A 115,343-nucleotide genomic window follows, 5' to 3' on the forward strand; every position below is an offset into this window, starting at 1 on the left:
CTCGCTCGCCCGGCGAGACGCTGTCACCGCGTCCGCCGCCCCGGCCGAACGGCAGCCGGTCGCGGGTCCGTACCGTTCCCGAGAACATCCGGACGTACGCGATCTTCTCGCCGCTCGAACCGCGCTCGACCTTGAACACGGTGCCCGAGACCGGCCCGTCGACGTCGCCCTCGGCCGCGGGCAGCAGCTCCCTGATCCCGCCGATCAGCGCGTCCACACCCGCCCCGGTGATGGCCGAGCCGAAGTAGACCGGATGGACGAGCGCCTGCCCGGTCTGCTCGACCAGCGCACTGCGGAGCGTGCTGTACGGGAGCGGCGCGCCGCCGTCGACGTACGCGGCGAGGAGAGCGTCGTCACGGTCGGCGAGCAGCTCGGTCAGCCGGGAGGTGAAGCCGGGGGCGGAGTCCGTGTACGGCGTGCAGCGGGCGCTCCGCGTCCCCTGCCTGTCGACCGACCCCATCGCGACCACGTCCCGGGTCAGCTTCTCGGAGACGGTCCGCAGGACGGACGCGTACTGCGCACCGCCGCGGTCGATCTTGTTCACGAAGATGAGCGTGGGAATGCGCAGCCGTTGCAGGGTCCGCATCAGCACGCGGGTCTGCGCCTGCACACCCTCCACGGCGGACACGACCAGCACCGCGCCGTCGAGCACGCTCAATACCCGCTCCACCTCGGCAATGAAGTCCGGGTGACCGGGTGTGTCGATCAGATTGACCGTGATGTCGTCGATGGGAAACGAGACGACGGCCGACTTGATCGTAATGCCGCGCTGTCGTTCGAGCGCGAGAGAATCGGTCTGGGTGTTCCCGTCGTCGACGCTGCCGATCTCGTCGATGACCCCGGCGGCGTGGAGCAGCCGCTCGGTCAGGCTTGTCTTACCGGCGTCGACATGCGCCAGAATTCCCAGGTTCAGCATGTGCACGGAGCTTCATGTCCTCAAGATCGGTGGCAATTTCCGTCTGAATGAACACGAGAGTTCCGCGCATGATCGTCTCCTGGGTCTCGATTTACTGATGGCCGGCCGGCCGATGCCGGGAGTACAGCAGGAAGCCACCCCGGCGGACAACTCATTTATGCCCGGATTACCAGCCGGAACCACCGGATGCCCCGATCTTCTGCGCGGATCGTGAGGCCGGAGACCGGGGCAACGGTCCGGCCACGGGCGGAGTCGGGGGCCACGCAACCTCCAACTCACCTCCGATTCAGGCCAGTTCAAGTGTTGCGCGCGAGCCCCGCCGGCTCCACCGGACGCCCCGTCACCATGAGGCACAGTCAGCAAACGAGTGGGTCGGCGAACCCCAAACCTCGGTGCGGCGTTGCATACAGTCCAACGGGTGATTATTAGCTTTTCGCCACCCGAAGAGACCACGCATTGGCTCCGACGCGGAGCTGCCTAATGGCGCGGAGTCGCTTTTCGATTGACGGTGGAACACGTCGCTACTGCGTCACACCGAGTCGACAGCCAGTCACTCCCGCAGTTGCGCCGAAAGGAACGTGTTCAGATGCGCTCTGCCCGCACCTTGTTCGCTTCGGCCGCCATCAGTGCGGTCCTGGCGATCACGACACCAGCTGCCTTCGCGATGACCGTGGCCGACCGGGACGGCGGCGGCTCCTCCCACAGCAGCCACGAGCACGGCGGCCGCGGCGGCGACGAAGGCGGCCGTGGCAGCGACGAAGGCAACCGCGGCGACGAAGGCGGTCGCCAGGACGGAGACAGGCCCAGTGGCGGCGTCCGCACCGGTGGTGGCGCCCTGGCCATGAAGGCGGACGGCGACGAAGGCCACGGCAACAAGTCCGACCACGGCGGGAAGTCCCACCGCGGCGAGGGCGAGGAGGACGCAGGCACCGGCTTCGCCGACGAGGACGAAAGTGGCTACCTCAACAAGCACGGCGACGAGGCCGGCGACGAGGACGGCAGCGAGGACGGCAGCGACTACGGCAGCGAGGAGGGCAGCGAGGAAGGCAGCGGCTACCTCGAGAAGCACGGCGGTGACAAGAAGGGCAGCGGCTACCTCGAGAAGCACGGCGACAACGGCAGCCGCGGCAACGGCAGCAAGCCCAGCGGTGGCGTCCGCACCGGTGGTGGCGCCATGGCCATGGTCGTGTCCGACGACGGCCACGGCGACAAGGGCGGCCGTGGGGAAGAAGGCGGCCACGGCGACAAGGGCGGCCGTGGGGAAGAAGGCGGCCACGGCGACAAGGGCGGCCGTGGGGAAGAAGGCGGCCACGGCGACAAGGGCGGCCGTGGGGAAGAGGGCGGCTACGGCGACGACAGTGGCGACGAGGGCAGCAGGGGCGACAACGGCGACAGGCCGCGCGGCGGCGTCCGCACCGGTGGTGGCGGAACGGCCACGACCGCCGGCAGCGGTCTCGCCGCCGGTTCGGCACTGCTGATCGGTGGGCTCGGCGTCGGTGCGTACAAGATGCGCCGCCGTCAGGCCACGGGCGGTGCGGTGGCCTGAACGAACTGAACGGCCAGCGGGTTGCCGCATCTGTCGCGGTCGCCGTCCCTCGGGGCGGCGGCCGCGGCGGCTGCGTTTCCCGCCCCACCGGCCGGCCGACCCACCGCCCGACCGACTGATGACGCACGGAAGAAAGGCACGCTCCGATGGCCGCCCCGCAGTCGTCCGATTCGAACCCCTCCGCATCCGGCACCGGCTCTTTCACCTTCGGCCGCACCCTGCTCTGGCCCGCAGCAGCAGCCGGACTGGGCCTGCTCATGATCTTCAACTCGTTCGGCACTGCGGAGGACAACAAGCCGCTGACCGCCCCGTCGGTGGCAGCTCCCGCCCCCGCCGCCGCTCCCGCCGCCCCCGCCGCCCCTGCCGCTCCGTCGGCCGCCGCCTCCCCCAGCCCGACGGGGCTGTTCATGCCGCGTTCCAACCCGACGAAGCTTCAGATCCCGTCGATCGCGGTCAGCGCACCCTTCACACCGCTGACCATCGGCGCGAACGGGCAGCTCAACGCCCCGCCGCCGAACGACACCAATCTGGTCGGCTGGTACAAGGGCGGAGTGACGCCGGGTGAGCGCGGCTCGGCGATCGTCGCCGGCCACGTCGACACGACGACCGGACCGGCGGTGTTCCTTCAGCTCCAGTTCGTGAAGCAAGGAGCCACGGTCGACATCACCAGGGCGGACGGCAGCGTCGCCACGTTCAAGGTCGACTCCGTCGAGAAGTTCAGCAAGGCGAACTTCCCCAACGACCTGGTGTACGCCGACACCCCGGACGCGCAGCTGCGACTGATCACGTGCGGCGGCACCTACGACAGGAAGGCCAAGGACTACAAGGACAACGTGGTGGTGTTCGCCCATCTCGACTCGACGAAGCGCCCCTGATCTAGCGGACTGTCTCCGTCCGCCCCAACTCCTTGAAGAAGTGATGCCGGGTGTGGCCGCCCGGAATCCCTCCACCGCTGCCGGTCTCCAGATAGCCCTGCCGACGGTAGAAGCCGGGCGCCTGGAAGGACATCGACGAGACGATCATCGATGTGCAGCCGCGCGCCACAGCCTCGTCCTCGGCGGCGCGCACCAGGCGGGTCCCCCAGCCTTCGTGACGCCGGTCGGCCCGCACCCACACTTCCGATATCCCGGCACAACCGCCCCAGCTCCAGCCGACCAGCCCGGCCACCAGTTCGCCCGCCTCATCGGTGACCCGAACGGAGAGGCCGCGGTCGTCGTGGGCGCCGGTCGCATCGTTGTTGAACGCGGTCAGCTCTTCACTCAGCCGGGTGGAGAGCACCGGGTCCTCCGCACCCACGCGCAGGGTCGCGTCCACGCTGTGTCCAGTCGTCATGACGCATGAGTGTGCCAGCATCACGGATCACGCGAAACCGAAGTCTGCCCTGGTCGGGCCGGTGCCAGAGCCCGCCTCCCCCGGTGCAGCCGTCGGCGGTCAGCTCAGGGCCGCAGCCAGAACGCCGGCCGTCCTGGCGACCAGGGGGTTGTCGGCGGGGGCGTCCCGATCGGGTTTGGTGGTCATCACGGCCAGGACGACCGGCGGGCGGCCGGGCGGCCATGCGATGCCGGCGTTGTTGTTGCCCCCATAGCTGCCGCCGGCGGTCTTGTCGGCGACGGTCCAGTCGGTGGGAAGCCCGGCGCGGAAGCGTTCTCCGCTGGTGGTGTTGGCAAGCAGCCAGCCGGTGAGCAGCCGGCGGTCGCAGGGAACGAGCGTGTCTCCCAGGACGAGGCGCGCGTAGGTGCGTCCGACGGCACGAGGCGTGGTGGTGTCCGTCTCACGCCATGGCTCCGCCGAGTTCAGCTCGGGCTCCCAGCGGTCGAGGCGGGTGACCTGGTCGCCGATGGAGCGGCAGAAGCGGGTGACCGCGCCGGGGCCGCCCAGTTCTCGGAGGAGCAGGTTGGCCGCGGTGTTGTCGCTGTGCGTGATGGAGTACGCGCACAGGTCGGCGACCGTCATCCCGCGGGAGAGGTTCTCGGAACTGCCGGTGATCGGCGAGTTGCCCGAGGCCTCGACGTACTGCGCGGTGTAGCGGATGCGGCGGGCCAGGAACTCGCCGTTGCGGTCCAGATCACGAAGGACCGCCGCCGCGCCGATGGTCTTGAACAGGGAGCACATCGGGAAGCGCTCGTCCGGTCGATACACCACCGTGCGGCCCGTGGCGGTGTCATGGGCATAAGCGCCGAGCCGGGCGGAGTGCTCCCGCTCAAGGTCGCGCAGCTCCCGGGCGGCCCGGGCCGCCCGCGCCGCCGCGCCGGACGCTGTAGAGGAAGTGTGCACGGTTGAGGCGGGGTGAGCGGGAGACGGCAGGGGCACAGCGGCCAGGGCCGCCCCGGCCGCTGTGGCCAGGATCGTCCGGCGGGTCGCGCGGGCTCCGATGGATCGCACAGTCGTGTGCCTTTCCTTCGTACGGCAGGACGTCTGCCAGGACATCACCTCACACCCCCACTGAGTGCGATGACCGCATCGTCCGCAACTCGACACCCGTGGCCGTCAACCGTTTGAAGCAGTGCCGCTCCATCGCCACCCGCTGCGACCGGACCGCCGAGTCCGGCAAGGCGACCGTCCCCCTCTCGTATCACCACTCGATTCCGAGGGTGGCGGACAAATGTGTCGCCCCGGCCTGCCGGGGACCGTAGCCTCGCCCGCATGAAGCTGCTCTCCGTCAATGTCGGCAGGCCCCGGCCCAACCCGTGGAAGGGCCTCAGCGCGACAGGGATCGACAAGCGGCCGGTTGATGGTCCCGTCTCCGTCATCGCCCCCGGCCCGAAGGGCACCGGCACGGTCGGTCTCGTGGGCGACCGCGTGTATGACGTGAAGCACCACGGTGGTTCGGACCAGGCCGTCTACGCCTATGCCCGCGAGGACCTCGACGGGTGGCAGGCCGAGCTGGGCAGGCCGATTGCCGGCGGCGCCTTCGGCGAGAACCTCACGACACTTGGCCTCGACGTCAACGACGCCCTGATCGGTGAGCGCTGGCGCATCGGGCCGCACGTGGTCCTGGAGGTGTCGTGCGCACGGATCCCGTGCGCCACGTTCCAAGGCTGGCTGGAGCGCGAGGGCTGGATCGGACGGTTCACGCAGGCCGCACTGCCGGGCGCGTATCTGCGCGTGATCGAGCCGGGGGAAATCCGTGCCGGCGACCCCGTCGAGATCGTGCACCGGCCCGACCACGATGTGAGCGTGGCGCTGTCCTTCCGCGCGATGACGCTCGAACCGGAACTGTTGCCGCGGTTGCTGGTCGCCGACGCGTTGCCCGAGGAGAGCAGAGAACTGGCCCGCAGGCGCACGACCACGTAGACGTCCGACATCACTGCACCGAGTCGGAGTTGCGCTCCTTCGCGGCTCCACACCACGTCACAGTGGAAGATCCGCTGTCCGTTTCGCGCAGCTCACTTCCCGGCGGCCGGCCGCCGGGATCACGTCGCGACGGCCGGACCGATCAGGGCGCCGGTTCCTCCGGCAGGGCCGCGTACAGGTCGCGGAACGCCGCGGTCAGGCTCGCGATCATCCGCCAGTACGTAAAGGCAACGGCGTCGGACGTGGCGCCGTCCGGCCGTACGGCCAGATCGAGGTTCCGGTACGCGACACGGAACAGCGCCCGGACGCCGCCACGGCCTTCCTGGTCGTAGCCGTAGTCCTCGACGGCCATCAAGGTCCGCAGATGTCCGATCAGTTCACTGGTCCCCGTGTCGATGACGTCACGTCGGGGACGTGTCGGGCGTTTCGCCAGCGCGTGGTCGACGGCCCGGGCGATCGCATCGAGATCGACGCCGGTGCCGGCGAGCGCGTGCTGAGGAGCGGCGTGAGGTTCGGTCCCGGTCACGGGTCCTCCTACCGGCGGCCGGGAGCACACCCGATTGCCTACAGATCTCCGAGGAATGGTGTTCCAAGGAGATCCCCATATGAACCTCCGCAGAAGGCAATTCGAGGTGCGGCCCGCTTGCGGACGACCGGAAATTTCTGGCGCCCGATCGCCCCACTGCCGGTGCCGGTTGTCGCTAACGTGAGTTCATGACGGGAAAGACCGGCAACGCCGTACTGGCCGATCGTATGAATGCTGCGGGTCTGATGCAGCACGAACTCGCAGCCCGGCTCAATGAGCACATCGAGCGGCTGACCGGCCGGCCCGGAACCCTTCAGGACCGGCATATCCGGAACTACCTGACCGGAAGAACCCGTTGGCCGCACAGCCGTCAACGGCAGGCTCTGGAGGCAGAATTCGGCTGCACGGCCGAAGAGCTCGGCTTCGTCCCCCGGCAGGGCTCCTCCTCGGCTGCCGTCCGAGCGACACCGGAGGATTCCGTGGAGCGACGAGCCTTCACCACCAGGGCTGCGGTGGCAGCCGCAGGCGTTGTCCTGCCCGCAGCGCGGAACAGCATCGGCTTCAGCGACGTCCGACGCATCGACCAAGCCCTGGACGCTCTGTACCAGGAAGAGAACAAGCTCGGCGGCACCAGTCGTATCGAAGCCCAGTTCCTGGGCTGGATGAACCATTCCCTGTCCCTGCTCAACAGTGGCCTCGCCTCGGCCCGCGTACGTTCCCTGCTCTATGCCACGGCCGCGAACGCGGCGAGCACCGCAGCCTGGGCCGCTCTCGACTCGCACCACCAGCAGCGGGCCGCGCAGCATCTCGAGCGTGCTGTCACTCTGGCCGGCCTGTCCGGAGATCCCGAAGCCGTTCACCGGGCGTGGAACAACGTCGCCATGCTTGCGGGGCAACGCGGACGCCCCATCGAGGCCTTGCATGCCGCGCAGGCAGCGCGGGACTCGGGCATGGCGCGGCGCGATCCTCTGTACGCGTCCCACGCCCACGTCCGGATCGCCCTCTCCCATGCGCGCATCCGCGACAAACAGCCCGCGCTACGCGCCCTGGGCCACGCGGAGGACGCGCTCGCCCGCACCGATCCGGCCCACCGCCCCACCTGGCTCGCCTACTACGACGGGGCGGAACTGCACGGCCTGGCCGGGATCGTTCACCAGCGGCTCGGCCGGCCCGAGCAGGCCGAAGCCCGCACCCATCAGGCACTTGCGCGGCTCAGCCCCGAACTCACCCGTAACCGGGTGTACTACACCGCCCAACTCGCTCTCGCCCAGCTCGATCAGGACGACATCGAGGCGGCGTGCGCGACGGCCGACCGCGCGCTCACCACAGCCGGAACCGCGCCCGGAAGCCACCGCATCAGCAGTCTCCTCGACGACTTCCGCCGTCGGCTGACCACGCATCCCTCCTCCCTCGCAAGCGAATGGCTGCGGCACACGACCGTGAAGGAGACCGCCGAATGACCCTCGATCTGCGGCACTGCGCGGACAGCGAACTGCCGGGCATCCGCCACGTCCTCCTGGACGTGTACGCGGAGGTGTACGCCGGTCAACTGGACGTGCCGTTCACCAGCCTTGAGCGTTTCGATCAACGACTGACGAATCACGCCAGAGGCACCGGCTGGGAAGCGGTGATCGGCTATGCCGGAACCGAACCCGTCGGCTACGCCTACGCCGCGCCCTTGCCCGACGACGCCCGCTGGTGGACACACATGACCACCCCCCTGCCCGAAGGTTTCACCAAAGAGACCGGGGCCCGCACGCTCGCCCTGTTCGAGTTGATGGTGCGCAAGCCGTGGCGGGACACGGGCACCGCGCACGCCATTCATGAGGAACTGCTCAGTCGCCGCACGGAGCAACGGGTCACGCTGCTGTGCGAGCGGGAACACCTCGGGGTCAAGGCGCTCTATGAGACGTGGGGATACGCCCACATAGGCGACCAGCGGCCCTTTCCCGACAGCCCACTGTTCGCCGTCATGGTGCGCGCCCTCCGCTGAGAGCGGGAGCGGTCGGTCGACGCGGCAGGACGCCCTAGGGTCTTTCGTTCGGATCAGGCCGGATCAGGGAGCGGGCCGCCGCGGAGCGGCTGATGTCACCGTGGCGCGTGCAGCTCCAAGACGGAGGAAGGAGCCCACGCGGAGCGAATGAGGTCTCCCCTGCTCGAGCGAAGCCGAGAGCTCCGGGAAGACCGACGACAACGCCGCAGATGTGCGTGCCGGACCCCGCGAGCCCAGCATGATCCGAACGAGAGGCCCTGAGGGCTGTCCCGTAATCCCTGGTGGATCAGCTCGCGGCGTCGGATGCGGTGCATCGCAAGGCGGAGGAGCGTCATCGTACCGGGCGTATTCGGGCGTTCCGACAACGCAGCGAGGTGCCGTAGCTGTCGTCGTGCGCCCGCCAGGGATTACGGGACAGCCGTTAGGTCAGGACCATCCAGCGTCGGCCGTCGATGAGTTCTCGTGCCGCGTCGAGGTGGCCGGCGTGGCACGCGGTTTCGGTGATGACGTGCAGCAGAACGTCCCGCAGGTTGTGCAGGTGCGGCTCGCCGAAGAGGTGGTGCGGCCACCAGGCCAGGCCGGTGTCCGCGGCTGTGGCGGCGATGACGGCATCTGCGAGGTCCGTCTCGTGGCGGTACCTTCCGAGGACGTCGGCGGCCGTCAGGTCGGGGCCTACCTGCCAGGCGTCGTCGCTGTCGTCCAGGGCTCGGACGACGTCCTTCTCACCGGCGACGACGGCGCGGAACCAGAACCGTTCGACGTCCAGCGAAAGGTGCTGCACGAGTCCCAGGCAGTTCCATCCGGACGGCAGCACGGCCTGCCGCAGCACATCCGCGTCCAGCCCGTCGAGGATTCCCACGATGTGGCGCCGCTGCCCTTCCAAGGCCCTGAGGAGCGCCCTGATCTCGCCGTTCGGTGGCGCTTCCCCGGTCACTTCGCGATCTCCCAGATGTGGCCACCAGGGTCGCGGAAGCTGGCGGTCCGGATTCCCCAGGGGCGGTCCATCGGCCCGTTCAGCAGCGTCACGCCTCGTGCGGTCAGCTCCTCGCACATCGCGTCCACGTCGTCCACGGCAAGCGTGAGCTGGAAACGGGATCCGGCGTCGGGCGACGCGACGCGCGCGGGCTCGATCAGCTCGTGCGCCTCGGTGGTCCTCAGCAGGTTGATGAGGGTGTCCCCGAAGCCGAATACGGCCGAGTTGTCGTCCTCGAAGATCACCGGCAGCCCGAAGGCCTCCCGGTAGAAACGTTTTGTGGTGTCCAGGTCCTCGACGAACAGGGTGAGGGCGCCGATGCCCCTGGGCCACGCAGGATTGCTTGTCTTGTCGGTCACGGTTACCGAGGATCTCCGAATCGGCGGTGCCGTGTACAGGGGGCGGTCGGCCCGGGCCGCCCCGCCCCCACCCGCGAGGCCTGATTGCGGGACGCTACAGCCAGCCCTTCTCACTCGCGATCCGCACCGCCTCCGCCCTGTTCCGCGCCGCCATCTTCTGGATCGCCGTGGACAGGTAGTTGCGGACCGTGCCCTGCGAGAGATGGAGCGCGGTGGCGATCTCCGCGTTGGTGGAGCCGTCGGCCGCCGTGCGCAGGACATCGCGTTCGCGTTCGGTCAGTGGGCTGGCCCCGTCGGCGAGCGCGGCCGCCGCCAGCGTCGGGTCGATGACGCGTTCCCCGGCGAGCACCTTGCGTACCGCTTCGGCGAGTTGGGCGGCGGGGGCGTCCTTCACCAGGAAGGCGTGCGCGCCCGACTCCATCGCGCGGCGCAGATAGCCGGGGCGGCCGAACGTCGTGACGACGACGACCTTCACGGCCGGGAGTTCGCTCCGCAGCAGTCCTGCCGCTTCGATTCCGGTCATGCCCGGCATCTCGATGTCGAGGAGCGCGACATCGACGGCGTGCTCGCGGGCCGCGGCGAGCACCTCGTCACCGCGGGCGACCTGGGCCACCACCTCGATGTCGGGTTCCAGACCGAGCAGCGCCGCGAGGGCCTCGCGCACCATGGACTGGTCCTCGGCGAGGAGGAGTCTGATCATGCTCATTCCCCGGATCCTAGGCCGGATCCGAGCGGAACACTGAGGGTGAGGGTAAAGCCTTTACCGGAAGCGGAGTTGGTGGGCCGGGTGGTCATCGTGCCGTCGACCGTGGCGAGCCGTTCGGTGATACCGGTGAGGCCGTTGCCCGGCTTCGTACCGGAGCCGCCCCGGCCGTCGTCAGCCACCGTGAGTTCCAGGATCCGGCCGCCGAGGGTCTGGCGTGGGGCGAGGGTGACCGTGCAGCGGCGGGCGCCGCTGTGGCGTACGACATTGGTGACGGCTTCCCGCAGCGCCCAGGCGAGGACTTCCTCCGGCTTCTCCGGAAGGTCGTCGGGGGGATCGGTCGGGACGTCGGCGGTGATGCCGGCGGCGGCGAGTGCGGTACGGGCTCCGGCCAGTTCGCCGGGGAGCGTCGGCCGCCGGTAGCCGGTGACAGCGCTGCGTACGTCCACCAGGGCCTGGCGGCTGACCTGTTCGATGTCGGCGACCTGGAGCGCCGCCTGGTCGGGGTGGTCGGGGAGCATCCGTCCGGCCAGCTCGCTCTTGAGCGTGATCAGGGAGAGCGAGTGGCCGAGCAGGTCGTGCAGATCGCGGGCGAGCCGCAGCCGCTCCTCGTTGGCGGCGAGCTGGGCGACGGTGGCGCGGGCCTCGCGCAGCTCGATCGTCGTACGGATCATCTGCCGTACGCCGGTCATCGCGAACCCGCCGAGGAGTGCGGGGACGACCAGAGCGGTGATGATCTCGCGCGGGTGGTCGCCGGTCAGGCCGATGCCGACGAGTAGGGCGGTGACGGCGGGGATCAGCCACCCGGCGGTCCGCAGGGGCAGGGTGGCTCCGACGGTGACGGAGACGTACACGAAGAGGACCAGCCACGGGGTGCCCAGCGTGAGGGAGAGGGCGACGGCCAGGGCGCCGAGGAAGACGATCGTCGTCCCGACCCGGCGACGGTCCAGCGCCTTCGACGTGTGGCGGAAGACGAGGACCAGGTACGTCCCGACGAAGACCACCAGGCCGAGGGCGCCCAGCGCGGTGGCCCACGGCGTGTGGTTGCCGTCGATGAGGTCCTTGACCGGGGCGCTCATGAACGCGAGCCAGATGCCGATCCAGAGCAGCTTGATGCCCACCTGGCGGCGGTTGGTCGGCGGGCGCCCGATCCCTACGAACGTCGCGTCGTCGTTCACGCCTTGAGGGTGTCCTTCCGGTAGAGCCAGGCCGCGCCACCCGCGAAGAGCAGGAAGTAGACGCAGAGGATGCCGACGTCCTTGGCGTGCGGCGAGCCGCCCATCTCGACGGCCTGGCCGAGTGAAGCGTACGCGTGGGTGGGCAGCCACTCGGAGATGTTCTGGAGCCACTGCGGGAAGGTCGCGCTGGGCATCCACAGGCCGCCGAGGATCGACAGCGCAAAGTAGATGATCATGGTGATCGGGCGGACCGCGTCGCCGCTGGCGATGTAGCCGATGGCGACCCCGAGCGCGGCGAAGACCAGCGAACCGGCCCAGATGACCCCGACCAGCGCGAACCACTGCCAGGCGTCCATCCGCACGTGCTTGACGGCAGCGGCGACCAGGAAGACGACCACGATGCACGGCAGGGTGACCACCGCGGCGCTGGCGATCTTCGCAATGACGTAGCCGCGGCTGGGCAGCGCGGTCAGGCGCAGCTGGCGGACCCAGCCCTTCTCACGCTCCTTGGCGATGCGCTCGCTGTTGCCCATCAGTACGGCGGTCAGCGCCCCGAACGAGGCCATCGAGACCATGAAGAAGGCCTGCAGCGTCAGGTCGGTGTGCGGGACCTTGTCGGTGGTGTTCTGCGTGCCGGAGATCAGCAGGTAGATCACCGACGGGTAGATGATCGAGAAGAACATGAACTTCTTGTTCCGCAGGGTGCGGGTCACTTCGAGCCTGATGAGTGTCCACGAGAAGAAATTCATCATGCGGTCCTGGCCTCCTCGGCCTCGGTGATGGCGACGAAGGCCTGCTCCAGGCCGAGTCCTGCGACTTCGAGTTCGCGCGGGTAGAGGCCGAGCGCGTAGACCGCGTGGACGGTCGCGTCGGCGTTGTGCGACTGGATACGGACCCTGTTGCCGCTGATGTCGAGCGTGGACAGGAACGGCAGGTCGCGCAGGGCCGTTTCGTCGATCGGGCCCTCCAGCTCGAAGGAGATCCGGCGGGCCCCGGCCTTCGCCTTGATCTCGGCCGCGGTGCCGTCGGCGAGGAGCCGGCCCTTGTGGAGGACGAGGACGCGGTCCGCGATCGCATCGGCCTCTTCGAGGTAGTGCGTGGCGAACAGGACGGTACGGCCCTGCTCGGCCTGCTCGCGCATGGTGGCCCAGAAGGCCTGGCGGGCGGTGACATCCATGCCGGTGGTCGGCTCGTCGAGGACGATCAGGTCGTTGGCCCCGGCGGTGGCGAGCGCGAACCGTACGCGCTGCTCCTGGCCGCCGGAGAGCTTGTTGACCATCCGGTCGGCGATCGACGCGATGCCCGCGCGTGCCAGGACGTCGGAGACCGGGTACGGGCGGGGGTGCAGCCGGCAGACGAGCCGGACGAGCTCCTCGACCGTGACGTCCTCCATCAGGCCGCCGCTCTGCAGCATCGCGCCGACCCGGCCCCGGGCGATCGCCTCCTGCGGGGACGTACCGAAGAGCCGGACGGTGCCGGAGTCCGCGGTGCGCAGGCCGAGGAGCAGATCGAGGGTGGAGGACTTGCCGGCGCCGTTGGGGCCGAGGAGCGCCACGGTCTCGCCGGGGTGCAGGTCGAGGGAGAGCCCGTCGACGGCGCGCACGTCCCCGTATGCCTTGCTGACCTGGTCGAAGCTGACCACGGCCGCTTGCGCGGTGGTGGCTTCGGTGACTGTCGTTGTCATGCGCCCAGCCTGGCGGAGCGGGGTGTCCGCCCGGCAGGGTCACGGGTCGTGAATCGAGGATGACAGATGTCATGCCGGACGCGTGACACCGCCCGTGTGCCGCCGCCGTGGCGTACGCATGGCACCGCCCCCGGCCGGAGGTCCGGGCGGGGGCGGGCGCCGTGCTGCGGCGGTACGGGTGGTGCTATCCGTTGCCGTCGAGGGCGATCGTGGCGGTGCGCTCGGCGGGGGTCTTGCCGAGCAGCGCGCTCTGCATGGCATGCGCCACGTCGTCCGCACTGAGCTGGTGCTTCTTGCCGTCACCCTTGGTGATCATGATGCCGTCGAAGACACCGTCGCAGAGGGTGTCGATTGCGGTCTTGTTGTAGACCTCGACCAGCCGGCCGTTGATCGCCTTCATGGACAGGATCTGCGGCAGCGACTTGGCGGGACCGAACTGGATCTCCTTGGGCCCGGCCTTGATGGTGATCAGGCCGGACATCGCGGGCTTCGCGAAGTCGTTCATGGCCCGGTCCAGTTCGGCCTGGTCGATGGTGGGCTCGCGGGTGGCGACGGGCAGTTCGACCGTGGCCGGCTTGCCCGTCTGCACCTGGGCGCGGTACGCGTCCCGGACCGAGATCATCGACCGGTTGACGTCCAGCGCCTTGCCCACCTTGCCGGGGACCTGGACGGCCTTGCCCGGCTCGAACTTGATCGTGCCGTCGTTGGCGGAGCCGGAGGCGCCCGCCAGATCGGTCAGCGCGACGCCGAGCTTCTCCTCGTCGACCGGGATCACCGGGTCGGCCACGCGTTCGCCGCCGAAGAGGGAGCCGATCACCGACACCGGGTTGTAGTCGCTGCCCGCGGCACCGCGCACGGTCTCCTGGCTGTCCAGCGAGAGACCTGCCTTCTCCGGCGCGAGCTGTGTGTTCTTGCCGTCCACGGACAGCTGGAGGGGCGTCTTGGCGCGCGTGCCGAGCGCCGCGTCCAGCTTGGCGACGGCCGCCTCCTTCGTGCCGCCGCCGATGTCGACGCCGAGAACGGTGGTGCCCTTGGGAACCTCGGAGTGGTTCATCAGCAGGCCCGCGCCGTACGCGACTCCGGCCAGACCGACGACTCCCGCGCAGAGCAGGACCAGCTTGGAGCGGCCCTTCTTCACGGGGGCCGGGGCAGGGCGGGCGGCGGCGGTGGGTGCCGAGGCGACGGGGCGAACCGGTCCACCCGGTCCGGTACCAGTCGGGCTGTCCGGGAGACCGGGCGTCGGGCCGGGACCCGGCACACCGGGACCCCCCGGACCGCCGGGACCACCGGGAGCGCCCGGCCGTGCGAACGGCGACGGGGCGGACGGCGAACGGTGCTCGGGCGGGACGACCGGGATGCCACTGGTGAGCGTGTCCCCGGAGACATTGGCACCGGAGCCCGGCGCCGCGAACTGCGGCGTCAGGACGGCCGTGTCGTCGGACATCCGCGGGGGTACACCACCGGGAGCACCGGGACCGGACACGCCGGACGGGCCACCGGGGCGTCCGGCGAATCCGTCCGCCCCACCGAGGTTCGGGGTGAGCGGCGAGGTGCCGCTGACCGGACCGGTGGTGGCACCGGACGGGCCCGGCGTACGCACACCGAGGTTCGGCGTGGCGCGCGGCCCGGGAATCTCGTCCCCACCGAACTCGTCACGGGCACCGGGGCGGGGCGCCCCCTGGTCGCCCGCGCGCTGCGGACCCTCCGAGAAGTACGGAAGGTCGGCGCGCGGCGGGGGCGGTCCGGCGGGCCCGGCAGATCTGCCGGCGTCCACGTCCGTACCGGCACCCGTGCCCACGCCCGGGCCACCGCCGGCCGGTGCGCCCGCGCCGCCGACCACCGACGTGTTCGTCGGAGCCTTGCGCGGGGCGAACCAGTCGCTGCCGCTCTTCTCTCTGGAGGGCTTGTCGGCGGCCGGTTCCGCGGCCGCCGCTCCGTCCCACGCCTCGTCGGCCGGTTCACCCTGTGCACCCGGTGCGCCGCTGGATGCGGGCCCGCCCGGACGCGGCGTGCTGCCTGTGCGCTCACGCGAGGCGTCCGCCTCGGCGTCGCTCATCGGCGTACGCATGACGACCGGCGGGATGGGGCGCGAGCCGGGGATGTTGATCCGGATACGCGTCGTCAGTGTCGTCTCGGTCCTCGGCTCTTCGGGCTGAGGCGCATCCGCAGACTCCGGGGACTCCTCAGGGGCGTCCTGCGAAGGGTGCAGCGACGGATACTGGCGTGATCCGTACGGCGGCGTACCCGACGGGTACGCGGCTCCCCCGCGCCCCTGGGGCCCGGAGGACGAACTGTCAGTTTCACGACTCAAAGCAGGTTCTCCCGATTGGCTCCGCCGCCCGTACTTCCCCCATGCCGCAGGCCAGGGGACGGCTCGGCGCGCGAACCACCATACTGGCCGCCGCCGCCGGGCACCCCGCGACCGGGGGAGACGGCGGCGCACCCCCCGGACGAACAGGGGGCATTACGGGATCGGACGTGGCACATTACTTGCCAGGTCGACCGCTGTCGGCACCTTGTCGAGGCGACCGCGACATGGTGGCACACATCACAGCGATCGCCATCCCGCCCAGCATGAAGAGGGTGAGCCCCAGTTCGTCGCCGAAGAGGTAGTCGCCCTCCGGCCGTCCGCCGAGCAGAACGACGACCGAAACCAGCCAGCCCGCGGCGGGCGCCAGGGCGCCGATCTGCGTGCCGGTGAGCAGCCGGCCGCCGTGGAACAGTCCGGCGGCGGCCACCAGGGCGAGCAGCAAACCGCCGGGGAACCAGGCGGCTTGGACGAACGCTCCGGCGATCCCGACGAGCACGCCGAGGACCGCGAGGCCCAGGTAGGCGCCGATGCGGCCGGGGTTCAGGGGCGCGGCGAGGCCGGTGGGCACGGGCTCTCCGGGCGGGATATCGGTTCGGGGCGGGCGCTGCTTGCCGTTGCTCATGGACGTGCTCCCGACTGTGCTTCCGGTGCGCCCGGTACGCCCGCGAAGAGATCGTGTTCCCGTACGCCCTCGGGCGCTCCGGAGGCTCCGCGCACCAACTCGTAGTACTCGATGGTGAAGACGGGCTGTCCCAGATCGTTCGAAAGGGCGAAGAACGGGCCGTCCACGGCGATCTGGGTGCTATGTGCCCGCATCGCCGCCGTCTTGGCAGCCGCGTGGGCCGCGCCGTCGATCTCCGTGGTGATCTGCGTGTCGTTCACCACACCCGGCAGGTCGTCGATCGCGGCGATTCCCGGGAAGGAGTCGGGGGCCGTGGCACGCAGTCGCGCGAAGGCCTGCTCGGCGACGGAGCGCGGCACCCGGTTCCAGTAGATCTTGTCGATGGTGTGCGGCGAGGTGTCCGGGGATGCCTGCGGGGCGTCGGGCCCGGTGCGGTAGGCGGGATCGGCCGCGAGATCCGCGGCGCGCATCGCGACGCGGTGCGCCTGGATGTGGTCCGGGTGCCCGTAGCCGCCGTCGGGGTCGTACGTGACGAGGACCTGCGGGCGTACCGAGCGGATCACCTCCACGAGGTACGCGGCGGCGTCGTCGACGTCCGTGTTCCAGAAGGCGCCGGGCCGGTGGTTCTGCTCGGCACCCATCATTCCGGAGTCGCGGAACCGGCCGGGTCCGCCGAGGAACCGGTGGTCGGCGACCCCGAGCTCCTTCATCGCGGCGGCGAGTTCACCGATGCGATGGGTGCCCAGGGTGTCGTCCCGGTCGGCCACGAGGTGCGCGAGCTCGGGCGGGATGACCTCGCCCTCCTCGCCGAGCGTGCAGGTCACCAGGGTGACCTGGGCGCCCTGGGCCGCGTACAGGGCCATGGTGGCGCCGTTGTTGATCGACTCGTCGTCGGGGTGCGCGTGCACCAGGAGCAGACGACGGGCGGGAAGGTCCGTCATGGGACCCACCCTACGAGCCGACCGGCCCACGGTCCGACCGTGGCGGGCGGCCCGGGCCCCGGGTCAGAACTTGATGCCCCCGATCATGCCGGCCACATTCGTGGTCAGTTCCGAGATGGTGGGCGCAATGGACGAACTGGCGAGATAGAAACCGAGCAGCATGCAGACCACCGCATGTCCGCCCTTCAGTCCGGATTTCCGGATCAGCAGGAAGACGACGATCGCCAGCAGCACCACCGCCGAAATCGAGAGTGCCACGGCGGTTCACCTCCATCAGTACGGTCGGGGACAGGCAGCACGCATGGAGCCAGCAGGTTCTTACCCACCGAGCGCTACGGATCATAACTATCCGTGCCACCGCATTGATCGGGGCACAGCAGCACGAGGGGCGCACGACCGGGTGGTCGGGTGCTCTGTCGGGTCCGGGGACCGACGCCCCATCAGGCCCTAGGGTTCGGGGTTATGACCTTGCAGAAGCTTTCGTTTCCCCGACAGCACGCCAGGACTCAGCGGTTCACCCTCGGCGCTCCCCGTGCGTTCACCGTCTCGCCGGACGGGCAGCGGGTGATCTTCCTGCGGTCGGCCTCCGGCACGGACCGGTCCAACAAGCTCTGGATGCTGGACCTGGCGGCCGACGGCACGCCGAAGGAGCGGGTCGTCGCCGACCCCGGGACGCTGCTGGGCGGTTCGGCGGAGAAGCTGTCGGCGCAGGAGCGGGCGCGGCGCGAGCGGAGCCGTGAGGGGTCCTCGGGGATCGTCGGCTACGCGGTGGACTCGGCGGCCGAGTTGGCGGCGTTCGCGCTCTCCGGGAAGGTCTACGTCGCCGAGTTGCGGGCCGGTTCGACGCGCGCACTGCCGGTTCCCGGTCCGGTGCTCGACCCCCGGCCGTCGCCCGACGGGCGCCACGTCGCGTACGTGTCGAAAGGCGCACTGCGGGTCGTGGGGGCGGAGGGTGACGGGGACCGGGCGCTCGCGGAGCCGGAGGACGCGCACATCTCGTACGGTCTCGCGGAGTTCATCGCGGCCGAGGAGATGCAGCGCTCGCGCGGGTTCTGGTGGTCTCCGGAGTCGGACCGGCTGCTGGTCGCCCGGGTCGACGACAGCGCGGTGAAGCGGTGGTGGATCGCCGACCCGGCGCACCCGGACCGCAAGCCCGCCGAGGTGGCGTACCCGGCGGCGGGGACGCCCAACGCCGACGTGCGGCTCCTGGTGCTGGGGCTGGACGGCACCCGCACCGAAGTGGTGTGGGACCGGGCACGCCATCCGTATCTGGCACAGGTGCACTGGTCGTCCCAGGGCGCCCCGCTGATCCTTGTCCAGGCCCGTGACCAGCGCAGTCAGCTCTTCCTCGCGGTGGACCCGGAGAGCGGTACGACGCGGACGGTCCATGTCGACGAGGACCCGGTGTGGCTGGACCTCTTCGCCGGGGTGCCCGCGTGGGCGCCGGACGGGCGGCTGGTGCGGATCGTGGACGAGGGCGGGGCGCGGGTGCTCTCGGTCGGAGACCGGCCGCTGACCGGGGCGCAGTTGCAGATCCTGGCGGTCCTGGACATCGGTGAATCGGATGTCCTGGTGACGGCGTCGGCGGGCGAGGAGGCCGCGGAGCCGGAGATCGGCGAGAGCCATGTGTACCGGGTCAACGAGCTGGGCGTGGAGCGGGTCTCCGAGGGGGCGGGAGTGCACTCGGCGGTCCGGGCGGGCGGGGTGACCGTGCTGGTCTCCACCTCGCTGGAGCGGCCCGGCGCCGCGGTGCGGGTACTGCGGGACGGCAAGCAGATCGCCACGGTCGCGACATATGCGGAGGAGCCGGTTCTGTCGCCGCGGGTGCAGCTCACCGAGGGGGGCGCACACCGGATTCCGTGCGCCGTGCTGCTCCCCACCGACTATCAGGAGTCGGACGGTCCGCTTCCCGTCCTGATGGATCCGTACGGTGGGCCGCACGGCCGGCGGGTCGTCGCCGCGCACAATCCGCACCTCACCTCGCAGTGGTTCGCCGACCAGGGCTTCGCGGTGGTCGTCGCGGACGGCCGCGGGTCTCCGGGGCGCTCCCCCGCCTGGGAGAAGGCGATCCGGGACAACCTGGTCCTCACCCTGGACGACCAGGTGGAGGCCGTGCACGCACTCGCCGAAAGGTTCCCGCTGGATCTCTCCAAGGTGGCGATCCGCGGCTGGTCGTACGGCGGATATCTCGCTGGCATGGCCGTACTGCGACGGCCCGACGTCTTCCACGCGGCGGTCGTGGGTGCTCCGGTGACCGATCAGCGGCTGTACGACACCCATTACACCGAGCGCTATCTCGGTGACCCGACGACACAGCCCGAGGTGTACGCGTACAACTCGCTGCTCACCGACGAGGGGTTGTCCGAGGCCGCGGACCAGGTCCGGCCGATGATGATCATCCACGGTCTGGCGGACGACAACGTGGTGGTCGCCCACTCACTGCGGCTGTCGTCGGCGCTGCTCTCGGCCGGGCGGCCGCATGAGGTGCTGCCGCTCAGCGGGGTGACACACATGACTCCGCAGGAGCAGGTTGCGGAGAATCTGCTTCTGCTGCAGGTGGACTTCCTGAAGCGGTCGCTGGGGCTGAGCGAGTAGTTGCGGCCGCTCGGTCCGACACTGCAGGGCCGTGGTCGACGGGCAACCGGCCGGGGGACTCGAAAGCCCTCCCGGCCGGTTCACGGCACCCGCACGGCCGTACACCGTTCATGCTGGCGCGTTCGTATATCGGACGTGCGACAGCCGAGTTGCCCATGCGTTAACGAATGCGGGGGCCGGCGCCCGGCTCCCCCGGCTCTTCGAGCCCCTCCCTCGGTCCTTCCGGCTGCTCGGCGGGCTCCTGGGCGGGCTCCTCGCCGGGCGGCACCACCTGCTTCTCCTCCGCGAAGTGGCACGCCGAGTCGTGATGGGCCGGGGTGTCCGTCAGCCGGAAGACCGCGGGGACCGCGAGCAGCGGCACCTCCAGTGCGCACCGCTCCTGGGCCTTCCAGCAGCGAGTGCGGAAGCGGCAGCCGGACGGCGGGTTGGCCGGGGACGGCACGTCGCCGTGCAGGACGATCCGCTCCCGGTGCTCGCGCGCCATCGGGTCGGGCACCGGGACCGCCGACAGCAGCGCCTGGGTGTACGGGTGCGTGGGGTGGTCGTAGATCTGTTCGTCCGTACCGATCTCGGCGAATCGGCCCAGATACATGACGCCGACCCGGTCGGAGATGTGCCGGACGATGGACAGGTCGTGCGCGATGAAGACGTAACTCAGATTGAACTCCGCCTGCAGCCGGTCGAGCAGGTTGATCACCTGGGCCTGCACGGAGACGTCGAGCGCGGAGACCGGTTCGTCGGCGACGATGATCTCCGGGTTGAGCGCGAGGCCGCGGGCGATGCCGATGCGCTGGCGCTGACCGCCGGAGAACTGGTGCGGATAACGGTTGATGTACTCCGGGTTGAGACCGACGACATCCAGGAGGTCCTGCACCTTGCGGCGCCGGTCGCCCTTGGGTGCCACCTCGGGGTGGATCTCGTAGGGCTCCCCGATGATGTCGCCGACCGTCATCCGCGGGTTGAGCGAGGTGTACGGGTCCTGGAACACCATCTGGATGTTCCGGCGTACGGCCTTCAGCGCGCGGCCGGACAGCTTGGTGATCTCCTCGCCCTTGTACTTGATCGAGCCGGCCGTCGGCTGTTCCAGATGGACGAGCATCCTGGCGACGGTCGACTTGCCGCAGCCGGACTCCCCCACGATGCCGAGGGTCTCGCCCGCGGCCAGTTGGAAGGAGACGCCATCGACCGCCTTGACCGCACCGACCTGCTTCTTGAACAGGATGCCCTGGGTCAGCGGATAGTGCTTGACGAGGTCGCGGACCTCCAGAATGGGTTCGCCGCCCGCGCGGATGCTCCCCTGCTCAGCGTGCATCGAGCGTCTCCTTCCAGAAGTAGCAGGCGCTCTCGCGGTGCTGGGCCACCTCGAACAGCGGCGGTACCTCGCCGCGGCAGATGTCCTGGGCCAGCGGGCAGCGGGGGTTGAAGGCGCAGCCGGGCGGGATGTGCAGCAGGTTGGGCGGCAGCCCCTTGATCGCGTACAGCTCCTGGCCCTTCTGGTCCAGCCGTGGGATCGACTGGAGGAGGCCCTTGGTGTACGGGTGGGCGGGGGCCTTGTAGATCTCGTGGACGGGGGCCGACTCCACGATCCGGCCCGCGTACATCACGGCGATGTAGTCGGCGACGTCCGCGACCACGCCCAGGTCGTGGGTGATCAGGATGAGTCCCATGTTGAGCTCGCGCTGGAGCTCGGCGAGCAGGTCCATCACCTGGGCCTGGACGGTCACATCGAGGGCGGTGGTGGGTTCGTCCGCGATGATCAGCGAGGGTTCCAGCGCCATCGCCATGGCGATCATGATGCGTTGGCGCATGCCACCGGAGAACTGGTGCGGGTAGTTCCCGACGCGTTCCTTGGCGGCCGGGATGCGGACCCGGTCCATCAGCTCGATGGCTTTCGACCGGGCATCCTTGCGGGACATCCCGCGGTGCACGACGAACATCTCGCCGAGCTGGTCCCCCACGCTGAGCACGGGGTTGAGGGACGACAGCGCGTCCTGGAAGATCATGGCCATCTCCTGGCCGCGGATCTTCCGGCGCTCGTCGGCCTTGAGCTTCAGCAGATCGCGGCCCTTGAAGATGATCTCGCCGCTGCTGATCTTCCCCGGTGGCATGTCGAGAATGCCCATGATCGCCTGTGCCGTGACCGACTTGCCGGAGCCGGACTCGCCGAGGACGGCGAGCGTCTCACCCTCGGCCACCGAGTAGTTGACCCCGTTGACGGCTTTGGCCACTCCGTCCCGGGTGTGGAACTCCACGTGCAGATCGCGCACTTCGAGCAACATGGCAACGGGCTCCTCAGCGCAGCTTGGGGTCGAGGGCGTCGCGCACCGCGTCGCCGAGCATGATGAACGCGAGCACGGTGATCGCCAGCGCTCCGGCGGGCCAGAGCAGCATGTGCGGGGCGTTGCGGATGTACTGGGAGGCTGCCGAGATGTCGATGCCCCAGGAGACTGCCGGCGGTTTCAGACCGACGCCGAGGAACGAGAGCGTCGCCTCCAGAGAGATGTACGTGCCCAGGGCGATGGTCGCGACGACGATCACGGGGGCGACCGCGTTGGGGGCGATGTGGCGAAGCATCATCCGGGAGTTGGAGGCGCCGAGCGCGCGGGCCGCCTGGACGTAGTCGTTCTGCTTGGCGGTGATGACCGAGCCACGGGCGATACGGGCGATCTGCGGCCAGCCCAGCAGCACGATGAATCCGATCACCGGCCAGACGGTCGAGCTGGTCACCACGGAGAGGAAGACCAGGCCGCCGAGGACGACCGGGATGCCGAAGAAGATGTCGGTGATACGGGACAGGAACGAGTCCCACCAGCCGCCGAAGAAGCCGGCCAGCCCGCCCAGGATGCCGCCGAGGATCGAGACTCCCACGGTGGCGCAGACGCCCACGGTGACCGATGTCCTGGCCCCGTAGACGGTACGGGTGTAGACGTCGCAGCCCTGGCCGTCGAAGCCGAACGGGTGGCCGGGCTGGGAGCCCTCCTGCGCCTTGCCCAGGTCGCAGTTGAGAGGGTCCTGGTCCGCGATCAGCGACGGCCAGATCGAGATGATCACCAGGAAGAGGATGATCAGGGAAGAGATGATGAAGACCGGGTTGCGGCGCAGGTCGCGCCAGGCGTCGGACCAGAGACTGCGGGGCTTCTCGGCCGGTCCGGTGCCCTCGGGGCCGCCCGGTGTCTTCTCCAGCGTCTCCCCCTGCGCCATGGCGAGATCCATGGCCGCTCCTGCCCCGCCCGGGGAGATCGCTTCGTCCGGCGTCTGCTCAGGCATAGCGGATCCTCGGGTCGAGTACGGCGTACAAGAGGTCGACGATCAGGTTGGCCGCCAGGAAGACGAGGACCAGGACGGTGACGAACCCGACGACGGTCTGGGAGTTCTGGCGCAGGATGCCCTGGTAGAGCTGGTAGCCGACGCCGTGGATGTTGAAGATGCGCTCCGTGACGATCGCCCCGCCCATCAGGGCGCCCACGTCCGTACCGATGAAGGTGACGACGGGGATCAGCGAGTTGCGCAGCAGGTGCCGGAGGACGACCCGGCGCCTGGGGAGGCCCTTGGCGGTGGCGGTACGGACGTAGTCGGCGCGGGCGTTCTCGGCGATCGAGGTCCGGGTGAGCCGGGTGACGTACGCCAGGGAGACCGAGGCGAGGACGAGTCCGGGGACGAGGAGTTCGTTGAACGGCGCCTCGGGGGAGACGGACGGTTTGATGACGCCCCACTCCACGCCGAGGAGGAGCTGGAGCAGCAGACCGGTGACGAAGGTCGGGATGGAGATGACGACCAGGGTCAGGATCAGCACCGTGGTGTCGACGGGCCGGCCGCGGCGCAGGCCGGTGATGACGCCGAGGGTGATGCCGATGACGACCTCGAAGACGATCGCGACGATGGTGAGCCGGATGGTGATGGGGAAGGCGGTGCCCATCAGCTCGGTGACCTTCTGGCCGTTGAACGCGGTGCCGAAGTCGCCGGTGAAGACATTGCCCATGTAGGTGGCGTACTGCTGCCAGACCGGCTTATCGAGGCCGAATTCCGAGCGGAGCTGGGCGGCGGTCGCCGGATCGCACTGGCGATCGCCGCAGAGACCCGCGATGGGGTCGCCCATCACGTTCACCATGAGGAAGATCAGCAGCGTGGTGCCGAAGAAGACCGGAATCATCTGCAGCAGCCGCCGGATCACATAACGTCCCATGAAGACTCCGGAGGTCGCGGGGGTCGGTGGCGCGGGGATGGGGAAGCCGGATGGCCGGTGCGGCACAGCGCACCGGCCATCCGGCCCTGCGGGGTTACTTGACCTTGATCTGCTCGTACACCGGGACGCTGAACTGGTTCAGCGCGACGTTGGTGATCTGCTCCGAGTAGCCGGCGCTGCCGTTCTGGTACCAGAGCGGGATGACGGGCATCTGCTCGGCAAGGACCTTCTCCGCGTCCTGGAAGGTGGAGACGGCCTTGGCCTTGTCGGACTCGGCGTTGGCCTTGTCGACCAGGGAATCGAACTTCTTGTTGCTCCACTTGCCGTCGTTGGACGAGGCGTTGGTGTAGTAGAGGGGCTGCAGGAAGTTCTGGATCAGCGGGTAGTCCATCTGCCAGCCCGCGCGCCAGGCGCCGGTGAGCTTCTGCTGGGAGACCTGACTGCGGAAGTCGGCGAAGGTGCCGACCGGGGAGCCGACGCAGGCCTTGTTGTTCCCCATCGCCTTGTTGATGCTGTTGCAGACGGCATCGACCCATTCCTTGTGCGAGCCGGTGTCCGCGTTGTAAGAGATCTTCAGCTGGCCGCCGGGGATGCCGCCGCCCTCCTGGATCAGCTTCTTGGCGTTCGCCGCGTTGTATTCGCACGGGGCCCCGCACAGCCCTTCCTTGAAGCCGCCGTCCGCGCCGAGGACCGGGGACGTCCAGTCGGAGGCGGGGGTGCGGGTCTTCTGGAAGATCTGGTCGGTGATCTGGTCGCGGTTGATCGCCATCGACAGGCCCTGGCGGACCTTGATGCCGCCGGGGGTGTCCCACTTCTTGTCGTAGAAGGGGAAGGCGAGGGTCTGGATGATGCCGGCCGGGGTGTTGATGTACCGGTCGCCGAGGTCCGCCTTGACGTTCTTCAGCTGAGAGGCCGGTACGTCGTCGACGAGGTCGAGGTTGCCCGCGATCAGATCGGTGTAGGCGGTGTTGTTGTCGGTGTAGACCTTGAGGTCGATGCCGCCGTTCTGCGCCTTGTCGTCACCGGGGTACTTGTCCCACTTGCGCAGGCTCATCGAGGAGCCCTTGGTGTACTTGTCGATGGTGTACGGACCGTTGCCGACGGGTTTGGCGAGCCAGCCGGCGTGGTCGGTGAAGAAGGCCTGCGGCAGCGGGGCGAAGGCCGGGTAGCCGAGGGTGTCCGGCCAGAGCGAGAACTTCTGCGTCAGCTTCACCGTGAAGGTCATCGGGTCGACGACCTTGAGGCCGGAGAGCTTCCCGGCGCTGGCACTGCCGGTGTCGGGGTGGACCTTGTCGTAACCGTCGATGTATCCGAAGAAGTAGGCGTTCTTCTGATTGTTCTTCAGCAGGGCGCCGTAGTTCCAGGCGTCCACGAAGGACTTCGCGGTGATCTTCTCGCCGTTGCTGAAGGTCCAGCCGTCCTTCACCGTGATCGTGAAGTTCTGCGAGTCGGTGGTCTCGATCTTCTGGGCGAGCATGTTCGTCGCCGCACCGGTCTTCGGGTCGTACACCTTCAGCCCCCGGAAGATCATGTCGAGGACCTTGCCGCCCTGCACCTCATTGGTGTTGGCGGGCTCCAGCGGGTTCTGCGGGTCACCCCAGGAGGAGCTGACGATCCCATTGGCGCCGCCACCACCGCCACCGCCGCCCCCGCCGCCGCCACCGCAGGCCGTCGCCACCAGGGCGACGGTCACGGCACCTGCGGCCCACTTGGCCTGTGTGGCTCCGCGCATGGAAATGCCTCCTCGTCGAGCTCCGTCTCACGTGGAGTCAAATATCACCTCATCACTTACCTTCTGCACATTTACACCACCCATCCGAGCGCCGCGGTACCCCCACGGGCGCAATCCGGTGAGCAGCGGGTTGATAACGGCCGCGCATCGAACGCGCATCACCCACGCATCCAATTGGGTGGATGTACGAATTCCGAGACAGTGCCGCCCGCATATCGGACTCATTGCCGGGTTCCTCCTCGCATGCGACGAACATCCTTTCGATTGAGTCATGAGGCGGCAAAGCGGAGGGCAACCATTGGTCATGTATCCGTCAAGGTCCCAAAGAGCACCTCAAGTCAACCGGACATTCATTGACCCTCCGTGAATTGCGTTGAAAAAGTCCGAGTAGCCCGTAGGTGTTGCCCTGCGGAGTCCTTCGACCCTCGGGCCAGGAGCACCATGACGATTCCAATCCCGCACACAACCGCTCCTCTTGAGGTAGTGGATGCGAAGGCGCCGCCGGCGCCGGATCCTTCGGCTCCCAAGGGCGGCGAGGGCCGTTCGCCGGGGAAGTTGGCCTGGCGGCGCTTCAAGCGCGACCGCACCGGCATGTTTTCTGCCTACGTGGTCATCGCCTTCTTCGTGGTGGCCCTCTGCGCCCCACTGATCGCCAAGCTGTACGGCAAGGATCCGTACACGACCTACGGCCAGAACGACACGAGCCTGCTCGACGACTTCGGCTCCCCGGTCCTGCCCAACGGCGGTATCAGCAGCGACTTCTGGTTCGGCATCGAGCCCGGACTCGGCCGGGACGTCTTCACGTTCCTGCTCTACGCCATACGTAACTCGCTGCTCATCGCGGCGGCCACGACCCTGCTGGTGACGGCGATCGGAATCGCCGTCGGCATCACGGCGGGCTATCTCGGCGGGAAGACCGATTACCTCGTCGGCCGGGTCATCGACATCCTGCTGGCTTTCCCCTCCACGCTCTTCTTCATCGCCTTCTGGCCGGTGATGATCTCGATCCTGGTCTCGCCGGAGGAGAACACCCCGGTCTGGCTGACCGTCGTCAGTCTCATCTCGGTGATGACCGCCTTCGGCTGGGCGTCCATCGCGCGTCTGCTGCGCGGCGAGGTACTCGCCCTGCGCGAGCGCGAGTTCATCGAGGCGGCCAAGGTCACCGGCGCATCGCCGACGCGGATCATCTTCAAGGAACTGCTTCCCAACCTCTGGACGCCGATCCTCATCCAGGCGACCCTCGCGCTGCCCGCATACGTCACGGCCGAGGCGGGCCTCGCCTTCCTCGGTGTCGGGCTCACCTCCCCGACACCCGACTGGGGCGTGATGATCCAGCGCGGATCGGACGTCTACCAGAGCGACATCACGTTCATGCTCTTCCCCGGCGTCACGATGGTGATCTTCGTGATCGCCTTCAACCTCCTGGGCGACTCGGTGCGTGACGCACTGGACCCGAAGACCAAGCGCTGAACCGTACTTCCTCCGACCGGGCGACGGGGCCCGCCGGATCCATCGTTTCTCTCCCTCGACCAGAGCAGGAAGCCATGTCCCTTTCCCGCAGAAACTTCGTCATCGCCACGTCGGTCGCGGCCGGTGGCTCGATGGTCCTCTCCGCCTGCAGCAGCGGCAGCACGGCCGGCAAGGGCAACAAGGGTGGCGGGCACGGCGGTGCCGACAAGTACACCGGCGCCGTCGTCGTCGGCACCAAGGAGGACTCCACCGGTCCCGCACCCGAGGTCGAGGGGGCGAAGAAGGGTGGCACGATCCGCGGCATAGCCCCGGACGACTTCTCCCACCTCGACCCGCAGCGCATCTACTTCTCGTGGAACTCCGCGGTCGGTGACCTCTTCATCCGCTGCCTGACCGGCTACAAGATCGCGGCGGACGGCTCGATGAAGCTCGTCGGTGACCTCGCCACCGACGCCGGCACCATCGGCGACGGCGGAAAGTCCTGGACCTTCACGCTGAAGGACGGTCTGAAGTGGGAGGACGGCAAGGAGCTCACCGTCGAGGACGTGCGCCACGGCATCGAGCGCGGCTTCGCCAGCTTCACCACCGAGGGCGCCACCTACGCCCAGACCGCACTGACCGGCAGCACCGACTTCCGGTCGAAGTACAAGGGCCCGTTCAGCGGCAAGCACCTCGACTCGGTCGTCACCGACGCCGCGGCGAAGACCATCACCTTCAAGCTCGCCGAGGCCCGTCCGGACTTCAACTTCACCCTCGCGATGAGCTCCTACGGTGCCGTCCCGGTCAAGGGCGACAGCAAGGAGAAGTACGACAAGGACCCGGTCTCGTGCGGTCCGTACCGCATCAAGAGCCACGCCGTCGACAAGTCGATGACGCTGGTGCGCAACCCGCAATGGGACCCGAACACGGACTCGATCCGTAACGCCTACCCGGACAGCTTCGTGTACGAGTTCGGTCCGGAATCGCTCCCGGCGACGGACCGCATGATCGCCGACGACGGCGACGACCAGTACGCGGTCATGGCGTACAGCGGTGTCCCGGCCGAGCGCATCCAGAAGGTCCTCACCGACCCCGAGCTGAAGAAGCGCACCTTCAACGGTCTGCTGACCGGCATCTACTACTACGCCATCAACACCAAGCGGATCACTGACCTGAAGGTGCGTCAGGCACTCATCCACGCCTGGCCGCTGGAGCAGATCCGCAAGATCTACGGTGGCCCGTCGGCCGGTGACTACGCGACGTCCATCCTCAGCCCGGACATCCTCGGCTACGCCCATGACGACGTCTACGGCAAGCTGAAGAAGCCGCAGGGCGACCCCGAGGCGGCCAAGAAGCTGCTGAAGGAGGCGGGCAAGGAGGGCCAGAAGGTCGTCTACGCCTTCCCGCAGAGCAACACCTACGACAAGACCAAGGTCGTCATCGAGAACGCACTCAAGGCGGCGGGCTTCGACCCGGTCATCAAGCCGCTGGACTCGACCAGCTACTACGACCAGGTCCAGCAGATCGACAACAAGTTCGACGTGATGTGGTTCGGCTGGTCCCCGGACTGGCCGACCGGCTACACCCTGGTGCAGCCGCTGTTCGACGGCGGCACCATCGCCAACGGCTCCAACAACATCTCGCAGCTGAAGGTCGACTGGGTCGACGCGGCGATCAAGAAGAACGTCACCATCGCCGACCCGGCAGCGGCCGGCAAGGCCTGGGCCGCGCTGGACAAGCGGATCATGACGGAGGAGGCGCCGATCATCCCCGAGACGTTCCAGCGCCGCTTCTACCTGTACGGCTCGAAGGTCGGCGGCGCCATGTTCCACCCGCTGTGGTCCTCGGCCGTCTTCTACAAGCTGTTCGTGAAGGCCTGACGCCCACACTCCCGAGGCGGGGCGCCCCTGCGGCGCCCCGCCCGCTCCCCTCCCCCTCGTCGGCGTCTGCCAGGGAAATCCATCGCCATGTTCCGCTTCCTCATCCGCCGGGCAATCGGCGCACTGGTCATCCTGCTGATCATCAGTGCCATCACTTTCGTCCTCTTCTACGTCGCACCACGCGACCCGGCCCGCGTTGCCTGCGGCAAGGTGTGCACGCCCGAGACGCTGGCACTGGTAAAGCGCAACCTCGGCATCTCCGACCCGCTGCCCGTGCAGTACTGGCACTGGCTGCGTGCCGTCTTCGTCGGCCGGGACTACACCTCCTTCGGGCACTGCCCCGCGCCGTGCCTCGGGTACTCCTTCCACAACCGTGAGCCGGTCCTGGGCACGATCATCGACCGCTTCCCGACGACCCTCTCCCTCTCGGTGGGCAGCGCCGTCATCTTCGTGATCTTCGGTGTGGGCACCGGCATGCTGGCCGCGGTCCGGCAGGGCAAAGCGGTCGACAAGGTTGCCTCCTCGGCCTCCCTCATCTTCTCCTCGATGCAGATCTACATCGTCGGTGTCGTCGCCATGTACTACCTGGCGGACCAGTGGCACATCCTCAGCCGTCCCAAGGACGTCCCGTTCACCGAGGACCCGGCCGGCTGGTTCCAGGGACTGCTGCTGCCGTGGTTCGTGCTGGCGCTCATCTTCACCGCCAACTACACACGCATGGCCCGCTCCCAGCTCGTCGAGACGCTGAGCGAGGACTACGTGCGCACGGCACGCGCCAAGGGCCTGTCCCGGCGTACCGTCTTCTTCCGGTTCGCCTGGCGGGGCGCCATGGGGCCGATCGTCACCATCTTCGGACTGGACCTCGGCCTGCTCCTCGGCGGCGCGATCATCACCGAGAAGACCTTCGGACTGCACGGTATCGGCGCACTCTCCATCAAGGCCGTCCTCGACAACGACCTGCCGCTGCTGCTCGGCGTCGTCCTGGTCGCGGCAGCAGCGATCGTCGTCTTCAACATCATCGTCGACGCCGTCTACGCCCTCATCGATCCACGCGTCCGCCTCGCCTAGGGAGAGATCCAGTGAGCACCCCCTTCCTCTCCGTACGCGATCTGCGCGTGCACTTCTCCACCGAAGACGGCATGGTCAAGGCCGTCGACGGGCTGTCGTTCGACGTCGAACGGGGCCGCACGCTCGGTATCGTCGGCGAGTCCGGTTCCGGCAAGTCCGTCACCAACCTGACGATCCTCGGTCTGCACCACCCCGAGCACACCGAGATCGAGGGGGAGATCCTGCTCGACGGGCAGGACCTGCTCACCGCCTCGGAGCGGGAGCTGGAGCGGCTGCGCGGCAACAAGATGGCCATGATCTTCCAGGACGCACTGGCCTCCCTCTCGCCGTACCACACCATCGGGAAGCAGATCTCCGAGACGTACCGCAAGCACACCGGCGCCTCCAAGCGGGAGAGCCGGGCCCGGGCGATCGAGATGCTCACCAAGGTGGGCATCCCGCAGCCCGATCTGCGGGTCGACGACTATCCGCACCAGTTCTCCGGCGGTATGCGCCAGCGCGCGATGATCGCCATGGCGCTGGTCTGCAACCCGGAGCTGCTGATCGCCGACGAGCCGACCACCGCGCTGGACGTCACCGTGCAGGCCCAGATCATCGATCTGCTCAAGGACCTCCAGCAGGAGACCGGCACCTCGATCATCTTCATCACCCACGACCTCGGTGTCATCGCCGACATCGCGGACGACGTGCTGGTGATGTACGGCGGGCGGTGTGTGGAGCGCGGCACCAAGAAGGAGGTGCTGCGGGCGCCCCAGCACCCGTACACCTGGGGCCTGCTGGGGTCGATGCCAACCCTCGAGGGACCGGTCGACGTGCCGCTGTCGCCGATCCCCGGCACCCCTCCGAGCCTCCTCAACCCGCCGACCGGCTGCCGGTTCCACCCGCGGTGCTCGTTCACCGAGCAGGTCGGCGGCGCGCGCTGCGCGACCGACCAGCCACCGCTGGAGCTGGTGGCCGGACGCGGGGCCGCCTGCCACCTCACCGCGGAGCAGCGCACCCAGTTCTTCGCCGACTTCGCCGGCACCCGGCCCAACTGACGTACAAGAGACGGGACATCCCCACTATGAGCAGCACCGATCCCCTCCTGGACGTCGCCGGACTCACCAAGCACTTCCCGATCAGGGGCGGCTTCCCGATCCGCCGGACGGTCGGCGCGGTGCAGGCCGTGGACGGACTGGACTTCACGGTCTCCGAGGGCGAGAGCCTGGGCCTGGTAGGCGAGTCCGGCTGCGGCAAGTCGACCACGGGCCGACTGGTCACCCGGCTGCTGGAGCCGACCGGCGGCAAGATCTCGTACCGCGGGCAGGACATCACCCACGCCTCGCGGCGCGAGTTGGCGCCGGTCCGCTCCGAGATCCAGATGATCTTCCAGGACCCGTACGCCTCGCTGAACCCGCGGCAGACCGTCGGCAAGATCGTCGCCGGACCGATGGAGATCAACGACATCGACCCGCCGGGCGGCCGCGAGGCGCGCGTACGCGAACTGCTGGAGACGGTGGGGCTCAACCCGGAGCACTACAACCGCTTCCCGCACGAGTTCTCCGGCGGTCAGCGCCAGCGCATCGGGGTGGCCCGGGCGCTCGCCCTGGAGCCGAAGCTGATCGTCGCCGACGAGCCGGTCTCGGCGCTGGACGTGTCGATCCAGGCGCAGGTGGTGAACCTGCTGCAGAAGCTGCAGAAGGAACTGGGCATCGCGTTCCTGTTCATCGCGCACGACCTCGCCGTCGTACGTCACTTCTCGCAGCGCGTCGCGGTGATGTATCTCGGCCGGATCGTGGAGATCGCCGACCGGGACGATCTGTACGGCAACCCGCGCCACCCGTACACGAAGGCGCTGCTCTCCGCCGTGCCCGAGGCGACTGCCGACGACGTACCGGCCCGTGAGCGGATCCGGCTGGCCGGCGATGTGCCGTCTCCGGTCAACCCGCCGTCGGGCTGCCGGTTCCGCACCCGCTGCTGGAAGGCGACGGAGAAGTGCGCGAGCGAGACGCCGCCGCTGGTACGCATCGAGGGCAGCCGGGACGGCCATCTGACGGCCTGCCACCACCCGGAGGGCCCCGGCACCGTCTCGTCCGTCCCGCGGGCGCGTACGGCCCAGGGCGCGGCGAGCCCGGCCGGGAAGAACACCGAGGACCCCAAGGCCGGGGGCTGACACCCCTGCCCTCGCCCCGGAGGGGCCGGGCGGAGACGGATCCGATCGGTCCTCCATCCGCCCGGCCCCTCCGGCCCGAGAAACCGAGCACGTCGGCCCATTGACCCGAGCCACCTGCGAGCCCGGTTCCCGGGACATGGGAAAGGCGCCCGGAACCGATCGGTTCCGGGCGCCTTCGTGTCTGCGCCTTCGAGCAGAACTACGCCGCGTGCACGACGTCCTTCTCCTCGGCGAAGTGGCACGCCGACTCGTGCGCGGCCGGGGTGTCCGAGGACTTGAAGCGCTCGGGAATCGCCAGCAGCGGCACCTCCGTCGCGCACTGGTCCTGGGCCTTCCAGCAGCGGGTGCGGAAGCGGCAGCCCGACGGCGGGTTCGCCGGCGACGGGACGTCACCGGTGAGGATGATCCGCTCGCGGCCCTCACGGGCCTCCGGGTCCGGAACCGGGACCGCCGACAGCAGCGCCTGGGTGTACGGGTGCGTCGGGTGGTCGTAGATCTGCGTGTCCGTACCGATCTCGGCCATCTTGCCGAGGTACATGACGCCGACCCGGTCCGAGATGTGCCGGACGATCGACAGGTCGTGCGCGATGAAGAGGTAGGAGAGGTTGAACTCGTCCTGCAGCTTCTCCATCAGGTTGATGACCTGCGCCTGCACCGACACGTCGAGCGCGGAGACCGGCTCGTCGCAGATGATGATCTCCGGGTTGAGCGCGAGGCCGCGGGCGATGCCGATGCGCTGGCGCTGACCGCCGGAGAACTGGTGCGGATAACGGTTGATGTACTCCGGGTTGAGACCCACGACATCCAGGAGGTCCTGCACCTTGCGGCGCCGGTCGCCCTTGGGTGCCACCTCGGGGTGGATCTCGAAGGTCTCCCCGATGATGTCGCCGACCGTCATCCGCGGGTTGAGCGAGGTGTACGGGTCCTGGAACACCATCTGGATGTTCCGGCGTACAGCCTTCAGCGCGCGGCCGGACAGCTTGGTGATGTCCTGGCCCTTGTAGAAGACCTCACCGGCGGTGGCCCGCTCCAGCGTCATCAAGAGCTTGGCGACCGTGGACTTGCCACAGCCGGACTCGCCCACGATGCCGAGCGTCTCGCCCTGGTACAGGTCGAACGAGATACCGTCCACGGCCTTGACGGCACCGACCTGCTTCTTGAACAGGATGCCCTGGGTCAGCGGGAAGTGCTTGACCAGGTTGCGGACCTGGAGGATCGGCTCGCCCTGCGACACCGGTGCCTCGATGGCGGCAACGGCCTCCGCCTCGGTGGCCGCGTCGACCGTCTCCACTTCGGTGACGTTCGGGGTGGCGTCCACGGGCTCCTTGTCGATGTCAGCCATGGATCGTCTCCTTCCAGAAGTGGCAGGCGCTGCCGCGGCCGGCCAGCTCGGTGCCGTCCTGCTCGGTCACCGGGCGCAGGGCCGGGATGTCCGTACGGCAGATGTCCTGTGCCATCGTGCAGCGCGGGTTGAAGGCACAACCCGTGGGCACGTGGAGCAGGTTGGGCGGCAGGCCCTTGATCGCGAAGAGCTCCTGGCCCTTCTGGTCCAGCCGCGGGATCGACTCCAGCAGACCCTTGGTGTACGGGTGTGCCGGGCGCTTGTAGATCTCGTGGACCGGGGAGGTCTCGACGATCCGGCCCGCGTACATCACGGCGATCTTGTCCGCGACGTCGGCGACGACACCGAGGTCGTGCGTGATCAGGATGAGACCCATGTTGTACTCGCGCTGGAGCTCCGCGAGGAGGTCCATCACCTGGGCCTGCACGGTCACGTCGAGCGCGGTGGTCGGCTCGTCCGCGATGATCAGGTCCGGCTCCAGGGCAAGCGCCATGGCGATCATGATGCGCTGACGCATACCGCCGGAGAACTGGTGCGGGTAGTCCGAGACCCGGGCCCTGGCGGCCGGGATCTTGACCTGGTCCATCAGGTCGATGGCCTTGGCCTGCGCGTCCTTCTTGGACATGCCCTGGTGGACCCGGAACATCTCGCCGAGCTGGTAGCCGACGGTGAGGACCGGGTTCAGCGAGGAGAGCGCGTCCTGGAAGATCATCGCGATCTTCTGGCCACGGATCTGCCGACGCTCCTCGTAGGACATCTTCAGCATGTCCTGGCCGCGGAAGAGGATCTCCCCCTGAGGGATCTTGCCCGGCGGCATGTCGAGGATGCCCATGATGGCCTGCGCCGTCACGGACTTGCCGGAGCCGGACTCACCGAGAACGGCGAGCGTCTCCCCTGCGTCCACGCTGTAGTTCACACCGTTGACGGCCTTGACCACGCCGTCACGGGTGTGGAACTCCACGTGCAGGTCACGGACTTCGAGCAGCGGGCCGACGTGGTCGTCACCCGAGCGCGGGGACGGGACTTCGGCGGTCTTGTCGATGGTAGTCACGTACGCCCTCCTTATCGCGACTTCGGATCGAGGGCGTTGCGGACGGCTTCGCCGAGCATGATGAACGCCAGAACGGTGATGCTGAGCATGATCGACGGGTACAGCAGGATGTGCGGGGCCACGCGGATCTGGCTGGAGCCGGCGGCGATGTCGCTGCCCCACGAGATCGCCGGATCGGCGAGTCCCAGACCCAGGTAGGACAGGGTCGCCTCGGCCGAGATGTACACACCGAGCGAGATGGTCGCGACGACGATCACCGGGGCCATGGCGTTCGGCAGGATGTGCTTGAACAGGATCCGGGACGTGCCCGCACCCAGAGCCCTGGCCGCCTGGACGTAGTCCGCCTGCTTGATGGTGATCACGGCACCGCGCATGACACGCGCGATCTGCGTCCAGCCGAGGAACGCGAGGGCGAGGGTCACGCTCCAGACGGTGCGGTCGGTGAACGCCTGCAGGACCACCATGGCGCCGAGCAGGAAGGGCAGGCCGAGGAAGACGTTGGTGAACCCGGACAGCAGCGCGTCGATCCAGCCGCCGAAGTAGCCGCCCAGCATGCCGATCAGGCCACCGAACACGGTCACCAGCGCGGTGACGGCGATTCCGACGGTCACCGAGGCCCGGGCGCCGTAGATGACACGCGCGTAGACACTGCGGCCCTGACCGTCGTAACCCAGCCACTCGGTCGAACCGACCTTGCCGAGCTCGGGCTTGCCGAGGAAGTGGTGCGCCAGGTCGCTGAAGGTGGGCGAGGCGCCGGTGAACAGCCCGGGGAACACCGTCATCACGAGGAGGATCAGGATGAGGACGGACGAGATGACGAAGTACCAGTTGGTGCGGAGGTCGACCCACGCGTCGCCCCAGAGGCTGCGGGCCTTCTCGGCCTTCACGGCCACCGGCTCCGCCGCTGCGGTCTTCGGGTCCTCGGTCGCGGGTGCGGTCTTGATCACGTCAGGCATAACGGATCCTCGGGTCCAGGACCGCGTACAGCAGGTCGACGAGCAGGCTCATGAAGAGGTAGACGATCACCAGTACGGTGACCAGGCCCACCAGGGTGGTGCCCTCGCGCCGGACGATCGACTCGTAGATGGTGCCGCCGATGCCCTTCACGTTGAACAGGCCTTCGGTCACGACCGCGCCGCCCATCAGGGCACCGAGGTCGGTACCGAGGAAGGTGATGACGGGGATCAGCGAGTTGCGCATCAGGTGCACACCGATGATGCGGCGCTTGGGAAGTCCCTTGGCCACGGCGGTACGCATGTAGTCCGAGCGCAGGTTCTCGGCCATCGTCGTACGCGTCAGTCGCGCCACGTACGCGAGGGAGAGCGATCCCAGCACGATGGCCGGGGCGAGCAACTCGTCCCACTTGGCATCGCCCGACACGTTCGGTTCGATCCAGCCGAGCTGGAAGGCGAACACCGTCTTGATGATGAAGCCGAGGACGAAGACCGGCATCGAGATGATCAGCAGGGTGAAGACCAGGATCGCGTTGTCCGAGAGACGGCCGGCGCGCAGCCCGGCGATCATGCCGAGGCCGATGCCGAGAACGATCTCGAAGAGGAACGCCATGCTGGCCAGTCGCAGGGTGACCGGGAACGCCTCACCGAGTACGTCCGTGACCGGACGACCGCTGGCTATCTGATTACCGAAATCAAAATGCAGGACGATACCTGTCATGTAATTCCAGTACTGCTGCAGGATCGGCTGATCCAGCCCCAGTTGGTGCCGCATCGCGGCCAGGGTGGCAGGGTCAGCACCCTTGTCTCCGAAGAGTCCCCGCACGGGGTCGCCGGGCAGTGTGTAGACCATCAGGAAGATGAGCAGGGTTGTCCCGATGAAGACCGGGATCATCTGGAGCAGTCGTCGTGCGACATAGCGCCCCATGGTGCCTCCATGTAAGTGGCAAGCGGCAGCCGACGGGCCCTCCCCCGTCACCGACCCCCTGTGGGGTCGTCGGTGACGGGAAAGGGCCCCCCGGCCACGGCGTGCAGGCTGGTCCGGAACCGATGTCAGTGTCGGTCCCGCACCGGCCCGCGGACTACGTCGGTGGTTACTTCTTGACCTGAACCTGAGTCAGGATCGGGTCGCCGTCCTGCGCGTACTGGACGTTCTGGACCTTCTCCGAGTAACCGGCGTTGACCTTGTAGTACCAGAGCGGGATGGTCGGCATGAAGTTGACCAGCTCCTTCTCGATCTCCTGGTACCCCTTGACCGACTCGTCGAGCGTGGCGGCGGAGTCCGCGGCCGCGATCTTCTTGTCGAGGTCCTTGTTGGAGAAGAAGCCGTTGTTGCCGGCCGCACCCGTACGGAACAGGTCACTGATGAAGTTCGCGTTCACCGGGTAGTCGAGCACCCAGCCGCCGCGGTAGAACGACTTGACCTGCTTGGCGTCACGGGCGTTCAGGTCGGCCTGGAAGTCGGCCTTCGAGTCACCGGCGCACGCGACGCCGGTCGCCTGGGTGATGCTGTTGCAGACAGCCTCGACCCATTCCTTGTGACCACCGTCGGCGTTGAACTGGATGTAGATCTTGTTACCCGGAACACCGCCGCCCTCCTTGATGAGAGCCTTGGCCTTCGTCGGGTTGTACGTGGTGACGTCACCCGCGACGTTCGGCTGGTAGCCGAGAACACCCTTGGCGACCCAGCCCGTGGCCGGCTCGCGGGTGCCCTGGAGCACCGTCTTGGTGATGGTGTCGCGGTCGATCGCCATCGACAGGCCCTGCAGGACCTTCGGGTCGGTGTTCTTCCACTGCTTGGTGTACATGGCGACACCGAGCGTCTGGATCGCGGAGTACGGCTTGTCCACCGCGCGGTCACCGAGGTCGGACCGGTAGACCGGGAGGTCCTTCGGCGCGATCTGGCGCAGCACGTCGACGTTGCCGGACTTCAGGTCCTCGTAGGCGGTCTCGAGGGTGGTGTAGTTCTTGAAGATCACACCACCGTTCTTCGCCTTGTCGGGACCCTTGTAGTCGTCGTAGCGGACGACCTTGATCTGCTTCTTGTGGTCCCAGCTGACGAACTTGTACGCGCCGTTGCCGACCGGCTTCTCACCGGCGGCCTTCGGGTCCGCGTAGAAGGACTCGGGCAGCGGCGAGAAGACCGTGTAGCCGAGCTTGTACGAGAAGTACGGCAGCGGGTTGTTGAGCTCGATGGTGAAGGTGTAGTCGTCGACGACCTTCAGACCCGACATGGCGTCGGCCTTCGGCTTGGCCTTCTCGTCCTCGGGGTGGACGTCGGCGAAGCCCTTGATGTCGGCGAACCAGGACGCGTTGGTCTGGGCGTTCTTGATGTTCGCGGCCCAGTTCCACGCCTTGACGTAGGACTCGGCGGTGACCGGCGTTCCGTCGTGGAACTTCCAGTCCTTCTTGAGCTTGACGGTCCAGAGCTTGCTGTCCTTGGTGTCGACAGACTCTGCGTTGACCATCACGAGCTTGCCGGCCGGGTCGTAGTCGACCAGCTGCGAGAAGATCGCGTCGGTGACGATGCTGCCGTTCGACTCCATCGTGTTCGCCGGCTGCAGCGGGTTCTGCGGCTCGCCGACCTCGACGGAGAAGATGCCGTTGGCGTTGACAGCACCCTTGCCGCTGTCGTCGTTGCCCTTGCCGCTGTCGCTACCGCCACCACAGGCGGTCGCAGCCAGGGCGATGAGTGCCGCTCCCGCGACCCACTTGGCGCTCTTGGCACCACGCATGGGTTTCCTCCTCATGAGTCCACTTTTGACTACAAGAAAGGCACTGGCGTGATACACCGACACCCCTGACGGTGATCGTTTCAGTGCCTCGAGTGTGCTCGTGAGTCGGCACTCCCCACAGTGCGTGACCCATTGACCCGAGCTCAATGGAGCCAACTATTAAGTACGCCCGGGCTGTAAACCACACTTAAAGGGTCTCGGTTTGACAACATCGACCGGGCATGGTTGACCGAAATCCGGACAAAGCGATCCCAGACAGACACCCGCGAAACGGACCGTTAACACATGTTCCGGAGAGCGACGCCCGATATCCGGACACCCCGGACAGGAAATCGAGTTGACGAAAAGCCCGGGCCCCCACAGTGTCTGCGGGGGCCCGGGCCTGGTGTCAATGGGGCGTACGAGATCAGCGCTTGGCGCGCGACGCGGAGCGGCCGCGCTCCTTCTGGTCCAGGACGACCTTGCGGATACGGACCGTCTCCGGGGTCACCTCGATGCACTCGTCGTCGCGGCAGAACTCCAGCGACTGCTCGAGCGACAGCTTGCGGGCGGGCACCACGTTCTCCGTGGTGTCCGCGGAAGCCGCACGCATGTTGGTGAGCTTCTTCTCCTTGGTGATGTTCACGTCCATGTCGTCGGCGCGCGAGTTCTCGCCGATGATCATGCCCTCGTAGACCTCGGTGGTGGCCTCCGTGAAGATGACACCGCGCTCCTGGAGGTTGACCATGGCGAACGGCGTCACGACGCCCGCACGGTCCGCCACCAGCGAGCCGTTGTGACGCGTGCGCAGCTCGCCGAACCACGGCTCGTGGCCCTCGAAGAGGGAGTGCGCGATGCCCGTGCCGCGGGTCTGGGTCAGGAACTCCGTACGGAAGCCGATCAGGCCGCGGGACGGGACGATCCACTCCATGCGGACCCAGCCCGAACCGTGGTTCGTCATCGTCTCCATGCGGCCCTTGCGGGTCGCCATCAGCTGCGTGATCGCACCGAGGTGCTCCTCGGGGGAGTCGATCGTCATGCGCTCGATCGGCTCGTGCGTCTTGCCGTCGACCTGCTTGGTGACCACCTGCGGCTTGCCGACGGTGAGCTCGAAGCCCTCGCGGCGCATGGTCTCGATGAGAATGGCCAGGGCGAGCTCACCACGGCCCTGGACCTCCCAGGCGTCGGGGCGCTCGGTCTCCAGGACACGGAGCGAGACGTTACCGACCAGCTCCCGGTCCAGACGGTCCTTGATCTGCCGGGCAGTGACCTTGTGGCCCTTGCCGCCCTTGCCGACCAGCGGCGAGGTGTTCGCACCGATGGTCATCGAGATGGCCGGCTCGTCGACCGTGATCAGCGGCAGCGCGATCGGGTTCTCCGGGTCGGCCAGCGTCTCGCCGATCATGATGTCCGGGATACCGGCGATCGCGCAGATGTCGCCCGGACCGGCCTTCTCGGCGGGCTTACGGGTGAGCGCCTCGGTCATCAGGAGCTCTGTAATGCGGACATTGGACATCGAGCCGTCGCGCTTGATCCACGCGACGGTCTGGCCCTTGCGCAGCTCGCCCTGCTCGACACGGCACAGCGCGATACGGCCGAGGAAGTTGTCGGCGTCCAGGTTGGTGACGTGGGCCTGGAGGGGCGCGTCGTCGTCGTACTCCGGGGCCGGGACCGCGGAGAGGATCGTGCTGAAGAACGGCTCCAGGCTGTCGCTGTCCGGAGGGACGGTACCGTCCTCCGGCTTGGTCAGCGAGGCGACGCCGTCACGTGCACAGGCGTAGACGATCGGGAACTCGATCTGGTCCTCGTCGGCGTCCAGGTCCAGGAAGAGGTCGTACGTCTCGTCGATGACCTCGGCGATCCGGGAGTCCGGACGGTCCGTCTTGTTGATGCAGAGGATGACCGGCAGCTTAGCCGTCAGCGCCTTGCGGAGCACGAAGCGGGTCTGCGGGAGCGGGCCCTCCGACGCGTCGACCAGCAGGACGACCGCGTCCACCATCGACAGGCCGCGCTCGACCTCGCCACCGAAGTCGGCGTGGCCGGGGGTGTCGATGATGTTGATGGTGATGACGTCGCCGCCATCCTTCGGGTGGTACTTCACCGCCGTGTTCTTGGCGAGGATCGTGATGCCCTTCTCACGCTCCAGGTCGTTCGAGTCCATCATGCGGTCGTCGAGGTGCTCGGCGGCGTGCGCCGCGAAGGCGCCGGCCTGCTTGAGCATGGCATCGACCAGCGTGGTCTTGCCGTGGTCGACGTGGGCGACGATGGCTACGTTACGGATGTCGTGGCGCGTGGGCATGGGTGGCTTGCGCTTCTCTCGGATCGTGGGATCAGGCGTCTTAGTCGGTCTCAAGTCCTGGTACGCCCGCCGGGCGGACGCGCCACGGCTACCCCCCATGGTACGGGGCTGGCGCCGTAGCGGCTTCCCGGGCAGGTGTTACCAGTGACATGAGAGGCGCACCGCTTCACGGGCCGCTGCCGATGCGTGCTTGGTCAGCGGCGTTTCACACCTGATGTCTCCGCCCCCCGCAGCGGTCCAGCTCACCACGTGCCCGACGGTCTGTTCCGGCTGCTTGCCATGACGGCAGGAGTGGCGGAAATCGGTCTCGATCAGCTGTACCGAGCTGAACTCCACAAAGTGACCGACAACGCCACTGATTCTTCCACCGCTGGCGTTCTCGACAGGGGCATACTCCCCTGGTTCGCCCAGCGACGACGTGTCGTCCCCCTTCTCCGCCAGACCGACGTGAACGCCGAGCGCGAGCAGCACAGCGTCGTTGTCCTGCGAGGTCCCGCCGGTCCCTTCGGTCCGTACGGATGCCATGTCCGTACGCAGGCGGCGCATCGGCTCGGTGAACTTGGCTCCCTCGGAGCCGGTGACATGCTGGGGCTCGGTGACCCCGTTGAGCACCCACCGACGCTGGGTGTTAAACCAGGTGTACGTGCCACCTTTGCAGGGCCGGGGCCGTGATTCCGTGACGGGAAGGTTGCCCTTGCCGGTCCTGGCGGCCGTCGGCGAACCCTCCGGCCGCGGCTTCTCGCGGGTGGATCCGTCACTCGACGTACAGGCGCTCATGCCCGTCGCCATGACGGCAGCGGCAGCTACGGCTGCCAGTGTCCTCTTCATGTTTTCGCCCCCGTGGTCATGTCTTCCGGTGAATTTCACCGGTGGTCATGGCCATGGTCCCCGGGGCGGGGCGGACGGACTCGGGACTTGAGCAGCTTCAGAGGTGGGGCTCCGAAGCTGCGGGGCTCTGAGGTGCGGGCTAGGAGTTGGGGCTCCGGGGTGGGGGGCTCTCAGAGGTGGGGGGATGGAGCGGCTACCCGGGTCAACAGGTGCTCATGACCTTGCCCGCCGGGACCGCGGCGGGCAAGAGACTTGAGCCAGTTCTGAGCTTCAGTTGAGGTTCTGACCTGCTACTTCTTACGATTCGCGGGGGAACCGGCCGCTTGCGGCTTCTTGAAACCGATGTCCTGGTAGTGGGGCACTCCGAAGCCGAAGGCACCGACGTTCACGAGCTTCCTGCCGGTGGCCACCAGCTGCGGACGCTGATAGAGCGGAATCGATCCTGCGGCGGCCCAGATGCGAGCGTCGGCCTGCTTCATCAGATCCTGGGCGGCGCCTTCGTCGAGCTCGGAGAGCGCCTCGTCGAAGAGCTGGTCGATGTGGTCCGTACCGACGCGGGTGTAGTTCTGCTCGACGAGCAGCGAGCCGTCGGTGGCGGGCACCGGCTTGGCGAAGATGGGCCGGTCGTCGGTGGCCGGGTAGGCGGTGGCGGGCCAGGAGTACAGCGCCAGGTCGTAGGCGCCCGAGGCGACATGGTCCTTGAAGTAGCCGGCGTCCGCCACCTTGATGATCTCCGTGCGGATGCCGATCGAATCGAGCATGGTCGAGATTTTCTCCCCGACGGCCCGCAGGGACTCCGAGCCGGGACCGGACGGCAGGACGAAACGCAAGGTCAGCGGCTTGCCGTTCTTGCCCAGCGTGTCACGGACGGAGTCGGCGGCCTTGGCCGGAGCCTGGGGGGCCGCAGTGCCCATGGGGGCATAGGCGCCGGCAGCGCCGCCCGGCCCGCGCTTCTGTCCGGTGACCTTGCCGCGGGCGCTCTCGGCGGTGCTGGTGTCGGCGACGGCGCGGGCGGTCGTGAAGGCGTCGGCCTGGCGCAGCAGGGCGGCGCTCTGGACGGCGGCGGCCGGAGCGGGGGCGAGGACGTGGCCGGGGCTGGTGTCCTCGTCCTCGCGCGGCTTGTTGTCGTCGCCGGGCTTGTTGTCGTCGGCCTTGTCGGCCTTCGCGGCCTTGTCGGCCGTTTCCGCCTTGCCGTGCTCGCCTCCCTTCACCTTCTCGCCCTTGCTGCCCGCCTTCGTACCGTCGGACTTCTTCATCGCGCCGCCCCGCGTCCAGCCGGCGTCGGCCAGCAGCGCCTGCGCCTTCTTGGTGTCCTGCTCACCGAGTGCGCCGCTGTTGTCCTCGTATCCGGGCTGTCCGGCCAGCGCGAGGTGGCTGCCGAGCGGTGCGGCGGGCAGGCCGAGCGGCCCAAGTACGGTGTCGACGAGCTCCTGACGATTGAGGGCGCGGGCCACGGCGCGGCGCACCCGTTCGTCGGCGAGCGGCCCGGACTCACCGTTCAGCGCGAGCTGCGTGTAGGCGGGCTCCAGCGACTTGCGCACGGCATAGTCGCGCAGTCCGTCCTGCTCGGTGGCGTACACCTCCGCGGCTTTCCGGGTCTTCTCCCGGCTCGCCCGGGCGGCCGCCGCGGCCTTCTCGTCGGAGCCGTGCGCCAGGGCCCAGGAGCGCAGTGCGGCGGCGGGGCCGATCGCGGAGCCCGGGCCGTGGGTGAGCGGCTGGCCGTTCCCTCCCTTGTCGCGCGCCGCGGCCACGATCCGGTGCGCCGCCGCGGCGTCGATGTCGGCGATGTCGACCTTGCCGCCGACCAGTGCCTGGACCCGGTCCTGCGGCTTGACCGCCCGGAAGACCAGCGAGTCGAGCTTGGCCGGGCTGCCCCACCAGTGCGGGTTGCGGGTCAGGGTGACGGTGCCCGCGCCCTTGTTCACGCTGCGCAGCCGGAACGGTCCTGAAGTGGCCGCGAGGGTGGTGCGCGCCCGGTCGTTGAAGGCGGCCGGGGAACTGGTGACCTGCTTCGGGTACAGCGGGGAGAAGAGGGAGCGCCAGTCCCCGTACGGCTTGGCAAAGGTGACCCGGACCTCCAGGTCGGTCTTGCCGCGCTCGATCCGCTCGATCCGGTCGTAGCCGGCGTTGCGGGCGGTCCAGAACGCCGAGTCCTTGCCGCTCAGCGCGCGCCACTGGGCGACGAAGTCGGGGGCGCCGATCTCCCGTCCGTCGCTCCAGACGGCCTGCTGGTCGAGCCGGTAGAGCACGACCTGCTTGGGCTCGCGCTCGATGACCTTCGCCGATTCCAGGTAGTCGGGGTTCATGTGGGGGGTGCCCTTGGTGTCCAGCGGGAAGAGCGTCGGCAGCAGGGCCCCGGTGATGCGCGTGGTCGCGGCGTCGGCGTCCGCCTGGAAGGCGTTGAGGGTGGTGGGCATCGCGTCGATCGCCCAGTTGACCGTGCCTCCGTCGGCGACCAGATCCCGGCCGGCCGCGGCGACATCCTGTGGCACCACGATGGCGACGGTGGTCACCCTGTCCGAACTGGTGCACCCGGCCACCGCGGGGATCGTGAGCACACCCGTCGCGAGGAGCGCGAGCGAGCGGCGCTTTCGGACTGTCCCGCGCGGGACGCCGACGTGGGACATGGCTGATACCTCCGGGGCCGGCCCGGTCCACCCGCGCACGGATGGGCCGGATTGTGCTTTTTAGTGGCATTTGCAGTTGATCACACTGGTTCCGCTCATCCACTGAAGGTGCCCACGCGCGAGAGTCGGCACCGACACGGCGCACCGGGCCCGAACCTCACCCGGGCGGCGGAGCGTCCGATCAAGACGGAACGGCCCGCTCTCTTCCCAAAGGAGATGTGACGCGCGACACTCGCATGCGCATGAGCATTGCCACCCGCGACCGCGGAAGTGAGAGCAAGTCATGTCACTGCACGACGAGTTGACAGCTGTTCGGCACTGTCTCGACGACCTGGCCCGCACCGTCGCACGGCTGGAGCGGAGCCTCGCGCAGCTGCGCACGGCCGAAGCCGGTCCGCAGCCGCCCGGCGCCGCCGGTGGCACCGACCCCGCCGACGGCGCCGTCACGGTCACCGGCGTCATCACGATCACCGAGGCGCCGTACGACGCCACCCTGTGGACGGACTCGGACGACGAGGGTCTGGGCGTCCGCGGCAGGCACGCCCCCTAGGAGAGTTCCTTGGCCACCGGAACGGAACCAGGTACGGAACCACCACAACTTAAGGGGCCGGCCCGGCGCGGCTCACGCGCCCGGCCGTCCGGGGTGCACGGCGCCTCGCGGGCCGCCATCGCCGCCCGCCATCTGCGGACCGACCGCTGGTGGCTGGCGCCCGCGGTGACCGCGGGCGGGCTCCTCGCCTTCATCGTCTACTCGACGTGGCGGGCCTTCTCGAACGCGGACTACTACGCCGCCCCCTATGTGTCGCCGTTCTACTCGCCCTGCCTGGCGGAGAACTGCGCCCCCATGCGGCACGGCCCGAACTGGGAGATCTTCGGCAGCTGGTGGGGCCTCTCCCCCGCCCTGCTGATCCTGATCTTCCCGCTCGGCTTCCGGCTGACCTGCTACTACTACCGCAAGGCCTACTACCGGGGCTTCTGGGCCTCGCCCCCGGCCTGTGCGGTGGCCGAGCCGCACACGACGTACTCCGGCGAGACCCGCTTCCCGCTGATCATGCAGAACATCCACCGGTACTTCTTCTACGCCGCGCTGCCGGTCGCCGGGATCCTCACGTACGACACCGTGCTCTCCTTCCGTGACGAGCACTACGCCTGGGGTCACATGGGCCTCGGCTCCCTGATCTTCCTGGTCAACATCGTGCTGATCTGGGCGTACACCCTTTCCTGCCACTCCTGCCGGCACATCATCGGCGGTCGGCTGCGGCACTTCTCCAAGCACCCCGTGCGCTACCGGCTGTGGGGCTGGGTGGGCAAGCTCAACGCCCGCCACATGCTGCTGGCCTGGTCCTCCCTGATCAGCGTGGCGCTCGCCGACTTCTACGTGTATCTCGTCGCCTCCGGCGCCTTCGACGATCCGAGGTTTTTCTGAATGACAGAGCTCGAACGGCAGCAGTGGGACGTCGTCGTGGTCGGTGCCGGAGGCGCCGGGCTGCGCGCCGCCATCGAGGCACGGGAGCGCGGCGCCCGTACTGCGGTGATCTGCAAATCGCTCTTCGGCAAGGCACACACCGTCATGGCGGAGGGCGGAATCGCCGCCTCCATGGGCAACGTGAACTCCGGGGACAACTGGCAGGTGCACTTCCGCGACACCATGCGCGGCGGGAAGTTCCTCAACCAGTGGCGGATGGCGGAGCTGCACGCCAAGGAGGCACCGGACCGGGTCTGGGAGCTGGAGACCTGGGGTGCGCTCTTCGACCGTACGCCGGACGGAAAGATCTCCCAGCGCAACTTCGGTGGCCACGAGTACCCGCGGCTCGCACACGTCGGGGACCGTACCGGCCTCGAACTGATCCGCACCCTCCAGCAGAAGATCGTCTCGCTGCAGCAGGAGGACTACCGCGAACACGGTGACTACGAAGCCCGGCTGAAGGTCTTCCAGGAGTGCACCGTCACCCGCGTGCTGAAGGACGGCGAGAGGGTCAGCGGGGCCTTCTGCTACCAGCGGGAGTCCGGTCGCTTCTTCGTCCTCGAAGCCCCCGCGGTCGTCCTCGCCACCGGTGGCATCGGCAAGTCCTTCAAGGTGACGTCGAACTCCTGGGAGTACACCGGCGACGGCCACGCCCTCGCGCTGCTGGCGGGCGCACCCCTGCTGAACATGGAGTTCGTGCAGTTCCACCCGACCGGCATGGTCTGGCCCCCGTCGGTGAAGGGCATCCTCGTCACCGAGTCGGTGCGCGGCGACGGCGGCGTACTGCGCAACTCCGAGGGCAAGCGGTTCATGTTCGACTACGTCCCCGATGTGTTCAAGGAGAAGTACGCGCAGTCGGAGGAGGAGGGCGACCGCTGGTACGAGGACCCGGACCACAACCGCCGCCCGCCCGAGCTGCTGCCGCGCGACGAGGTCGCCCGCGCCATCAACTCAGAGGTGAAGGCGGGCCGCGGCTCACCGCACGGCGGAGTGTTCCTGGATGTGTCGACCCGGATGCCCGCAGAGACGATCCGGCGACGGCTGCCCTCGATGTACCACCAGTTCAAGGAGCTGGCGGATGTCGACATCACTGCGGAGGCGATGGAGGTCGGCCCGACCTGCCACTACGTGATGGGCGGGATCGCCGTCGACTCGGACACCGCGGCGGCCGTCGCCGTGCCCGGTCTGTTCGCCGCGGGCGAGGTCGCGGGCGGCATGCACGGCTCCAACCGGCTCGGCGGGAACTCCCTCTCCGACCTGCTGGTCTTCGGCCGTCGGGCCGGACTGCACGCCGCCGAGTACGCGGCCGGACCGTCCGCCGCCCCCGAGGTGGATGACGAGCAGATCGACGATGCAGCGGCGGAGGCACTGCGTCCGTTCAGCGCGGAGGGCCTGGAGGACGGGGCGACGGCAGAGAATCCGTACACCCTCCACCAGGAACTCCAGCAGACGATGAACGACCTGGTCGGCATCATCCGGCGGGCACCCGAGATGGAACAGGCCCTGGAGAAGCTGGCCGCCCTGCGGGTACGGGCGCACCGCGCCGGCGTCGAGGGCCACCGGCAGTTCAACCCCGGCTGGCACCTCTCGCTGGACCTGCGGAACATGCTGCTGGTCAGCGAGTGCATCGCCCGGGCGGCCCTGGAGCGCACGGAGAGCCGCGGTGGTCACACCCGCGAGGACTGTCCGACGATGGAGCGCTCCTGGCGGCCGGCCAATCTGCTGTGCCGGCTGGCCGACGACACCGCCGTGAAACCGGGCGGCCAGATCGAACTCGTACGGAAGACGACCGAACCCATCCGCCCGGATCTGCTCTCCCTCTTCGAGAAGGAGGAGCTGGTCAAGTACCTCGCCGAAGAGGAGCTGTACGAGTGAGCAGCTACGACGCACGGTTCAGGGTGTGGCGCGGGGACCCCGACGGCGGCGGCCTGGAGGACTTCACGGTCGAGGTGAACGACGGGGAGGTCGTCCTCGACATCATCCATCGGATCCAGGCCACCCAGGCGGGCGATCTGGCGGTGCGCTGGAACTGCAAGGCGGGCAAGTGCGGTTCGTGCAGCGCGGAGATCAACGGACGGCCGCGGCTGATGTGCATGACCCGCATGTCGGTGTTCAGCCGGGAGGAGACGATCACCGTCACTCCGCTGCGGGCGTTCCCGGTGGTCCGCGATCTGGTGACGGACGTGACGTTCAACTACACCAAGGCGCGGGAAGTGCCCGCCTTCGTACCGCCGGAAGGGGTGAAGGCGGGCGACTACCGGATGCAGCAGGTCGATGTGGATCGCTCGCAGGAGTTCCGCAAGTGCATCGAGTGCTTCCTGTGCCAGGACACCTGCCATGTGGTCCGCGACCACGAGGAGAACAAGACGGCGTTCGCCGGACCGCGCTTCCTGATGCGGGTCGCCGAGCTGGACATGCACCCCCTGGACGCCGCTGCCGAGTCGGGACTCGACCGGAGGGCGACGGCGCAGGAGGAGCACGGGCTGGGCTACTGCAACATCACCAAGTGTTGTACGGAGGTGTGTCCCGAGCACATCAAGATCACGGACAATGCGCTGATCCCGCTGAAGGAGCGGGCGGTGGACCGCAAGTACGACCCACTGGTGTGGCTGGGGAACAAGATCAGCCGACGCCGGGACGCTCCGTGACCGGGCTCGCGCCGAGCCCGGCCGGCTCGACGGGGCTCAGCCGAGCAGCTTGACGATCGCCTCGGTGGTGTCCGTCTCGCCGAGCCGCGGGAAGATCTTCTCGATGCTGTTGTCGTGGGCGCCGCCGTCCATGTCGGTGACCGCGTCCGTGACGACGGTGACGTTGTAGCCGTGCTCGTTCGCAGCCCGCGCGGTGGACTCCACGCCGATGCTGGTGGCGATGCCCGTCACCACTACCTGCGTGACACCGCGGCGGCGCAGCTGAAGGTCGAGGTCGGTGCCGTAGAAGGCGCCCCACTGCTGCTTGGTGACCACGATGTCGCCGTCGCGCGGGCCGACCTCGGGGAGGATGTCGGCCCAATCGGCAGCCGGCTGCCCGGACGGCCGGGCGCCCTCGGTGCGGCCGGGGGCGCCGCCGGTGACGCGGACCAGAACGACCGGGAGGCCCTTGGCGCGGAACGCGTCGGCGAGGGTCGCGGAGTTCGCGATGACGTCGGCGGCGGGGTGGGCGGTGGGGAGGGCGACGATGCCCTTCTGAAGATCGACGACGACCAGGGCGGTCTTCGGGTCCAGGGTGGTGGCGGTCATGATGGCGCTCCTCTGAGGGGGATGGGTGGTGCCTGTGGTGGTCAGGTGCGGGTGCGCAGGGCGCGGTCGGTGACGGTCAGGACGATCAGCAGCAGGCCGAGTACGACGGAGACCGCTGCCATGAGATGGAGCCCGCTGTCGCTCGCCGACCGGCCGTAGGCGAGGGCGATCAGGCTGGACGCGGTGATGGCCCCGATGTACTGGGCGGTGCGCTGGAGTCCGGCGGCGGACCCGATGCTCTCGGGCGGCGCGTACGCCTGGACGGCGGCCTGGTTGCTCGTACCGATCAGCCCCTGCGGGATGCCGAAGCAGGCTCCGGCGAGCAGCAGTACGGCGAGCGGCGTGGAACCGGAGAGGAACACCAGCACCCCGGACCCGACGGTGAGCAGCACGCAGGCCAGCGCGAGAGGGCCGCGGATGCCCTTCGTCCGGGCTCCGAGCAGTGAACAGACCAGTGCGGCGAGTGACATCGGCAGCATCAGCAGTCCGGTGTGGCCGGAGGAATAGCCACGCACCGCTTCCAACCACTGCGTGTATCCGTACATCACGCAGTAGATCAACAGATAACTCAGTCCGTGCCGCAGATAGGTACGGGCGAGCGCTGCGTTGCTCGCGAGCATCCGCAGGTCGATGAAAGGCCGCGGGCGGCGCAGCTGCCACCACACCAGCACACCGGTCAGCGCGGCGAAGGGCGCGAGCAGCCACCACATCGGGTGGGCGAGATCGAGCAGGAAGAAGACCAGCACGGTCAGGGCGGTGGAGAAGAGGCCGATGCCGAGCGGATCCAGGTCGGCCCGGGGCGCACGGCCGTCGGCTCCACGCGTGCGCGGCGGATCCGCCGGGATCCAGAGCAGCGCGGAGCCCAACGCGATGAGGGCGACGGGCACATTGACGGCGAAGATGCCTCGCCAGCCGACGACCATGACGAGCAGCCCGCCGAGCGTGGGCCCGATGGCGGCGCTGCCGAGCGCGGCGAAGGAGAGGCGGGCCAGGACAGGACGTGGGGTGGCGCGGCCGATCCGCCGGGACTCGTCGCGCAGCACCGCCATGGCGGCCGGGTAGGCGGCCGACGTACCGATGCCGAGCAGCAGCCGGGATGCGATCAGCCAGCCGAAACTCGGCGCGAACGTCCCGACGAGACCGGAGGCGATCACGACGACCAGACCGGCGAGGAAGACGCGGCGGGGGCCGAGGGCGTCGGCGAGCTTGCCGAGAACGGGCTGGGCAACGGCGCTGGCGAGGTAAAGGACCGAGATGAGCCAGGCGGTGTCGGCGGCACCGATGCCGAAGGTGTGGGCGATCGCCACCAGGGCGGTGGAGATCATGGTGGTGTTGAGCGGGTTGAGCAGGGAGCCGAGGAGCAGCGGTGCGGTGAGGCGCGCACTGAAACCGGGGCCGGTGGCCGCGGGGCGGCCGGAGGAAGTGGCCGGGAGACGGCCGACGGCAGAGGTGGCGGCCGCAGTCGCTTCCGGGACCGGCCGGTCGCTCGTCACTCGTACTTTCACTTTCACCGCGTCCGCGTCCGCGTCCGCCCCCGGTGTCGGCTCCGGGGCGGTCACCGCTCGACCAGGCGGTCCAGCAGGGCCGTGGCCTCGGCGACGGTACGGCGCTCGGCCCCGTCGAGTTCGGCAGCGATCGCTTCGGCGAGCCAGTTGTGCTTGGCGGCCCGGACCGCGCCGAGCGTGGTCCGGCCGACGTCCGTGATGGACATGACCGACTTCCGGCCGTCGCCAGGATCCGGCTCCCGCTCGACGAGCCCCTGGCTCTCCAGCGCCCCGAGGGTCAGCCGCATGGACTGGGGCCGTACGTACTCGGCGCGGGCCAGCGCGGCCGTGGTGGCCGGGCCCTCCTGGTCGAGACGGGAGAGCACCGAGCGCTGGGTCGGGGTGAGCAGGCTGTCCGACGATGTGGTGCGCAGCCGGCGCAGCAGCCGGCTGACGACGGACGCCAGCTGCGTCGCGACCTGCTCCGCGCTGGGCTCGCCGCCCGGCTCGGCGGCGGTGGTTTCGGACGATGGCTCCCGCATGAATCCAGCGTAAAAGATACACAGGCCATCTTGCAAGGTTGCCTGTCTATTTCCCCCCGGCCTTGCTCGTGGCGCGGCGCGCGATCTAGGGTGAATGCGCTTTCAAAGTGTGCAGGTACGGAAGAAGAAGCGGACGGGTCGGTTCGGGTGAGTGCCCCAACGGTGTACGACGTCGCAGAGCGGTCGGGCGTCTCGATTGCGACGGTCTCGCGGGTCTACCGCAACCCCGACTCCGTGCGTGCCCAGACCCGTGAACGGGTCCTCGATGCGGCCCGCGAACTCGGGTACGTACCCAGCGGGAACGCGCGGGGCCTGGCCAGCCGCACCACCGGGGTGCTCGGGCTCTGCTTCCCCGACTACGCCGACCCGGACGCCGAGGCCGACGCGGAGGCCGACAGCGACGCCGACGACGCGGTGATGCTGTACTCCGACCAGATCATCCGCGGCATGGAACGCGCGGCACGGCGACACGGGTACGCGCTGCTGATCGCCGCGTCGCTGGAGGGCGGCCCCGAGAGCCTTGTCGCGAAGGTGGCCGGCCGGGTCGACGGCTTCGCGGTGCTGGCGCAGACCGTGCCGACCGAGGACCTCGAAGTGATCTCGCGCCGGCTGCCGGTGGTGATGCTCGCCGGGCCGCGCGAGATCGACCACCTCGACCACATCGTCGTGGCCAACGCCGACGGCGAACGCGAACTGGCCCGCCATCTGATCGAGGACCACGGGCTGCGCAGACTCGCCTTCATCGGGGGCGAGGTGGCGTCACCGGACGCCGAGGCGCGGTTCCGCGGCTTCCAGGAGGCCTGCCGCGAGGCCGGACTCCCGGTGCCGGACGCACCGGACATGCGGGCCGAGATGATGACTCAGGCCGAAGGCGCCCGGACGGCGGAAGCCATGCTCGACCGGTACGCGGACCTGAGTGACACCGAACGCCCGCAGGCCATGCTGTTCGCCAACGACCAGATGGCGGTGGGCGCACTGCGCGCGCTGGAACGGCGCGGGGTGCGGGTGCCCGAGGACCTCGCCGTGACCGGGTTCGACGGGATCCCGCTGAGCCGGATCGTACGGCCGCCGCTGACGACCGTACGGCAGCCGATCCGGCAGCTGGGCGAGCAGGCGGTGGAACTGCTCGTGCAGCGCCTGGGCGACCGGGAACGCGAGCCGGTATCCCTGACGCTCCCGGTGTCCCTGGCCCGCCGGGCGAGCTGCGGCTGCGGCTGAACCCGCCGGACGGGCTGCGGCTGCTCCACCCTCCTCGGACGAGCCGCGAAGCCCGGCCCGTCCGGCGCGTGGAACCGAGCCGACCCGGCAGTTGCGGATACCTGGACGCACGAGCCCGGCCCGACCGGCCCGACGCCCCCTCCCGACGCCCTCTAGCCCAGATGCGCCCGGAAGAACCGCTCCCGGTTCCCCCGCAGCCGCGCCACCTCCCGGGCAAGCCCCTCATGCTCGAAATGCCCCGCGCTCAGCACCTGCAGTTCACGCGGTCCGGCGAGCGCGTTGTGTACGGCGAACTGGCCGGGTGGCGGCACCGAGGGATCGAACAGCGCTGCCGCCACCAGTGTCGGCAGCTCCAGCTGCGCGGCAGCCGTCGCAGCGTCGAAGTAACGCAGCACTTCGACGACTTCGGGATGCTCCCGGTGATACGCGCGCAACGACTCACCGCTGCCGACGCACCGCAGCGTGAGCCGCAACGGGTGGTTGCCGAACGTGGGCACCGTCAGCTGCGCGGCGCCGAACCGGTCGTCCCACGGCAGGGCCAGCGCACCGAGCCCGCCGCCGAAGCTCTCCCCGAGATAGCCGAGCCGGGGAGCCCCCGGACCGTCCCCGGGGGCCAGCTCCGGAACGAGTTCGTGCAGCGCCGACGCGGCGCACCACAGGTCCGCCACGCAGTCGCCGATGACGTACGTGTCACGTGACTCGACGCCGTGACGGACGTGCGCGTCGGCCACATCGGGGATGCCCGGCCACAGCCCGCGGCTACCCATGCCGCGCACGCAGGGCAGGATCGCGGCGGACCGGGGCAGGGGGAGCGGCAGATCGGGCCCCGGCTCCTGCCGGCCCCCGTACCCGTGGCCGATGACGAATCCGTGCTCCGCGGCGCCCTCGGCGGGCAGAGCGAGCCAGCCGCCGAGCCGGACCCCGCCCACGGAGGTGAACCTCACTTTGTGGATCCGCAGTCTGTCCCGCTCGTCCTCCAGCGGACCGATCTCCGGCTCCGTGGCAACCGTGCGGGCCTCGTCGTGGCGGGCTCGCCAGAAGGCAGCGAAATCGTCCGGCGCGACGGGCGCGGGGACGCTCAGGAACTCGTCCCGCGTGTACCCGTAGGACGGATCGAACGGGAAATCATGCGCAAACGAGGACATGATCACGACAATATCGCCCCACCTTCGGCGGCGCAGCCCCGTACGAAATAGGTCACATCCTCTTCGTATTCGCAAATACACCGCTTACCGTTCCAAAGTTGAACAATCAGATGACGAGCACGTTGCACGAGTGTGACCTAGCACCCCCTTGCGCATCTCCGAAGCCGTGTCGCAGAGTGATGTATGCGCTTACAGGCAGCGCATACATCCGGATTGCTCGAGGAGGAGCCCTCCATGTCCCGCACCGCCAGAACCGCCTCGGTCGGTATCGCAGTCGCCCTCGCATTCGGTGTCACCGCATGCGGCAGTTCCGGTGCCGACGTCGCCGCGGACAAGAAGCAGACGCTCACCGTCTGGGCCATGGGGGCCGAGGGCGAGAAGCTCGCGGATGTGGCAAAGGTCTACGAGAAGTCGCACCCGAACATCACAGTCAAGGTGACTCCGGTCGGCTGGGACGTCGCCCACCAGAAGCTCGTCTCCGCGGCCGCCGCCGGCACCATGCCGGACGTGGCGCAGATGGGCGGCAGCTACATGGGCGAGTTCTCCGAGCTCGGTGTCCTGGAACCGGTGGACACCAAGACCTTCGACAAGAAGGACTTCTTCCCGTCCGGCTGGAACCAGGGCGAGGTGGACGGCACCGCGTACGGCGTGCCGTGGTACGTCGACACCCGCGTCCTCTACTACCGCACCGACCTGGCCGAGAAGGCCGGCGTCGACAAGGCTCCGACCAACTGGAAGGAGTTGCAGGACCTCGCCACCGCGTACCAGAAGAAGGCCGGTACCAAGTGGGGCCTGTCCATCCAGCCCAGCGGCCTGGACACGGTGCAGAACTTCTACTCCTTCCTGTACTCGGCCGGCGGTGAGATCGTCAACGACAAGGGCGAAGCCGTCATCGACAGCCCCGAGGCCGTCAAGGCACTCAAGGAGTACGGCACGTACTTCGACAAGGGCCTCTCCAACAAGTCCGTGGCGCCCGGCTACGACGTGGTGAAGGACTTCGGCAACGGCCGCGTCCCGATGTTCTTCGGTGGCCCCTGGCACGTCACCCTGCTGAACGAGGGCCAGCCGCAGATCAAGGGCAAGTGGGCGGTGGCCGACGTCCCCGCCGACAAGTCCTCCGTCTCCATGGCGGGCGGCTCCTCCCTGGTGGTTTCCAAGGACAGTGAGCACAAGGCCGCTGCCACGGAGTTCATCAAGTACCTGACCGACGCCAAGGGCCAGGCCGACTGGTACAAGCGCACCAAGGACCTGCCCGCCAACACCGCGGCCTGGACCTCCGGAGCCCTCGCCGACGACGCCGACCTCCAGGTCTTCAAGAAGCAGATGGACACCGCCAAGGCCGCTCCCTCGCTCGCCAAGTGGACCGAGATCACCGACAAGGTCGACCAGGCCATCGCGCAGGTCACCCAGGGCAAGGCTTCCGCCGAGGACGCGCTGAAGACGGCGCAGTCCCAGATCGAAGGCCTCGTGAAGTAGGAGCCATGAGCACCACGACCGGAAAGGCCGCACAGCCGGCCAAGCTGCAGGCCGGGCCGGGGACCTCCCAGTCCCCGGCCGCCCGGGCCCAGGAGCGCCGGGGTGGCAAGAGGCCGTCGATGGGTGTGCAGAACGCGGCCGGCTGGCTGTTCTCCACCCCCTTCCTCGTCCTCTTCACCGTCTTCATGGCGTTCCCGATCCTCGCCACCCTGCTGATGAGCTTCACCGACTTCGGGCTGCGCAATGTCACGCACCCGCTGGACGTGAATTTCATCGGCTTCGAGAACTACGTCAATCTGTTCGGCGACGAGAAGTTCCTCAAGTCGCTCTTCAACACGGCGTACTTCGTGGTCATCGGCGTCCCCCTGACGATCTTCCTCGGACTGGTCGTCGCGGTGCTGCTGAACAACGGCATCGATCGGGCCCGGACCTTCTTCCGGGTCGGCTTCTACGCCCCGGTGGTCACCACCATCGTCGCCGTCGCCGTGGTCTGGCGGTTTGTCCTGGACCCGAGCGACGGGCTGATCGCGGGCCTCTTCAACGAAGTGGGTCTCACCCCTCCGGACTTCCTCGGTTCCGAGACGCTGGCGATGCCGTCGATGATCGCCATGGCGGTATGGCGCAACCTCGGCACGGTCATGGTGCTTTTCATCGCCGGACTGCAGGCCATTCCCACCGAGGTACGGGAAGCCGCGAAGCTCGACGGGGCCGGTGTCTGGCACGAGTTCCGCAGGATCACCGTGCCCCTGCTGCGGCCGACGCTGCTCTACGCCACCGTCATCACGACCATCGGCTACCTCAACGTCTTCGAGGAACCGTTCGTGATGACGCAGGGCGGACCCTCGGACTCCACCCTCACCGTCTCGCTGAACATGTACCGCGAGGGCTTCAACTTCTTCCACATGGGCTACGCGAGCGCCATGGCGTATGTCCTCTTCGTAGTGATCATGGGCATCACTGTGCTCCAGCTCCGACTGCTGAAGGACAACACGAAATGAGCGCCACCCGTGCACCCGGCGCCGTCCCGACGGCGCCGTCGAAGGAGCCGATCAGGCCCCGGGGAGTGAAGAAGACCCGGAACCCGAAGCCACTGCTGATCTACGTCCTGCTCGCGGTCGGCCTGTTGATCATGTCCGCCCCCTTCCTCTGGATGGCGCTCTCGGCCTTCAAGACGTCGAGCGAACTGTCGGCCGGCCCGCCCGTTTGGATACCCACCGAGTGGACCCTGGACAACTTCCGGGACCTGCTCGACAAGCTCGATCTGCCGCTGTACTTCATGAACTCCGTCATCGTGGCGGTGCTGGTCACCGTCTCGAACCTGGTGTTCTGCTCGATGCTCGGCTACGCCCTGGCCAAGCTGAATTTCGTCGGGCGCAACAAGATCTTCGGGCTGGTCCTGGGCGCCCTGATGGTGCCCGGCAACCTGATGCTGCTGCCGCTCTTCGTGCTGATGAGCAAGCTCCAACTGATCGACAGCTACGCAGGACTTGTGCTGCCCTTCGCCGCGGGAGCCTTCGGTGTCTTCCTGATGCGGCAGTTCATGCAGTCGATCCCGGACGAGCTGCTGGAAGCGGCCCGGATGGACGGCGCCGGCGAGTGGTACATCTTCTGGCGGATCGTGATGCCGCTGGTGAAGCCCGCCCTCGCAACGCTCTCGATCTTCGCCTTCCTCGGTTCCTGGAACAACTTCGTCTGGCCGCTGATCGCGACCAACGACCCGGACAAATACACCCTTCCGGTCGCGCTCGCGACGTTCGCCACGGACCCCAACAAGGCCGGTGGCTCCAACGGCATGCTGATGGCCGGAGCGTTCCTGGTCGTGCTGCCGGTGCTGATCCTGTTCATCGCACTGCAGCGGCACTTCACCCAGGGCATCGCCACGGCGGGCATGAAGTAGCCCGCCCCACCGACTCGTACCGGGCCGCACCCCACACCCTCGCCGGCCGCTCCCCTTCACGCACCAGAAAGACACTTCGCGATGACTCACACCCAGATCCCGTTCCCCGAAGGCTTCCTGTGGGGTGCGTCCACGGCCGCCCACCAGATCGAGGGCAACAACACCAACAGCGACTGGTGGGTGAAGGAACACGCCGCGGGCACCCACATCCAGGAGCCCAGCCTGGACGCCTGCGACAGCTACCACCGCTGGCACGAGGACATGGACGTGCTCGCCGGACTGGGCTTCACCGACTACCGGTTCTCCATCGAGTGGGCGCGCATCGAGCCGGCCGAGGGCCGGTTCTCCCGGGCCGAGCTCGCCCACTACCGCCGCATGGTCGAAGGCGCCGTTTCGCGCGGCCTGCGTCCGATGATCACGCTGCACCACTTCACCGTGCCGCAGTGGTTCGAGGCGCGCGGCGGCTGGACCGCCGAGGGTGCCACCGAGCTCTTCGCCCGCTACGTCGCCGCCTGCGCACCGGTGATCGGCCAGGACGTCAGCCACGTCTGCACCATCAACGAGCCCAACATGATCGCCGTGATGGCCGGCCAGGCCAAGCGTGGCGACAACAGCTTCCCGCCGGCGGGGCTGCCGACTCCGGACGACGAGACCACCCAGGCCGTCATCGCCGCCCACCACGCGGCCGTCAAGGAGGTCAAGGCGATCAACGCCGACATCCAGGTCGGCTGGACCATCGCCAACCAGGTCTACCAGGCCCTGCCCGGCGCCGAGGACGTCACCGCCGCGTACCGCCACCCGCGCGAGGACATCTTCATCGAGGCCGCCCGCGGCGACGACTGGATCGGCGTCCAGTCCTACACCCGTACCAAGATCGGCGCCGACGGTCCGATCCCGACGGCCGACGGCGTCGAGCGCACCCTTACGCAGTGGGAGTACTACCCGTCCGCGGTGGGCTACGCGCTGCGCCACACCGCCGAGGTCGTCGGCGGCGACGTACCGCTGATCGTGACCGAGAACGGCATCGCGACCGATGACGACAGCCGTCGCGTCGACTACTACACCGGGGCGCTGAACGAGGTCGCCGCCGCGCTGCAGGACGGCCTCAACATCCAGGGCTACCTGGCGTGGAGCGCACTCGACAACTACGAGTGGGGCTCCTACAAGCCCACGTTCGGCCTGATCGGCTGGGACCCGGAGACCTTCGAGCGGCTGCCGAAGCCGTCCGCCGTCTGGCTGGGCGAGATGGGCCGCACCCGCACGCTGCCGCGCATCGCCGACTGACGGCAACCCACAGACCGGGAGCCACCTGACGGCCCCGTTCAGTACGGGAGCCGACGGAACCTGACGGTCGCCGGTCCCCGTGCTGCTCCGTTCAGCGCGGCCGAAGCCCCACGGCCTCGGCCGCGCCGACGGCCCCACCCGAAAACGGCGCCACCGCCGCAGCCACACCCGCGGCAGTCTCTCCACTGCCGCGTCGAGCACGCCACGAAATTCCCCCTTCCCCCTTCTGTCACCGGGAGCTGGATCTTCATGGACCGTCGCACATTCATCACCGCCGCCGGGACCGGGGCTGCCGCCCTGTCCCTGGGGGCCGGATCCGCGTCCTCCGCGAGCGCCGCGCAGTCTGCGCCATCCCTGGCCGCCGCGCCGGCCGCTCGTTCCGTTCGATCCGCGCATGCCGCGCAACCTGTTCATGCTCTTGATACACCGCTGCTGCTCCGCTGGTTCCGCGATACGTATCACTCGATCGAGGCCATGACGACCGACCTCGGTCTGGCCACGGACAAGATCGACGTCAGCGGCTCCGGCGACCCCGTCCAGTCCCGCCAGACGTCGCCCACCAATATCGGCTGCGGCCTCTGGTCGACCGTCGCCGCCGCCGGTCTCGGCGTGATCAGCGAAGCCACGATGCACCGCAGGCTGGAGCGCACCGTCCGGACCGTGGAGAAGCTGGAGCGCCACCACGGCTTCTGGCTCAACTGGTACGACGCGCACGACGGTTCGGTGCTGACCGAGTGGCCCGGCACCGGGGACCCGGTCCGTCCGTTCCTCTCCTCCGTCGACAACGCCTGGCTGATCACCGGCCTGCGCATCGCCGCCGACGCCTCACCCGCGCTGCGCCCCCGCGTCGCCCGGGTCCTGGCGACCGCCGCCTGGTCGTACTACTACACGCCGTACGACGCTGCCGACCCGGTCGCCGGCCCCGGGCAGCTGCGCGGCGGCTTCTGGCCCGACACCGAGGAGCCCACCGGGCATCACTACGGCGCGCTCAACACCGAGCCCCGCATGGCCAGTTATCTGGGCATCGCGGACGGCTCGCTGCCCGCCGAGCACTACTGGCACCTGCTGCGCACGATGCTTCCCGAGAACGAGCAGGAACAGCATCCGCAGGGTTTGTACGTCGCCATGGACGGCATCCGGGTGTGGCAGGGCCACTACACGCACCGCGGACGGAAGATCGTGCCCAGCTGGGGCGGTTCGATGTTCGAGGCGCTGATGGTGCCGCTGTTCGTGCCGGAGGCGGAGTGGTCGCCGCAGTCCTGGGGTCTCACCCACCAGCGTTACGTCCGGAGCCAGATCGAACACGGTATGGAGGAAGCGGAGTACGGGTACTGGGGCTTCTCCCCCGCCAACGTTCCCGAGGGCGGGTACCAGGAGTACGGTGTCGACGCCATCGGCATGCAGGTCGACGGCTATGCCTCCAACACCGATCGCACGTACACCAGGGACGGCGCTCCGCTGCCGCCCGCGTCGGCCTTCACCAACGGTGTGGTCACCCCGCACGCCTCGTTCCTCGCCCTGCCGTACGCACCGGGCGAGGCGGTCGCCAACCTGCGGGCGCTCGACCGCGACTTCGGGGCCTACCACGAGGGCCTCGGCTTCCGGGACTCCGTCAATGTCCGCACCGGACGGGTCAGTGACTACATGCTCGCCCTCGACCAGGGCATGATCGCCGCGGCGCTGGCCCAGGCGATCCGCCCCGGGCTGCTGCAACGGCCTTTCCGGACGGGCGGGTTCCGGTCGAAGGTACGTCCGCTGCTCGTCAAGGAGCAGTTCTCCATCTGACCCGCGGCAGCGTGAAGCAAGGGCCGTTTCGGGGTCAGTTCCATCCCTCCCGGTACGCCGCCCAGTCACCGTCCCGCGCCGCGAAGTCGACATAGAGCGCGACTCCGAACCGTTCCCGGCCGCGGTCCGTACGCGCCAGACCCAGTCTGGCGCCGCGGACCGCGGCCGGGACCGTCTCCGCCGCCTCATGGTGTCCGAGGTCGTCCTCGTGGAAGAAAGGCAGTCCCATCAGAAGATCGGTTCCCGGGGGCGTCACCTCCAGGGCGAGCGCGGTCTGCTCGGCGACGTAACCGCCGTACATACCCTCCAGCGGCATCCAGGTGTCGTACGACATGACGGCGACCTGGTCGACGCGCCGCGCCACCTGCCCGAAGAACTTCTGCGACCACCACTTGGGACTGCCGCTGAGCGTGCCCACGACACTGTGCGCGGCGGGCAGCGGGTCGATCTGGTGAGCGGCGACGGAGAGCGGGGCACCGCGGGCCTTCGTGAGGGCGTGCAGGTCGTCGAGGAGCGCGAGGTAGTGCCGGTCGCCGGAGTGCAGAGGTTCGAGGTCGAAGTGGGCACCGTCGAAACCGGCATCGAGGATCTGCCGCGCGGAGTCGACCACTGCGGTGCGGGACGCGCCCCGTTCCAGGCGCAGACCGGCGGGTCCCTCCGTGGCGAGTACGTCCCCGAGCCAGGCCTGCACCCGGATGCCTGGCAGGGTGCGATGCACGGCATCGAGCAGCCACCGCGCCTTCGGGTAGCCGGTCGCGGGCAGTGTGCCGTTGTGCTTCAGAGGTCCCGCATGGACGTAAAGGTCCTTGATACCCGTCCCGCGGATCCGCTCGGCGAACGCGGCCAGGTCCTTGTCGTTCTTGCGCCCGTCGACCCAGGCGTGCCCGAGCCAGATGGCATCACGGCCGCGGGTACGGGTGTCGGCGCCCGGGTCGCCGGAGTAGTTGAGCCGCAGGGCGACACCCGCGGTGAGCAGCGGAACCACGATCACCAGGACGAGTCCCAGGGCGATCCGCCGCGGCCAGGTCCGCCACAACTGACTCCAGCGGAACCGGGCCGCCCAGTTCCGCACAACGCCGGCCGTGCCCTTCATATGCGAACGCACTCCGCTTACCCCCTGATTGTCGGTGTGCCGTGGCAGTATGACCGGCATGATGTCCCACCGCCGAAAGGCCGATGCCGCGTAAGCGGCCCGGCGCGTTGCGCGCCGCCGAGCAGAGGACGCCCGGATGGCTGTCCGAGCCGGGCAGAATCCATCGGCTCTCCCTCGCCACCAGCGTCGCGATCCGTCGCGTGGAGCGGGAGAGCGAGCTGTACGAGATCTTCCCGGGGGTCACAGCAGCGGCCCTGGGGCGCTGCTGCTCCTTCTTCCGCCTCCCCGGCCGCACGCTGTATCCCGGCCTCGCCGACTGCCCCTGCCGTGGCTGCTCGCTGGACGACGTGACCCATGCCCGGGACGTGCTCGGCGACATCCTGGCCGCGCTTGCACCACGGCCGCAGGCCGAGCTGGGGCGCCGCATCGCCCGGATCGACGCGCAGCTGCTGCGCCGGACCCTGCCCGATCCGCGCGCACCCGGTCATCCGTGGCGGCGCGAGGCGTGGTGGCGGATGCGTCTGTACGACGGGGTCGTCGATCCCCCACGGTGTCTGGGGTAGGACCGGCGGCGGAGTCGGCCCCGTCACGGTGCCCCGGGGATCGCCGGGTCGCGGGTGACTGAGGGTGGACATAGCCTCACACATGTGATGCAGCTCGTGAGCCGTACCCGGATTCTCATACCGGGCCGGGCCCTCGCCGCCGTGCTGGTGGCGGTGTGCTGGCTGGCCCTCGCCGCTGCGCCGGCCACTCGCGCCGACGATCCCGTCACGTTGTCCCGGAACGGGCAGATCACCGACAGGGTGGGTGCGCTCGGCGACCGCCGGGGCCAGGTGGTCGCCGCACTCGACCGTCTCTACGCAGACCGGCGAATCCAGCTCTTCGTCGTGTATGTGCGGGACTTCTCCGGCCGTTCTGCGCAGAACTGGGCCGATGAGACGGCCGACAAGAACGGTCTCGGTCTCGACGACGTGCTGCTCGCCGTCGCCACGCACGACCGGCAGTACGCGTACACCGTGGACCCGGGCTCGCGCCTCACCGACGCCCAGCTGCGGGACGTGGCGAGCACGGCCATCGAGCCGGCCCTCAAGCAGAACGACTGGGCGGGCGCCGCGATCGGGGCGGCGAACGGCTACGCCGCCGTGGTGACCGGGAAGCCTGTGCCCACCCCTGCCGTCACACCCGGTATCGACGATCCCGGAACAGGCAGTTCCGGCGGGACGAGCACCGGGGACCTGGTCCTTCCCGTGGTCCTGGTAGGCGGGGCGGGAGCGGTCGCCGCGTATGCGTACACCCGCCGGAAACGACGCACCACGACCCGCACCACGCCCGGGGCGACCGGCTGGGGACAGGGCGCCGCACCGTCGGGCGCGCCGCCCCGGCCGCCGACTCCGCTACCGGACCTCGATGCCCATGCCAAACAGGCGCTGGTGGAGACGGATGACGCGGTCCGCACCAGCGAGGAGGAACTGGGTTTTGCCACCGCGCAGTTCGGGGAAGAGGCCGCCGCCCCGTTCACCGAGGCCGTCACGTTCGCGAAAGGCGAGCTGACGACCGCGTTCCGGTTACGTCAGCAGCTGGACGATGCGTTCCCGGAGGACGATGCGACGCGTCGCCGGATGCTGGACGAGATCATCAACCGCTGTACGGGGGCCAATGCCCGTCTCGATGCCGTCTCCGAGGACTTCGACCGGCTGCGCGCGCTGGAACGCAACGCTCCACAGGCGCTTGCGACAGCCGAGACCGCGTTCCGTGCGCTCGCGGGCCGGGTTTCGGCGGCCGAGACCGCCCTCACCTCGATGCGCGCCCGGTACGCGGATTCGGCTTCCTCCTCCGTCGCGGGCGACATCGAGCAGGCGAAGAACCGCCTCGTCTTCACCACCTCCAGCCTCAACCAGGCGAGGCAGGCGGTGGACGGGGGAAACAACGCGGCGGCGGCAGTGTACGTACGGGCGGCCGAGGGCGCGGTCGATCAGGCGGCCACGCTCGTCGACGCCGTGGACCGGCGCGCCCGGGAACTCGCGGAGGCGGCGGCCGCACTGCCGGCCGCACTCACCGAGACGGAGACCGATCTGGCCGATGCGGGCGGGCTGCTGGAAGGCACCTCGGAGGAGGTGTCGACCGCGGACCTGCGGGGCCGGATCGCCCGCGCACAGTCGGTACTGGGCGATGTGAACAGGGAGTTGCAGGCCGGCCGCTACGACCCGATCGATGCGCTGCGCAGGGTGGAGGAGGCCGATGCCGCGCTGGACGAGGCGCTGGCCGGGGCCCGCGAACGGGAGCAGGGTGACCGTCGGGCCCGGGCCCTGTTCGACCAGGCGATGCTCACCTCGCGCTCGGCGATCGCCGCCGCTGCGGACTACATCGCGACGAATCGGGGGGCCGTCGGCAGCCAGGCCCGGACCCGGCTCGCGGAGGCCCAGCGACGGCTGGAGCGGGCCCGGGAGCTGGCCGGCACGGATGATCCACAAGGTGCGCTGGCCGAGGCTCGTCAGGCCGACTCGCTGGCCGGACAGGCGCGGAGCCTGGCTGAAGAGGATGTGCTGGCGTACGGGAACCGGAACGGTCCGGGCGGTGTACAGGGAGGGGGCGGCGGGGTTGGCGGCGCGGTCCTCGGCGGGATCATCCTCGGCGGACTCCTGGGCGGCGGCGGGGGCGGCAGGGGTTACGGAGGGGGGTTCGGCGGCGGATTCGGCGGCGGTGGATTCGGCGGAGGCGGCGGCCCCGGCAGCTTCGGCGGCGGGGGCACTCGCGGCCGACGGGGCGGCGGCGGCCGCTTCTGAACCATCGGCAGAGCATGCACGGGGAGGGTACCCACGGTCCGTACCGCGTTCGTAGTGTCCATACAAAGGAGAGGTGTCATGACCAAGCAGACCATCCTCGGCCGCGTCACCCAGCTGGCGAAAGCCAATATCAACGCTCTGCTGGATCAGGCGGAGGATCCGCAGAAGATGCTGGACCAGCTGATCCGCGACTACACGGCGAACATCTCGGAGGCCGAGCAGGCGGTGGCGGCGACCATCGGGAATCTGCGGCTGATGGAACAGGACCACCGCGAGGATGTCGACGCGGCCAAGGAGTGGGGCGACAAGGCCCTCGCGGCCAGTCGCAAGGCGGACGAGCTGCGGGCCGCCGGATCGGTGGCGGAGGCCGACAAGTTCGACAACCTGGCCAAGGTCGCCCTCGGCCGGCAGCTCCAGTCGGAGAAGGAGGCGAAGACCGCGGAGCCGACAATCGCGTCACAGACGGTGGTGGTGGACAAGCTCAAGTCCGGCCTGGACCAGATGAAGTCGAAGCTGACGGAGCTGAAGTCCAAGCGGGACGAGCTGGTCGCGCGTGCCAAGTCGGCCCAGGCGCAGAATCAGATGATGGACTCCGTCAAGAACATCAATGTTCTCGACCCGACCAGTGAGCTCAGCCGATTCGAGGACAAGGTGCGGCGGGAGGAGGCGAAGGCAACGGGCAAGCAGGAGCTCGCCGCATCCTCCTTGGACGCCCAGTTCGAGCAGCTGGACGGCCTGGGCGACAGCGCGGAGGTCGAGGCCAGGCTCGCCGCCCTGAAAACGGCCTCATGACCACCGCACCCGGAGCGCTCACCGCACTCGCACCACGTCCGGGTGTCAGAACATGCTCAGCAGCTGCTCGACCGTGCGCTCGGCGGCCGGCTGCCCGTCGGGCAGCGGCAGTTCGAACCAGACGGTCTTGCCGCGCGGCGTCCGCCTCGAACCCCAGGCCGCGCTCAACAGCCCCACCAGCTGCAACCCTCGCCCGCCCTCGTCCGTGTCGCGCGCCCGGCGTCGCCGTGGCTGGACGAGACCCGCATCCCATACCTCGCATACGAGCGTGCGGTCACGCAGCAGCCTGAGCCGGATCTCGCCCTCGCCGTACCGTAGGGCGTTGGTCACCAGCTCGCTGACGAGGAGTTCGGTGGTGTCCACCAGGTCGTCGAGATCCCAGGCGATCAGTTGACTGCGGGCCAGTTCGCGGGCGCGACCGACGGAGCGGGGTTCGCGCGGCAGCCGCCAGTCGCCTACCGCATCGGCCGGCAGGCCCTGGATGCGGGCCATCAGCAGGGCGATGTCGTCCTCGCCGTGCCGGGTGTCGAGGGTGCTCAGGACGTGGTCACAGACGTCCTCCAGGGGGAGTGCAGGTTCGACGAGGGCGTTGCGCAGAGCCTGCAGTCCTTCGTCGAGCGGGTGGTCGCGGGATTCGACGAGTCCATCGGTGTAGAGGGCGAGGAGGGCGCCCTCCTTGAGTTCGACCTCGACTTCCTCGAAGGGTTCACCGCCGACGCCGAGGGGCATCCCGGGCGGGACGTCGAGCAGCAGGGCCGGTTCGCCCGGCTCGACCACAACAGGGGGGAGGTGACCGGCGTTGGCGAAGGTGCATCGCCGGGTGACCGAGTCGTAGACGGCGTAGACACACGTCGCCAGGTAGACCTCGGACAGGTCGGCGTCGCGGGACTTGTGGGAGGCCCTCGAGGGCCACTGGGCGCCGCCTCCGACGCCGTCGGAGGCGGTGCTGCCACCGGGGGTGCCGAGGCCGCGGGCAACCTCGTCGAGCGCGGAGAGCACTTCGGCGGGTTCCAGGTCGAGGAGGGCCAGAGTCCTTACGGCGGTGCGCAGTTCACCCATGGCGACGGCGGCCCGCAGCCCGCGGCCCATGACATCGCCGACGACCAGGGCGGTGCGATGTCCGGGGAGTTCGATCACGTCGAACCAGTCGCCACCCACCTCGGTCGCCGCGTTGCCGGGCAGATAGCGGCAGGCGATGTCGAGGCCCGCGGCCTCCGGGTCGCCGGGCGGCAGCAGGCTGCGCTGGAGGATGAGGGCGCGTTCGTGCTCGCGCCGGTAGAGGCGGGCGTTGTCGATACAGACGGCGGCGCGGGCGGCCAGTTCGGTGGCGAGGGCACGGTCGCGCTCGCCGAAGGGTTCGCTGCCCTTCGTACGGGAGAACTGGACGAGGCCGACGACGGTGTCATGGGCGACCATCGGCACGGCGAGGGTGGACTGGACGAGGCCGCGGTCGTCTCCGGGGATGTTCTTCACCCGGCCGGTACGCAGCGCCTTGGCGCAGGGGGAGTTGAAGGGGTAGCGGTGGACGGCGCCCAGTGCCGGCGGGTCGGTGTCCCCGTCGGTCGCGGTGCTGTCCGGAACGGCGTCCGACACGGCGCTGGCGAAACCGACGCGGCGCAGTTCGGCGGAGCCACCGACGGGCTCCTGGCGGAGCGAGCCCCACCTGCCGGGCGGTGCCTCTTCGCCGGTGAGCAGCCCCTGGTAGAGGTCGACGGAGGCGAGATCGCAGAAGCCGGGTACGGCCACGTCGAGGAGTTCGCGGGCGGTGGTCTCCAGGTCGAGAGAGTTGCCGATTCGGGCGCTGGCCTCGTTGAGGAGGGCGAGGTTACGGCGGGCGCTGGCGGCCTCGCGGGCAGCGATATGGCGGCGGGTGACATCGGTGGCCAGACCGGCGACGCCGACGGGCCGGCCTGCTCCGCTGTGCACGCGGTAGAGGTTCATCGACCAGTGGCGGCTCTCCTCGTCACCGGGTGCGGTGCCGACGAGCTGGAGATCGGTGACGGAGTCTCCGGTCTCCAGGACCCGCTTGAGGGTGGCAGTGAGCCGCTCGGCCTCGGGGCGGGCGAGATAGTCGTCGACCGTGCGGCCGCGGTGGTCGTCGGCCTGGCCGCCGAAGACGGTGGCGAAGCGCTGGTTGGCTCGTACGACCGTGAAGTCCGTGCCGAACAACACGAAACCGAAGGGAGATTGGCCGAAAATGGCCTGCGAAGCCGCCAGGTCTGTCTCGATACGACGCAGGGCGCGGACATCCACGACGATGCAGAGCGCGGCCCGCTCCCCGCTCCCCGTCTCACTGGGCATCACATAGAGTTCGGCGAGCCCGTGAACGGCGTTGTCGCCCGGCATGCGGAAGGGGACGAGGCCCGTCCACTCCTTGCCGTCGAGTATCTCGCCGACCCGGCGATGGCCGTCGGTGCGCAGCTCGGAGGGCATGAAGGCCTCAACCGGATCCCTGCCCACCGCTTCGTCTGCGGCAATGCCGAAGAGACCGGCGGCCCGGCGGCTCCACTGCTCGATCAGCCCGTCGGGGCCGATCGAGAAGGAGGCGACCCTGATGTAGTCATAGATCGAGCCAGGCGGGCTGCTCTGCCACACGACGTTGCCCGCTGTCCCAGGTATTTCGCTCACGCGACCGTCCCCTCCAGCTCACACACCGGACCGGTCCTGCCCGCAGTATTCAGCACTACGGCGCTTACCGACACGGCGTTCACGATCACAGCACGGTCTCAGTCCCTTTCAGCCAGGTACCGGCAGGTACTTCCCGAGCTTTGTGATCGCTGTGCGTCCCACCCCACTCCTAACCAGGGAGGGCCAGCTCGAACCACACCGTCTTGCCGCTCTTTCCGTGCCGCGTCCCCCAGCGGCGAGCAGAACGGGCCACGAGCTGCAACCCTCGGCCCCCTTCGTCATCGGGTCCGGCAGCACGTTCGGTGGGCGGATCCGGAAGCGGATCGGAGACTTCCACAAGCAGTCCGGGGCGGGCGTCCGGAGCTTCGCCGTCGGGTTGGGGACGCACGAGTCGCACGCCGATGGGGCCTGAGGTGTAGCGCATGGAATTGGTCACCAGCTCACTGACCAGCAGAACGGTCACATCGCCGACCGTCGCGTCGAGCCCCCAGCCGCGCAGTGCCTCGTGGACCGCATGCCGAGCGGTGCGCACAGCCCCCGGTACGGCCGGGAAGGTCCACTCGGCGCAGTCGCCTTCGGTATCGATCACGCCGATCACTTCCCAAGACCAGCAAACAGGGAACGTTCTGCTTAAGGGGACTAATCAGCCCATACCCGATATTTGGGGTGGCCTATCGCTGGAATCGACATGTGGGGCGTACGGGTGTAGGGCGGCGTGCGCGCACAGATAGGGGGCGCGCGGTCAGTTGCGCGCGCCGTGCGACAGGGACCCGGTCGGGGCGCCTCCGTCAGGGGTGACTCCGGTCGAGTCGGTTCCGGTCGAGTCGGTTCCGGTCGGCAGGCGGCGCATGGCCTCGGCTACGGCGGGCCGGTCCTGGTCCAGCCAGTCGACCGCGCCACTCTCACCCGGTCCGATCCATCTCAGTTCGTCATGGTCCTGGAGCGGGGCCGGCACACCGGACACCAGCCGCGCCGTCCATACCCGGAGCACGTATCCGGGCGCCAGCGGCCACTCACCGGGGATGCGCTCCAGCGGCTCCGTCTCGACACCGAGTTCCTCGCGGAGTTCACGCACGAGCGCCCCCTCGCCGGTCTCCCCCGGCTCCAGCTTCCCGCCGGGCAGCTCCCAGCGGCCCGCCAGCTCAGGCGGGGCGCTGCGGCGCGCGGCCAGCATGCGCCCCTGGTCGTAGACGGCTCCGGCCACCACCACGCGATCGTCCATACGCCGGAGCGTAACCCCCGGCCGCGATGCTCCGGCCCGCCCCGCCTCGCGCGCCGCCGGCCGGCCCACTCCCCGAGGCGGCGGTCAGGGAAGGCAGTCGGAGAAGGCGGTCAGGGACGGGCGCTCTGCCCCAGGCGCTCGACCCAATAGAGCTGCTTGTGGCCACGGCTGTCGAGTTTGTCGGCGATCTTCTGCGCCTCGGCCTGCGTGGCATATCTGCCGACGCGGTACCTGTTGCCGTTGTCGTCCTGCCTTATCACCAGCCAAGGGAGCACGGCCCCGCTGTCGCTCATCGTGTCCCTCCCGAGCATTGCGCCCCTCCCCTGAACGGCGTGCACGTCTCTAAGGATCCCCAGGAAACCGCAGTACGCATATGCCCGAGCGTACGCCTGACCTTCACGCAACGGATACGTAATTACACAAAGAGGCACCGATCCGGCCATCACAAAGGGGCGCAGTCATCCCGATGCGCCCCCCTGTGCCACATGGATCACTTGCGTCGCTTACGCCTCCGACTCCGCCGACGCCGGTGCCATCACCGTTGCCGTTGCCGCCCGGATCGTCGGCATCGGCATGAGGACCGGACCGGCCGCCGGTTCCTTGCGGCAGATGTCCCCGCATTCCGCGTCCAGCGAGCAGCACAGCGAGCAGATGGGCCCCGACCGGACCGGACAGTCGGCGATGTCCGGGAGTTCGTAGGCGGTGTCGCAGACCGAGCAGGTGTGGGTGGCCGTGATGTCCTCGATCTCGACGTCCGGGCCGTTTACCGGGTTGGGGCGGGCCAGGTAGTACTTCCCCTTCGTCGCCCAGGCGATCAACGGGCAGAGAGTCAGCGAGAGTCCTGCTGCGATGAAGGTCGAGAAGGCCTCCGCGTAGGCACCGAACAGCCCGAAGAAAGCGAGGATCGAGACGGTTGAGGCGATCACCATCGCGCCGAATCCTGCCGGGTTCACCGCGTACAGATAAGCGCGTTTGAACTCGATGTACCGCGGGCTGAGTCCGATCCTCTTGTTGATGACCAGGTCGGCGGCGACGGCCGCGATCCAGGCGATGCCCACGTTCGAGTAGAAGCCCAGCAGTTTGTTGAGGGCGGCGAACATGTTCATCTCCATCAGCGTCAGCGCGATGGCGAGGTTGAGGAAGATGTACCAGACCCGGCCCGGGTGTTTGTGGGTGATCCGCGAGAAGAAGTTCGACCAGGACAGCGAGCCGCTGTAGGCGTTGGTCACATTGATCTTGATCTGCGAGACGATCACGAACAGAGCGGCAGCCGGGAGGGCGAACGAGCCGAGCCACGGCCTCAGCGCCTCGATCTGTGGTGCGATCGGCTCCAGCGCGTGCGTCTTGCCGACCGCCTCCAGGGCCACGAACGCCAGCAGCGCGCCGCCGAGCTGCTTCGCCGCCCCGATGATCACCCAGCCGGGCCCGGCGGCGAGCACCGCGAGATTCCAGCGCCGCTTGTTGGCTTCGGTCTTCGCTGGCATGAAGCGCAGATAGTCGGCCTGTTCGCCGATCTGGGCGATGAGCGAGAGTGCGACGCCCGTACCGAGTCCGAAACCGATCCAGGAGAAGCCGGATCCCGCACCCTCCGTGCCGCCGAAGGAGCCGAACGCGCCCCAGGCGTCGGGTGCTTCGAAGGCGAGCACGACGAACGGCAGGACCATGCCGACGATCCAGACCGGCTGGGTCCACGCCTGCACCTTGGCGAGCGCCCCCATGCCACGGAAGACGATGGGGATGACGATCAACGTGGTCAGCAGATAGCCGACCTCGACCGGCAGCCCGACGGCCTGATGCATGGCCTGCGCCATGATCGAGCCTTCGAGGGCGAAGAAGATGAAGGTGAAGGACGCATAGATCAGCGAGGTCAGCGTCGAGCCGAAATAGCCGAACCCGGCACCGCGGGTGACCAGGTCCATGTCCAGGCCGTACTTCGCGCAGGCCCGGGCGATCGGTATGCCGGTGAGGAAGATGATCGTCGCGGCGGTCAGGATCGAGGCGAAACCGCTGGTGAAGCCGTAGGTGAAGACGATCGAGGCGCCGATAGCGAAGTCGGCGAGATAGGCGATGCCACCGAGTGCGGTGCCCGCGACCATCGAGGGCGACCAGCGCCGGAAGGAGTGCGGTGCGTAGCGAAGTGAGTAGTCCTCGCGGCTTTCGTCGGCGGCGAGCTTTGCGTAACTGCGCCTGGGGGGAGGCGGCTTGGCGGTCCCGGTCTCCGTTGCTCCCGGAACCCCGATGGGCTTCGCCTCCGGGGCCTCGGTCGTCGTCGTGGGGCCGGCAGTGTCCGTCATCGGTGACTTCCCGTTCGTCTGTCCGGTGTGCGGGTACGAACGGAAGGTAGGAGCAGGACATGACAAGCCGTTACAGTCAGTGATTGCCCATCGGTTACGAGAACTGGGTGGGCGTTAACTCGTCATCACGGGCGCCGGACAGGCCGTCCGAGTATCGGTCACCCGACAGGAACTCGGCACACCGGCCGCCCGGCAGGGGCTCGACGCACCGGTCACCTGACGGGGAGGTGGTAGGAGATCCGGTAGCGGTCGGCGGGCACCACCACGTCAGCCGTCTCGACCGGCCGCCCCGATGCGTAGTACGTACGCCCGATCACCATCACCACATGGCCCGGCACACCACCGAGCGCCAGGAGCTCCTCCGCCAGCCCCGGGCGCGCGCCGACCTGCTCCACCACGTTGTCCACGACGACATCGATCGCGGCCATCCGCTCGACCACCCCACAACCGCCCAGCGGGCCTTCCTCCGGCAGCATCACCGGTGTGCGTCCCGTGACCGCGAGGGGTTCCCAGGAGGTGGAGAGCATCATCGGCTCCCCCGCTTCCCGGAAGATGTATCTCGTACGCATCACCCGGTCCCCCGGCTCGATACCGAGGCGGTCGGCGATCTCCGGGCTCGCCTCCTCCTGTTCGCTGCGGGACTCCCAGGTCCCTCGCACCCCTTCCGCCGTCTGCTCCTGGCGGAACGGGCTGGCTCCCGCGTCCGGCCGGTAGCCGGAGCGGGCGATGCGACGCGGGACCGGGCGTGCACGCACGTACGTACCGGAGCCGGAGCGTCCCTCCACCAGCCCTTCCGCCATCAGCACCTTGCGTGCCTCCAGCGCGACGGTGTCCGAGACGCCGTACTCCTCGCGGATACGGGCCTGCGACGGCAGGCGCGTGTGCGGCGGCAGCGAACCGTTGACGATCTTCTCTCGCAGATCGCTCGCAACGCGCAGATAGGCGGGCTGCTCACCGAATGTCACAGGCCACTCCCAACAGGTTGACAGTCTGCAACAGACTGGCAACCGTCGGTTGTGAACCGCAAGCACAGGCCAAAGTTTCACCCGAAGTGATGATTTGGTGCTGCCCTGCACATATCGAGGCCCCGGCCACCGCAGGAGTCCTGGTCACGCACGGCCCGGCACGGCGCCATGAACCCTCTCGATCACACCCGATCACCGCCAACCCCTTGACCCGTTTTGGTCCAGACCAATAGTTTCCTCACCACACAGCACGGCTCTCGCACCTCTCAGCGCACCCACAGGAACGGGCCCCATGCGTCGAAGAACCCTGTCCAGACTGGCCATTGCCGCCTGCGCCCTCTCGCTGGTGGCCGGGATCGCACCCGCCGCCTCCGCCTCCGGAGGCTCCGCCTCCCCCGCCCACACCTCCGGTTCCGCCGCCTACAAGCGCGTCGGCTACTTCACCCAATGGGGCATCTACGGGCGCGACTTCCAGGTCAAGGACCTGGACACGAGCGGCGCCGCGGCCAAGCTCACCCACATCAACTACGCCTTCGGCAACGTCAGCGCCGACGGCAAGTGTTTCACCGGCAATGTGCCGGGAGAGGCCGACGCCTGGGCGGACTACGTCCGTCCGCTGGACGCCGCAGGGTCGGTGGACGGCGTCGCGGACACCGACACGCAGCCCCTCGCGGGCAACTTCAATCAGCTGCGCGAGCTGAAGGCCAAGCACCCCGGCCTCAAGGTGATGATCTCCCTGGGTGGCTGGAGCTGGTCCACCCACTTCTCGGACGCGGCCCGCACCGCCGCCTCCCGCAAGGCGTTCGTGTCCTCCTGCATCGACCTGTACTTCAAGGGCAATCTGCCGGTGGACGGGGCGCGCGGCGGCGAGGGCGCGGCGGCCGGTCTCTTCGACGGCGTGGACATCGACTGGGAGTGGCCCGGCTCCGCCGGCGACACGGACACGGTCTACCGCCCCGAGGACAAGCGGAACTTCACCGCGCTGGTGCACGAGTTCCGCACCCAGCTCGACGCGTACGCGAAGAGCACCGCCAAGGAGGGCAAGGGGCGCGGGCACAGCAGTCGGCCCGAGCACTACGAGCTGTCGGCGTTCGTCCCCACCGCTCCTGCCAAGATCGACGCAGGCTTCGACGTCCGCCGCATCATGCGGGACTTCGACTTCGTGAACCTGCAGGGTTATGACTTCCATGTGTCCGGCGAGGCGACGACGGCGCAGCAGTCCGCGCTGTACGCGAAGGATGACTTCAGCGTCGACCAGACCGTGCGCGAGTGGATCAAGCGCGGCGCCCCCGCCCGCAAGCTGGTCATGGGCATGCCGTTCTACGGTCAGGGCTGGACCGGCGTGACAGGTGGCGGCGACGGTCTCGGACAGCCCGCCGCAGCCCCCGCACCCGCCACCTGGGCAGCGGGCTACGAGGACTACAAGGCCCTCAAGAAGCTGGCCGAATCCGGTACGTACAAGATCCACCGGGATGTCAGGAACGGCCACGCGTGGCTGTTCGACGGCACGACCCTGTGGACGTACGACGACCCGCAGGTGCTGCGCACCAAGACGTCGTACATCCGTCAGCACGGTCTGGGCGGCGCGATGTTCTGGTCGCTGGACGGGGACACGGACGACGGCGAGCTGATGACCGCCGTCGACCAGGGCCTCGGCCGGCGCTAGGGGGCAGCCCCCGCAGAAGCCTCCAGGTCAGCAGGGGTGTGGGGGTGGCCGCCGGTGCGGTCGCCCCCACGCGTTCAGCAATTCACGAATGCCCTACGGACCCGGCATCAGAACTGCAGCGCCCAGGAGTACGACGATGGCAATCCATGGCCGTTCGCCCGCCACACGCCTGACATGCTGGCGGTCATGGCCACCTATCTCTGCCCGCAGGACGGCACCCGTGCCGAGATCACCAGCCTGACCTGGTGCTGCCCGGTCTGTCGCGGCCCCTGGGACCTCGACTTCGAAGCTACCGGTCACGTCTCACTCAACTCGCTGGCCGGACGTGTCAATTCACTGTGGCGCTATGAGGAGGCACTGCCCCTCTCCGCGCCCGCCACCAGCCTCGGGGAGGGCCGCACGCCGCTCGTACCGGTCACCGGCACGGTCTCCGCCAAGCTCGACTTCCTGATGCCGACGCTTTCCTTCAAGGACCGCGGCGCCGTGATGCTCGCCGAACTGGCTCGCCGCCTCTCCCCCGAACGCGTCGTCGCGGACAGCAGCGGCAACGCGGGAACAGCCGTCGCCGCCTACTGCGCGCGGGCCGGGCTGCCCTGCACGGTGTACGTTCCCGAGGGCACCTCCCCGAAGAAGACCGAACAGATCCGGGCCCACGGCGCCCGCCTGGAGATCGTCCCCGGTGACCGCGAGGCCACCGCACACGCCGCCCGGGCCGCCGCCGACTCCCCCGGCACCTTCTACGCCTCGCACGTCTTCAACCCGTACTTCCTCCACGGCACGAAGACATACGTCTACGAGATGTGGGAAGACCTCGGCGGCCGGCTCCCCGACGCCATCGCCGTGCCGGTCGGCAACGGCACGCTGCTCCTCGGCGCGGCCCTGGCCACCGCGGAACTCCACGCCCATGGCCTGATCGACGAGCGGCCGGCGCTGATCGCCGTACAGGCCGAGGCCGTCTCACCGCTGGCCGCCGCCTTCCACGCGGGCACGGACGGCCTGCTCGACGATCCCGGCCGCGCGGCCGCCCCCACACTCGCCGAAGGCATCGCCATCCCTCGCCCGCCCCGCGCACGCCAGATCCTGGCGGCGGTGAGGGAGTCCGGCGGCACATTCGTCACGGTGACGGAGGATCAGATCCGCAAGGCGCAGCTGGATCTGGCTGCCCGCGGTTTCTACGTCGAGACGACCGGCGTCGCCTGCTGGGCGGCGGTCGGCGACTGGACGGACCGCAGTGTCGTCGTACCGCTGTGCGGCGCGGGACTCAAGACGGGCCTGGCGCCCTGACCCCGCATGCGGTCACCTGCACGCCATGACCGGCATGCAGGTGACCCGCCACGCCGATCAGTCCGTCCAGTACGTGTCGTGCTTGATGAAGAACTCGGTCCGCTCCTCCTGTGACCACTCAGCGGCCTGAGCGACCTTCTCGAAGTACTCCTCGCGCGGCGCACCCGGCGTGAACAGCAACAGCATCGACGCCGGCGCGTCGGAGTCGTTCCGAAATGCGTGCAGCCCACCCTGCGGTACGTACACGAAGTCGCCCTGCTCGGTGTCGGTCCACCGCTCACCGTTGTAGATCCGCACCGTCCCGTCGAGGATGAAGAACGATTCCGAGATCGACCGGTGGAAGTGCGTGGCCGGGCCGCCCGCTCGGGGCGCCATGTCCATCCGGTACAGCCCGAACTCGCCGTGCGTGGTGTGCGTGGTCGCCAGATAGTGGGTGGCGCTGCCGGTGCGGGACTGCAGGTTCGGCACCGTGTCCGCCGGCCGGTACGTGGCGCTGATCTCTCCCTTGCTGTCCCCGTAGATGGGCTCCGGATACGACATGCCGTTCTCCTCTCGATGTTGCCGGTGCTCAGTGCGGCAGGTGCGGGTGACGGTCGAGGCCGATGATGCGTCGAAGCCTGGAGGTGACCCCTGCCCTCTCGTCGGATCCGCGACTCAACTCTGTGGCTGGCAGTAGCGAACGCCCTTCTCGATGAGGTGCCCGGCACAGGCACGCCCGATGGCCGGCTTCCCCCGGTACATCGTGATTGTCCACGGGCCGGCCACCGTCCGGAAGCCGACAGGAGAGCCCCGAGGAGTCGTGCCACTCGGGCCCGCCTCGCGCATCACGCTCGATCAGCCGCCCGAGCCGGCTCTGTGGGCCGTCGGTGGCAAAGCAGCGCATGTCCTCGTGCGCCTGCCGTCGGGTTCCCACGCCGCACTGAACAATCGCCCTGGTCAAGACGTAGAACGTGGCTCAGCGGACTGAGGGGAACGACCGATGGACAGTACGGGACATCCGGATCGCAGAGCTCTGCTCGCCGGCGGACTTGCGGTCGCCACGGTTGCGCTTGCGGGATGCTCATCGACGAGCGCCGCCCCGTCGGCGAGCGGCCCTTCGCCGACGAGCAGCGCTTCGCCGGAGGCACGGCCGGCCACGCCCGCCGCAGCATTCGCGAGACTGATGGACGGCAACAAGCGCTGGGTGAGCGGAGATCTGCACCATCCCGACCGGGATCCGGACCGGCGCCAGCTCGTGTCCCAGACGCAGGAGCCGTTCGGGTCGATCCTCGCGTGCATCGACTCCCGGGTGCCGCCCGAGCTCCTCTTCGATACCGGGCTGGGTGACCTGTACGTGATGCGCACCGGCGGGGAGGCGGTCGGCCCGGTGGTCACGGGTTCCGTGGAGTACGGACCCATGACGAGTGGCACTCCGCTCATCGTGGTCCTTGGGCATCAGCGCTGCGGCGCCATCGAGGCGGCGTACAAGTCCATCCGCGCCGGCAAGCCGCTGCCGGGAAACCTGGAGGCGATCGCCGAGGCTCTGCGGCCGGCGTACGAGCAGGCGGTCCGGGAAGGCGGTACCGATCCGGTCGAGACCATGGCCCGCGCCCAGGTCACGCTGACCGCGGCCGACCTGCGCTCCAACCAGGACCTGGCCCCACTCGTGGGGAGGGGCGCCCTTGCCGTGGTCGGCGCCTACTACTCGCTCGACACCGGCAAGGTGGAAGTCCTGGCCGGCGCGCCCTCCTGACCGGCCGGCCGGGCCCGATGGGCCGGTGAGGACGGACGGGACGGCTCCGCCGAGGCACCCGAAGCAGGTCCGTACGCCGCCGCCTCACGTCGCGTTCAGAGCCACCGTCGGGTGGAGACGGGAGGCGCGGATCGCCGGATAGCGACCCGCCACCACGCCGATCAGGAGGGTGGAGGCCAGGCCGCCCGCCAGGGACCAGGGCGGGACCACCGCGGTCCAGTACTTCGCATCCGACAGCGGGCTGCGCGGGGTGCCCCTGCTCGACAGGGAGGTCAAGGACCTCAACGCGGTCGTGAAGCTGCTCGCTGGGGGGCCGCCGCCCGCCGAGCAGCGCGACGGGCTCACCTCTCTCGTCCAGCTCGGCGGCTACTCGGTGACCGGAACGGGCACCCGCGTCACGGTCCGTCTCGACGGCCCCTATGCGGTGACGGGACGCGACCAGGGAACGGGGCAGGTGGTGTGCACGCTGGCGCGCGCCCAGTCCGTACTCGACCCGAAGGTCAGGGCCGACGAGGTCGAGGTGACCCTGCGGCCGTCCGACGGCACCTCGCTGGGCCCCTACCGGTGTGCGGAGTTCCTCAACGGGTGAGGCGGGCGCGTGGGTTCGCGGCGGCGTCCCGGGTGAGCAACCGTGCCGCCGTCCACAGTTGCCGGATGCGGCAACCAGTTCCAGGAGGCACTCGCGAGGTGAGAGACCTCGGGCTCCACGGCTATCGGGACTGCCACGCCCGTACGAGGTCCTCCGGTCCCCAGTGCGCGGTCAGCGGCAGATCATCGGCCACACCGCAGCGGGAGACCGCGACGAGCGGAGTGTCCGGCGCGGTACCGGGGACGGCGAGCGTGTCCCGTACCAAGGCGTCGTACTCATGACGGCCGAAAGGCTGGGTCTCCAGCCACTTGATCGACCCGACGAAGTGCACCTGCCGGGCCACCGGCTCACGGTCTGCACCGATGAGGTCGATCTCGGGGTTGTTCTGGCGGTTCCACCAACCGCCGATGGCCTCGGTCCCGGGCCACTCGTCATCGGGCATCAGACGCAGCAAGGACTCGCGGATCAGTGGCTCGACCGCTCTCCCGCGCCAAGTGGCCCATGACCGCTCGATGCGTTCCAATGCCAAGTCACCGCGGCCGCGCTCGACGAGTGGGATCGCGCGCGCCAGGAAGGCCAGCCAGAACCGCAGATACGGGTCGGCGATCCGATAGCGCTTGTTCTTGCTGTCCGGCTTGACGGACAGGGGGAGATCAGCGGCCAGGACTCGCTTTGCCTGCAGCATGGCCAGCAACGGGGAGAGCGTGCCGGACGGCAGCGCGCCGGCGCCGCCTGCCCGGGCTGCGATCGCGCTGAACGTGCGTTCACCGCTGCCGACCGCTTCCAGTACGGCCCGTGAGTGCGAAGCCTCGGGGAATTCGCCCAGCAGGGACAGCTCGCCTGCCACCAGCAGGGGCGAGAGAGGATTGGCGACCGAAGCCTGCAAGAAGGCCGTACGCCCCATTCCCGGCCGCCACGACTGCACGATCTCGGGGAAGCCGCCAGTGATCAACTGGGCGTCGACAGCTTCGGCGGCGTCGAGCTCGGTCATGGCTTGCACGTCGGCCAGGTTCAGGGGGTGAACGGTCATTTTCGCTGCCCGACCGAAGAACGGGCGCCCGTACGACTGCAGTGCCTCCATCACCGATGTATCGCTGCCGACCAGCAGCAGAAGCACGGGCTTGGAAGACAGGTGACGGTCCCAGACAGTTTGGAGTGCACCCTCGAATTCCTGATCCTGCTCGACCAGCCAGGGCACCTCGTCGATCACCGCGATGCTGGGTGAGTCATCGGGTACCGCGAGCGCCAGCGAGCGCAGGGCCTGGTTCCAGTCCTGCGCCTGGAGGCCGGCGACCAGCTCCGCCCCCGGCAGCAGTGACTGCGCGAGGGTCGCGACAAAGTCGGCGCGCTCCGTCACAGGGTTGCGCCCCCGGGTGGCCTGGAACACCACGTACGGCGCTCCCGAGCGGTCGCAGAACTCCTGGACCAGTCGCGACTTCCCCACTCGGCGCCGGCCCGTCATGATCACGGCCCGCCCCCGGGTGGCTCCAGCACCCTCTGCCACTGTCCGGTACTGCTCGGCCAACAGCTCAAGATCTCCGGCCCGACCTTGGAACTCCACGAGGCATCCCTGAGGTAATCAACGTAGATAGATTCTTACGTAGATTGAATCTTACTTCACATCCGTGACCTACTGGAGCGCGCAGCGGCGGACACGGCAGCCGCCTGTGGAGCTGTGACCGCTCAGCGCACAAGCCCGACCGAAACCCAGCACGGTAGAGGTGAGCAGCGGTGATGACGGGTGACGAGGGATCAGGTTTCCCGCACCATCCCAGCACGGGAAAAGACCAGGGTCCGACTCCGAGGAGTCGGACCCTTCGCGATGACGGCGTTCCAGCGCCGCACGGTACGCCTGGTCTTCCGCCACACGAGGTTTCAGCGTTGCCACCAGCGCATGGCGCCTGGGATGGCCGAGTCGGTCGGCTTCCGCAACCATGCCGCCTTTCCTTCACCACGCCCCAAAGGGCGTTGTCCACGGCGATGTTGGTGGCCGAGACCAGCAGGACCCGCTTACCTCGGGCGACCAGATCGCTGATGGCGCGCTTCAGGACCGTTGTCTTGCCAGTGCCTGGTGGTCCCCATACCAGCCACAAACCCTCGCCCGTGCATGCGCGATAGGCGCAATCTTGGGCTGGCAGAAGCGTGCCGGGCGGTAGTCCGACAGGAGCGAGCCGGCCCGCGCCCGCGTCGCCCCGGGCCATGAGGTGGGCCAGCGGAGCATCGGTGAGCGAAGCCAGGCCGTCCCGTAGCACCTGGACGAGAAATCCGGTGGGCTGCGGCTTCATCCACAGATAGGTATCTACTGGGTCTGCGAATTCCGGAACACGCACCCGAAGGGCGGTGCCGTCCCTGTACACGTCGAGCACGGAGTGGCCCGCGTCGATACTGCTCTCATCGGGCCCGGCCAGCCGCAGACTGTCCCCCTGGAGCTGGTCCGTCCCGATTTCGGACCCGCGCACATCGACTACGCACTCTCCCGGCTTCCGCCCTCGCACCGCTCGCCCCAGGGGGCGCCACCGTGGCTCCCGCGCAGGTACCCCCTCGTGCGTCACCCAGACGTCCAGCACCGAGACGACTTCTTCCTGCCAGCCCACGTTCCCCCACTACGACCGTGCTGCCCGGACCTTGATCAGTGGTACCAGGCCGGCCTCGCGTTGACCACTGGCAATCCCGCCAAGAGGGGCTCCCGGGCGGACTCCTGCGGGGTCTCGGCCAAGAAGGCAGCACCGTAGTCCGAGGCGATCAAATCCCCACTAGCCGAACGTGATCGCCGCAGAGTTTGGCCATGTCGTCGATATCGGAGGTCAGCATGACTACTGGGCGGTGTTGTCGCAGCGCGGCCTCGGCGACCGCCGCATCGATCGCGTACTTATGTCCGTGCAAGCCGGCATTCATCAGCAGCTTCGAGGCCGCCCTCGCCTCCTCGTCGCCCACCGGAACTACGCGCAGTCCGGAGAGCACCCAGTTCAGGCGGGACGTGTTCGTACGGGCGTGGACGGCCTCGATGATGGTGAGCGCACTGATCACGACCTCCATGCCACGCGAGCGCGCCTCGGCGATCAGAGCCACCACCTGCTCGTCGTCGGCGAGCAGCTTCGACAGTCCCTCGCTGTCGAGGACCAGCGTCCCCTCGTGACTCAGCCTGCGGCGGGCCATTCACCCTCCTCAACGAACACCTCGTCGAAGACCTGCCGCGCCCGCTGCCGGGCCTTCTCGGACACCGGCCCCTTACGGCTCTCGTAGTCCGCCAAGTACTCGTCAAGGACCTGCCCACGCAACTCACGCTCGACCGCCTCGGCAATGAACGCGGAGAACTCCCGCTTGCCCACCCGCGCCCGGATCGCCTCCGCGGTCCCCTCCGGCAGCGACAGACTCACCCGCGTCGCCGGACCTTCCCCGATGCTGTACGTCGTCTCACCCATACCCCCAGTGTGTCAAACGAGTAGGAAAAGTGCCACGGGCCCGCGTTCCCGCCTTCCGAGCTGGAGCCACCACGCGGCGCACGTCCGAAACCCGGCACGGTCGCCCTCATCCCATCCCAGCACAATCCCAGCACGGGAAAACGTAAAGGGCCCGACCCTGAAAAGTCGGACCCTCCCTGACCTGCACGTTTGCCAGATCAGCGACGTGATGATAAGTCAGCGGCTACACATTGAAGCGGAACTCCACCACGTCGCCGTCCTGCATCAGGTACTCCTTGCCCTCCATGCGGGCCTTGCCCTTCGCGCGGGCCTCGGCGACCGAGCCCATCGTCACCAGGTCGTCGAAGGAGACGATCTCCGCCTTGATGAAGCCCTTCTGGAAGTCGGTGTGGATGACACCGGCCGCCTCGGGGGCCGTGGCGCCCTTCTTGATCGTCCAGGCGCGGGCTTCCTTCGGGCCTGCCGTGAGGTAGGTCTGCAGGCCCAGCGTGTCGAAGCCGACGCGGCCGAGGGTGGCCAGGCCGGGTTCTTCCTGGCCCATGGACTGGAGGAGTTCGAGGGCCTCGTCGTCGTCGAGTTCGATCAGCTCGGACTCGATCTTGGCGTTGAGGAAGATCGCTTCGGCGGGGGCGACCAGGGCACGCTGTTCGTTCTTGAAGTCCTCGTCGACCAGCTCGTCCTCGTCGACGTTGAAGACGTAGAGGAAGGGCTTGACGGTGAGGAGGTGCAGCTCGTGGAGGAGCTTGCCCTTCTCCGTGGCTGCGGTGATGCCCGCGGCGAAGAGCGTCTCGCCGGACTCCAGGATCTGCTGGGCCTCCCCGACCGCGGCGAGGACCGCGACCTTCTCCTTCTGGAGGCGGGACTCCTTCGTGAGGCGCGGGACGGCCTTCTCGATCGACTGGAGGTCGGCGAGGATCAGCTCGGTGTTGATCGTCTCGATGTCGTCCTTGGGCGAGACCTTGCCGTCGACGTGGACGACGTTCTCGTCCTTGAAGGCCCGGATGACCTGGCAGATCGCGTCCGACTCGCGAATGTTCGCGAGGAACTTGTTGCCCAGGCCCTCGCCCTCGCTCGCGCCGCGGACGATGCCCGCGATGTCGACGAAGTCGACGGTGGCCGGGAGCAGGCGCTGCGAGCCGAAGATCTCGGCCAGCTTGTTCAGACGGGCGTCCGGGACCCCGACGACGCCGACGTTCGGCTCGATCGTGGCGAACGGGTAGTTGGCCGCCAGCACGTCGTTCTTGGTCAGGGCGTTGAACAGGGTCGACTTGCCGACATTCGGCAGACCGACGATTCCGATCGTGAGCGACACGTTGGCGACTTCCTGGAGTAAGGACGGGTGGGCCGATTCTCCAGTTTACGGGCGGGGGCGAGCGGGCATTCACGCGTCCGGTCGGGGGCCGATGCGGTTCCCGTTCGACCATGTGGCATCGAACTCACCGCGAAGGTCACCCAAAGGGCGTGTCCAACGCCTCCTCCCTCCCACCTCGCGACCTACGTTGTCCCGGTGGAGCAGCCCAGAACACGTCCCCCTCAGCGCCGGCAGTCGTCGCAGCAGGCCCCACCGTCCCCGCAGAGCACCATCGACGAAACCACCACCGTCTACCGCGTGGTGGTCACGCCCGACGGGCGGGCACGACGGGTGCCGCCCGCCCTGCTCGCGCTGCGCAGGCTGCCCAATCCGCGACTGACCGGCATCGGTGCGGGGCTGTTCGCCGCCGCCGTCATGTTCGCGCTGGCCTGCCTCGACTGGCTGCTGTTCGATGGTTCGTCGATCCTGTACGGGGTGCTGTTCCTGCCGGTCAGCGCGCTGACCGCGCTCTGGGTGCGGCCCGCGGACCTGGTGACCGCACCGATCAGTGTGCCGATCGCGTTCGCCGTCGGTGTGATTCCGATCGCCGGCGGCACGGGCGGCTTCGGCGGGCAGACCATGGCGGTGGTCACGGCGCTCGCCGTCCATGCAGGCTGGCTGTACGGCGGCACGCTCATCGCCGGGCTCATCGCCACCGTACGCAAGGTCCGACTGATGCGGCAGCGCCGGCGGCGGATGCGGGCGGCCACGAAGGCGGCTCGGCCCGCCCGGCGTCCAAAGCCCTGACACCGGCAGGCGCAGGGGCTGGACAGGGGCGCAAAACGGCTATTTGCCTGCCGCCGCCATCGCCGCGCCCACGATGCCCGCGTTGTTCTGCAGCTCGGCCGGCACCATCTCGGCCCGCACATGCTCGATCAGCGGCAGGAATTTGTCGGCCTTTCGGCTGACTCCGCCGCCGATGATGAAGAGCTCGGGCGTGAACAGCATCTCCAGATGGGCCAGGTACTTCTGCACCCGGTGCGCCCAGTGGTGCCAGCTCAGCTCCTCGTCCTCCTTGGCCTTCGTGGAAGCGTGCTTCTCCGCTTCGTGGCCGCCCAGCTCCAGATGGCCGAGCTCGGTGTTGGGTACGAGCTGCCCGTCGGTGAAGACCGCGCTGCCGATCCCCGTACCGAGCGTCAGCATGATCACGGTCCCCTTGCGGTCGCGCCCCGCGCCGAAGGTCATTTCGGCGATTCCCGCCGCGTCGGCATCGTTGAGGACGGTCACCGGAAGGCCCAGCTTCTCGCCGAGCAGCGTCCGGGCGTCATGGTCGATCCAGCCCTTGTCGACGTTGGCCGCGGTGCGGGTGACACCGCCCGTGACGACGCCCGGGAAGGTGATGCCGACCGGGCCCGACCAGTCGAAGTGGCCGACCACCTCGGCCACGCAGTCGGCCACGTCCTTGGGCGTGGCCGGATGCGGTGTCAGTACTTTGTGGCGCTCCTGCACCAGTTCTCCGCGGTCCAGGTCCACGGGAGCACCCTTGATCCCGGATCCGCCGATGTCCACGCCGAAGATCTGCATGCGATCCACCGTACGGGCTGGCGCGGCACCCCGCTCACCTTCCCGGAGCACGGGCCACTCTCCCGGGGGGAGAACGGAAGGAGTCACTCGGCGGTGAGCGCCGCCGCCTCTGCGCGCAGGTCCCGGCGGAGCTCCTTGGGCAGCGAGAAGGTGATCGACTCGTCGGCCGTCTTCACCGTCTCCACGTCGCCGTAGCCGCGCTCGGCCAGCCACTCCAGTACGCCGTCCACCAGCACGTCGGGAACCGAGGCACCGGAGGTGAGGCCGACCGTGGTGACACCTTCCAGCCAGGCCTCGTCGATCTCGCTCGCGAAGTCCACCAGGTGCGCCGCGGGGGCGCCTGCGTCGAGGGCGACCTCGACCATGCGGATCGAGTTCGAGGAGTTCTTGGAGCCGACGACGATGACCAGCTCGGCGTCCTCGGCGAGCTTCTTCACCGCGATCTGACGGTTCTGCGTGGCGTAGCAGATGTCGTCGCTGGGCGGCGAGACCAGCTGCGGGAACTTCTCCTTCAGCGCGTCCACCGTCTCCATCGTCTCGTCGACCGAGAGCGTGGTCTGGGAGAGCCAGACGACCTTCGACTCGTCGCGCACGGAGACACGGGCGACGTCCTCGGGGCCGTCGACAAGTGTGATGTGGTCGGGCGCCTCACCGCTCGTGCCGATGACTTCCTCGTGGCCCTCGTGGCCGATCAGGAGGATGTCGTAGTCCTCGTTGGCGAACCGGACGGCTTCCTTGTGGACCTTGGTCACCAGCGGGCACGTCGCGTCGATCGTGGCGAGCCTGCGCTCGGCGGCCTCGGCGTGCACGGTCGGCGCGACGCCGTGCGCGGAGAACATCACGATGGAGCCCTCGGGCACCTCCGCCGTGACGTCGACGAAGATCGCGCCCTTCTTCTCCAGGGTCTGCACGACGTACTTGTTGTGCACGATCTCGTGGCGGACATAGATCGGGGCCCCGTACTGCTCCAGGGCCTTCTCGACGGCGATCACGGCACGGTCCACGCCCGCGCAGTAGCCACGGGGCGCGGCGAGCAGGACACGGCGGGCGTCACTGCGGCGCGTGGTGCCCGCACTCGGGGCGGCGGCGCGTGACGGGCTGGGCGTAGCAGTCATGCGTCCCATCGTAAGGCCGTACCGAACAGGCGAGGGTTCGGCCTGGTCGGGAGACTGAGCCGTACGCGACGTTCACCACGTGTACGCCCGGCTATGCCACGTATGCCACGGCCGCGACCGTGTCCGTGCGACCGACGGAGGGTTCATGGCGGGCAGCAGTACGGCGGACCGGGCGACCCTGCGGCGGACGCTCGGGTTCCGGGATCTGGTCGTCTACGGGCTGCTGTTCATCGCCCCCATGGCGCCCGTCGGCGTCTTCGGCACGCTCGACGCGAGATCGGACGGCGCGGTCGCGCTCGTGTACGTCGCGGCGACCGTCGTCATGGGCTTCACCGCTTTCAGTTACGCGCAGATGGTGCGGGTGGCCCCACTGGCGGGTTCGGTCTTCACGTATGCGCGCAAGGGGCTCGGGGAAGGGCCCGGGTTCATCGCCGGGTGGATGGCGATGCTCGACTATCTCCTGATTCCGGCGGTCGCCTATCTGTTCTCCGGGATCGCGATGAACTCGCTGGTCCCGGAGGTGTCGCGGTGGGTGTGGACGGCGCTCGCGGTGGTCATCACCACGCTGCTCAACCTCTGGGGTGTACGGGCCGCGGCACGGGTCGGCTTCGCGGTGCTCGCGATGGAGATCGTGGTGCTGCTGGTCTTCCTGGTGTCGGCGGTGGTGGTTCTCGTCCGGGACGGGGCGCAGCGCGGCTGGTGGACGCCGTTCACCGGCGACTCCGGCTTCTCCCTGCAGGCGGTACTGGGTGCGGTGTCGGTGGCCGTGCTCTCGTATCTGGGCTTCGACGCCATCGCCTCGTTCGCGGAGGAGGTCACCGGCGGCTCGGAGAAAGTGGCGCGGGCGCTGCTGTTCTGTCTGGTCCTCGCGGGGGTGCTGTTCGTGGCTCAGGGTTATCTGGCGGCGCTGCTGGAGCCGATGACGTCGGCGGATCTGGCCGCCGAACCGGCCAGGCAGGGGTCGGCGTTCTACGACACGGTCGACTTCGCGGTGGGCTCGTGGCTGCACGACCTGGTGGCGATCAGCAAGGCGATCGGGGCGGCGTTCGCGGCGCTGGCCGGGCAGGCGGCGGCAGGGCGGCTGCTGTTCGCCATGTCCAGGGAGCAGCGGCTGCCCTCTCTGCTGGCCCGGATCGACCCGCGGTCCGGAGTGCCGCGCCCCGCGATCCTGATCGCCGCGGCCGTGACGCTGGTGGCGGCGGTCTGGGCGGCCCGCCGCGACGACGGCCTCGACCATCTGGTGTCGGTGGTCGACATCGGTGCGCTGACGGCGTTCGTGCTGCTGCACGCGTCGGTGGTCGGCTGGTTCGCCGTACGAAGGATGGACGGGCCGCCGAGCTGGTGGCGGCATGTGCTGGTGCCCGTGGTGGGTGCGGGGGTGCTGATCGCGGTGATCCTCAACGCGACGACGAGCGCACAGGTGGTGGGGGTCTGCTGGCTGGGGGTGGGGCTGGTGGTGCTGGCGATGCAGTGGGGGCGGGGCCCGGCTGTGTAGGGCTGCCTCGTTGTCCGTGGTGGCGGATACGCTCGCTCGCATGGCTCTCAATACCTCCGCGGAAGCCCCGCTGCCCGTCGGCGAGGTGTCACGGCTCATCGGCGGATGGATCGACCGGCTCGGGGCCGTCTGGGTCGAGGGGCAGATCACCCAGCTGTCGCGGCGGCCGGGCGCCGGGGTGGTGTTCCTGACCCTGCGCGACCCGTCGCACGACATCTCGGTGAGCGTGACCTGCTTCCGGCAGGTCTTCGACCGGATCGCGGACGTGGTGACGGAGGGCGCCCGCGTCGTCGTCCTCGCCAAGCCCGAGTGGTACGCGCCCCGCGGCCAGCTGTCCCTCCGGGCCACGGAGATACGGCCGGTCGGCATCGGTGAGCTGCTGGTCCGGCTGGAGCTGCTGAAGAAGTCCCTGGCCGCCGAGGGGCTCTTCGCCCTGGACCGGAAGAAGCCGCTGCCGTTCCTGCCGCAGCTGATCGGCCTGGTCTGCGGGCGGGCGTCGGCGGCCGAGCGCGACGTGCTGGAGAACGCGCGGCGTCGCTGGCCCGCGGTGCGCTTCGAGGTGCGCAATACGGCGGTGCAGGGTGTGCATGCGGTGAACCAGGTGGTCCAGGCGGTGAAGGAGCTGGACGACCTGCCGGATGTCGACGTGATCATCGTGGCGCGCGGCGGCGGCAGCGTGGAGGACCTGCTGCCGTTCTCGGACGAGCAGCTGATCCGTACGGTCGCCGAGTGCCGTACGCCGGTGGTGTCCGCGATCGGGCACGAGCCGGACTCCCCGCTGCTCGATCTGGTCGCCGATCTGCGGGCGTCCACGCCCACGGACGCGGCGAAGAAGGTCGTGCCGGACGTGGGTGAGGAGCTGGACCGGGTGCAGCAGCTGCGGAACCGGGCGCTGCGGACCGTACGGGGGCTGCTCGACCGGGAGGAGCGGGGGCTGGCGCACGCGCTGGGCCGACCCTCCATGCAGCAGCCGCTGCGGATGGTGGACGAGCGCGCGGCGGAGGTCGACGCGCTGATCGGGCGCAGCCGCCGGGTGCTGGGGCATCTGCTGGACCGGGCGGACTCGGAGCTCGCCCACACCCGGGCGCGGGTCGTCGCGCTGTCGCCCGCGGCGACGCTGGAGCGCGGGTACGCGGTGCTGCAGCGGCCGGACGGTCATGTGGTCCGCTCCCCCGCGGACGCCGGGGCGCCGGGCGACGAGCTGCGGGCGCGGGTGTCGGAGGGCGAGTTCACCGTGCGGGTGGCCGAGTGAGCCGGTGGGGCAGCCCCTTTTTTTCTTCGCCGGACCCGGCTTTTCCCCGTCGCCCGGACCCGGCGCAGCCGCGGACGCGGTTCGGACCTGGCTGTCGTAGCTCACACATAGGGTGGATCACATGACCGACGACGCGACAACGGCAGCTGCCGCCACGGACACGCTCGGCTACGAGCAGGCGCGCGACGAGCTGATCGAGGTTGTACGGCGCCTGGAGGCGGGCGGCACGACGCTGGAGGAGTCCCTCGCGCTGTGGGAGCGGGGCGAGGAGCTGGCCAAGGTCTGCCGGCGCTGGCTGGAAGGAGCCCGGGCCCGCCTGGACGAGGCCCTTGCCCAGCCCGGGACGGACCAGCAGGACGACGCCGGGTGACTCCCGAGCCGTAGGGATCCGGGGCGGGCCGGTCCGCCCCGGCCCGGAATGGATCCGAGCGCGCGGCGGTTGTGCGACTCGCCGGAAATCGCGGCGGGCCCGGCACGTCATCCACGCACACGATTGTGGAGTGGATCACTCAGGCCAGGTTTTAGTTGAAAGTTAACCTATCCCTCGGTTACCGTCGCCGTACCGCTTGATCCTCATTTCGCCCGGAAGGTAATGCAAGATGTCCCTCGCTCTTGACCCCGCCGCCCAGGACCTCCTCTTCCGTGAGGCCCGCACCGCCAACACCTTCACCGACGAGCCGGTCTCCGAGGAGCAGGTCCAGGCGATATACGACCTGGTCAAGTACGGCCCCACCGCCTTCAACCAGTCGCCGCTGCGCGTCGTCCTGGTCCGCTCCGACGACGCCCGCGCGCGCCTCGTGAGCCACATGGCGGAGGGCAACCAGCCGAAGACCTCCACCGCCCCGCTGGTCGCGATCCTGGCCGCCGACAACGAGTTCCACGAGGAGCTCCCGGCCCTGTTCCCGCACTTCCCGCAGGCCAAGGACGCGTTCTTCTCCGAGCGCCCGGTCCGCGAGTCGGCCGCCTCGCTGAACGCCGCCCTGCAGGCCGCGTACTTCATCATCGGCGTCCGCGCCGCCGGTCTGGCCGCCGGCCCGATGACCGGCTTCGACGCCGCGGGCATCGAGAAGGAGTTCCTCGACGCCGACCACAGCCTGCTGATGGTCGTCAACATCGGCAAGCCGGGCGAGGACGCCTGGTTCCCGCGTTCGCCGCGTCTCGCCTACGACGAGGTCGTCAAGACCGTCTGATCCACCCGTTCATACGGAGAAGGCCCCGGAGCACCGCGTGCTCCGGGGCCTTCTCCGTATGCCTGGCTCAGGACGTCTTGAGGGCGGCGGCCATCTCCGCCAGCCGCTGCGTCGAGGCCGAGCCCGTGACGACCGTGGTCGCGCCGTCGTCGTGGCGCACCAGGGCGTCGTACTTCGGGCCCTTCCAGTGCTGCCACGTCTCGCCCGCGACCCGCTGCGTGCGCCCGGTGTTCTTCGCGTCCTGGCTGACGTCGGACACGTACTTCTTCGCCGGGGACGTGGACTGCTCCACCGCGACGTACTTGCCGTCCGGGTCGAGGAAGCCCAGGTGCCAGCCGTTGCCCGACTCACGCTCGTAGCTGACCGAGGTGGGCTTCCAGTCCTTGGACAGACCAGCGGGCGCGGCCACCGGATACGGCGCCGCACGCCGCGCCGTCAGAAGCTCCACCCGGTAGTCGACCGCCTTGACCGGGTTGGCCTTGTCGTCGTGCGGTACGAAAATGTAGACACCCCCGGCGACGGCCGAGATCACCGCCATCGACAGGAACATGTCCCGCACTGTCTGCTTGCCTCGCTTGCTTGCCACGGGTCCATGTTCGCATTACGCCCGACGGGCACGACCGAGGGGCGGCCACCATGGCAACCGGCCGGCGAGGCCGCTCATACGTGACCCGGTCTGCTCATTTTGTCGACCTGACGATAGAGTCACAGCACCCTCTTCCGGTCGTCGCCGTACAGAAAGGTGCGTTCCGATGTCCGAGCATCACCTGCCGTCACAACTAGAGGTCTCCCCGGAGGCCCCCGACCGCAACCTGGCGCTGGAGCTGGTCCGGGTCACCGAGGCCGCCGCCATGGCTGCCGGGCGCTGGGTCGGCCGCGGTGACAAGATCGGTGCCGACGGCGCCGCCGTGAAGGCCATGCGGACCCTCGTCTCCACCGTCTCGATGAACGGCGTCGTCGTCATCGGCGAGGGCGAGAAGGACGAAGCGCCCATGCTCTTCAACGGCGAGCGGGTCGGTGACGGGACCGGCGCCGAGGTCGACATCGCCGTGGACCCGATCGACGGCACGACCCTGAACGCCAAGGGCATGCCGAACGCGATCGCCGTGCTGGCCGCCGCCGACCGCGGCACCATGTTCGACCCGTCCGCGGTCTTCTACATGGACAAGCTGGTGACAGGCCCCGAGGCCGCCGACTTCGTGGACATCAACGCCCCGGTCTCGGTGAACATCCGCCGGGTCGCCAAGGCGAAGAACTCCGCCCCCGAGGACGTCACCGTCGTCATCCTGGACCGCCCGCGCCACGAGGGCATCGTCAAGGAGATCCGCGAGACCGGCGCCCGGATCAAGTTCATCACCGACGGCGACGTCGCCGGTTCGATCATGGCCGCCCGTGAGGGCACCGGCGTCGACCTGCTGATGGGCATCGGCGGCACCCCCGAGGGCATCATCTCGGCCTGCGCCATAAAGTGCCTCGGCGGTGTCATCCAGGGCAAGCTCTGGCCGAAGGACGAGGCGGAGCGGCAGCGCGCGCTGGACGCCGGGCACGACCTCGACCGGGTGCTGTCCACCGACGACCTGGTCAGTGGCGACAACGTGTTCTTCGTCGCGACCGGCATCACGGACGGTGAGCTGATGCGCGGCGTGCGGTACCGCAGCGAGACGGCGACCACCGAGTCGATCGTGATGCGGTCCAAGTCCGGCACGATCCGCAAGATCGACTCGACCCACCGGCTGTCGAAGCTGCGCGCCTACAGCGCGATCGACTTCGACCGCGCGAAGTAGTCCGCGCGAGGCAGGAGCCGCGCCGGACAGGAGCCGCGCCGGACAGGAGCCGCGCAGCGGCGACACACGGCAGCCCGTGCGGAGCCGTCGGAACGCGAAGAGGCGCCCCCCATGTGCGGTGGGGGCGCCTCTCCGCGTCGGTGCGAGGCGTCGGCGCAGGGCGGTCGGGCCGGGCGTCGGTCCGGGGCCGTCGGTGCAGAAGTGCCGTACGGGCCGGTCAGCCGGCTGCGGCGATGTGGTCGGCCGAGGCAGCCGCCTTGAGCTCCACCTCGCGCCGCCTGCGGCGGGCGAGCACCACACGGCGCTCGGCAGCCGTGAGGCCGCCCCACACCCCGTACGGTTCGGGCTGCACCAAGGCGTGTTCCCGGCATTCGACCATCACCGGACAGCGCGCGCAGACCCGCTTCGCGGACTCCTCGCGGGACAGTCGGGCAGCAGTCGGCTCCTTCGACGGGGCGAAGAACAGCCCGGCTTCGTCCCGGCGGCACACCGCCTCCGAGTGCCAGGGGCCGGCCTGGTCCTCCCGAGCAGGAGTGCCCTGGGTGGGAACGGCGGCGACCTGCAGGGGCTGATGCGGCAGTTGCAGCACGGTCTACTCCTGACGACGGCTTCGCGAGCGAGAGACGATGCAGCACTCCCTACCCGCTGTGCGTGCGCCTAAGCACTGAGTGGCACTGACTTCCGGGTGACGGAATTGCGGTCGCCCGAAAATTTGGCCGGATCCAGGGCGGTGCGGACCGCCGCCAACTCATGCGGGTTCAGTGGCCGAGGTGTTTGCGCAGCCGGTCGTGGAGATCCGTAATGAGTTTCCCGCGCTTCGGCTTTGCCTCGACGGTCCCGAAGACGGAATAGCCGTTGACGACGATCACCGGGGCTTCCGGGTCTGCGGATTCCAGTGTGACGACTTCGAAATTACCGAAGACGCCCGTGCCGCTACCGCGCAGCGAGATGTTCTCCGGGACCCTGATCTCGACACTGCCGAAGATGGAGGTCGCGTTGATGACGGTGAGCCTCTGGCTGAAAAGTGCCTCGGTCAGATCGATCTCCACGCTGCCGAAGAGCGCGAAGGCGTTCGTACGGCCACCGACCCGCCAGCGGCCCTTGCGGGTGGAGCTGCTGAAGATCGCCACCAGATTGTCGGCCGGGCCCGCGGGGGCCTCGGGGCCGTACGCGTACGGCGTGGCGGACGACGGCCGGGTGGCGCCGCCCGGGGTCGGCAGGTCCCGTACCAGCGGCTCGAGTTCGCCGACGGTCTTGGCGCGGTAGACGGCGTCGACCCGCTCGGCGTGCTCCTCGGCGGTCAGCCGGCCCTCGGCCATGGCCTCCCGCAGGATGTCCGCGATCCGGTCGCGGTCTGCGTCGGAGGCGCGGATGCCGGCGGGCGCGGGCGGCGCCGGGGCGGCGGGCTGCTGAGGGTGCTTTTCGAGGTCCACCGGCCCAGCGTACCCAAACGCGATAGATCGCGACTAGGGCCTGTCCGGTGGATCAGGGCCGGACAGGGCCCGGGGCGCACTCCGAGCCGATCGTGCGGGACGGTGAGCGCATGCACTGTTCGAACTGAGCCTTACCTCACAGGTTCGGCCCGCTTGCGGCGTTCTACCCTGGTGGGTGCGCTGCCCAAGGGTGGTCAGCCGCTGTCGCCGAGTGAGGAATGGCCGTAATGCCAGAGTTTGCGTACTCCGATCTGCTCCCGCTGGGAGAGGACACCACGCCGTACCGGCTGGTGACCGCCGAGGGCGTCTCGACCTTCGAGGCCGACGGCCGTACGTTCCTCAAGGTCGACCCGGAGGCGCTGCGCACCCTGGCCGCCGAGGCGATGCACGACATCTCGCACTATCTGCGCCCCGCACACCTGGCGCAGCTGCGGCGGATCGTCGACGACCCCGAGGCGTCGTCCAACGACAAGTTCGTTGCGCTCGACCTGCTGAAGAACGCGAACATCGCCGCCGCGGGTGTCCTCCCCATGTGCCAGGACACCGGCACCGCGATCGTCATGGGCAAGCGCGGGCAGAACGTGCTGACCGAGGGCGGCGACGAGGAGGCCCTGTCGCACGGCATCTTCGACGCGTACACCAAGCTCAACCTGCGCTACTCGCAGATGGCCCCGCTCAACATGTGGGACGAGAAGAACACCGGCTCGAACCTGCCGGCCCAGATCGAGCTCTACGCCACCGACGGCGGCGCGTACAAGTTCCTCTTCATGGCGAAGGGCGGCGGCTCGGCCAACAAGTCGTTCCTCTTCCAGGAGACGAAGGCCGTCCTGAACGAGGCCTCCATGATGAAGTTCCTGGAGGAGAAGATCCGTTCGCTGGGGACCGCGGCCTGCCCGCCGTACCACCTGGCGATCGTCGTCGGCGGTACGTCGGCCGAGTTCGCACTGAAGACCGCGAAGTACGCCTCCGCGCACTACCTGGACGAGCTGCCCGCCGAGGGTTCCCCGACCGGTCACGGCTTCCGGGACAAGGAGCTGGAGGAGAAGGTCTTCGAGCTGACGCAGAAGATCGGGATCGGTGCGCAGTTCGGCGGCAAGTACTTCTGTCACGACGTGCGCGTGGTGCGCCTGCCTCGGCATGGCGCCTCGCTGCCCGTCGCGATCGCCGTGTCCTGCTCGGCGGACCGTCAGGCCACCGCGAAGATCACCGCGGAGGGTGTCTTCCTGGAGCAGCTGGAGAAGGACCCGGCGCGCTTCCTGCCGGACACCACGGACGAGCACCTCGACGAGGCGGGTGACGTCGTCGAGATCGACCTGAACCGGCCGATGGACGACATCCTCGCCGAGCTGACCAAGTACCCGGTCAAGACCCGGCTCTCGCTGACCGGTCCGCTGGTCGTGGCGCGCGACATCGCGCACGCCAAGATCAAGGAGCGGCTGGACGCGGGCGAGGAGATGCCGCAGTACCTCAAGGACCACCCGGTCTACTACGCGGGCCCGGCGAAGACGCCCGAGGGATACGCCTCCGGTTCCTTCGGCCCGACGACGGCCGGCCGCATGGACAGCTACGTCGCACAGTTCCAGGCGGCGGGCGGCTCCAAGGTGATGCTCGCCAAGGGCAACCGGTCCAAGCAGGTCACCGACGCGTGCGACGCGCACGGCGGCTTCTACCTCGGCTCGATCGGCGGCCCGGCGGCACGCCTCGCCCAGGACTGCATCAAGAAGGTCGAGGTCGTCGAGTACGAGGAGCTCGGCATGGAGGCGGTCTGGAGGATCGAGGTCGAGGACTTCCCGGCGTTCGTCGTCGTCGATGACAAGGGCAACGACTTCTTCACCGAGCCCGCCCCGGCGCCGACGTTCACCAGCATTCCGGTGCGGGGTCCCGGCCTCGCCTGATCATTTCGCCCGTACCTGCCTGCGGGGGCGTTCCGGTTTCGGCCGGGACGCCCCCGCGGCGCGTCCGTACCGCTTCACTCAGGGCTCCAGCAGCCCCGACGTCGCGAGCAGATAGCCGAGTTGGGCGCGGCTGCTGCTGCCCAGTTGTTCCGAGACCTTCCGCATGTGTTCGGCCACGCTGCGACGGCTCATGCCGAGCCGGCGGGCGATCGACGCGTCCGTCTCACCGCCCACGACCGCCAGCAGAATGGTGCGCTGGAGGTCGGACATGATGACGGAGGAGCGCAGCGGCGCGCCGTCGGGACGGAGCGGGACGGAGCGGGACCAGGCGTTGTCGAATTGCCGGACCACCATGCTGACCAGGGCCGGGTGCTGGACCCGCAGCGCCGTGTGCGGCTCGTCGGGGACGGGTACGAACGCGGTTCCCCGGTCGCAGACGATGACCCGGTCGACGACTTCGGCGACCGTCCGTACCTCGGCTCCGGCCGACGTCACCTGCTCGATGTAGGAGAGCGTCGCCCGGTGCGAGCGGACGGTGTGCTGGTAGATCGTCCGCTGCCGCACTCCGCGCCGCAGCATCCGCAGATCGCGGGGCAGTGCCTCGCCGAGGACGTGCGAGGGGCGGCCTCCGCCGGGCTGTGCGGTGAGCAGCTCCTCCTGGCAACTGCCCACGGCCGCGTCAAGTGCCTTGCTGATGACGGCTCTTCCGACCAGCCGGGTGAGGACGGGCTGTTCGAGACGGTGCACTTCCGCGTACAGCCCCTCGAACGCGGCGAGACTGGCGCGGACCGCGCGCAGGTTGCGGCGCTGCTGGACGATCGCCTCCTCGATGGGGCCGAGTGCGGCGAACGATGCCGTCTCCGGCGGCACGGGGATCAGCGAACCCGGTGCGTCCCGGTCGGTCACCACCAGCTGCAGGGCCCGTAGACAGGCGGGTGCCCCGTCCTGCGGAAGGCTTCCCTGCATGAGCGCGCGCCGGTACGCCGCCAGGGCCGTCTCGCAGGGACGGTCGGGCGACGATTCGCGGCAATCACATGCCCGTGGGCCGGATTGATCGTCCTTCACAAGTATGCAGATTACATTTGTGCAAACGGCTCACCATCGGGGGTCGTGGTTGCTCGACGAGTATGTCCGGGTGAAGCTCGGTATCGACCAGACCAACAGCCATTCCGACGACGGACCGGACAGCACGGCGCACGGCGAACGGCGTTATCGATTCCTTGTCGCCGGATACGCCATCTCTTCGTACGGCACCTTCCTGAATATGGTGGCGCTCAATCTGTTCGTCTATGAGACGACGGGCCGGGCGATCGCCATGGGGCTGTTCATGGCGGTGCGGCTGGGGTCCGGCTTTGTCGCCGGTCTGACGGCCGGCACGCTGCTCGCGCGCTTCACCGCCAAGACCGTGATGGTCTGGACGAATGTGGCACAGGCGGCGGTGATGCTGCTGCTGGTCCTTGCGCCGGACGGGCTGCGCACGGGCGCGCTGGTGGCCGTCTCGGTGGTGGTCGGGTCCTGCGGAACGCTCTTCATGGTGTCGCTGCGCAGTTCCATTCCCGAGATGGTGGGCGCCGACCGGCGCGGCTGGGCGAACTCCCTTTCCATCACCGGGCGTTCGCTGGCGATGGTGGCCGGCTTCGCATCGGCCGGTGTGGTCGTGTCGCTGGTCGGTTACACCGCCGCGTTCCTGGTGGACATGGCCACCTTTGTGATCTGTGCCGTGACGGTGGCGCTGCTGCCGATCGCGGGCGGAGGCAGAGGGAAGAGCGCTCGGCCGGATTCGGAGGGGGATTCCGGCGGGCGCGCCGAACGGGGTGCGGCGGCCGCGGAGAAGGCAGGGCGGCGGCGGATGCCCGTCGCGTTCGTCGCGCTGGCCGCCGCGCCCGGTCTCGGCCTGATGGTGGCGCTGCGCGGGGTGGACGCGTTCGGTTCGTCGTCCCACAACGCGGCGCTGCCGATCTACTCCACCGAGCTGGACGCCTCGCGCCCGGCCGTGTTCGTCAGCGCCTTCTGGTGCCTGTGGGCGCTGGGGAACGTCGTCGCACAACAGGTGATCCAGCGGTACGCGAAGCGCACCGGCCGATCGGTGGGTGCGCTGGGCTTCGGTTACGGCACGATCGTGATGTCCGGGGCGTTCATCCTGGCGTTCGCGGGGTTCCCGTTGGTGGCGACAGCGGTGATCGCACTGGTCGCGGGAGCCGCCGACGGGCTCACGGAGGTCTCGTACACCTCGCATCTGCAGACGCTCTCCACCGACCTGCGCGGGCATGCGTTCGGGCTCTCCGCGACGTTCGAGAATCTTGGCTTCGGCGTCGGAATGATCCTTGTCGCAGCGGCACTTGACCGCTACAGCCCGCTGACGGTCGTCGGATGGTCCCATGGCGTTGCGATGGTGGTCGCGGTGGCGTTCCTGCTCCGGGTGGCGGGGCTGCGGAGGGGAGAGAAGCGCGGTGGTGGAGACGGCGGGAGAGCCGGAACAGGAGCGGGGGAACGAGAACCGCATCGCGGTGATCGGGATGGCGTTGAGGTTCCCGGGGGCTGACACCCCCGAGCAGTACTGGCGCGACATCCGGGCGGGTGTCTCGCATGTACGCCGGTTCACCGCAGCCGAGTTCGCCGCCGCAGGGATACCGGAGGCGGAGTACGGGGCGGAGGGGTTCGTCGGGGCGGCGGCGCTGCTGGACGGCGACGCGCACGGTGGCATCGACGGGTTCGACGCCGGGTTCTTCGGGATGAGCGGGCGCGAGGCGGCCCTCACCGATCCGCAGCAGCGGCTCTTCCTGGAGTGCTGCTTCCACGCCCTGGAGGACGGCGGCTACGCCGGTCACGACGAGTCGTTACGGACAGGGGTGTACGGGAGCGCCGGTTACCGCCTCTACTCCCTGCACAGCTATCTCGCCGAGAACCTGGCCACGGAGGCACGGTCCGGCGACTGGATGACCGTCAAACAGGTCCAGGTCGGCAACTACCCGGATTTCACTGCCAATCGGGCCGCGTTCCGGCTCGGTCTGACCGGTCCCGCGGTCAATGTGGCGACGGCGTGCTCCAGTTCGCTGGTCTCCGTGCATCTGGCCTGTCAGGCGCTGCGCGCCGGTGACGCCGATCTGATGCTGGCCGGCTCGGCGGCGCTGCATCTGCCGCAGGTGACGGGGCACCGCCATGTGAAGGGTTCCACGCTCTCCCGGACCGGTGCCGTGCGGGCCTTCGACGCGGGTGCGGACGGCACGGTCGGCGGCAACGGTGTCGCTGCCGTCCTGCTGAAGCCGCTGGACCGGGCGCTCGCCGACGGAGACACCGTGCACGCCGTGATCCTGGGCTCGTCGGTCACCAACGACGGCGCGGCGAAGACCGGTTTTGCCGCACCGGGCGTCGCCGGGCAGCGAGATGCCGTGCTCGGCGCGCTGCGGTCCGCCGGGGTCCCGGCGGAATCGGTGGGTTACGTGGAGGCGCACGGCACCGGCACGTTCAAGGGCGACCCGATCGAGTTCGCCGCCCTCACGGAGGCGTTCCGCCGGCACACCGACCGGACCGGGTTCTGCGCGCTGGGCTCCACCAAACCCGCCATCGGACACCTCGACAGTGCGGCAGGGCTGGCCGGTCTGATCAAGGCGGTCCTGGTGCTGCGGCACGGGATCGTCCCGCCGCTGGTGAACTTCCGGGCGCCGAATCCGGCGCTCGCCGTCGAGTCGAGCCCGTTCGTCCTACCGGGGCGGGAGACGGCGTGGCCGGTGCCTGGGGAGGTACGGCGAGCCGGGGTGCACTCGATCGGGATGGGCGGTACCAATGCGCACGTGATTCTCGAGCAGGCGCCCGTGGCGCGGGAGACGCGGCGGGCACGGACTCCGGGGCGGGAGCGGAACGTTTCCTCGGAGACGTTGCCCCTGCTGCCGTTGTCCGGCGCGAGCCGCGAAGCGCTGGTGGCGTACGCCGGAGCGTTCCGCGAGCGGCTGGTGCGCGGGCCCGAGGCGGCGCCCGCCGATCTGCTGGTCACGGCCGCACTGGGGCGACGCCATTTGCGCCACCGGCTGGTCGTGACGTCCGAGGATCCGGTGGCGGGGCTGGACGCTTTCCTGGCGGGGGCGGCCCCGGGCGGTGCGTACGACACAGGGGTCGTCGAGCAGGAGCCGGAGCGGCCCGTCTTCCTCTTCAGCGGGCAGGGCGGCGGACATCCGGGCATGGGCTCGGAGCCTGCCGCCCGCTTCCCCGTCGTGGCCGAGGTGCTCGCCTCCTGCGCCCGCGTCTACGAGGAGGAGACGGGGAACGGCGATTTCCTCGACCGGGTCGTGCACGGCCACGGCCCGGCCGCCTGGACCACCGACTTCGCGCAGCCCGCCCTCTTCGCCCTCCAGATCGCCCAGGCCCGCCTCTGGCAGCAGCTCGGCGTCACGCCCTCGCTGGTCGCCGGGCACAGCGTCGGCGAGTACGCGGCGCTCTGCGTGGCCGGGGCGCTGAGCATGGAGGACGGGATGCGGCTGCTGTGCCGGCGCGGTCGGCTGATGCAGGAGCGGTCGGCGGCCGGTGCGATGCTCGCGGCGTTCGTACCGGAGGCGCGGGTACGGGAGTTGCAGGCCGCCGTCGAGGGGCTGGAGCTCGCCGTGGCCAACGGGCCGGCCCACCATGTCGTCGCCGGGCCCCCGGAGGCGGTCGAGGCCGCGCGCGCCCTGCTGGCGGCGGGCGGAGAGGCGTACGAGCCACTGGCCGTGGACCGGGCCTTTCACACCGCCCTGCTCGATCCGGTCCTCGACGAGTTGCGGACCGCCGTGGAGAAGACCGGGCTGCTCCCGCTCCGTACGCCGTTCGTCAGCGGGCTCGACGGGGCGGTGCGGCACCCGGGGTGGCGCCCCGACGCCGACTATCTGGTCCGGCAGGCACGCCGGACCGCCGACTTCCACGCGGTGCTGCGGGCCATCGGGTCCACGGGAGCCGCTCGACCCACCGGACCCTCCGGCGCGGTCCTCCTCGAACTCGGCCCCTCCGCCGCGCTGACCGGGATGGCGCGCCGGGTGCTGCCGGGTGCGGCCCCCGTACCGACATCGGCGTTCCGGCACGCGGTGGCCCGGCTGCACTGCGCGGGGGTGGCCGTCGACTGGGCGGCGTTGCTCGCGGGGTGCGGCGGCCGGCGGGTGCCGCTGCCGACGTATCCGTTCCAGCACCAGTCCCACTGGGTCGGTCCGCCGCCGATCCCGACCACTTCGTACGTACCCGAGCGCACAACGGAGGATGGCATGACCGAACAGGCCGTACTGGACCGGGTTTTGGCGCTTACCGCCGGCCATCTCGGCTATCGGCCGTCGGAGGTCGGTGCGGACAGGACGTACGTCGGCCTGGGCGCCGACTCACTCCAACTCATCGGCATGGTACGGCAGTTGGAGGCAGAGTTCGGTACGGAGATCGCGATACGGGAGATACTGGAGGAGGCGGGCACCCCCCGGCTCACGGCTCGCCTGATATCGACGCGCACGGCTCCGAAACCGCAGGTGGAGGACGAACCGGAACCGGTCTACGCGACGCGCGCCGAGGTCGAGGAACTGACCCGTCAGGTGACCCAGCTGGCCCGCAACCAGGCCGCGATGCTCACCCAGCTCTCGGATGCCGTGGCCTTGCTTACCGGCATCTCCGCCGCCGCCCCCGAGGGTGACCGCCGATGAACCACACGGACGGTGCCGCCGTCGAGGTGGCCCGCGCGGCGGAGCTCTCGCGTCGCCTGACCGAACAGCTCGCAGCCGCTGCTGCCCCCACCCCGCACCGCTCCCCCTCCACCGCTGCCGCACAGCACGGCCCCCGCCTCGTCGTGGATCCCGCGGCCGGCATGGCCGGGGCGGGCGCCGACGCCGCCCAGCGCGCGCACACCGCGTCCCTCGTCCGGCGGTTCACCGAGCACACCCGCACCTCGAAGGAGCTGGCGCAACAGCATCGGCCGGTGCTCGCCGACAGCCGGGCCGTCGTCGGGTTCCGCCAGGCCACCAAGGAGATGCTGTACCCGATCGCCGCCCGGTCCGCGCACGGGTCGCGGCTCACCGATGTCGACGGCAACGACTACACCGACATCACCATGGGCTTCGGCGCCCTGCTCTTCGGGCACGAGCCGGAGTTCGTCACCGATGCCGTACAGCGCCATCTCTCGCAGGGCCTCCGGTTCGGTCCCCGCTCCCCCGACACCGGTGAAGTGGCCGCACTGCTGGCCGAGATGACGGGGATGGAGCGGGTGGCGTTCGCGAGCTCCGGTACGGAGGCGAACTCGGCGGCGCTCCGGCTGGCCCGGGCCGCGACCGGGCGCGACAAGGTCGTCATGTTCCGCGGCTCGTACCACGGGCACATCGACTCCGTGCTCGGCCGCCCCGGCGGTCCGGGCGGCCCGGGTGCCGTGCCCGTCTCACGCGGCATCCCCGCGAGCGCCGTCGCCGAGCTGATCGTGCTGGAGTACGGCAGCCAGGATGCCCTCGACACCATCGACACGCTCGGTGACACCGTGGCGGCCGTCCTCGTCGAGCCCGTCCAGTGCCGCAACCCCGCACTCCGCCCGGCCGACTTCCTGCGGTCGCTGCGCGACCTGACTGCCCGCCGCGGCATCGTGCTCCTCTTCGACGAGATGCTGACCGGTCTGCGCCCGCACCCGCGCGGCGCCCAGCACCACTTCGGCGTAGTCCCCGACCTGGCCACCTACGGCAAGGCACTCGGCAGCGGCTTCCCGATCGGCGCGATCGCGGGCCGCGCCGACATCCTCGACGGCGTCGACGGCGGTCTCTGGCAGTACGGGGACGACAGCAGACCCCCGCACGAGAGCACCTTCTTCGGCGGTACGTATATGCAGCACCCGCTCTCGATGGCCGCGGCGCGGGCGGTCCTCACCCACCTCAAGGAGGAGGGCCCCGGTATCCAGGAGCGGCTGAACGCCCGGACCGACGCGCTCGCCGACCGCCTCAACCGCTTCTTCCGGGACGAGGATTTCCCGCTCGAACTGGCCCACTTCGGCTCGATGTTCCGGTTCACGCACCGCGCCGACGTGGAGCTGCTCTACCACCACCTCCTGCTGCGCGGCCTGTACGTCTGGGAGTGGCGCAGCTTCTATCTCTCCACCGCGCACACCGACGACGACGTGGCGGCGGTCGCCTCCGCCGTGGAGGGTTCGCTGCACGAACTGCGCGACGGAGGCTTCTTCCCGTCGGCGGAGCGGCCCGCCCGGCCACTGCCCGCACCGCGCACCCGCCCCGCCCCCGACCTCGGCGTCTACTTCTTCGGCGACTACCCGGAGAGCGCGGACACGGCCAAGGCGTACGACAGCGTCATCGAGACCGCCCGCTTCGCCGACGAGCGCGGCTTCAGCTCCGTCTGGCTGCCCGAGCGGCACTTCCACTCCTTCGGCGGCCTCTTCCCCAACCCCGCGGTACTCGCCGCCGTTCTCGCCCGCGAGACCGAGCGGATCAGGATCAACGCGGGCTCGGTCGTCCTGCCGCTGCACGACCCGATCCGGGTCGCCGAGGAGTGGTCGGTCGTCGACAACCTTTCCGGCGGTCGGGTCGGCATCGGCTGCGCCACCGGCTGGCACGCGCAGGACTTCGCCCTGCACCCGGACCGGTTCGTGGACCGCCGGGAGATCGCCTTCTCCCATCTCGACGACGTCCGCCGGCTGTGGGCCGGCGAGTCCGTGGCGCGGCGGACGGGCGAGGGCGCCGAGACCGGCGTACGCATCCATCCCCGTCCGGTGCAGGCCGAGCCGCCGATGTTCCTCGCCACCTCCGGGCAGCGTTCCTCGTACGGGGAGGCGGCCCGGCGCGGGCTGGGGATCGTCACCAACCTCATGAGCCAGACCGTGGCCGAACTGGCCGCGAACATCGATCACTACCGGCAGGTGCGCGCCGACTGCGGACTCGATCCGGACGGCGGCCGGGTGACCGTCCTGGTCCACACCTACCTCGGTACGGATCACGCTGTCGCGCGGGCCGAGGCGCTGGAGCCGATGAGTCGCTATCTGCGCTCGTCGCTCCTGATGCGGTCGGCCGCCACCGCGCTGGGCCGCAGCCCCGAGGACGTCGCGACGGCGAGCGAGGAGGACCTGGACTATCTGTTCCGCCGGGCGTACGACCGGTACTGCGACCAGCGGGCCCTGATCGGCACCCCGGAGAGCTGCGCCCCGCTCGTCGACGCCCTGCACACGGCCGGGGCGGACGAGATCGCTGCGCTCGTCGACTTCGGGCTGCCCGAGGAGCGGATGCGGTCGGGGCTGGAACAGCTGGATCTGCTGCGGCGCCGCACCCAGGAGCGGAAGACGCCGGAGGCACAGGGGTCGCAAGAGACGCAGGGGCCACAGAAGGCGCAGAGGTCACAGGGGGCGCAGGACATCACCGCGCCCGCCACCTCCGCGCAGCGGCGGCTCTGGCTCGCGGCCCGGCTGCTCGGCAACTCCGCCGCGTACAACGAGACCCAGGCGGTCCGTCTGCACGGCCGGCTCGACGAGTCAGCCCTCCGTGTCGCCCTGGACGGGCTGGTCGCCCGCCATGCCGGGCTGCGGACCGTGTTCCGGGCCGGCAGCGGCGACGAGACCGTGGTCCAGGTCGTCCGGCCCGGGCTGCGCATCCCGCTCCTGGTGACGGACGCCCGGGGGCAGTCCCCCGACGGGGCCGACCGGACGATCGCGGCGGCGCTCGCCGAGGAGAGCGGGCGCGGTTACGACCTGGCCGAGGGACCGCTGTTCACACCCCGGCTGATCCGGCTCGCGGACGACGACCAGGTGCTGGTGCTCGGCATGCACCACATCGTCACCGACGCCCACTCCGCGGGGCTGGTGACGAGTGACCTCGAGGAGCTGTACCGGGCGGCGGCGGCGTACCGTGCGCCGGTCTTCGCACGGCCTGCCGGCACGACGGCCGGTGCACCGGAACCGCCCCGGGACCCGGCCGATCTGACGTGGTGGCGCGAGCAGTTGGGTGAGAAGCCGCCGGTGCTCGAGCTGCCCACCGACCGGCCGCGCGAGCGCCGGGTCGCGGGGCGCGGCGGGGCGGTGGCCGTACGGGTCGACCAGGAGCGGACCGTACGGTGGCAGGAGTGGAGCGGGGAGCAGGGCGCCACACTGTTCGCGACGCTGTGCACGGCGTGGCAGCTGGTGCTGCGCGGTCGGTCGGGTCAGGACGAGTTCGTGCTCGGGTCCACCTTCGGGCGGCGCACCCCCGGGACCCGGGACACGGTCGGCTTCCATGTGGCGCTGCTGCCGCTGCGGGTGTCGCTGCCGGACGGTACGGACACGGCCGATGCAGTACGGGCCACCGGGCGCGCCCTGCGCGAGGCGGACGAGCGGCAGCTGGTCGACCTGGACGCCCTGCTCGTCGGGGCGCACCCGGACCCGGGCAACCCGCGCCCCCTGATCACTGTGTCGGTGGACCTGGACAACGAGACGCTGTCGCGGATCGACCTGCCGGGACTGCGGGCGGAGGAGGTGCCCGCCGGGACGGAGTCCGCCCCGCTGGAACTCGCCCTGATGGCGACGCGTACCGCATCGGGCCTGCGGCTGCGGCTGCGCTACGACGCGGATCTGTTCGACGCGGAGACGGCGCGCGGGTATCTCGACGAGCTGGTCGGGACGCTGGAGTCGATGACGGGTGGCGGCAGGGCCACCGGGGACGAATCACCGCGCTCCACCGCGGACACGCTCCGGGACGCCTGGGAGTCCGTCCTCGACGTCCGCGGCTTCCCCGCCGAGACCAACTTCTTCGACCTCGGCGGCAATTCGATCACCGCGATCCGCCTGGTCAACCGGGTTCGGGACGCGCTCGGTGTCGACTATCCGATGGCGGACTTCTTCTCCGACGCCACGCTGCGGGCGATGACCGACCAGCTCGCGGCCGAGCCCGCACCCACCGGGGAGGACGTCGAGGTCATCGACCGTGCCCCGGTCAGCGACCAGCAGGCCCGGATGATCGCCGGACACCACTCCGTACCGCACTCCGAGTTGTGGAACATCCCGACCCGGATCACCTTCACCGGCGCGCTGGACGTGCCGGCGCTGCGGTCCGCGCTCACCGAGCTGACGGCCCGGCACCACTCCCTGCGGACCCGGTTCGTCGAGGAGAACGCGTCCTGGTGGCAGGAAGTCGTCGCCGCGCAACCCGTCGATCTGCCCGTCGAGGACCTCACCGGCCTGCCGCCTGGCCAACGGCGTTCCCGGGCCGATGAGTTGTGCCGCGAAACCGCTGCCACCGGCTTCGATCTCTCGCAGCCCGCGCATCCCCGACTGCGGCTGCTGCGCGTCGAGCAGGACCGCTGGGCGCTGATGTTCGTCCTGCACCACATCACCGCCGACGGCTGGTCCCTGTCGCTCCTGCTCGCCGAGATCGCCGCGCTGTACACCGCGGCGGCGAAGGGCGTGCCGCACACTCTCGACCCTCCGGGCTCGCAGGTCACGGAGTACGCCCGCCGGCAGCGCGCCCAGGACGACCCGGAGACCGAGGCCCGCCGGGCCGCGTACTGCGCCGCGTATCTCGAAGGGGTGCCGTCCCGGGTGCCCGTACCGACCGACCGCCCCCGGCCCGCACAGCTCAGCGGGCTCGGCGACACCGTCCGCGGCCGGGCGTCGGGGGCGGTGCGGGCGGCCGTCGAGGAGTTCGCCAGGTCTGTTCACACCACCCCGTTCGCGGTGGCGGCCACGGTGCTCGGAGTGTTTCTGACCAGGCTCTCCGGGGAGCCGGACATTCTGCTGAGCGTCCCGTACGCCAACCGTCAGGGCACCGCCTTCGAATCGCTCGTCGCCATGACGTCGACGGCGGTGATGGTCCGCGTACGACAGGATTCGGCCAATCTCGAGACCACCTGTGCCGAGCTGACGGCGCGCACCGGGGCGGGGGCGATGGGAGCGATGGCGCACGTGCTGCCGACGGCCCGGATCATGCAGGCGATGCGCGATGCGGGCGCGGACGACGTACCGGACCGGGTGCCGCATGTGCTCGCCTTCCAGAACTCCCTCGACACGGACATCGAGATCCCCGGTCTGGGCGTCGAGGTGGAGGATCTGGCACCGCCTCTTTCACGCAGCGAGCTGTGCTTCGGGCTTGCGCCGTGCCGGGACCGTACGAAGGGTTATCGGACGTTCCTGGAGTACTCCACCGACCTGTGGAACCGAGAGACAGCTGAAGAACTCCTCAGCTCGTACATCACGCTGCTCGAAGAGTTCTGCGCCCGGCCGGACCGCCCGGTCCGGGAACTGCTGCTTCCGTCGTCCCCGTCCCCGTCCGCCACACCCTCGAAGCTCTCGCCTCCACCCTCACGCCCGAAGCCCTCACCCCCACCCTCACCCTCGAAACCGAACAGCGGAAAGGCGGACGCCGTATGACGCCGGCCCACCACCCCAGTCACCCCAGTCACACCGACGACCTGCTCTCCTTCATCCGGGCCAGCCCGTCCCCGTACCACGCGGTGGCGAGCGCCATCCAACGGCTGGAGAAGGCCGGCTTCCGCGAGCTGCGCGGTACGGACGACTGGACGGGCACGACCGGCGGCAGCTTCGTCGCCCGCGGCGGCGCCCTGATCGCGTGGTACGTCCCCGAGGACGCCCCGGCGCACACCCCGTTCCGGATCGTCGGCACGCACACCGACTCGCCGAACCTGCGGATCAAGCCCAACCCCGACACGGGCTCGGCAGGCTGGCGCCAGATCGCCGTGGAGATCTACGGCGGGGTCCCGCTCAACACCTGGCTCGACCGCGACCTGGGCGTCTCCGGACGGCTCGCGCTGCGCGGGCCCGGCGGCACGACCGAGTCGCGGCTCGTCCAGATCGACGAACCGCTGCTGCGGGTGCCGCAGTTGGCGATCCACCTGGACCGTTCCGTCAACGAGGGACTGGCACTCGACCGGCAGCGTCATGTGGCCCCCCTGTGGGCGCTCGGCGCCCCCGAGGAGGGCGCGCTGCTGCGCCGGGTGGCGGTGGCCGCCGAGGTCGACCCGGACGAGGTGCTCGGCTGGGACCTGATGCTGCACGACGTCCAGCCGCCCGGATATCTGGGCGCGGACCGGGAGTTCGTCGTCTCGTCACGGCTGGACAACCTGGTGTCGGTGCACGCCGGCGTCACCGCCCTGGCCGGCGCGGCGACGGGAGCCGAGCGGCCCTCGTACATCCCCGTCCTGGCGGCCTTCGACCACGAGGAGGTCGGCAGCGGTTCCGAGACGGGTGCGCAGAGCCCCATGCTGGAGCGGGTCCTGGGCCGCTCCGTCACCGCGCGCGGCGGCAGCTCGGAGGACTGGTCCCGAGCGGTGTCGGGGGCCTTCTGCGTCTCCGCCGACATGGCGCACGCGGTGCACCCCAACTACGCGGAGCGGCACGACCCGGACCACCACCCGCTGCCCAACGGCGGGCCGACGATCAAGGTCAACGTCAATCAGCGGTACGCCACCGACAGCACCGGGATGGCCGTGTTCGCGGCGGCGTGCGAGCGGGCGGGTGCGCCGTGGCAGCCGTTCGTCTCCAACAACGCGATGCCGTGCGGTACGTCGATCGGTCCGCTCACCGCGGCCCGGCTGGGTGTCGCGACCGTCGATGTAGGAGTACCGGGACTCTCCATGCACTCGGCGCGCGAGCTGTGCGGGGCGGACGACCCGGCGTATCTGGCCGCCATCCTGGGCGCGTTCGTGACATGCGGCTGACCCTCCCGTACCCCCTCGACCGGAAGAGAGACCGTGGAAGAGACTGTCCTGATCTGCCTGCCCTTCGCCGGGGCGGGTGCGTCGTTCTTCACGCCGTGGCAGGGGCAGGCCCCGGCGGGGCTGACGATCCTGCCGGTGCAGCTGCCGGGCCGGGAGAAGCGGTTCGCCGAGCCCGCGTACACCTCGGCGGCCGAGGCCGTGGACGACGCGTACACCCAGGTCACCGCCACGCTCGGGGGCACGGGCCGACGGGTGGCCGTGTTCGGTCACAGCATGGGCGCGGTACTCGCGTACGAGCTGGCGCACCGGCTCGAACGCGAGCCGGGGATCCGTCTCGAAGCGCTCTTCGTCAGCGGCTCGCCCGGCCCGTGGACGGCCCGCACCGACCGGGCGGGCGGACTGCCGGAGGACGAGTTCGTCGCACGGGTGAAGAGCTTCGCCGGGTACGCGCATCCGGCGCTGGAGAACCCGGAGATGCGCGAGCTGCTGCTGCCGTCGCTCCGGGCCGACGTACAACTGCACGAGAGCTACCGGCCGGCCTCCGAGCGGCCGCTGACCGTGCGCGTCGTCTCGGTCCGCGGGCGTACGGACACGCTCGTCGGTGCGGCCGGCGCAGCCGAGTGGGGGTGGGCGACGAGCGGGAAGCTGACCGTCGCCGAGCTGGACGGCGGGCACATGTATCTGGCCGACCGTCCGGGCGCACTGCTGGAACTGATCGCCACCGAACTGGGCGAGGGATGACGACGAGCGGCGGCACCGGGCGGCTGGCCGGGCGGACCGCGCTGATCACGGGTGCGGCACGCGGGCTCGGCAGGGCCTGTGCGCTGACGTTCGCCCGCGAGGGCGCGGATCTGCTGCTGCTCGATGTGTCGGGTCCGCTGCCGGGCGTGCCGTATCCCCTCGGTTCAGCGAGCCAGCTCGCGTACACGGCGGAGCTCTGCCGCGATGCGGGCTCCGCCGTGCTGACCCGGCAGGCGGACGTGCGGGATCTCGGCGCGCTGGAGGCGGCGGCGGACGATGCGGAGGAGCGATTCGGTCGGATCGACGTCCTCGTCAACAACGCGGGGATCGCGGCCCCTTCGGGCCGTTCCGCACACGAGATCACCGAGCCCGAGTGGCAGCTGATGATCGATGTGGACCTCGGCGGTGCCTGGCGGGCGATCCGGGCCGTCGGCGGACGGATGACGGCGCAGGGATCCGGCTCCATCGTCAACATCGCGTCGACGGCGGGCCTGGTCGGCTACCGGCACTTCGCCGGTTACGTCGCCGCCAAGCACGGCCTCGTCGGGCTGACCAAAGCCGTCGCGCTGGACTACGCGCCGCGCAAGGTGCGGGTGAACGCGGTGTGCCCCGGATCGGTGCGGGACGACGAGGCGATGGAGGGCCGGATGCTCGCGGAGATCGCCCGGTCGCTGGAGGTGCCGGTCGCCGAGCATGAGGAGACGTTCGTCCGGGCGCAGCCGATGAACGCACTCGTCGAGCCACAGGATGTCGCGGACGCGGCGCTATGGCTGGCGTCGGACGAGTCGCGTCAGGTGACGGGGAGCGTGTTGACGGTCGACGGCGGATTCACGACGCGCTGAGGCGCACCCCTACGAGGAGGAGAGCACCGGTGCCAACTGCCCGCCATACGCTGACGGTCCGCCTGCCACGGGGTGCGACGGACGACGGCACGGTCGCGACCGTGCTCGCGACGGCGTCGAAGCGGTGGTGGCCGGACGGCCCGCAGCCCCGGTTGTGGGCCGAGACCGTCCCGGCACCGGCGGACTCGGAGAGGGCAGCACGCCGCCGCGAGACCGAGACCCGACGTCCGCTCGGACCGGGGCAGCCGCTGCGGGTGCTGCTGCTGCGGTACGAGGAGGAGGGCGCGGGTGAGTCCGGAGGCGGGAGCGCACACGCCCCTGCGACGGACGCCACAGGCAACGTCGCGAGCACCCTCGCAGGCGGGACCGCGGGCGATCCCGCGGGTGAGTCCGCCGGCGGGACCGGGCAGGGCACCGTGCGCACGCCCGTGTCCCGTCCCGGTGATCTCGTCCTCGTCGCCGATCCGGCCGCGTTGGACGCGACCTCGCTCCGACTGATCTCCCGCGTGCTCTGCGGGGAGCTCGGCCCGGATGAGGTACGGACGGCGGAGCACTCCCCCGCAGCGCGTCCCGCCCGCCTCCCCGGCCCCGAAGCCCTGCGGCGCGCTGCCGCCACCGCACTCGTGCGCGCACGGTACGAGGGCAGGTCGTCCGTACGCGTGACCGTGCCCGTTTCGGCGCTCGACCGGCCTGGGAACACCCTTGGCGCGTTCGACGGCCGGGCCGTGCTCGAAGCCGACCTGTCCGAGGACCGTACGGTCGGGGAACTTCTCGCCACTCCTCTCTCTCCTCCGGGCGACGACGTCATCGACGAAGCCATGGACGAAGCCGCCCCCTCCGAGCGCCATGTCGCACGCGTACAGGACCAGTTGGCCACCGTGCCGCCCGAGACCCCTCTCATCGACCTCGTCCTGCTCGACGAGACGGAGTCCGCCGAGCAGCTCGCCCTCGGCCGCCCGGCCGCCCCGCCGCCTCTCCCTTCCCGCCGCATCGACGAGGCCTTCGCGGACCAGGTCGCCCTGCGCCCCGACGCGCCCGCGCTGACCTGTGGCGGGCACACCCTGACCTACCGGGAGCTGGACTCCCGCGCCGACGAACTCGCCGCCGGGCTGCGCGCCCGGGGCGTCCGGACCGGTGATCATGTGGGTCTCTGCCTGCCCCGCTCGGCGGACCTCGTCGCGATGATGCTCGCCGTCCTCAAAGCGGACGCGATCTACGTACCGCTGGATCCGGACCACCCCGCGGACCGCCGCGCCCGCACGGCCGAGGACGCCGGGCTGCGGCTGACGGTGGAGGACACCGCCACCCTCACCGGCCACCCGGCCGACCACCGGGCCGCCACCGCCCGGCCCGCCACCACCCCGGCGTATGTCATCCACACCTCCGGCTCGACCGGCCGCCCCAAGGGTGTCGTCGTGCCGCACGCCAATGTCCTCGCCCTCATCGAGGCCACCCGCGTCGACTTCGGTCTCGGCCCCGGCGACACGTGGACGCTCTTCCACTCCAGCGCCTTCGACTTCTCCGTCTGGGAGATCTGGGGCGCCCTGCTGACCGGCGCCCGGCTGGTCGTCGTCGACTACTGGGTGTCGCGCTCCCCCGCCGACTTCCACGCCCTGCTCGTACGGGAGGGGGTCACCGTTCTCAGCCAGACCCCGTCCGCATTCACCCAGCTCATGGCCGCCGACCGGGAGCACGGGGAACGCCAGGGCCAGGGCACGCCGCTCGCCCTGCGCCTGGTCGTCCTCGGCGGCGAACCGCTGGACGCCCGCCCGCTGCGCGACTGGTTCGACCGCCACCCCGAGGACCGCTGCCGGCTGGTCAACATGTTCGGCATCACCGAGACGACGGTCCATGTCACGGCGCAGACGGTGACCCGGCGCACGGCGCTGTCCGGATCCCGCTCGGTGGGGCGTCCGCTGCCCGGCTGGTACGTGTACGTGCTCGACGCCCGGGGCAGGCCGGTCCCGCTTGGGGCACCCGGCGAGATCCATGTCGGCGGCGCCGGGGTCGCGACCGGGTACCTGGGCCGCCCGGACCTGACCGGGCGGCGCTTCGTACCCGACCCGTGGCACGGCGGACGGATGTACCGCAGCGGCGATCTGGGCCGGCTGCTCCCTGACGGCACGCTGGAGCATCTGGGCCGGATCGACAGCCAGGTGAAGGTGCGCGGGTTCCGGATCGAGCTGGACGAGATCCGTCACGTGCTGCTGGCCGATCCGTCCGTGACCGCGGCGGCGGTGGCGGTGTCCGGGGACGCGTTCCTGGATGCGGCGGGTGTGCGGATCGATGCGTACGTGGTTCTGGCGGCGGACCCGGTCGGCACGGCCGACGACATACGCCGACGGGCGGCGAAGCTGCTGCCGGAGCACATGCTGCCCGCGTCGGTGACCGCCCTGCCGCGGCTCCCGCTCACCTCGAACGGCAAGCTGGACCCGTCCCGGCTGCCCGCCCCGACGGCCCCGGCCGACGCCCCGCGCGGCACCGCTGCCCCCGCGGACCCCTTCGCCGAACTCACCGGGATCTGGGAGTCCGTCCTCGGCGTGCCGGTCGGCCCCGACGACAACTTCTTCGATCTGGGCGGCAATTCGCTCTACGCGATCCGTCTCGCCACCGCGATGCGGGAGCGCGGTCTGCCTCCGGTGCCGCTGCGGCGGCTCTATCTGTCGCCGACGGTCCGGTCCCTGAGCGAGGCGGTGGACGAGTGACGGCGCGGTGGCCGCACTGCGCGACCGCCCCGCCGTCATGCGCCCTGCGGCCCTACGCGAAACGCTGCTTCGCCGTCCCGTCGCACGCCTGGAGCTTCAGCGGGTCCTTGGCCGACGCGAGCGTCAGGCACAGCCCGGTCGAAGCCGCCGGGCGCAACGTGCCCGACTCCTGGACGAACTGCTGGTTCGCCGAGCCCGAGCAGTTCCACAGGATGAGCGTGGCACCCGCCCGGTAGTCGGCGCCCGGCACATCGAGGCACCGGTCATGGCTCAGTTCCGTACGGACGGCCTTCGTGCCTGCGTCGTACCACCAGCCCTGGTTGCGGCCGCCGTGACAGTCCCAGCCCGCGATCTTCGTGTTGTTGCGGGTCACCGACGCGGGGACGTCGACACACGTGCCGGTGGCCTCGTTCTTGAGGGGCTGGAAGACCGAGTCCCAGGCGGCAGGCTCGAGGACCGGCTTTCCGGTGCTGGCCGGGTCGGCGCAGCTCGCCTCGCGCAGACCGGAGTTGTAGATCTGGGTCAGGCAGGAGGCGAAGGCGGCGTGCCCGCGCGCGTTGGGGTGGAAGGACTGCCGGACGGAGTTGGAGTCCGGCGGGAAATGCGACAGGTCGATGTAGAGGCCGCGGGCCCAGGTGTCCTCCATGCAGACCTCGTGGCCGTGGAAGAGCCGGGAGTTGTCGAGGTAGACGGCCCCGGTGTCGGCGGCGGCCTTGCGCATTCCGCGCTCGAAGGCGGGGACGGCGACGTCACGGCCCCAGGCGGCGTCGGATTCGTAACCCGCGCAGCCACCCGGAATCTTGCCGGGGAAGTTCGGGTTGTCGTTGAAGTCGGGGCCGATGGGGCTGGGGTAGCCCATGACCACGAGCTTGTAGTCGCCACTGGCGTAACCGGCGTCGGACATGACGGTCTTCAGGTCGCGGACGGTCTTCTCGACCTTGGGGACGAGCCCGTCGACCCGAGCCTGCCAGCCGCCCTCGTACGTCGGCCGGCACGCGCCCTGGAGCAGCACCCAGCGCTCCACGCAGTCCGTCATCACCGGGCCGAACTGGAGGTCGTCGTTGGCGCCGGCCACGAGCACGATCATCTTGATGCGGGTGTTGCGGGCCTTGATGGCGAGGTTGTCGCTCTGCACGAGTTCGTCGGCGTACTGCCTGGATCCGCCGATCACGATGTTTCCGGTGTACGCGCCCGAGCAGGAGACGTTGTACGTGACGTCGGCGGGGATCCCGGTGCGGTGGATGGCGGAGTCGGGCGAGCGGTGGCACCAATTGTCGGGGCCGTTGGTGCCTGCCTCGTACGTTCCGACTCCCTCGCCGGAGATCTCGCTGTCGCCGAGCGAGATCAGCCCGGTCCTGCGGTCGGCGAGCGGGCGCTCGGCCGGATCGCCGTACAGCCGGGTGGCTTCGGCGGCGCGGATGGCCTCCAGCTCGGGCGGGAGGGGGGTGGATGCGGTAGGGGTGGTACCGGACCGGTGTGCCGCGCCGGCCGGCCCGGCGGCAGCGGTCATGCCGCCCAATGCCGCCGCCATGGCCGCGACGGCCGCGACCGTACAGCGGAGTCTGTGTCTGGTGCGCCTCATTGCGCCTCCCCGGGTTGTGGTTACCCCCGGTATTTACTGGTCGGTAGGCAACTTGGGAATACGCAGAACAAGACAAGTGCTCAACTTTTTCTGGAGGTTGAAATCCATGGACGACGCACAGACACCCGTCGGCCGGGCCGGCACCACCGGCGGCCCCGAGTACCGCATCGAGCACGACTCGATGGGTGAGGTGAAGGTGCCCGTGCACGCCAGATGGCGGGCCCAGACGCAGCGCGCCGTGGAGAACTTCCCGATCTCCGGCCAGCGCCTGGAGCGGGCCCACATCGAGGCCCTGGCCCGGATCAAGGCCGCCGCGGCCAAGGTCAACGCCGAGCTCGGGGTGCTCGCCCCGGACATCGCCGACGCGATCCAGGACGCGGCGGGCGAGGTCGCCGACGGCCGCTGGGACGCGCACTTCCCTATCGATGTCTTCCAGACCGGGTCCGGCACGTCCTCCAACATGAACACCAACGAGGTCGTGGCGACGCTCGCCACCGAACGCCTCGGCCGTGAGGTCCACCCCAACGACCACGTCAACGCCTCGCAGTCGTCCAACGACGTCTTCCCGTCCTCCATCCACATCGCCGCGACCGCTGCCGTCACCGGTGAGCTGATCCCCGCACTGGACCATCTGGCGGCCGCGCTGGAGCGCAAGTCCGCCGAGTTCGCAACGGTCGTGAAGTCGGGCCGTACCCATCTGATGGACGCGACGCCGGTGACCCTGGGTCAGGAGTTCGGCGGCTACGCGGCGCAGATCCGGTACGGCATCGAGCGGCTGAACGCGTCGCTGCCGCGCCTCGCAGAACTGCCGCTCGGGGGCACGGCCGTCGGCACCGGCATCAACACCCCGCCCGGCTTCTCCGCCGCCGTGATCGCCGAGGTCGCCCGCGTCACCGGGCTGCCGCTCACCGAGGCCCGCGACCACTTCGAGGCGCAGGGCGCGCGGGACGGGCTCGTCGAGACGTCGGGCCAGCTCCGTACGATCGCCGTCTCGCTCACCAAGATCTCCAACGACCTGCGCTGGATGGCCTCCGGCCCGCGCACCGGATTGGCCGAGATCAGTCTTCCTGACCTCCAGCCCGGCTCGTCGATCATGCCGGGGAAGGTGAATCCGGTCATTCCCGAGGCCGTCCTGATGGTCGCCGCCCAGGTGATGGGGAACGACACGACGGTCGCCGTCGCGGGCGCGGCAGGCAACTTCGAACTGAACGTCATGCTGCCGGTCATCGCGAAGAACCTGCTGGAGTCGGTCCGCCTGCTGGCCAACGTCTCCCGGCTGCTCGCGGACCGTACGGTCGACGGGATCACGGCCGACGTGGAACGGGCCCGGGAGTACGCGGAGTCCTCGCCGTCCGTCGTCACCCCGCTGAACAAGTACATCGGCTACGAGGAGGCGGCCAAGGTCGCCAAGAAGTCGCTCGCCGAGCGGCGGACGATCCGTGAAGTGGTCTTGGCCTCAGGGTATGTGGAGCGCGGCGATCTCACGGTGGAACAGCTCGACGAGGCGCTCGACGTGTTGCGTATGACCCGCCCGTGACGTGGATCGCAGCAACCGGGCGGCCGCATCCCTAAGATCTCTCCATGGCAGGTACGGGAGACAACGCGCGCGCAGAAGCCGATCGCCCGGACGTCGCGTACTGGGCGCCGGGCGATCACATCCTGTGGCGCTACCGCGGCAACGGTCCGCGGTCGCCCGGCGGCGCCCACAGCCCGGTCCACATCTGCCGGCCGGTCACCGTCGTCCAGGACACCGACGAGCTGCTCGCCGTCTGGATGGCGCCCGGCACCGAATGCATCAGACCGGTCCTCGCCGACGGCACCAGTGTGCACGCTGAGCCGCTCGCCACCCGGTACACCGCGCCCCGCACCGTCGCCCGCTCGACCTGGTTCGGCAAGGGCGTGCTCAAGCTCGCGCGGCCCGGCGAACCCTGGTCGGTCTGGCTGTTCTGGGACCGAGGCTGGAGCTTTCGCAACTGGTACGTGAACCTGGAGGAACCGCGCGTCCGCTGGGCAGGCGGCGTCGACTCCGAGGATCACTTTCTCGACATCGCCGTGCACCCCGACCGAAGCTGGCGCTGGCTGGACGAGGACGAATTCGCCCAGGCGCAGCGGGTCGGCCTGATGGACCGGGAAACCGCGCGGCGGGTACGGGAGGCGGGCCGCACGGCCGTCGGCGTGATCAAAGCCTGGGGCACTCCGTTCCAGGACGGCTGGGAGAACTGGCGGCCCGATCCGCGGTGGCAGGTACCCGCGCTGCCGGATGACTGGGACCGTACGCCCTCGCATATGCCGTCGTGAGACCCTTGATGCACCCCAGGGGGGCAAACGTAGGATCGTCCTCCGGAGGGCTGCTCCGCTCCAACCGGCGGGCGCGGCACCGGACCTGACCGCAAGTCATCGCACGAGTTGCACGATCTTCATGAGCCGCATCAGTTGCATGAGCAGCAACAACCGCACGAGCCACTACGAGGGGGTGGAGATGTGCACGCTGTCCGCCGCCGAAACGGCGGAAACATTGTCAGCGACACACCCCGCAGGCATACGGTTTCGGCCCCGCAGAGCTGGGCAGGCGATGGCAGCCGTTGTCATCACCGCTCTCGCCGGGGCACAGTAGCGCCCCACAAGGTGATTGCCTCATACAACCGGCCCGGACGGACGGAACCCCACGCGTGACGGAGCATCCCACCTCCCACGAAGGCCGGCAGCCTCTCGCCGCCCGGTCGCAGGAACGCGCCCGGCCGCGGCAGCAGGACGCCGCACCGGCAGCCGCCCCTGCCGCAGCGATTCCCGGCCCCGCCGCGGCGTCGGGCCCGAAGCCCGCCACGCCCCCGGGCACCGGCTCGAATCCCACGGCGATTCCCGGCCCTGCAGCGGCACCGACCCCCGCCGGCGCGCCGAGCGCCGCGGCGGCGGGACCCGACCCGCAGACGGTGGCCCGCCGCGAAGGTGACCGGCTGCGCTTCGTGGGCGCCGCGACCCGACGGATCGCCCGCGGCATAGATCTGGACGAGATCGTCCTCGGCCTGTGCCGGGCCAGCGTGCCGACGTTCTCCGACGCCATACTCGTCTACCTCCGCGATCCGCTCCCGGTCGGCGACGAGCGCCCGGCCACCCCGTTCGTCCTGCGGCTGCGCCGGTCCGACCGGCTGCGTTTAAACGACGAGGAGACCGAGACCTCCCCGGAGACCGAGCGACTGCGCCCGCCCACCATCGACCCGCATGCCGACCTGACGCCGGCGGCCGAACTCTGCGAGGTGCAGGCGGGCGGTGCGCTCGCCGAGGTGCTGCGCGGCGTACGGCCCGTCTTCGGGGACTCCGCGGCGGCGCGCGTCGCCCTGCCCGAACTGCTCGGTGCCGGGCGCACCGTCCCCTCCGGCCACCGGGTGATCCTCGCCCCGCTGCGCGGCCGCCGGCGGGTGATCGGTGCTGCCGTCTTCCTGCGCGGTACCGAGCGGCCGCCGTTCGAGGCCAATGACCTGCTGGTCGCCGCCCAGCTGGCCACGCACACCGCGCTCGGCATCGACAAGGCCGTGCTGTACGGGCGCGAGGCATACATCGCAGATGAGCTGCAGCGCACCATGCTGCCCGACTCGCTGCCGCAGCCCACCGGCGTCCGGCTCGCCTCCCGCTACCTCCCGGCCGCCGAGACGGCCCGGGTCGGCGGAGACTGGTACGACGCCATCCCGCTGCCCGGCAGCAGGGTCGCCCTGGTCGTCGGCGACGTCATGGGCCACTCCATGACCTCCGCGGCGATCATGGGCCAGCTGCGCACCACCGCGCAGACCCTCGCCGGGCTCGACCTGCCGCCGCAGGAGGTGCTGCACCACCTGGACGAGCAGGCGCAGCGGCTCGGCAGCGACCGGATGGCGACCTGCCTGTACGCGGT

The 115,343-nt window shown here is 69.4% G+C and carries 96 protein-coding genes and 1 pseudogene (2 of these 97 running past the window's edge); 45 read left to right on the forward strand and 52 right to left on the reverse strand.

Features of this window, described 5'->3' with window-relative positions; translation table 11 throughout:
* Window positions 1-922 carry the start of a GTP-binding protein gene (locus ACIA8E_RS02825; protein ID WP_399293513.1) on the reverse strand. Its footprint begins 1,130 nt before the window's first position, so 922 of the gene's 2,052 nt are visible here — the first part of the coding sequence; the start codon lies at window positions 920-922; its stop codon lies off the left edge, out of view.
* A gap of 580 nt (window positions 923-1,502) precedes the next feature.
* Here ACIA8E_RS02825 and ACIA8E_RS02830 point away from each other — a divergent pair.
* The gene (locus tag ACIA8E_RS02830; RefSeq protein WP_399293516.1) at window positions 1,503-2,462 is read left to right on the forward strand and encodes a hypothetical protein; all 960 of its coding nucleotides are present in this window, start codon (window positions 1,503-1,505) and stop codon (window positions 2,460-2,462) included.
* Window positions 2,463-2,608: 146 nt separating this feature from the next.
* Entirely contained in the window at window positions 2,609-3,337 is a 729-nt protein-coding gene (locus ACIA8E_RS02835; RefSeq protein ID WP_399293519.1) for a class F sortase, read from the forward strand.
* A 1-nt stretch (window position 3,338) separates the two neighbouring features.
* Here the strand turns inward: ACIA8E_RS02835 and ACIA8E_RS02840 are convergent, their stop codons facing one another.
* Entirely contained in the window at window positions 3,339-3,794 is a 456-nt protein-coding gene (locus tag ACIA8E_RS02840; RefSeq protein WP_399293522.1) for a GNAT family N-acetyltransferase, read from the reverse strand.
* Between the two features lie 99 nt (window positions 3,795-3,893).
* Complete coding sequence (gene bla / locus ACIA8E_RS02845; RefSeq protein ID WP_399293525.1) at window positions 3,894-4,889, reverse strand: class A beta-lactamase; 996 nt, start codon at window positions 4,887-4,889, stop codon at window positions 3,894-3,896.
* 216 nt (window positions 4,890-5,105) lie between these two features.
* Here bla and ACIA8E_RS02850 point away from each other — a divergent pair, with 216 nt between their 5' ends.
* Window positions 5,106-5,756, forward strand: a complete 651-nt coding sequence (locus ACIA8E_RS02850) for an MOSC domain-containing protein (RefSeq protein WP_399293527.1) — start codon at window positions 5,106-5,108, stop codon at window positions 5,754-5,756.
* A gap of 142 nt (window positions 5,757-5,898) precedes the next feature.
* On the opposite strand, the gene ACIA8E_RS02855 is transcribed toward ACIA8E_RS02850, so the two are convergent.
* Window positions 5,899-6,282 carry a hypothetical protein gene (locus tag ACIA8E_RS02855; protein WP_399293530.1) on the reverse strand — a complete coding sequence of 128 codons (384 nt, stop codon included), beginning with the start codon at window positions 6,280-6,282 and terminating at the stop codon, window positions 5,899-5,901.
* Window positions 6,283-6,470: 188 nt separating this feature from the next.
* Between ACIA8E_RS02855 and ACIA8E_RS02860 the strand changes: the two genes are divergently transcribed.
* Both ACIA8E_RS02860 and ACIA8E_RS02865 read left to right on the forward strand, forming a co-directional pair.
* Window positions 6,471-7,742 (forward strand): XRE family transcriptional regulator, encoded by a 1,272-nt coding sequence (locus ACIA8E_RS02860; protein ID WP_399293532.1) that lies wholly within the window; start codon window positions 6,471-6,473, stop codon window positions 7,740-7,742.
* Window positions 7,739-8,275 carry an N-acetyltransferase gene (locus tag ACIA8E_RS02865; RefSeq protein ID WP_399293535.1) on the forward strand — a complete coding sequence of 179 codons (537 nt, stop codon included), beginning with the start codon at window positions 7,739-7,741 and terminating at the stop codon, window positions 8,273-8,275. Before ACIA8E_RS02860 ends, ACIA8E_RS02865 begins: the two co-directional genes overlap by 4 nt.
* Window positions 8,276-8,696: 421 nt before the next feature.
* Here ACIA8E_RS02865 and ACIA8E_RS02870 read toward each other — a convergent pair whose 3' ends face one another.
* From ACIA8E_RS02870 to ACIA8E_RS02915, 10 genes are all read right to left on the reverse strand, one after another.
* Window positions 8,697-9,209 (reverse strand): DUF664 domain-containing protein, encoded by a 513-nt coding sequence (locus ACIA8E_RS02870; RefSeq protein WP_399293538.1) that lies wholly within the window; start codon window positions 9,207-9,209, stop codon window positions 8,697-8,699.
* A complete protein-coding gene (locus tag ACIA8E_RS02875) occupies window positions 9,206-9,607 on the reverse strand; it encodes a VOC family protein (protein ID WP_399293541.1) in 402 nt (133 codons plus the stop codon). The genes ACIA8E_RS02870 and ACIA8E_RS02875 overlap by 4 nt, the downstream gene beginning before the upstream one ends.
* A gap of 94 nt (window positions 9,608-9,701) precedes the next feature.
* On the reverse strand, window positions 9,702-10,313 hold the full coding sequence (locus tag ACIA8E_RS02880) for a response regulator transcription factor (protein WP_399293544.1): 612 nt from the start codon (window positions 10,311-10,313) through the stop codon (window positions 9,702-9,704).
* Window positions 10,310-11,488, reverse strand: coding sequence for a sensor histidine kinase (locus ACIA8E_RS02885; RefSeq protein WP_399293546.1), 1,179 nt, complete (start codon window positions 11,486-11,488; stop codon window positions 10,310-10,312). Before ACIA8E_RS02885 ends, ACIA8E_RS02880 begins: the two co-directional genes overlap by 4 nt.
* Window positions 11,485-12,240, reverse strand: a complete 756-nt coding sequence (locus ACIA8E_RS02890; RefSeq protein WP_399293549.1) for an ABC transporter permease — start codon at window positions 12,238-12,240, stop codon at window positions 11,485-11,487. Before ACIA8E_RS02890 ends, ACIA8E_RS02885 begins: the two co-directional genes overlap by 4 nt.
* The gene (locus ACIA8E_RS02895) at window positions 12,237-13,172 is read right to left on the reverse strand and encodes an ABC transporter ATP-binding protein (protein WP_399293551.1); all 936 of its coding nucleotides are present in this window, start codon (window positions 13,170-13,172) and stop codon (window positions 12,237-12,239) included. Before ACIA8E_RS02895 ends, ACIA8E_RS02890 begins: the two co-directional genes overlap by 4 nt.
* Before the next feature lie 184 nt (window positions 13,173-13,356).
* Window positions 13,357-15,483, reverse strand: coding sequence for a hypothetical protein (locus tag ACIA8E_RS02900; protein WP_399293554.1), 2,127 nt, complete (start codon window positions 15,481-15,483; stop codon window positions 13,357-13,359).
* 175 nt (window positions 15,484-15,658) lie between these two features.
* On the reverse strand, window positions 15,659-16,105 hold the full coding sequence (locus ACIA8E_RS02905) for a DUF6113 family protein (protein WP_399293557.1): 447 nt from the start codon (window positions 16,103-16,105) through the stop codon (window positions 15,659-15,661).
* The gene (gene mshB, locus ACIA8E_RS02910) at window positions 16,102-17,046 is read right to left on the reverse strand and encodes an N-acetyl-1-D-myo-inositol-2-amino-2-deoxy-alpha-D-glucopyranoside deacetylase (RefSeq protein ID WP_399293560.1); all 945 of its coding nucleotides are present in this window, start codon (window positions 17,044-17,046) and stop codon (window positions 16,102-16,104) included. The genes ACIA8E_RS02905 and mshB overlap by 4 nt, the downstream gene beginning before the upstream one ends.
* 63 nt (window positions 17,047-17,109) lie before the next feature.
* A complete protein-coding gene (locus tag ACIA8E_RS02915; protein WP_030915260.1) occupies window positions 17,110-17,304 on the reverse strand; it encodes a hypothetical protein in 195 nt (64 codons plus the stop codon).
* Between the two features lie 204 nt (window positions 17,305-17,508).
* On the opposite strand from ACIA8E_RS02915, the gene ACIA8E_RS02920 reads away from it, so the two are divergent.
* Window positions 17,509-19,641, forward strand: coding sequence for a prolyl oligopeptidase family serine peptidase (locus ACIA8E_RS02920; RefSeq protein WP_399293563.1), 2,133 nt, complete (start codon window positions 17,509-17,511; stop codon window positions 19,639-19,641).
* A 160-nt stretch (window positions 19,642-19,801) separates the two neighbouring features.
* Here the strand turns inward: ACIA8E_RS02920 and ACIA8E_RS02925 are convergent, their stop codons facing one another.
* The 5 genes from ACIA8E_RS02925 to ACIA8E_RS02945 form a co-directional block, all read right to left on the reverse strand.
* Window positions 19,802-20,953 carry an ABC transporter ATP-binding protein gene (locus ACIA8E_RS02925; protein ID WP_399293565.1) on the reverse strand — a complete coding sequence of 384 codons (1,152 nt, stop codon included), beginning with the start codon at window positions 20,951-20,953 and terminating at the stop codon, window positions 19,802-19,804.
* Window positions 20,943-21,920, reverse strand: a complete 978-nt coding sequence (locus ACIA8E_RS02930) for an ABC transporter ATP-binding protein (protein ID WP_399293568.1) — start codon at window positions 21,918-21,920, stop codon at window positions 20,943-20,945. Before ACIA8E_RS02930 ends, ACIA8E_RS02925 begins: the two co-directional genes overlap by 11 nt.
* 13 nt (window positions 21,921-21,933) lie before the next feature.
* Window positions 21,934-22,908 carry an ABC transporter permease gene (locus tag ACIA8E_RS02935; RefSeq protein WP_313939018.1) on the reverse strand — a complete coding sequence of 325 codons (975 nt, stop codon included), beginning with the start codon at window positions 22,906-22,908 and terminating at the stop codon, window positions 21,934-21,936.
* Window positions 22,901-23,824 (reverse strand): ABC transporter permease, encoded by a 924-nt coding sequence (locus tag ACIA8E_RS02940; RefSeq protein ID WP_313939017.1) that lies wholly within the window; start codon window positions 23,822-23,824, stop codon window positions 22,901-22,903. The genes ACIA8E_RS02935 and ACIA8E_RS02940 overlap by 8 nt, the downstream gene beginning before the upstream one ends.
* A gap of 94 nt (window positions 23,825-23,918) precedes the next feature.
* Window positions 23,919-25,556 carry an ABC transporter substrate-binding protein gene (locus ACIA8E_RS02945; RefSeq protein WP_399293572.1) on the reverse strand — a complete coding sequence of 546 codons (1,638 nt, stop codon included), beginning with the start codon at window positions 25,554-25,556 and terminating at the stop codon, window positions 23,919-23,921.
* A gap of 441 nt (window positions 25,557-25,997) precedes the next feature.
* Between ACIA8E_RS02945 and ACIA8E_RS02950 the strand changes: the two genes are divergently transcribed.
* The 5 genes from ACIA8E_RS02950 (at window position 25,998) to ACIA8E_RS02970 (ending at window position 32,105) form a co-directional block, all read left to right on the forward strand.
* On the forward strand, window positions 25,998-27,026 hold the full coding sequence (locus ACIA8E_RS02950; protein WP_399293575.1) for an ABC transporter permease: 1,029 nt from the start codon (window positions 25,998-26,000) through the stop codon (window positions 27,024-27,026).
* A 74-nt stretch (window positions 27,027-27,100) separates the two neighbouring features.
* Window positions 27,101-28,885 carry an ABC transporter substrate-binding protein gene (locus tag ACIA8E_RS02955; RefSeq protein ID WP_399293578.1) on the forward strand — a complete coding sequence of 595 codons (1,785 nt, stop codon included), beginning with the start codon at window positions 27,101-27,103 and terminating at the stop codon, window positions 28,883-28,885.
* Between the two features lie 87 nt (window positions 28,886-28,972).
* Window positions 28,973-29,953 (forward strand): ABC transporter permease, encoded by a 981-nt coding sequence (locus ACIA8E_RS02960; RefSeq protein ID WP_329161108.1) that lies wholly within the window; start codon window positions 28,973-28,975, stop codon window positions 29,951-29,953.
* 71 nt (window positions 29,954-30,024) lie between these two features.
* Window positions 30,025-30,990 carry an ABC transporter ATP-binding protein gene (locus ACIA8E_RS02965; protein ID WP_399293823.1) on the forward strand — a complete coding sequence of 322 codons (966 nt, stop codon included), beginning with the start codon at window positions 30,025-30,027 and terminating at the stop codon, window positions 30,988-30,990.
* Between the two features lie 26 nt (window positions 30,991-31,016).
* Window positions 31,017-32,105, forward strand: coding sequence for an ABC transporter ATP-binding protein (locus ACIA8E_RS02970; RefSeq protein WP_399293581.1), 1,089 nt, complete (start codon window positions 31,017-31,019; stop codon window positions 32,103-32,105).
* A gap of 199 nt (window positions 32,106-32,304) precedes the next feature.
* On the opposite strand, the gene ACIA8E_RS02975 is transcribed toward ACIA8E_RS02970, so the two are convergent.
* The 8 genes from ACIA8E_RS02975 to ACIA8E_RS03010 form a co-directional block, all read right to left on the reverse strand.
* Complete coding sequence (locus tag ACIA8E_RS02975) at window positions 32,305-33,447, reverse strand: ABC transporter ATP-binding protein (protein WP_399293584.1); 1,143 nt, start codon at window positions 33,445-33,447, stop codon at window positions 32,305-32,307.
* Entirely contained in the window at window positions 33,440-34,498 is a 1,059-nt protein-coding gene (locus ACIA8E_RS02980) for an ABC transporter ATP-binding protein (RefSeq protein WP_399293587.1), read from the reverse strand. The genes ACIA8E_RS02975 and ACIA8E_RS02980 overlap by 8 nt, the downstream gene beginning before the upstream one ends.
* A gap of 11 nt (window positions 34,499-34,509) precedes the next feature.
* Window positions 34,510-35,454 (reverse strand): ABC transporter permease, encoded by a 945-nt coding sequence (locus tag ACIA8E_RS02985; protein ID WP_399293589.1) that lies wholly within the window; start codon window positions 35,452-35,454, stop codon window positions 34,510-34,512.
* Entirely contained in the window at window positions 35,447-36,379 is a 933-nt protein-coding gene (locus tag ACIA8E_RS02990) for an ABC transporter permease (RefSeq protein ID WP_399293592.1), read from the reverse strand. Before ACIA8E_RS02990 ends, ACIA8E_RS02985 begins: the two co-directional genes overlap by 8 nt.
* Window positions 36,380-36,545: 166 nt before the next feature.
* Window positions 36,546-38,186: an ABC transporter substrate-binding protein gene (locus ACIA8E_RS02995; RefSeq protein WP_399293595.1), complete on the reverse strand. Its 1,641-nt coding sequence runs from the start codon at window positions 38,184-38,186 to the stop codon at window positions 36,546-36,548.
* A gap of 406 nt (window positions 38,187-38,592) precedes the next feature.
* Window positions 38,593-40,464 carry a translational GTPase TypA gene (gene typA / locus ACIA8E_RS03000; protein ID WP_327126628.1) on the reverse strand — a complete coding sequence of 624 codons (1,872 nt, stop codon included), beginning with the start codon at window positions 40,462-40,464 and terminating at the stop codon, window positions 38,593-38,595.
* A 138-nt stretch (window positions 40,465-40,602) separates the two neighbouring features.
* On the reverse strand, window positions 40,603-41,292 hold the full coding sequence (locus ACIA8E_RS03005; RefSeq protein WP_399293598.1) for a hypothetical protein: 690 nt from the start codon (window positions 41,290-41,292) through the stop codon (window positions 40,603-40,605).
* Between the two features lie 290 nt (window positions 41,293-41,582).
* Window positions 41,583-43,919 carry an ABC transporter family substrate-binding protein gene (locus tag ACIA8E_RS03010; protein ID WP_399293601.1) on the reverse strand — a complete coding sequence of 779 codons (2,337 nt, stop codon included), beginning with the start codon at window positions 43,917-43,919 and terminating at the stop codon, window positions 41,583-41,585.
* Between the two features lie 283 nt (window positions 43,920-44,202).
* Here ACIA8E_RS03010 and ACIA8E_RS03015 point away from each other — a divergent pair, with 283 nt between their 5' ends.
* The 4 genes from ACIA8E_RS03015 to ACIA8E_RS03030 are packed head-to-tail and all read left to right on the forward strand — an operon-like array spanning window position 44,203 to window position 48,032.
* Window positions 44,203-44,469 (forward strand): hypothetical protein, encoded by a 267-nt coding sequence (locus ACIA8E_RS03015; RefSeq protein ID WP_399293604.1) that lies wholly within the window; start codon window positions 44,203-44,205, stop codon window positions 44,467-44,469.
* 9 nt (window positions 44,470-44,478) lie between these two features.
* On the forward strand, window positions 44,479-45,345 hold the full coding sequence (locus tag ACIA8E_RS03020; protein WP_399293607.1) for a hypothetical protein: 867 nt from the start codon (window positions 44,479-44,481) through the stop codon (window positions 45,343-45,345).
* A complete protein-coding gene (locus ACIA8E_RS03025; protein WP_399293610.1) occupies window positions 45,346-47,259 on the forward strand; it encodes a fumarate reductase/succinate dehydrogenase flavoprotein subunit in 1,914 nt (637 codons plus the stop codon). It abuts the gene before it with no gap.
* Window positions 47,256-48,032, forward strand: a complete 777-nt coding sequence (locus ACIA8E_RS03030) for a succinate dehydrogenase/fumarate reductase iron-sulfur subunit (protein WP_399293613.1) — start codon at window positions 47,256-47,258, stop codon at window positions 48,030-48,032. Before ACIA8E_RS03025 ends, ACIA8E_RS03030 begins: the two co-directional genes overlap by 4 nt.
* Before the next feature lie 36 nt (window positions 48,033-48,068).
* On the opposite strand, the gene ACIA8E_RS03035 is transcribed toward ACIA8E_RS03030, so the two are convergent.
* The 3 genes from ACIA8E_RS03035 to ACIA8E_RS03045 form a co-directional block, all read right to left on the reverse strand.
* Window positions 48,069-48,620, reverse strand: coding sequence for an isochorismatase family protein (locus tag ACIA8E_RS03035; RefSeq protein ID WP_399293615.1), 552 nt, complete (start codon window positions 48,618-48,620; stop codon window positions 48,069-48,071).
* Window positions 48,621-48,661: 41 nt separating this feature from the next.
* Window positions 48,662-50,113, reverse strand: coding sequence for an MFS transporter (locus tag ACIA8E_RS03040; RefSeq protein WP_399293825.1), 1,452 nt, complete (start codon window positions 50,111-50,113; stop codon window positions 48,662-48,664).
* A 62-nt stretch (window positions 50,114-50,175) separates the two neighbouring features.
* Entirely contained in the window at window positions 50,176-50,646 is a 471-nt protein-coding gene (locus ACIA8E_RS03045; RefSeq protein WP_399293618.1) for a MarR family winged helix-turn-helix transcriptional regulator, read from the reverse strand.
* Between the two features lie 147 nt (window positions 50,647-50,793).
* Between ACIA8E_RS03045 and ACIA8E_RS03050 the strand changes: the two genes are divergently transcribed.
* Window positions 50,794-51,864, forward strand: a complete 1,071-nt coding sequence (locus ACIA8E_RS03050; protein WP_399293621.1) for a LacI family DNA-binding transcriptional regulator — start codon at window positions 50,794-50,796, stop codon at window positions 51,862-51,864.
* Between the two features lie 152 nt (window positions 51,865-52,016).
* On the opposite strand, the gene ACIA8E_RS03055 is transcribed toward ACIA8E_RS03050, so the two are convergent.
* Window positions 52,017-53,009 carry an acetylxylan esterase gene (locus tag ACIA8E_RS03055; protein WP_399293624.1) on the reverse strand — a complete coding sequence of 331 codons (993 nt, stop codon included), beginning with the start codon at window positions 53,007-53,009 and terminating at the stop codon, window positions 52,017-52,019.
* A 234-nt stretch (window positions 53,010-53,243) separates the two neighbouring features.
* Here ACIA8E_RS03055 and ACIA8E_RS03060 point away from each other — a divergent pair, with 234 nt between their 5' ends.
* From ACIA8E_RS03060 to ACIA8E_RS03080, 5 genes are all read left to right on the forward strand, one after another.
* Window positions 53,244-54,485 (forward strand): sugar ABC transporter substrate-binding protein, encoded by a 1,242-nt coding sequence (locus ACIA8E_RS03060; protein ID WP_399293627.1) that lies wholly within the window; start codon window positions 53,244-53,246, stop codon window positions 54,483-54,485.
* A gap of 5 nt (window positions 54,486-54,490) precedes the next feature.
* The gene (locus ACIA8E_RS03065; RefSeq protein ID WP_399293630.1) at window positions 54,491-55,483 is read left to right on the forward strand and encodes a carbohydrate ABC transporter permease; all 993 of its coding nucleotides are present in this window, start codon (window positions 54,491-54,493) and stop codon (window positions 55,481-55,483) included.
* Window positions 55,480-56,382: a carbohydrate ABC transporter permease gene (locus tag ACIA8E_RS03070; RefSeq protein ID WP_399293633.1), complete on the forward strand. Its 903-nt coding sequence runs from the start codon at window positions 55,480-55,482 to the stop codon at window positions 56,380-56,382. Before ACIA8E_RS03065 ends, ACIA8E_RS03070 begins: the two co-directional genes overlap by 4 nt.
* Window positions 56,383-56,463: 81 nt before the next feature.
* Window positions 56,464-57,666 (forward strand): glycoside hydrolase family 1 protein, encoded by a 1,203-nt coding sequence (locus ACIA8E_RS03075; protein ID WP_399293636.1) that lies wholly within the window; start codon window positions 56,464-56,466, stop codon window positions 57,664-57,666.
* A 249-nt stretch (window positions 57,667-57,915) separates the two neighbouring features.
* The gene (locus ACIA8E_RS03080) at window positions 57,916-59,451 is read left to right on the forward strand and encodes a glucoamylase family protein (protein ID WP_399293639.1); all 1,536 of its coding nucleotides are present in this window, start codon (window positions 57,916-57,918) and stop codon (window positions 59,449-59,451) included.
* 34 nt (window positions 59,452-59,485) lie between these two features.
* Here the strand turns inward: ACIA8E_RS03080 and ACIA8E_RS03085 are convergent, their stop codons facing one another.
* Entirely contained in the window at window positions 59,486-60,544 is a 1,059-nt protein-coding gene (locus ACIA8E_RS03085; RefSeq protein ID WP_399293642.1) for a hypothetical protein, read from the reverse strand.
* A gap of 83 nt (window positions 60,545-60,627) precedes the next feature.
* Here ACIA8E_RS03085 and ACIA8E_RS03090 point away from each other — a divergent pair, with 83 nt between their 5' ends.
* From ACIA8E_RS03090 to ACIA8E_RS03100, 3 genes are all read left to right on the forward strand, one after another.
* The gene (locus ACIA8E_RS03090) at window positions 60,628-61,107 is read left to right on the forward strand and encodes a hypothetical protein (protein WP_399293645.1); all 480 of its coding nucleotides are present in this window, start codon (window positions 60,628-60,630) and stop codon (window positions 61,105-61,107) included.
* A gap of 87 nt (window positions 61,108-61,194) precedes the next feature.
* Window positions 61,195-63,327, forward strand: coding sequence for a TPM domain-containing protein (locus ACIA8E_RS03095; RefSeq protein WP_399293827.1), 2,133 nt, complete (start codon window positions 61,195-61,197; stop codon window positions 63,325-63,327).
* Between the two features lie 78 nt (window positions 63,328-63,405).
* The gene (locus ACIA8E_RS03100; RefSeq protein ID WP_399293648.1) at window positions 63,406-64,119 is read left to right on the forward strand and encodes a PspA/IM30 family protein; all 714 of its coding nucleotides are present in this window, start codon (window positions 63,406-63,408) and stop codon (window positions 64,117-64,119) included.
* A gap of 45 nt (window positions 64,120-64,164) precedes the next feature.
* Here the strand turns inward: ACIA8E_RS03100 and ACIA8E_RS03105 are convergent, their stop codons facing one another.
* The 6 genes from ACIA8E_RS03105 to ACIA8E_RS03130 form a co-directional block, all read right to left on the reverse strand.
* Window positions 64,165-66,714 carry a SpoIIE family protein phosphatase gene (locus ACIA8E_RS03105; protein ID WP_399293830.1) on the reverse strand — a complete coding sequence of 850 codons (2,550 nt, stop codon included), beginning with the start codon at window positions 66,712-66,714 and terminating at the stop codon, window positions 64,165-64,167.
* Between the two features lie 202 nt (window positions 66,715-66,916).
* Window positions 66,917-67,345, reverse strand: a complete 429-nt coding sequence (locus ACIA8E_RS03110) for an ATP-binding protein (RefSeq protein ID WP_399293651.1) — start codon at window positions 67,343-67,345, stop codon at window positions 66,917-66,919.
* Between the two features lie 144 nt (window positions 67,346-67,489).
* Entirely contained in the window at window positions 67,490-67,969 is a 480-nt protein-coding gene (locus ACIA8E_RS03115; RefSeq protein WP_399293654.1) for a (deoxy)nucleoside triphosphate pyrophosphohydrolase, read from the reverse strand.
* A gap of 110 nt (window positions 67,970-68,079) precedes the next feature.
* Window positions 68,080-68,280 (reverse strand): SPOR domain-containing protein, encoded by a 201-nt coding sequence (locus tag ACIA8E_RS03120; protein WP_352267749.1) that lies wholly within the window; start codon window positions 68,278-68,280, stop codon window positions 68,080-68,082.
* A gap of 192 nt (window positions 68,281-68,472) precedes the next feature.
* Window positions 68,473-70,263 (reverse strand): purine-cytosine permease family protein, encoded by a 1,791-nt coding sequence (locus ACIA8E_RS03125; protein ID WP_399293658.1) that lies wholly within the window; start codon window positions 70,261-70,263, stop codon window positions 68,473-68,475.
* 212 nt (window positions 70,264-70,475) lie between these two features.
* Window positions 70,476-71,228 carry a GntR family transcriptional regulator gene (locus ACIA8E_RS03130; protein WP_399293661.1) on the reverse strand — a complete coding sequence of 251 codons (753 nt, stop codon included), beginning with the start codon at window positions 71,226-71,228 and terminating at the stop codon, window positions 70,476-70,478.
* A gap of 292 nt (window positions 71,229-71,520) precedes the next feature.
* Here ACIA8E_RS03130 and ACIA8E_RS03135 point away from each other — a divergent pair, with 292 nt between their 5' ends.
* Together ACIA8E_RS03135 and ACIA8E_RS03140 are read left to right on the forward strand one after the other, a co-directional pair.
* Entirely contained in the window at window positions 71,521-72,894 is a 1,374-nt protein-coding gene (locus ACIA8E_RS03135; protein ID WP_399293664.1) for a glycoside hydrolase family 18 protein, read from the forward strand.
* 186 nt (window positions 72,895-73,080) lie between these two features.
* Window positions 73,081-74,178 (forward strand): threonine synthase, encoded by a 1,098-nt coding sequence (locus tag ACIA8E_RS03140; RefSeq protein WP_399293667.1) that lies wholly within the window; start codon window positions 73,081-73,083, stop codon window positions 74,176-74,178.
* Between the two features lie 57 nt (window positions 74,179-74,235).
* Here the strand turns inward: ACIA8E_RS03140 and ACIA8E_RS03145 are convergent, their stop codons facing one another.
* The gene (locus ACIA8E_RS03145; protein ID WP_399293670.1) at window positions 74,236-74,718 is read right to left on the reverse strand and encodes a cupin domain-containing protein; all 483 of its coding nucleotides are present in this window, start codon (window positions 74,716-74,718) and stop codon (window positions 74,236-74,238) included.
* A 439-nt stretch (window positions 74,719-75,157) separates the two neighbouring features.
* On the opposite strand from ACIA8E_RS03145, the gene ACIA8E_RS03150 reads away from it, so the two are divergent.
* Window positions 75,158-75,910, forward strand: coding sequence for a carbonic anhydrase (locus ACIA8E_RS03150; protein ID WP_399293673.1), 753 nt, complete (start codon window positions 75,158-75,160; stop codon window positions 75,908-75,910).
* A gap of 84 nt (window positions 75,911-75,994) precedes the next feature.
* Here ACIA8E_RS03150 and ACIA8E_RS03155 read toward each other — a convergent pair.
* Window positions 75,995-76,138 (reverse strand): annotated as a pseudogene (locus ACIA8E_RS03155) (ABC transporter permease); the annotation flags it as partial.
* Between ACIA8E_RS03155 and ACIA8E_RS03160 the strand changes: the two are divergent.
* Complete coding sequence (locus ACIA8E_RS03160; protein WP_399293676.1) at window positions 76,080-76,499, forward strand: hypothetical protein; 420 nt, start codon at window positions 76,080-76,082, stop codon at window positions 76,497-76,499. The pseudogene ACIA8E_RS03155 and the gene ACIA8E_RS03160 sit on opposite strands and share 59 nt — an antisense overlap.
* Window positions 76,500-76,620: 121 nt before the next feature.
* Here ACIA8E_RS03160 and ACIA8E_RS03165 read toward each other — a convergent pair whose 3' ends face one another.
* The 5 genes from ACIA8E_RS03165 to ychF form a co-directional block, all read right to left on the reverse strand.
* Complete coding sequence (locus ACIA8E_RS03165) at window positions 76,621-78,060, reverse strand: ATP-binding protein (protein ID WP_399293678.1); 1,440 nt, start codon at window positions 78,058-78,060, stop codon at window positions 76,621-76,623.
* Window positions 78,029-78,784 carry an AAA domain-containing protein gene (locus ACIA8E_RS03170; RefSeq protein WP_399293833.1) on the reverse strand — a complete coding sequence of 252 codons (756 nt, stop codon included), beginning with the start codon at window positions 78,782-78,784 and terminating at the stop codon, window positions 78,029-78,031. Before ACIA8E_RS03170 ends, ACIA8E_RS03165 begins: the two co-directional genes overlap by 32 nt.
* A 457-nt stretch (window positions 78,785-79,241) precedes the next feature.
* Window positions 79,242-79,655: a DNA-binding protein gene (locus ACIA8E_RS03175; RefSeq protein ID WP_399293681.1), complete on the reverse strand. Its 414-nt coding sequence runs from the start codon at window positions 79,653-79,655 to the stop codon at window positions 79,242-79,244.
* Complete coding sequence (locus ACIA8E_RS03180) at window positions 79,637-79,921, reverse strand: hypothetical protein (protein WP_399293684.1); 285 nt, start codon at window positions 79,919-79,921, stop codon at window positions 79,637-79,639. Before ACIA8E_RS03180 ends, ACIA8E_RS03175 begins: the two co-directional genes overlap by 19 nt.
* 223 nt (window positions 79,922-80,144) lie before the next feature.
* Window positions 80,145-81,233 (reverse strand): redox-regulated ATPase YchF, encoded by a 1,089-nt coding sequence (ychF, locus tag ACIA8E_RS03185; RefSeq protein ID WP_399293686.1) that lies wholly within the window; start codon window positions 81,231-81,233, stop codon window positions 80,145-80,147.
* A gap of 300 nt (window positions 81,234-81,533) precedes the next feature.
* Here ychF and ACIA8E_RS03190 point away from each other — a divergent pair, with 300 nt between their 5' ends.
* Window positions 81,534-82,019 (forward strand): DUF6542 domain-containing protein, encoded by a 486-nt coding sequence (locus tag ACIA8E_RS03190; protein WP_399293836.1) that lies wholly within the window; start codon window positions 81,534-81,536, stop codon window positions 82,017-82,019.
* A 39-nt stretch (window positions 82,020-82,058) separates the two neighbouring features.
* Here the strand turns inward: ACIA8E_RS03190 and ppgK are convergent, their stop codons facing one another.
* Both ppgK and ACIA8E_RS03200 read right to left on the reverse strand, forming a co-directional pair.
* A complete protein-coding gene (gene ppgK / locus ACIA8E_RS03195; RefSeq protein ID WP_399293689.1) occupies window positions 82,059-82,796 on the reverse strand; it encodes a polyphosphate--glucose phosphotransferase in 738 nt (245 codons plus the stop codon).
* An 83-nt stretch (window positions 82,797-82,879) separates the two neighbouring features.
* Complete coding sequence (locus ACIA8E_RS03200; RefSeq protein WP_399293692.1) at window positions 82,880-83,920, reverse strand: 4-hydroxy-3-methylbut-2-enyl diphosphate reductase; 1,041 nt, start codon at window positions 83,918-83,920, stop codon at window positions 82,880-82,882.
* 136 nt (window positions 83,921-84,056) lie between these two features.
* Between ACIA8E_RS03200 and ACIA8E_RS03205 the strand changes: the two genes are divergently transcribed.
* From ACIA8E_RS03205 to ACIA8E_RS03220, 4 genes are all read left to right on the forward strand, one after another.
* Complete coding sequence (locus ACIA8E_RS03205; protein WP_399293693.1) at window positions 84,057-85,406, forward strand: APC family permease; 1,350 nt, start codon at window positions 84,057-84,059, stop codon at window positions 85,404-85,406.
* A 40-nt stretch (window positions 85,407-85,446) separates the two neighbouring features.
* Window positions 85,447-86,658, forward strand: coding sequence for an exodeoxyribonuclease VII large subunit (xseA, locus tag ACIA8E_RS03210; RefSeq protein ID WP_399293695.1), 1,212 nt, complete (start codon window positions 85,447-85,449; stop codon window positions 86,656-86,658).
* Between the two features lie 121 nt (window positions 86,659-86,779).
* Complete coding sequence (locus tag ACIA8E_RS03215; RefSeq protein WP_389029455.1) at window positions 86,780-87,028, forward strand: exodeoxyribonuclease VII small subunit; 249 nt, start codon at window positions 86,780-86,782, stop codon at window positions 87,026-87,028.
* Window positions 87,029-87,257: 229 nt separating this feature from the next.
* Window positions 87,258-87,848 (forward strand): malonic semialdehyde reductase, encoded by a 591-nt coding sequence (locus ACIA8E_RS03220; protein ID WP_399293699.1) that lies wholly within the window; start codon window positions 87,258-87,260, stop codon window positions 87,846-87,848.
* A gap of 67 nt (window positions 87,849-87,915) precedes the next feature.
* On the opposite strand, the gene ACIA8E_RS03225 is transcribed toward ACIA8E_RS03220, so the two are convergent.
* A complete protein-coding gene (locus tag ACIA8E_RS03225) occupies window positions 87,916-88,434 on the reverse strand; it encodes a DUF4245 domain-containing protein (RefSeq protein WP_399293701.1) in 519 nt (172 codons plus the stop codon).
* A gap of 166 nt (window positions 88,435-88,600) precedes the next feature.
* Between ACIA8E_RS03225 and glpX the strand changes: the two genes are divergently transcribed.
* A complete protein-coding gene (glpX, locus tag ACIA8E_RS03230; RefSeq protein ID WP_030915070.1) occupies window positions 88,601-89,632 on the forward strand; it encodes a class II fructose-bisphosphatase in 1,032 nt (343 codons plus the stop codon).
* A gap of 217 nt (window positions 89,633-89,849) precedes the next feature.
* Here glpX and ACIA8E_RS03235 read toward each other — a convergent pair whose 3' ends face one another.
* Window positions 89,850-90,221, reverse strand: coding sequence for a WhiB family transcriptional regulator (locus ACIA8E_RS03235; protein WP_030915067.1), 372 nt, complete (start codon window positions 90,219-90,221; stop codon window positions 89,850-89,852).
* 169 nt (window positions 90,222-90,390) lie between these two features.
* Entirely contained in the window at window positions 90,391-91,065 is a 675-nt protein-coding gene (locus tag ACIA8E_RS03240; RefSeq protein WP_399293705.1) for a DUF1707 domain-containing protein, read from the reverse strand.
* A gap of 227 nt (window positions 91,066-91,292) precedes the next feature.
* On the opposite strand from ACIA8E_RS03240, the gene ACIA8E_RS03245 reads away from it, so the two are divergent.
* Window positions 91,293-92,960, forward strand: coding sequence for a fumarate hydratase (locus ACIA8E_RS03245; protein WP_399293708.1), 1,668 nt, complete (start codon window positions 91,293-91,295; stop codon window positions 92,958-92,960).
* Between the two features lie 78 nt (window positions 92,961-93,038).
* On the opposite strand, the gene ACIA8E_RS03250 is transcribed toward ACIA8E_RS03245, so the two are convergent.
* Window positions 93,039-94,025, reverse strand: coding sequence for a LuxR C-terminal-related transcriptional regulator (locus ACIA8E_RS03250; protein WP_399293711.1), 987 nt, complete (start codon window positions 94,023-94,025; stop codon window positions 93,039-93,041).
* A gap of 199 nt (window positions 94,026-94,224) precedes the next feature.
* Here ACIA8E_RS03250 and ACIA8E_RS03255 point away from each other — a divergent pair, with 199 nt between their 5' ends.
* From ACIA8E_RS03255 to ACIA8E_RS03285, 7 genes are read left to right on the forward strand one after another with little or no spacing between them, the layout of a single operon-like run.
* Complete coding sequence (locus ACIA8E_RS03255) at window positions 94,225-95,502, forward strand: MFS transporter (RefSeq protein WP_399293838.1); 1,278 nt, start codon at window positions 94,225-94,227, stop codon at window positions 95,500-95,502.
* On the forward strand, window positions 95,414-98,608 hold the full coding sequence (locus ACIA8E_RS03260) for a type I polyketide synthase (protein ID WP_399293714.1): 3,195 nt from the start codon (window positions 95,414-95,416) through the stop codon (window positions 98,606-98,608). The genes ACIA8E_RS03255 and ACIA8E_RS03260 overlap by 89 nt, the downstream gene beginning before the upstream one ends.
* Window positions 98,605-104,280: a MupA/Atu3671 family FMN-dependent luciferase-like monooxygenase gene (locus ACIA8E_RS03265; protein ID WP_399293717.1), complete on the forward strand. Its 5,676-nt coding sequence runs from the start codon at window positions 98,605-98,607 to the stop codon at window positions 104,278-104,280. Before ACIA8E_RS03260 ends, ACIA8E_RS03265 begins: the two co-directional genes overlap by 4 nt.
* Window positions 104,277-105,587: a M18 family aminopeptidase gene (locus tag ACIA8E_RS03270; protein WP_399293719.1), complete on the forward strand. Its 1,311-nt coding sequence runs from the start codon at window positions 104,277-104,279 to the stop codon at window positions 105,585-105,587. Before ACIA8E_RS03265 ends, ACIA8E_RS03270 begins: the two co-directional genes overlap by 4 nt.
* A 33-nt stretch (window positions 105,588-105,620) precedes the next feature.
* Window positions 105,621-106,328 carry a thioesterase II family protein gene (locus ACIA8E_RS03275; RefSeq protein ID WP_399293721.1) on the forward strand — a complete coding sequence of 236 codons (708 nt, stop codon included), beginning with the start codon at window positions 105,621-105,623 and terminating at the stop codon, window positions 106,326-106,328.
* Window positions 106,325-107,170: an SDR family oxidoreductase gene (locus ACIA8E_RS03280; protein ID WP_399293723.1), complete on the forward strand. Its 846-nt coding sequence runs from the start codon at window positions 106,325-106,327 to the stop codon at window positions 107,168-107,170. Before ACIA8E_RS03275 ends, ACIA8E_RS03280 begins: the two co-directional genes overlap by 4 nt.
* A gap of 29 nt (window positions 107,171-107,199) precedes the next feature.
* Window positions 107,200-109,875, forward strand: a complete 2,676-nt coding sequence (locus ACIA8E_RS03285) for an amino acid adenylation domain-containing protein (RefSeq protein WP_399293726.1) — start codon at window positions 107,200-107,202, stop codon at window positions 109,873-109,875.
* Window positions 109,876-109,927: 52 nt separating this feature from the next.
* On the opposite strand, the gene ACIA8E_RS03290 is transcribed toward ACIA8E_RS03285, so the two are convergent.
* On the reverse strand, window positions 109,928-111,457 hold the full coding sequence (locus ACIA8E_RS03290; protein ID WP_399293729.1) for a ricin-type beta-trefoil lectin domain protein: 1,530 nt from the start codon (window positions 111,455-111,457) through the stop codon (window positions 109,928-109,930).
* Window positions 111,458-111,563: 106 nt separating this feature from the next.
* Between ACIA8E_RS03290 and ACIA8E_RS03295 the strand changes: the two genes are divergently transcribed.
* The 3 genes from ACIA8E_RS03295 to ACIA8E_RS03305 all read left to right on the forward strand — a co-directional run.
* Window positions 111,564-112,994, forward strand: coding sequence for a class II fumarate hydratase (locus ACIA8E_RS03295; protein ID WP_399293732.1), 1,431 nt, complete (start codon window positions 111,564-111,566; stop codon window positions 112,992-112,994).
* A gap of 44 nt (window positions 112,995-113,038) precedes the next feature.
* The gene (locus tag ACIA8E_RS03300; protein WP_399293735.1) at window positions 113,039-113,755 is read left to right on the forward strand and encodes a DUF402 domain-containing protein; all 717 of its coding nucleotides are present in this window, start codon (window positions 113,039-113,041) and stop codon (window positions 113,753-113,755) included.
* 371 nt (window positions 113,756-114,126) lie between these two features.
* Window positions 114,127-115,343 carry the 5' portion of a SpoIIE family protein phosphatase gene (locus ACIA8E_RS03305; protein WP_399293738.1) on the forward strand. The gene runs 772 nt beyond the window's last position, so only the first 1,217 of its 1,989 coding nucleotides appear in the window; the start codon lies at window positions 114,127-114,129; the stop codon falls past the right edge of the window.

Source organism: Streptomyces sp. NPDC051664 (genome assembly GCF_044453545.1).
Taxonomy (GTDB): Bacteria; Actinomycetota; Actinomycetes; order Streptomycetales; family Streptomycetaceae; genus Streptomyces.

Coding starts and splice junctions, on each gene's coding strand:
- ACIA8E_RS02830 (WP_399293516.1), top strand. CDS start 1,503: ATGCGCTCTGCCCGCACCTTGTTCGCTTCGGCCGCCATCAGTGCGGTC.
- ACIA8E_RS02835 (WP_399293519.1), top strand. CDS start 2,609: ATGGCCGCCCCGCAGTCGTCCGATTCGAACCCCTCCGCATCCGGCACC.
- ACIA8E_RS02840 (WP_399293522.1), bottom strand. CDS start 3,794: ATGACGACTGGACACAGCGTGGACGCGACCCTGCGCGTGGGTGCGGAG.
- bla (WP_399293525.1), bottom strand. CDS start 4,889: ATGTCCTGGCAGACGTCCTGCCGTACGAAGGAAAGGCACACGACTGTG.
- ACIA8E_RS02850 (WP_399293527.1), top strand. CDS start 5,106: ATGAAGCTGCTCTCCGTCAATGTCGGCAGGCCCCGGCCCAACCCGTGG.
- ACIA8E_RS02860 (WP_399293532.1), top strand. CDS start 6,471: ATGACGGGAAAGACCGGCAACGCCGTACTGGCCGATCGTATGAATGCT.
- ACIA8E_RS02865 (WP_399293535.1), top strand. CDS start 7,739: ATGACCCTCGATCTGCGGCACTGCGCGGACAGCGAACTGCCGGGCATC.
- ACIA8E_RS02880 (WP_399293544.1), bottom strand. CDS start 10,313: ATGAGCATGATCAGACTCCTCCTCGCCGAGGACCAGTCCATGGTGCGC.
- ACIA8E_RS02890 (WP_399293549.1), bottom strand. CDS start 12,240: ATGATGAATTTCTTCTCGTGGACACTCATCAGGCTCGAAGTGACCCGC.
- ACIA8E_RS02895 (WP_399293551.1), bottom strand. CDS start 13,172: ATGACAACGACAGTCACCGAAGCCACCACCGCGCAAGCGGCCGTGGTC.
- ACIA8E_RS02905 (WP_399293557.1), bottom strand. CDS start 16,105: ATGAGCAACGGCAAGCAGCGCCCGCCCCGAACCGATATCCCGCCCGGA.
- mshB (WP_399293560.1), bottom strand. CDS start 17,046: ATGACGGACCTTCCCGCCCGTCGTCTGCTCCTGGTGCACGCGCACCCC.
- ACIA8E_RS02920 (WP_399293563.1), top strand. CDS start 17,509: ATGACCTTGCAGAAGCTTTCGTTTCCCCGACAGCACGCCAGGACTCAG.
- ACIA8E_RS02925 (WP_399293565.1), bottom strand. CDS start 20,953: ATGCACGCTGAGCAGGGGAGCATCCGCGCGGGCGGCGAACCCATTCTG.
- ACIA8E_RS02930 (WP_399293568.1), bottom strand. CDS start 21,920: ATGTTGCTCGAAGTGCGCGATCTGCACGTGGAGTTCCACACCCGGGAC.
- ACIA8E_RS02935 (WP_313939018.1), bottom strand. CDS start 22,908: ATGCCTGAGCAGACGCCGGACGAAGCGATCTCCCCGGGCGGGGCAGGA.
- ACIA8E_RS02940 (WP_313939017.1), bottom strand. CDS start 23,824: ATGGGACGTTATGTGATCCGGCGGCTGCTGCAGATGATTCCGGTCTTC.
- ACIA8E_RS02945 (WP_399293572.1), bottom strand. CDS start 25,556: ATGCGCGGAGCCACACAGGCCAAGTGGGCCGCAGGTGCCGTGACCGTC.
- ACIA8E_RS02950 (WP_399293575.1), top strand. CDS start 25,998: ATGACGATTCCAATCCCGCACACAACCGCTCCTCTTGAGGTAGTGGAT.
- ACIA8E_RS02955 (WP_399293578.1), top strand. CDS start 27,101: ATGTCCCTTTCCCGCAGAAACTTCGTCATCGCCACGTCGGTCGCGGCC.
- ACIA8E_RS02960 (WP_329161108.1), top strand. CDS start 28,973: ATGTTCCGCTTCCTCATCCGCCGGGCAATCGGCGCACTGGTCATCCTG.
- ACIA8E_RS02965 (WP_399293823.1), top strand. CDS start 30,025: ATGGTCAAGGCCGTCGACGGGCTGTCGTTCGACGTCGAACGGGGCCGC.
- ACIA8E_RS02970 (WP_399293581.1), top strand. CDS start 31,017: ATGAGCAGCACCGATCCCCTCCTGGACGTCGCCGGACTCACCAAGCAC.
- ACIA8E_RS02975 (WP_399293584.1), bottom strand. CDS start 33,447: ATGGCTGACATCGACAAGGAGCCCGTGGACGCCACCCCGAACGTCACC.
- ACIA8E_RS02985 (WP_399293589.1), bottom strand. CDS start 35,454: ATGCCTGACGTGATCAAGACCGCACCCGCGACCGAGGACCCGAAGACC.
- ACIA8E_RS02990 (WP_399293592.1), bottom strand. CDS start 36,379: ATGGGGCGCTATGTCGCACGACGACTGCTCCAGATGATCCCGGTCTTC.
- ACIA8E_RS02995 (WP_399293595.1), bottom strand. CDS start 38,186: ATGCGTGGTGCCAAGAGCGCCAAGTGGGTCGCGGGAGCGGCACTCATC.
- typA (WP_327126628.1), bottom strand. CDS start 40,464: ATGCCCACGCGCCACGACATCCGTAACGTAGCCATCGTCGCCCACGTC.
- ACIA8E_RS03005 (WP_399293598.1), bottom strand. CDS start 41,292: ATGAAGAGGACACTGGCAGCCGTAGCTGCCGCTGCCGTCATGGCGACG.
- ACIA8E_RS03010 (WP_399293601.1), bottom strand. CDS start 43,919: ATGTCCCACGTCGGCGTCCCGCGCGGGACAGTCCGAAAGCGCCGCTCG.
- ACIA8E_RS03015 (WP_399293604.1), top strand. CDS start 44,203: ATGTCACTGCACGACGAGTTGACAGCTGTTCGGCACTGTCTCGACGAC.
- ACIA8E_RS03025 (WP_399293610.1), top strand. CDS start 45,346: ATGACAGAGCTCGAACGGCAGCAGTGGGACGTCGTCGTGGTCGGTGCC.
- ACIA8E_RS03035 (WP_399293615.1), bottom strand. CDS start 48,620: ATGACCGCCACCACCCTGGACCCGAAGACCGCCCTGGTCGTCGTCGAT.
- ACIA8E_RS03045 (WP_399293618.1), bottom strand. CDS start 50,646: ATGCGGGAGCCATCGTCCGAAACCACCGCCGCCGAGCCGGGCGGCGAG.
- ACIA8E_RS03055 (WP_399293624.1), bottom strand. CDS start 53,009: ATGTCCTCGTTTGCGCATGATTTCCCGTTCGATCCGTCCTACGGGTAC.
- ACIA8E_RS03060 (WP_399293627.1), top strand. CDS start 53,244: ATGTCCCGCACCGCCAGAACCGCCTCGGTCGGTATCGCAGTCGCCCTC.
- ACIA8E_RS03065 (WP_399293630.1), top strand. CDS start 54,491: ATGAGCACCACGACCGGAAAGGCCGCACAGCCGGCCAAGCTGCAGGCC.
- ACIA8E_RS03070 (WP_399293633.1), top strand. CDS start 55,480: ATGAGCGCCACCCGTGCACCCGGCGCCGTCCCGACGGCGCCGTCGAAG.
- ACIA8E_RS03075 (WP_399293636.1), top strand. CDS start 56,464: ATGACTCACACCCAGATCCCGTTCCCCGAAGGCTTCCTGTGGGGTGCG.
- ACIA8E_RS03080 (WP_399293639.1), top strand. CDS start 57,916: ATGGACCGTCGCACATTCATCACCGCCGCCGGGACCGGGGCTGCCGCC.
- ACIA8E_RS03085 (WP_399293642.1), bottom strand. CDS start 60,544: ATGAAGGGCACGGCCGGCGTTGTGCGGAACTGGGCGGCCCGGTTCCGC.
- ACIA8E_RS03090 (WP_399293645.1), top strand. CDS start 60,628: ATGCCGCGTAAGCGGCCCGGCGCGTTGCGCGCCGCCGAGCAGAGGACG.
- ACIA8E_RS03095 (WP_399293827.1), top strand. CDS start 61,195: ATGCAGCTCGTGAGCCGTACCCGGATTCTCATACCGGGCCGGGCCCTC.
- ACIA8E_RS03100 (WP_399293648.1), top strand. CDS start 63,406: ATGACCAAGCAGACCATCCTCGGCCGCGTCACCCAGCTGGCGAAAGCC.
- ACIA8E_RS03115 (WP_399293654.1), bottom strand. CDS start 67,969: ATGGACGATCGCGTGGTGGTGGCCGGAGCCGTCTACGACCAGGGGCGC.
- ACIA8E_RS03120 (WP_352267749.1), bottom strand. CDS start 68,280: ATGCTCGGGAGGGACACGATGAGCGACAGCGGGGCCGTGCTCCCTTGG.
- ACIA8E_RS03125 (WP_399293658.1), bottom strand. CDS start 70,263: ATGACGGACACTGCCGGCCCCACGACGACGACCGAGGCCCCGGAGGCG.
- ACIA8E_RS03135 (WP_399293664.1), top strand. CDS start 71,521: ATGCGTCGAAGAACCCTGTCCAGACTGGCCATTGCCGCCTGCGCCCTC.
- ACIA8E_RS03140 (WP_399293667.1), top strand. CDS start 73,081: ATGGCCACCTATCTCTGCCCGCAGGACGGCACCCGTGCCGAGATCACC.
- ACIA8E_RS03145 (WP_399293670.1), bottom strand. CDS start 74,718: ATGTCGTATCCGGAGCCCATCTACGGGGACAGCAAGGGAGAGATCAGC.
- ACIA8E_RS03150 (WP_399293673.1), top strand. CDS start 75,158: ATGGACAGTACGGGACATCCGGATCGCAGAGCTCTGCTCGCCGGCGGA.
- ACIA8E_RS03170 (WP_399293833.1), bottom strand. CDS start 78,784: ATGAAGCCGCAGCCCACCGGATTTCTCGTCCAGGTGCTACGGGACGGC.
- ACIA8E_RS03175 (WP_399293681.1), bottom strand. CDS start 79,655: ATGGCCCGCCGCAGGCTGAGTCACGAGGGGACGCTGGTCCTCGACAGC.
- ACIA8E_RS03180 (WP_399293684.1), bottom strand. CDS start 79,921: ATGGGTGAGACGACGTACAGCATCGGGGAAGGTCCGGCGACGCGGGTG.
- ppgK (WP_399293689.1), bottom strand. CDS start 82,796: ATGCAGATCTTCGGCGTGGACATCGGCGGATCCGGGATCAAGGGTGCT.
- ACIA8E_RS03200 (WP_399293692.1), bottom strand. CDS start 83,920: ATGGGACGCATGACTGCTACGCCCAGCCCGTCACGCGCCGCCGCCCCG.
- ACIA8E_RS03205 (WP_399293693.1), top strand. CDS start 84,057: ATGGCGGGCAGCAGTACGGCGGACCGGGCGACCCTGCGGCGGACGCTC.
- xseA (WP_399293695.1), top strand. CDS start 85,447: ATGGCTCTCAATACCTCCGCGGAAGCCCCGCTGCCCGTCGGCGAGGTG.
- ACIA8E_RS03215 (WP_389029455.1), top strand. CDS start 86,780: ATGACCGACGACGCGACAACGGCAGCTGCCGCCACGGACACGCTCGGC.
- ACIA8E_RS03220 (WP_399293699.1), top strand. CDS start 87,258: ATGTCCCTCGCTCTTGACCCCGCCGCCCAGGACCTCCTCTTCCGTGAG.
- glpX (WP_030915070.1), top strand. CDS start 88,601: ATGTCCGAGCATCACCTGCCGTCACAACTAGAGGTCTCCCCGGAGGCC.
- ACIA8E_RS03245 (WP_399293708.1), top strand. CDS start 91,293: ATGCCAGAGTTTGCGTACTCCGATCTGCTCCCGCTGGGAGAGGACACC.
- ACIA8E_RS03255 (WP_399293838.1), top strand. CDS start 94,225: ATGGTGGCGCTCAATCTGTTCGTCTATGAGACGACGGGCCGGGCGATC.
- ACIA8E_RS03265 (WP_399293717.1), top strand. CDS start 98,605: ATGAACCACACGGACGGTGCCGCCGTCGAGGTGGCCCGCGCGGCGGAG.
- ACIA8E_RS03270 (WP_399293719.1), top strand. CDS start 104,277: ATGACGCCGGCCCACCACCCCAGTCACCCCAGTCACACCGACGACCTG.
- ACIA8E_RS03280 (WP_399293723.1), top strand. CDS start 106,325: ATGACGACGAGCGGCGGCACCGGGCGGCTGGCCGGGCGGACCGCGCTG.
- ACIA8E_RS03290 (WP_399293729.1), bottom strand. CDS start 111,457: ATGAGGCGCACCAGACACAGACTCCGCTGTACGGTCGCGGCCGTCGCG.
- ACIA8E_RS03295 (WP_399293732.1), top strand. CDS start 111,564: ATGGACGACGCACAGACACCCGTCGGCCGGGCCGGCACCACCGGCGGC.
- ACIA8E_RS03300 (WP_399293735.1), top strand. CDS start 113,039: ATGGCAGGTACGGGAGACAACGCGCGCGCAGAAGCCGATCGCCCGGAC.